This window comes from Pandoraea soli, from assembly GCF_902459595.1.
Classification (GTDB): domain Bacteria; phylum Pseudomonadota; class Gammaproteobacteria; order Burkholderiales; family Burkholderiaceae; genus Pandoraea; species Pandoraea cepalis.
In genome coordinates this window covers 1-112,937 of the sequence record NZ_CABPSG010000007.1, presented here as the reverse complement: position 1 = coordinate 112,937, position 112,937 = coordinate 1, and the positions used below count along the sequence as shown (strand labels likewise).

The following is a 112,937-nucleotide window of genomic DNA, read 5'->3' as shown; positions in this document are numbered from 1 at the left end:
GGGTCGAGCCGCAGGACATCACCTCGGATATCGCCGAGTCGTTTGGCCTGCAGCAGGATTCGGGCGTCATCATCGCCGGCGTCGTGCAGGGTGGCCCCGCCGACAAGGCCGGCGTCCAGCCGGGCGACATCCTGACAAAGGTGAACGACGCATCGATTCGCGACACCACCGAACTGCTCAACGTTATCGCCCAGATCAAGCCGGGCACGCAGGCGAAGCTGAACGTCACGCGCAAGAAGAAAGCGATGGATCTTACCGTGACGATCGGCAAGCGCCCGCCGCCGCCCAAGCGGCCGGCGCAGGACGGTGGGGACGGCACCGACGGCGGCGATGGCACGGACGGGAACAGCGCCGACTGAGGGAGGGTGCCGGACCGCGTCGGACGGCCCGGAAGGACACAACGGCTGCGCTTGGGCGCGGCCGTTTTCATTTGCATCGCCGCGACGAGCCTCGCCCATTGTCACGCCTGCCCTCGTGCATCTTCGGCCCTCGCCTGCCGCAATCGCCCACAAAAAAGCACGGGCCATGAGACCCGTGCTTTCCTGTATCTGCATTATCGATGTCGCGAGCCGATGGTGCCGCGGCAAGTCATGCCAAGGTTACGGCGTCGCCTCGCCGTTCCCCTCGCTGCCTTCGTCTTGCCGCTGGCCCTGTTTGACGAACAGCCGCGCCGCGATCAGGCCCAACTCGTAAAGGATACAGAGCGGGATCGCCAACATCAGTTGCGAGAGCATGTCGGGTGGCGTCACGACGGCGGCCAGCACAAAGGCACCCACCACCACGTACGGCCGAATCTGCTTGAGCTTCTCGATGCTCACCACGCCCATGCGCGCGAGCACCACGACGACCACAGGCACTTCGAAGGTCACTCCGAAGCATAGGAACATCGTGAGAACAAAACTCAGGTAGTTGTCGATATCGGTGTTCATCTCCGCACCCAATGGCGCGTTGTAATGCGCCATGAAGTGGAACACGGTCGGGAACACCAGGAAATAGGCGAACGACATGCCAAGCAGGAACAGCGTATAGCTGCTCACGACCAACGGCATCACCAGCTTCTTCTCGTGCTGATACAACCCTGGTGCCACGAACGCCCAGGCCTGGTAAAGCACCACGGGTAGCGCGATGACGAACGCCACCATCATCGTGACCTTCATCGGCACGAAGAACGAGCCGGTAATATCCGTGACGATCATCTTGCCGCCTGCGGGCAGCGCTTGCATCAGTGGGCGAGAGAGCAGGCGGAAGATGTCCGGTGCCCAGTAGACCAGCGAGAGGAATGCCACGATCACCGCCGCGCCCGCGCGAATGATGCGATTGCGCAGCTCGATCAGATGCGAGATGAAGGTCTCTTCGGAGCCCCCGTCGGGGATTTGCTTGTCGTCGCTCACGTCGACTTATCCAGGAATGAAGCCGGCACAGTGCCAGATGGCGGGAAGTTCGGTGCGCAAGCGCCTCAGAAGAACTTGACGGGCCGGCGCAGCTTGGCCGGTGTATGACGCGCCACACGCGCCGCCCCCGACTGCACCTGCGTGCGCGTGGCGCTGGCCTGCTTGAACCAGATCGGCGTAGCAGTCCGGCGTACGCGCCAGTTGCGGCGCTTGGTCGACGCGCGGATACCGGACGTCACGACGGGTTCGGAGAGGTAGCTGTCGGAATACCCGGTCGCCGCATCCGTACCGCCGCCGGCGATCTCGCCGGACGACGTGCCCGTGGCACTCGCCCAAGCGTCGTTGAGCGACGCCTCCTGCTCGTGCAGTTGCTTCTGAATGGTGTTCTGGGCGCTGCGGGCCGCGTCCTCGAACTGCGTGCGCATATTGCGCAACTCGTCGAGCTCCATCTCGCGGCTCACCTCAGCCTTCACATCGTTGATATAGCGCTGTGCGCGGCCAAAGAGCGCGCCCGCCGTGCGCGCCACTTTAGGCAAGCGCTCGGGCCCGATCACGACCAGCGCAACAACGCCGATCAACATCAGTTTGGAAAGACCGAGATCGATCATGTCGACGCCGGCTTAGCCTTGCTTGCGATCGCTCGTGTCCTTGGCCTGCACGTCGATCGTGGTCGAGTCGCGCAGTTCCTTGGCAGTCGCCGGGTCATCCTTGGCGGCCGGGGCACCTTCGCCCTCCTTCATGCCGTCCTTGAACCCCTTGACGGCCCCTCCCAGATCGGTGCCGATGTTGCGCAGCTTCTTAGTACCGAAAACCATCATCACGATCACCAGCACGATCAGCCAGTGCCAAATACTCAACGAACCCATGACCACTCTCCTTGCGTTTCCCCACCCCTGTCGCGTCGCGACGGGATCTTGTCGTGCACGATTGCCCTGGCGTGACAGCCACGAACAAGCGCTCCATGTTTGCCGCTGTGCCCGCAGCAATGTGCCCCATTGTGGCACATCGCGCGGCACCTCCTGCATCGTAACCGGGTCGGACGCCGGGTAGAAATAAATGTTTCGTGAAACCGTCGTCGATGCGGCACACTTGCACGAACCGGCAACACTACGCGGCAAAGTGTCGTGTCATGCCGCCGATGGCATTCACATGCGCTTCCACGGCCGCGGCCCGGCCAGTATGTGCATGTGAAGATGATAAACCTCTTGGCCGCCGCCCGGCCCGGTGTTCATCACAACGCGGAACCCGTTGCCGTCGATGTTCGACGCATCGCCATCGAAACGATAGCCTTGCTCGGCGGCCAGCTTCGGCGCGAGCAGCATCATCTTGCCCAGCAGCGCTTGATCTTCCGGCTCGCAGTCCTGCAATGTGGCGATGTGCTTGCGCGGCACCATGAGCAGGTGCAGGTCGGCCGCCGGATTGATGTCTTTGAACACCACGACGTCGTCGTCGGCATGAACCTGCGCGCTCGGGATCTGCCCGGCAATAATCTTGCAGAAGATACAGTTGTCGTGCGTCATGCGTGTGTCTTCCTCTCGAATGCTCGTAGGGAGCTAAGTGCCGCTCGAAATCGATCAGGCGCGCGCGGCGTACATGGGCTTGTTGTCGTTCAGGTAGAGCCAGCCCTTGACGATCCGATACAGCGCCCAAATGCCCAGCACCCAGAGAATCGCGAAGCCGACCATCACGATGGCAAGCGCCACGCCGAGTACCCCCCAGACCACCGACCACCAGAACGTGCGGATCTGCCACGTGAAATGCGAGGCGTAGAGCGTGCCGGCGGCGTCATCGCGCTTGATGTAGTTGATGATGATCGCCACGATGGCGGTCACGCCGCCCGTGAGCCAGAACAACGCATAGAGCGCATAAAGCACGTGTGTGAGCTTGCGCAACGCACGCTCCTGCTCATCGCTCGGCGCATTCGGGGGCGTGGTGAGGTAAGGATTGCCCGGGCTGCCGGGCGATCCGGTCGCGCCCGGGGGCTGCGGATCGTTCATGAGGCGTCTCCTCGCGTGAGCCAGCGCGGCATATCGACGATCATGGCCATCGAGGCCAAAGGAGATCAGTCCGCGTGTTCGCCACGGATGCCGCGCTGCGCCTTTTCGACGAGCCCCGACAACCCTTCGCGGCGCGCCAGTTCGGCGAGCACCTCGTTCGGACTCAGGTCGTGATGCGCGAGCAGCACCATGCAGTGAAACCACAGGTCGGCCGTCTCGTTGACGAGCTTCTGGCGCAGGTTGTCGGCCCCGCCAATGCGAATATCCTTCGCCGCGAGCACCACTTCGGTGGCTTCTTCGCCGATCTTCTTGCAGATGGCGTCGTCACCCTTGTGGAACAGACGGGCAACGTACGACTTGTCGGGGTCGGCTCCCTTGCGCGAGGCGATGACCTCGGCCACACGCTCCAGCGTATCGTTCATGGCGCTCACTTGTAGATCTTGTGCGGGTCCTTGAGCACGGGCTCGACGGATGCCCAATGGCCATCCTCGGCGCTGCCCTCGAACTTCTGGAAGAAACAGGAATGGCGACCGGTGTGGCAGGCAATGCCATCGATCTGCTCGACCTTGATCAGCACCACGTCTTCGTCGCAATCGAGACGAATCTCATGCACCTTCTGCACGTGGCCCGACTCCTCGCCCTTGTGCCACAGCCGCTTGCGCGAGCGCGAATAATAGACGGCCTCGCCGGTCTCGACGGTGCGCGTGAGCGCCTCGCGATTCATCCAGGCGAACATCAGCACATCGTTGCTGCCGAGTTCCTGCGCGATCACGGGCACGAGGCCCTGCGCGTCCCAAGCTACCTTGTCCAGCCAATCTTGCGTCATGATCCGTCGAATTCCGTTCAGAGCCGCACCGAAATGCCCTTGTCGGCCATGAAGCGCTTTGCTTCACCGACCGTGTGCTCGCCGTAGTGGAAGATACTCGCGGCGAGCACGGCATCCGCATGGCCTTCGGTCACGCCATTGGCCAGATCGGCCAGCGATCCCACGCCGCCCGAGGCGATCACGGGGATGCTCACGGCATCGGACACAGCGCGCGTGAGCGCGAGGTCGAAGCCGCTCTTGGTGCCGTCGCGGTCCATGCTGGTGAGCAGGATTTCGCCCGCGCCCAGGGCCTCGATCCGCTTGGCCCAGGCCACGGCGTCGAGGCCCGTGGCCTTGCGGCCACCGTGCGTGAAGACTTCCCAGCGCGGCGTTTCGCCGTCGGCGGAGACACGCTTGGCATCGATCGCCACGACGATGCACTGCGCGCCGTACTTGGCAGCCGCGTCGGCCACCAGTTGCGGATTGGCCACGGCCGACGAGTTCATGCTGACCTTGTCGGCACCGGCGTTGAGCAGGCGGCGCACGTCGGCCACTTCGCGCACGCCACCGCCCACGGTCAGCGGAATGAAGACTTGCGCGGCCACCGCCTCGATGATCGGCAGAATGAGGTCGCGCCCGTCGGAGGTCGCCGTGATGTCGAGGAACGTCAATTCGTCGGCGCCCTGCTCGTCATAGCGCCGGGCAATCTCGACGGGGTCGCCCGCGTCGCGAAGTTCAACGAAATTGACACCCTTGACCACGCGGCCGGCCGTCACGTCCAGACACGGGATGATGCGTTTAGCGAGAGCCATGATGTTGGCAGGCGAGGCGGCCGAAGCCGTGATCTCGCTTACGCCGCTCCTCCGGAAAGCTCGTCCGCACGCGTTTGCGCCGCCGAGAAATTCAAGTCGCCCGAGTAGATTGCGCGGCCGCAGATGACGCCTTCGACGCCTTCCCGCTCAACCTGGCACAGCGCATCGATATCGCCCAGGTTGGACAGGCCGCCGCTGGCAATCACCGGCACCGTCACGGCCTGCGCGAGGCGCACGGTCGCGTCGATATTGATGCCCTGGAGCATGCCGTCGCGGCCGATATCGGTGTAGATGATCGATTCGACGCCGTAGTCCTCGAACTTGCGCGCCAGATCCACGACTTCGTGGCCGGTGAGCTTGCTCCAGCCGTCGGTGGCGACCTTACCGTCCTTGGCGTCGAGACCGACGATGATGTGCCCGCCGAATGCGGTGCATGCATCCCGGAGGAAACCGGGATTCTTCACCGCCGCCGTCCCGATGATGACGTACGACAAACCGTCGTCGAGATAGCGCTCGATGGTGGCCAGGTCGCGAATGCCGCCGCCCAGTTGCACGGGGATGTCGGCCCCGACTTCCTGAATGATGGCGCGAATGGCCGCTTCGTTGCGCGGCTTGCCGACGAATGCGCCGTTCAAGTCCACCAGATGGAGGCGGCGCGCGCCTTGCTCGACCCAATGTCGAGCCATGGCCGCGGGGTCCTCCGAGAATACGGTGGCTTGATCCATGTCGCCTTGTTTGAGGCGAACACACTGACCGTCTTTAAGGTCGATGGCCGGAATGAGCAGCATAGGCAATCGTGAAACGTCGCTAGAGGGAGGTAAAGGGAATTCGCAAATTACGCGGACAATATAAAACCGACCCCTGCCTTGCCGGGCATCGGCACGTCGGGATCGGATTCATCAACATGACACACAGTATAAGCCGTGACGCAGGGCATGCTCCGAGAGACATCCGGGCGCGAACGCGCGAAACGGGTCACGTTCAGGGCTTCCACTGCGCAAAATTGCGATAAAGGGTAAGGCCGGCCTGAGCGCTCTTTTCCGGGTGGAACTGGGTGGCAAAGATATTATCTTGGGCCACCGCACACGTAAAGGGCACCCCGTAGACCGTCTCGCCGACGGTCAACTCGGGCCTTGCGGGCACAACGTAATAGCTGTGCACGAAGTAAAAATAGCTGTCGTCGGGCACGCCGGCCCAGATTGGGTGGGGCTGCGTCTCGCGCACGCGATTCCAGCCCATCTGCGGCACCTTGAAGCGCGAGCCGTCGTCCTGCAACTGGCCCTCGAGGTCGAAGCGCACCACACGGCCCGGCAGCAGGCCGAGCGCCGGCGTGTTGCCCTCGTCCGACATGTCGAACAGCATCTGCTCGCCCACGCACACGCCGAACATCGGCTTGGTGGCGGCGGCCTCGACGACCGCATCGCGCAGGCCCGACTCGTTCAGGCAGCCCATGCAGTCGCGCATCGCGCCCTGCCCCGGCAGCACCACGCGGTCGGCGGCGCGAATCTCGGCGGCGTCGCTGCTGATGCTCACATCGGCCTCCGGCGCGGCGGCACGCAGCGCCTGATAGACCGAGCGCAGGTTGCCCATTCCGTAGTCGACAATCGCAATCTTATTCATCTCAAACCCGGCAGCAGTATTTTCAAACCATCGATAATGAATTCCACGGCCAGCGCCGAGAGGATCAACCCCATCAGACGCGTGCCGATATTGATGCCCGTGCGCCCGAGCCAGCCTTCAAGGCGCCCGGCGCCGCGCAGCGCCACCCAGCACACCGCGCCCAGGCCCACGCCGATCGCCACGAGCATCAGGATCTGCGCCCAGCCGTGTGCACGCCCGGAGTAGATGATCACGGTACTGATCGTGCCCGGGCCAGTGAGCAGCGGGATCGCGAGCGGCACCACGGCGATGTTCGGCCGCTCCTCCGCTTCGTCGCGCTCTTCGGCCGTCGAGCGCGTGTTCCCGGTCTGCGCGTTGATCATGTTCACTGCCATGAGCAACATGATGATGCCGCCGCCAACTTCAAGCGACGCGATCGAAATACCGAAGAAGCGGATGATGGCTTCACCGAACAGCCCCGAGCCCGCGACCACCAGCGCGACCGCAATCGCCGCGACATTGATCGTACGGCGCTTCTCATCGCGCGTCTGGGTGGACGTCAAGCTGATGAAAAGCGGGATCGCCCCGAGCGGATTGATCAGGGCCAGCAGCGAGATGAAGAACTTGAAGGCGTCGAGCGTCATAGGGGGCACGCGGCGCCGGCGGCCGGCCGGTCGATGAATCGTCGCAGGGGCGCCGGCCTTGCAGGCCGGCGGGCTATCGGGCTACCGGGCCGGCTGCGCCGACCCGTCTCGCGTTACAGGCTTCCCTTCGTGGACGGCACGACACCCGCTGCGCGCGGATCGATCTCGACCGCCATGCGCAGCGCGCGACCGAACGCCTTGAACACCGTTTCGCACTGGTGGTGGGCGTTGATGCCGCGCAGATTGTCGATATGCAGCGTGACGCCCGCATGATTGACGAAGCCACGGAAAAACTCGATGGTCAGGTCGACGTCGAAATTGCCGACACGCGCCCGCGTGAACGGCACATGGAATTCGAGACCGGGACGACCCGAGAAATCGATCACGACGCGCGACAGCGCTTCGTCGAGCGGCACATAGCTGTGGCCGTAGCGCACGATACCCTTACGGTCGCCGATCGCCTTGGCCACCGCCATGCCCAGCGTGATGCCGACGTCTTCCACCGTGTGGTGATCGTCGATGAAGGTATCGCCGCGGGCTTCGACATCCATGTCGATAAGGCCGTGGCGCGCGATCTGGTCGAGCATGTGGTCCAGGAACGGCACGCCGGTATCGAGAGCCTTGCGGCCGGTGCCGTCCAGGTCGATCTTGACGCGTATTTGCGTTTCGCTGGTATCGCGAACGACTTCCGCAATGCGCATGGTGGTGAGTTCTCGTCGTATGGCTTGTTAGAGTGATGCGGCCAGGGCTTTCACCATTGCCGCATTCTCCGTGGGGGTGCCGACCGTCAATCTCAGGCAATTGGCCAGCAATACATGCATTTTACCCACGTTTTTGATCAACACCTTGTGTGCGAGCAGACCCGCGTGGGTTTTGTCGGCATCCGGCACGCGAACGAGCAGGAAATTCGCGTCGCTCGGGAACACGCTCACCCCGGGCAGCGCCGCCACGGCTGCAGCCAGCCGCGTACGTTCGGCGCGCAATTCGGCCGCCTGCGCGTCGAGCACGCCGAGGTGATCGAGCATGAATTCGGCGCAGGCTTGCGTGAGTACGTTGATGTTATAGGGCGGGCGCACCTTGTCGATCTGCTCAAGCCATTGCGGGCTACCCGCCACATAGCCCAGCCGGATGCCCGCCAGCCCGAGCTTCGAAACGGTGCGCATGACCAGCAGTTGAGGGAACTCCGACAGACGCGGCATCCACGTCTTCCCGGCAAACGGCTGGTACGCCTCGTCGATCACCACGAGGCCGCGGCTGGCGGCACGCACCAGCGTCTCGATGTCGTCGTCGGCGAACAGATTACCCGTCGGATTGTTCGGATAGGCCAGGTACACCACCGCGCCCGGATGCGACGCAATAGCGCCCAGCATGGCTGGCATGTCGAGCGAGAAATCGGCGCGCAGCGGCACACCGACGAACTCGATGCCCGCCAAGCGCGCCGACATCTCGTACATGACGAAGCCCGGCATGGGCGCAATCACCGTGGCATCCGGCCGAGCGGTGGCCATTGCGATCATGCTGATGATCTCGTCCGAGCCGTTGCCCAGCAACAACTTGGCCCCGGTCGGCACACCCATCGTGCGGGCGAGCGTCTCGAGCAACGCCTGCGGGCGCGGCGCCGGGTAACGATTGAGCGCCACGTCGGCCAGTCGCTGCCCCAGCGCAGTGCGCAACGCCGGCGGCAGGCCGTACGGGTTCTCCATCGCGTCGAGCTTGAGAAAACCGCTGGCGTCAGGGACGGCGTAGGAACTCATGGCGAGCACATCGGAGCGGATCACTGAGTCGACGGACATGGCAGTAGAGGAGGATCGCGCGACGTCGCGCGGAATCATTGATAGAGGATCAGTTGAAGGCGAATGTCAGCCGTCCGACGTCGGCGCCGTCGATCTTGACGACGCAGCGCCGGCCGGTTTCCACGCTGCCGAGGGCATCGGTAATGCGCTGCAACCGCACACCGGTCTGCCAGGACAGCGCCTGCGCCACCGCCGGACTCACGCGCGCGTGAGCGGCGTCCGCCTCGCAACGCATGGCGACCAGGCGGTTGCCAACGCGACCGAATACGCCGTGGGCCACTTCGTCGTCCGTGCCGCGCAGCGCAGTCTTGCCGCCGAGCCGCAACACGTAGATATCGTTGTCGAACGCCTGACGGCTCACGCACACGGTCATACGCTCGACCGACGTGCCTTCGAAGGTGGCGTGCTGGCAATACTGACCGGCGGCGTAGGCCGAGGGAGTGCTCGCGGCCGCGAGGGCGCACACGACAGCCACTTCGCGCACAGCGCGCGCGAGGCGGGCGGACAGCGGCCACGACAATGACCACGGGGACAGCGCGATGGCGCGGAGCCGACGCCGAGCGGTGGCCGACGTCGTTGGACAATACGCGGGCCGCAGGGCGTCGTCGCGCATGTCAGGACTCGTGATGCAGGCGGTATTCGGCGCTGCGCGCGTGCGCCTGCAGGCCTTCGCCGTAAGCCAATTCAGCGGCGATCTCGCCAAGCATGCGGGCACCGCCCTCGCTCACTTCGATCAGGCTCGAACGCTTGATGAAGTCGTACACGCCCAACGGCGACGAGAACCGCGCCGTGCGCGACGTCGGCAGCACGTGGTTGGGACCGGCGCAGTAATCGCCCAGGCTCTCGCTCGTGAACTTGCCGAGGAAGATCGCCCCAGCGTGGCGGATCTTGTCGCACCACTGCTGTGGGATTTCGGTGGAGATTTCGAGGTGCTCCGGCGCGATCACGTTGACGATCTCGCACGCTTCGGCCATGTCGCGCACCTTGATCAGCGCACCACGGCCTCGCAACGAAGCGGCAATCACCTCGCGGCGCGGCATCTCGTCGATCTGGCGCTCCAGCGAGGCATGCACGCGCGCGAGATAGGCGGCGTCCGGGCACAGCAAGATCGATTGCGCGAGTTCATCGTGTTCCGCCTGCGAGAATAGATCCATGGCGACCCAGTCGGGATCGGTCGTGCCGTCGCAAATGACAAGAATCTCTGACGGCCCTGCGATCATGTCGATCCCGACCGTACCGAACACGCGGCGCTTGGCGGCAGCCACGAACGCGTTGCCCGGGCCGACGATCTTGTCGACGGCCGGCACCGTTGCGGTGCCATAGGCCAGCGCGGCGACCGCCTGTGCGCCACCGATGGTGAACACGCGGTCCACCCCGGCGATTTGCGCGGCGGCGAGCACCAGCGGGTTCTGCACGCCGTCCGGCGTGGGCACCACCATGACGATCTCTTTTACCCCCGCCACACGCGCCGGAATGGCGTTCATCAGCACCGACGACGGATAAGCCGCCTTGCCGCCCGGCACATAGATGCCCACGCGATCGAGCGGCGTGACCTTCTGGCCCAGCATCGTGCCGTCCGGCTCGGTGTATTGCCAGCTATGACTGCCGCACTCGATGCGCTGCTTCTCGTGATAGGCGCGCACGCGGGCCGCCGCCGCCTCGAGCGCCGCACGACGCTTCGGCTCAAGGCTCTCGAGCGCAGCCGCCAGCGCTTCGGCGGGCAGCTCCAGCGCCGTCATGTCCGTTGCGCTCAAGCGGTCGAACTTGTTGGTGTATTCAATGACGGCCGCATCGCCTCGCGCCTTCACATCGGCGAGAATGTCGGCCGCCGCACGATCGATGGCGGCGTCTTCGCTCGCCTCGAATGCCAGAACATCGCGAAGCTGCGCCGCGAAGCCTTCGGCGGAGGAATCGAGTTTGCGAATATCGAGTTTCATGCTGTTTGCCGGGACGCCCGCTCGAAGGCATCCAGAATAGGCTGCAACGACTCGCGCTTCAACTTGAGTGCAGCCTGATTGATCACGAGGCGGGACGAGATCTCCATGATCTCTTCCACTTCCACCAGATTGTTGGCCCGCAGCGTGCCGCCGGTGCTCACCAGATCGACAATCGCGTCGGCCAGGCCCACGAGCGGGCCCAGTTCCATCGAGCCGTACAGCTTGATCAAGTCGACGTGCACGCCCTTGGCCGCGAAGTGCTCGCGCGCCGTCTGCACGTACTTGGTCGCCACGCGCAAGCGTGCTCCCTGACGTACGGCATTTGCGTAATCGAAGCCCTTCGGTACAGCAACAGACATGCGGCAACGCGCAATGTTCAAATCGATTGGCTGATACAGACCGCCGCCGCCGTGTTCGATGAGCACGTCCTTGCCGGCCACGCCGAAGTCGGCGGCACCATATTGCACGTAGGTCGGCACGTCGGTCGCGCGCACGATGATGACCTGCAGGTTCGGATCCGTCGTCGGCAGAATCAGCTTGCGGGAGGTCTCGGGGTCTTCCGTGACTTCGATACCGGCGGCCGCCAGCAACGGCAGCGTCTCCGTAAAGATACGCCCTTTCGAGAGCGCCAGCGTCAGCGGTTGAGCGAGCGGCTGGGCGGGCTTGGCGGAACTCATGCAATGTCTCCCTGGCGCGCTTCGACGCGCCGGATTTGCGCGCCCACGGCGCACAACTTGGCCTCGATGCGATGATAGCCGCGATCGAGGTGATGAATACGGTCGACGAGCGTGCGGCCCTCGGCCGTCAGGCCCGCGACGATCAGGCTGGCGGAAGCGCGCAAGTCGGTCGCCATCACATGCGCACCCGACAGTCGATTCACGCCGGAAATCCGCGCCGTGTTGCCGTCGATGCCGATGTTCGCGCCCAGACGCGTCAACTCCTGCACATGCATGAAGCGGTTCTCGAAGATCGTTTCGACGACCTGCGACGCCCCTTCCGCAACGCAATTCAACGCCATGAACTGGGCCTGCATGTCGGTCGGGAACGCCGGATATTCCGACGTTCGAAAACTGACCGCCCGCGCGCGCCGATCCATCGTCACGCGCAGCCAATCCGCGCCGGCCGTCACGTTCGCGCCGGTTTCGCGCAACTTCTCGATCACCGCGTCGAGGGTGCCCGGCACAACGCGATGCAGCGTGATATCGCCACGCGTCGCCACCGCCGCGCACAGGAACGTGCCGGCTTCGATCCGGTCGGGCACGACATCGTGCGTTGCGCCCGACAGGCGCGGCACGCCAGTCACGACCAGACGATCGGTGCCGATGCCGTCGATCTTCGCGCCCATCTTCACGAGCAGCTCGGCCAGATCCGTCACTTCGGGTTCGCGTGCGGCGTTGGCCAGCACCGTGACGCCGTCGGCCAGCGTGGCCGCCATGAGCAGGTTTTCGGTGCCGGTGACAGTGATCATGTCGGTCACGAGCGTCTCGCCGCGCAGGCGCACCGCCTTGGCGACGATGTCGCCGTGCGTCAACATGATTTCGGCGCCCATCTTCTGCAGGCCCTTGATGTGCTGATCGACAGGTCGCGCCCCGATCGCACACCCGCCCGGCAGCGACACGCGCGCCTCGCCGCAACGGGCCAGCAGGGGACCGAGCACGAGAATCGACGCGCGCATGGTCTTTACGAGCTCATAGGGGGCCGCCGGCTCGGTGATCTGCGATGCATCGAGCGTCACCGATTCGCCGTGACGCTCGACTTTCACGCCCATGCGCGCGAGCAGCGTCAGCATGGTGCGCACGTCGTGCAGATCGGGGACGTTGCCGAGCACCAGCGGCTCGGCCGTCAGCAGGCACGCACACAGGATCGGCAGGGCCGCGTTCTTGGCGCCCGAGACGGTAATCTCTCCCGCCAGCCGCTCGCCGCCCTCGATCACCAGGTGGTCTGCGGCCATGCGCTCGCCGGCGGCGGTCTCGCCGTTGCCGGCGACGCCGGCGCTTTCTTGCGTAATCCTCATTGCGCCTGATACTCCGCAGGCGTGAGGGTCTTCATGGACAGCGCGTGAATTTCAGCCTTCATGCGATCACCCAGCGCGGCGTACACGAGTTGATGGCGGGCGATGAGACGCTTGCCGTCGAACTGCTCGCTCACGATGGTCGCGTAGAAGTGCTGGCCATCGCCTTCGACGGCCACGTGCTCGCAAGCCAGACCGGCTTCGATGTACTGTTTGATTTGTTCGGGGGTAGGCAGCATGGCCGATCCTAGAGAAGTTCAGTGACGCAATTTATAACCACGGCGCAGCAAAGTCAGCGCTACGGTTGCGAGTATCAGAAAAGTCGCACCCACAACGGCAAGGCTGGTCTGCGGGGCAACGTCGGACACACCGAAGAAGCCGTAACGGAACCCGTCGATCATGTAGAAGAACGGGTTGAAGTGCGAGACAGCCTGCCACAGCGGCGGCAGCGAGTGAATCGAGTAAAACACGCCCGCCAGGAACGTTGCCGGCATGATCAGGAAGTTCTGGAACGCCGCGAGTTGGTCGAACTTCTCCGCCCAAATGCCCGCGATCAGGCCCAACGTGCCAAGAATCGCCGCCCCGAGGAACGCGAAGCCGATGATCCACAGCGGCGCGGCAAACGTCAGATGTGTGAACGTGACCGTCACCGCGAAGACCCCTGCGCCCACGCACAGCCCGCGCACGACGGCGGCGAGCACGTACGCGCCGTACATCTCCCAATGCGACAGTGGCGGCAACAGCACAAACACGAGGTTGCCCGTGATCTTGGACTGAATCAGCGACGACGAGCTGTTTGCAAACGCATTCTGCAACACGCTCATCATCACCAGGCCCGGCACGAGGAAAGATGTGTACGTGATCTGGTCATAGACCTTCACGCGGTCTTCGAGCACGTGACCGAAGATCATCAGGTACAGCAGCGCGGTGAGCACCGGCGCGGCCACGGTCTGGAAGCTGACCTTCCAGAAACGCAGCACTTCCTTGTAGAACAGCGTGCGGAATCCGACCCATGCACCGATCATGCTGCCACCTCCTGCGCGCGCGAACCGGACATGATCTGCACGAACACGTCCTCGAGATCGGCCTTCTGAATGTCGATGTCCTCGACGATGCAGCCCGCCGCCCGGCAGGTGGCGAGAATCGATTCGACTTCGTCACAGCCCGCCAGACGCAGCGCGAACTGGGGTCCGCTCGTGTCCTGTGGGTCGACCAGCAACGGACGCAGTGCGTCAGGCAGCGTGCCCTGCTTGAAGCGCAGCACGAGACGCGTACCCGCGAAACGCTGCAGCAGCGAGGCGGTGCGCTCCAGCGCCACGACTTCGCCGCGCTTGAGCATGGCGATGCGGTGGCACAGCGCTTCCGCTTCTTCGAGATAGTGCGTCGTCAGCACGATGGTGTGGCCTTCGCGGTTCAGGCGCGAGATGAATTTCCAGAGCGTCTGGCGCAGTTCAACGTCGACCCCGGCGGTCGGCTCGTCGAGCACAATCACCGGCGGGCGATGCACGAGCGCCTGGGCAACGAGCACGCGCCGCTTCATACCGCCCGAGAGCTGGCGCATGTTCGCGTCGGCCTTGTCGGTCAGGTCGAGGTTCGCCATCACTTCGTCGATCCAGTCGTCGTTGCGCGTCAGACCGAAGTAGCCGGACTGGATACGCAGCGTTTCGCGAACGGAGAAGAACGGATCGAAGACGAGTTCCTGCGGCACCACGCCGAGCTTGCGGCGGGCATTGCGGTAGTCGCGCACCACGTCGTGGCCAAGCACGCTGATGCTGCCCGCATCCGCGCGCGCGAGGCCCGCGAGAATACTGATCAACGTGGTTTTGCCGGCGCCGTTGGGACCGAGCAGACCGAAGAATTCCCCTTCTTCGATCGAAAAGCTGACGCCTTTGAGCGCTTGCAATGCCTGATAGCGTTTTTTGACGTTACGGATTTCGATGGCGGCCATGGACTGCGCGCACCCGCCTTGGCGGGCACGCCATATAGATTCTCCGGCCACGCCCGCACGTGGGCGCAACCGCTGGGATCGCGGCAGCAGCCATATCGGCGGTGTGAGTGCCCGGATGAGGGTAACTGCCCAAAAGTCGGCAGAAAACCTCTGATTATAAAGGAAGCCGGTGGCGGCCGTGCTCACGCCCGGTCCAGCGCCCCCAAGGGAACGTCGATAACGCCCGCGAGGCCCGCAAGTCCCGTCGAGCCGGGAATGCGTCGCGCTCCGCCGGCGTCACTGCATCGCGCATAAAAAAAGCGCCGTTGCGAGACGGCGCTTTCCTGCGGTACGGCGGTACGGCCAGACGAATCAGATCGAGAGCAGATGATCGACGCCGTACACCAGCGCAAGGCTGGCCAGCCCCGCCGGCAGGTTAGTGAACGCCAACGTCGCACCACGCCGGACCGCGTGGCGGCGCAGGGCCAGCAACACGGCGAGCGCCGACGAGTCGAACTGCTTCAGCCCGGCGCAATCGATCTGGGTCTCGCCCGCGTCGATGCGATCGATGGCCTGGGCAAGGACGTCGCCGGCGGTGTCGTGCGTGAGGTCGGTCTGCAACGCGAGCATGCGCTTACTTGCCGCCGGCCAGTTGCTGGTTGCGCTGCGTCAGGAACTGAATCAGACCGTCGACGCCCGACTTGTTCACCTGCTCGGCGAACTGATTGCGGTACGTCTGGATGAGCCAGGCGCCCAGCACGTTCAGGTCATACAGTTTCCATTCGCCGCTGGCCGACTTGTACAGACGATAGTCGAGTTCGATCTGCTGACCGTTGTTGAGAACATCGGTATAAACCACGGCGTCCGTGTCGCCCGGCTGACCACGGAACGGCTTGTAGTTGACCTGCTGGTCACGAATCTGCGCGATGGCGCCCGCGTACGTACGCAGCAGCAGCGTCTTGAACTGCTCGGTCAACTGCTGCCGTTGCTGCGGCGTGGCGGTGCGCCATGCGGCGCCGGTCGCCAGTTGCGTCGTCTTCGCGAAGTCGGCGTGCGGCAAGATCTTCTGCTCGACCAGCTTGGTGATGCTGTTCAGATCACCCTTCTGGATGTTCGGATCGGACTTGGCCGCGGCCATCACTTCGTTCACGGTCTGCTTGACCAGAACGTCAGGCGCTTGCGCCTGGGCCACGGCGGCGCCGGCGGCGGTGTACGTCATCAAAGCCATGACGGGAATGAGCCAGAACTTCTTCATTGTGGACTTCCTCTTTCGAGTGACGGGTGTTGCGGGATTGGATACCCGTGTTACGTCTGGAGTTCGCGGAATACCGGCAGTGTCGTGTAACAAACTGTTGCCCGACAGGCCTGCCAACGGCGCCCCGTACGGCGGGGCGCCCTGTCATAAGGAGGCGTCGATGCCTTGCGGCAGGCGACTCGCGCCGATCACCGGCGGAAAGGCAATCCGCCCGGCACGATCTTGCCCGGTACGGGCGAACCTTGCGGCGCGTCCGGTTCGGCTTTTACGCCCGAGGCAGGTTCGGCTTGAACGCCTGAGGCAGGCATCGGCTGCGCGTTCGTGCCGCCAGCGCCGTCGTCCTCTTCGTAATTCGGCAACGCGGCGTTGCCCGCGGCCCCGCCGTTGATCAGGTACTTGCGGCGTGCCAAGTAAGCATCGCGCGTGAACGAGTACGGATCGAGGGCGGCGGCTTCGAGAAGGTTCGATGCGTCGAGCAGGTTCGCTCGCGTATTCACGATGCGAACGCCGAAGATCGAGTAGCTGACCCAATTCGGATTGATATACGACGTCGGGTCGATAAACATGTTGCCGGCCATGCCGACGCTGTCGCGCACCGTGCTCGGGCCGAGCACCGGCAGCACGAGGTACGGGCCGTCAGGCAGGCCCCACTTGCCGAGCGTCACGCCGAAGTCCTGGCTATGCTTGGGCAAGCCGGCCGGCGTGGCGAAGTCGACCAGACCGCCCACACCGAGGAAGGTGTTGATCGTCAGGCGCATCAGATCCTGCACGGCGGCCGTGACTTCCAGTTGCAGCAGGTTGTTGGCGAAGTTGTACACATCGCCCACGTTCGAGAAGAAGTTCGTGACCATGTCGCGCGCCGGTTGCGGCACGGCGAAGCGGTAGCCCTTGGCCACCGGCGTCATGACCGTCTTGTCGAGCGTGTCATTGAACGTGTACATCGAACGGTTGAACCCTTCGATGGGGTCGGCGGGACTCGGATTCGTGACAGTGGCGCACCCTGCCAGCGCCATCGCGCCGGCGGCCAACACTGCCGAAGTACGGAAGCGGGTCATCTTTTTATTTTCCTTGGGTTGCCGTGGCCGCCCCTGGCGCCGGCACGGCGGCGGGTGCGGTCGATGCCGGTGCAGCCGATGCCCCGCCCGGTTGGGCGCCCCCGGCATCTGCCGCCTTGTTGTACAGGAACTGGCCGATCAGATTTTCCAGCACGATTGCGGATTGCGTGAGCGTGATCGTATCACCGGCCTTGAGCATTTGATCGTCGCCGCCGGCGTCGAGCCCGACGTATTGCTCGCCGAGCAGACCCGACGTCAGGATCTTCGCCGACGAGTCCTTCGGGAAGTGATATTGCGAATCGATGTTGAGCGTCACGTCGGCCACGTACCGCTTGTCGTCGAAGTTGATCGACGCCACGCGTCCGACCACGACGCCCGCGCTCTTGACAGGCGCCCGCGGCTTGAGGCCGCCGATGTTGTCGAAGCGCACCGTCACCGGATACGAACTCGAGAACGACAGCGAACTCATGTTGCCCACCTTGAGCGCGAGGAACAGCAGCGCTGCGAAGCCGAGAACGACGAACAGGCCAACCCAGAAGTCGAGGGGGTGTTTTTTCATTGTGTCAGTGTGCGCAATCTATCTATGTCTTGGCGGGCACGCAGGCCCGTTAGCTGAACATGAGGGCCGTGAGCAGGAAGTCGAGACCGAGTACCGCGAGGGACGCCTGCACCACCGTACGGGTCGTCGCACGCGATACGCCCTCTGGCGTCGGCTGCGCCTCGAATCCCTGGTACAGGGCGATAAAGGTGACGGCAATCCCGAACACTACGCTTTTGATGACGCCATTGGCGACGTCCGACCACACGTCCACGCCGCCTTGCATCTGCGACCAGAACGCGCCGGGGTCCACGCCGATCAGCTTCACGCCGACCAGGTAACCGCCAAACACACCCACCGCCGAGAAGATGGCCGCGAGAATCGGCATGGCGATCACGCCTGCCCAGAAACGGGGGGCTACCACGCGCGCGATCGGATCGATCGCCATCATCTCCATGGCGGTCAATTGCTCACCGGCTTTCATCAGGCCGATTTCGGCGGTGAGCGAGGTTCCGGCGCGTCCCGCGAACAGCAGTGCGGTGACCACCGGCCCCAACTCACGCACCAGCGACAGCGCCACGAGCAGACCCAGCGCCTGTTCCGAGCCGTACCGGTTAAGCGTGTAATAGCCTTGCAGGCCCAGCACGAAGCCGACGAACAGGCCCGAGACCGCAATAATGACGAACGAATAGTTGCCGACGAAATGAATCTGGTCGGTCACCAGACGCGGCCGGCGCAGCATCGCCCCGCTCGACGCGAGCACGCGCCAAAACATTCGCGCACCGTACCCTAGGCGCTCGACGTGACCGCGAACAAAACTGCCGAGGGTCGTGATCATACACGCGCTCCCATCCCAAAATCGTCCGCAAGCGGCGGCGCGGGATACTGAAATTTTACGGGCCCGTCCGGTTGCGCATCGATGAACTGGCGCACCGTCGGGTCATTCGAGGCTCGCAGCGCCTCCGGCGTCCCCTCGGCACCGATGCGTCCTTCACTAATGAAATAGATGTAGTCGGCGATGGCAAAGGTCTCCGTCACATCATGCGAAACAATAATGGACGTGGCGCCCAGCGCATCGTTGAGCTTGCGGATCAGATTCGCGGTGATGCCCAACGAGATCGGGTCGAGCCCAGTGAACGGCTCGTCGTACATGATGAGGTCCGGGTCCAGCGCCATCGTGCGCGCCAGTGCCACACGTCGCGCCATGCCGCCCGAAATCTCGGCCGGCTTCATGTCGCGTGCGCCGCGCAGGCCCACGGCGTTGAGCTTCATCAGCACGAGGTCGCGAATGAGCGCATCGTCGAGCCGGGTGTGTTCGCGCAGCGGAAACGCCACGTTGTCGAATACCGTCATATCGGTAAAGAGCGCACCGAACTGGAACAACATGCCCATGCGACGACGCAGGCGGTACCAGCCAGCGTGATCGAGCGATGCGACATCCGTCCCGTCGAATTCGACGGTGCCGCGGCTGGCATGGACGAGCCCGCCGATCAGGCGCAGCACGGTCGTCTTGCCGCAGCCGGACCCCCCCATCACCCCAACGACTTTGCCGCGGGGGAACCGCATATTCAAACCGGAAAGCACCAATCGTTCGCCATAACCAAAGCTGACGTCGCGCAACTCGAGCAAATTTTCCGGATTCGGGATAGGCACGTTTCGGGTCTTATAGTGCGGCGCAAAACGCCAATTATAGGGGGGAATGCCGATTGATGCCGCCCAACGGCGATGGACGAAATCGAGGATTGGCGCTGCCCCGCGGCATTCTACAGGGCCGGCGTCCATTCGCCTTGTCGCGTTGCGACCGGCACAACGAACAAAAAACGTAGCGCCAGCAATGACTTATCGAGACCTTGGGGGTGTCGGGTGTTGCGCCGTTGCTACAATACGCCGTTTCACGCAATAAATCGTTGCCCCCGATGCCCCGCGCCAGCCAAACGCCTTTCCGCCCCCTTCAGCCGCAAGGTACGGACAAGATCGAATTTCGGATTCGTCCGATGCAATCCTGCGATATTCCCCAAGTCCTGACGGTACAAGCAGCAGCGTATGTCGGTTCGATGCGTGAGTCGGAAGCGACATTGGCCTCACGTCATGCGCTGTCGCCGTCAACGTGTTGGGTCGCGCAGGGGACAGGGCCGACGGATAGATCCGTGCTCGGTTATCTACTGACGCACCCGTGGCGCATGGCCGCCCCGCCGCCACTGGATACTGTGCTCAAGGCCCTGCCTGACGCGGCCGACTGCTGGTACGTGCACGACATGGCGCTGCTCCCTCGCACGCGCGGCGCGGGCGTGGCTTGCCAACTCTACGCGGCGGCCCTGGCGGTGGCGCGGTCGTCAGGATTGCGCGCGTCGGCCCTGGTGGCGGTGCAGCAATCGCAGGGGTTCTGGGCGCGCTTCGGTTATGCCGCAACGAGCGATGCCTCGCCGCAGATGGCCGCGAAGTTGGCGGGATACGGCGACGGCGCCATGTTCATGACGCGCACGCTATAACAGGCCGCGCGCGGCAGACATCACGCGCGTAGCGCGAACGCCTGCTGCATTCCCTTCACCGCCACCGCCACATCGACGGCCTGCGTGACGGCCCGCACCACGGCCGCGCTGGTTACCCCGGTGTCCAGCACTTGCGCGAGGTTGTCAGCATCGATGCCGCCAATGGCGACAAGCGGGTAATGCGGCGCGATGAGCTTCACGTACCGCGCCAACTTCGCGAGTCCCTGCGGGGCGGTCGCGATCACTTTGGTGGTTGTCGGAAACACGGCGCCCACGGCCAGATAGCTGGGCCGGAAGTGATGCGCCGCCAGCATCTCGTAATAGCCGTGCGTGCTGATGCCCAGGCGCATGCCGGTCGCAAACAGCGCCGCGACCTCGTCGGCGGAAAGTGCCGCCATATCTTCCTGTCCGAGGTGCACGCCATAGGCACCCGCTTGCGCGGCTTCGCGCCAATGGTCGTTGATGAACCAGGCACTGTCGTGCATCACGCGCCGCCCCGCCGCCACCGTGCGTTCGATCGCCGAGCGCAGCGTCGGATCCGCGGGATCCTTGATCCGTAACTGCACGGTGCCGACCTGAAGATCGGCCATGCGCTCGCACGCATCGGCATCTGGCAGCACCGGATACAGACCGAGGCGTGACGGGCAGGCCGGGAACCGGCCGGGTGACGGCACTTGGCCGAGCACGACCGGGAAGGTTTCGAGCACCGTCGGCCAAGCCCCCAGCGTGTCGGCATCGGCCGCGCGCGCGTGGCTGCCGTCAGTGCGCCATGCGCGCGCGAGCACGAGCGCGTCGTGCGGGGCGAATCCGCAGTCGAGGAACGCAGCGAACGCGGGGAAGAAGGCCGGATCGTCCGCGCCCGCGATACGATAAACGGCATCGTGTATGTACAAGGTGTCTTCCACCCGTCCCGCTGCCAACGCCCGCGAGCAAAGGACAACGGCGTGCGCCGCCCGCCATGCGTCGATCTGCACGGCGGCTTCGGTTCCGGGAGCGCCCTGCGGCGAGAGCGGCCACCAGATCACGTCCCCTGCCCCCGCGAGGTCGGGCGTCTGCGCGTGCACACGCCAACTTGGCGTAGCGGGGTCGTCCGGCCACGGCGCGAGGCGCGCGCGGATGCCGACGGCCGCCTGTTGCCATGCCGTGGCGAGGGGTGCGTTAGCCGGCAGGCATTGCACGTGAGACAGGGTGGCGCCGCCGCTATGCGTCGTCATGAAGATTCCCGGTGGGTCAGGCAGTGCGAGGTTGCGGTGGAATTCAAGCGCGTCTCTTCGGGGGTCACGCGTCCGTCTGATGCCAGAACGGCACCCCGACGACCGGGGTGCTGGCTTCGGCGCTCTCGCGCTCGGCCATCGGCCCGGCGAGCCACGCCGCGCGGCCCGCCTTGATCGCGGCGGCGAACGCAGCGGCCATCTCCACCGGCTGCGCGGCGAGCGCCACGGCTGTGTTGAGCAGCACGCCGTCGAAGCCCCACTCCATCACCTGACACGCGTGCGACGGCAGACCGAGGCCGGCATCGACGATGAGTGGCGTATCAGGCAGACGGTCGCGCAGCAGTCGCAGGCCGTACGGATTGATCACGCCCTTGCCGGTGCCGATCGGCGCGCCCCAGGGCATCAGCGCCTGACAGCCGACGTCGAGCAGGCGACGGCACAGCACCAGGTCTTCCGTGCAATACGGCAGCACCTTGAAGCCGTCGCGAATCAGTTGTTCGGCGGCCGTCACCAGACCGAACGGGTCCGGCTGGAGCGTGTAGTCGTCGCCAATCAGTTCGAGCTTGATCCAGTCGGTCTCGAAGACTTCGCGTGCCATTTGCGCCGTCGTCACCGCTTCCTGCACCGAGTGGCAACCCGCCGTATTGGGCAACACCGGCACCGCGAGACGGCGCAGCGTTTCCCAGAAATGGCCTTCCGACGCCTGCGCCCCGGTGCCCGAGAGTTGACGGCGCAACGCCACCGTCACCATGCCCGGGCGGGCGGCGTCGATGGAATCATTGAGCGCCTGCAGCGACGGGTAGCGCGCCGTGCCGAGCAGGAAGCGACTGCCGAAGCGCGTGTCATACAGCGTAAGCGCGTCGCGCACGCTGCCTGCGGCCACGTTGGCCGATTCGGTGAATGCGTTCATGTCAGCCTCCGGCCACCGGTTGCACTACGTCGATCTTGTCGCCATGCGCGAGCGCGCGGGCGGCATATTGCGTCTTGGGCACGAACTGCCCGTTGATCGCCGCGGCGAACGGTGGCTTGGCGCCGTAGGCGGCAAGCGCCTCGGCCAGCGTCGCCGCCTCGGCCACGCTCAGTGTCTGTTGATTGATATGAATATCCATCGTGTCCCTCCCCTCTCATGCCTGACGGAACAGGTCCGGCCACGGCCGGCTGGCTCGCCACATCTCCCAGTCGAACGCGTGCCCAACGCCCACTCGCGCGCTCGTCGCTTGCATCAATGCCTGCGCCAGCGCGCAGGCCTCCCCCGTGACCGCCGGTGCGAGCAAATAACCGTGCCGGTACAAACCGTTCACGCGCAGCACCCGCGCACCGTCCCACTGCACGCGCGGCAGATGATCGGGCAATGCCGGACGGCAGTTGACATTCAACTCGACAATGCGCGCCTCGCCGAACGCCGGGTTCAGCGAATGCGCCGCCGAGAGCAGTTCGAGCGCTGAGCGCACGGTCATCGGCGACATATCTTCCGACTCGAGTTCGGTCGCACCGATCACATACAGATCGTTTTCCTTGGGCGCGATATAGATCGGATAGCGCGGATGCAGCAACCGCACCGGCCGGCGCAGCCCAATGCCCGGCGCGTGAATTCGCACCACCTCACCGCGCACACCGCGCAATTGCGTGAGCGCAGCGCGCGCGCCCAGCCCGCGGCAATCGATGACCAGACCCGCGTCCGGATACGCGCCCTCGGCGATCTCGGTATGCCAATGCAGCGCCGCCCCCGCCTTCGCAAGACCCGCCGCCAGCGCGCGCAACAGTTGCCGGTTATCGAGCTGGCCCTCGTTCGGCAGCCACCAGCCTTCCTGAAAGCGTCCGGCCAGCGCCGGCTCGACATCGGCCAATTGCGCGCCCGACACGCGGCGCACACCCTCGCGCAGCAAGGCCGGCGGGGCGTTGGCCCGCATGCGTCGGTCGAACATCACCGCCTCGGCGCGATCGGGCTGGTGCCACACGACCAGCGTGCCGTTGCGTTGGAAGAAGACGTGTTCGGGCAGGCCGTCGATCAATGCCGGCCAGCGCTCCAGGCCGACGGCGCCCATCTCGACGATGCTCGGCTCGGCCACGGCGGCTTCGGCCAAGGGCGCGAGCATGGCCGCTGCCACCCAGCCGGCAGCCGACGACCCGTCGGCATCGCCACGCTCGTAGAGCGCCACGCGCGCACCGGCACGAATCAGCTGCCACGCCAGAAGACGCCCGGACAGGCCGCCGCCAAGCACGGCGACGTCGGGACGCGAAGCGCAAGCGCTCATACGCGTTCTGCCGCGCAAGCCGGGACGGCGCGCAGGCACTCGAAAGCAGGCAAAGGATGACTCGCGAGCGGAATCTCGGAAGTCGTTGCGGCGAAAACCGCAGGGATAAGCGCAGGAATCTGCGGAAGGCAGCGCATGGGGTCCTTTCCTCATGAAAGCAAAAGGACGAAACGGTGTTGAACACCTTACCCCACTGGAGTAGTCGGAAACTTCCCACGCCGGTATTACCCGGGTCGGGTGCAAAGGGTCTCTCTCAGCCCCGCGTCGTATGGTTACGCATGGTCAACGCCTGCGTTCGACACGGAGCACCCCTGTTTCGCCCGCAGCCATTACAACATAGATGCCGATGCCCGTGCAAGCAGGGGCATCGGGCGATTGCACGCGCGATGCGTCTCGTTTTTTGACGAATCCCCCGGGCCGTGTAACCCCACGTAAACTGAAAATCGACGTGACAAGTGCCCCCGACCCGGAAATCGTGCAACGCACCCGCCGGAACTGCGGTCAAATGGGCCGTCAATCCCAATAACGATTTGCATTTCCGCGGCAACCCCGCCAGACGATCATGGCCCAGACGCCGATGTCTTCCCCGCCTCCCGAGGTGCCGCCTCCCGGCAACCCGGCCGCTCCGGCCCCCAAGCCGCCGAAGCACCCCACCGCGTGGCAGTTGATCCGACCCTACTGGGCGTCGGAGAAGCGCTGGGAGGGGCGTCGGATGCTCGCGCTCGTCGTGGCGCTCAATCTTGCCGTCGTGTTCATCAACGTACGACTGAATGCGTGGAACGCCGGCTTCTATGACGCGCTCGACAAGCGCAATTGGCCTGTCTTCAAGTCGTCGCTGATCGAATTCGCGGTACTCGCGTTCAGTTTCATCGTCATCGCGACGTTTCGCACCTACTTCCGCCAGATGCTCGAAATCCGCTGGCGGCAGTGGGTCACCGATGCCAACCTGTCGAAGTGGTTCTCGCATCAAGCCTATTACCGCATCGAGCGCGACCATCTAGCGGACAACCCCGACCAACGTATTTCGGAAGACATCCGCACGCTGGTCAGCTCATCGCTTGCGCTGTCGCTCGATTTGCTGACGACGCTGGTCTCGCTGTTTTCGTTCATCACCATTCTCTGGACGATCTCGGGCGCGGTGTCATTTGTGATGGGCGGCATGAACGTCACGATTCCCGGCTACATGGTCTGGGTCGCGGCGCTCTATGCCCTGGTGGGGTCGTTCTTCATCTTCAAGGTCGGCCGTCCGCTCGTGGGGCTGAGCTATCGGCAGCAGCAGGTGGAAGCGGATTTCCGCTTTCTGCTGGTGCGTCTGCGTGAGTCGGCGGAGCAGGTCGCGCTCTATCGCGGCGAAGGGGCCGAGTTGTCGCGGCTGACGTCGGCCTTCGGGGCCGTGCGCGACAACTGGTGGCAGATCATGGTCGTGACGAAGCGGCTGATCTTCGCGAATTCGATCTACGGGCAGATCGCCATCGTGTTCCCGATCATGGCGGCCGCGCCGCGCTATTTCGCCGGGGCGTTCACGCTCGGCGTGCTCATGCAGATCATCGGTGCGTTCGGGCAAGTGAGCGACGGATTTTCGTGGTTCGTGAACAGCTTCTCGACGTTGGCCGACTGGAAAGCGACGATCAACCGGCTGCGCGAATTCACGCGAGTGATCGACGCACCGCCGCAAGCACCGAGCACCGGTGGCATTGCGCTCGTGACGACCGCCAATTCGCCCTCGGCAGCCTTCACGGCCACCGATCTACGCCTCGCGCTGCCCGACGGTGCACCGCTCGCGGCGGCCGGATCGTTTGCCTTCGCGCCTGGCTCACGATGGCTCATCCGTGGTCGCTCGGGTTGCGGCAAGAGCACCATGCTGCGCGCGTTTGCCGGCCTGTGGCCGTTCGGCAGCGGACGCATCGAAGTTCCCGTCGACGCCCGCGTGCTGTTCCTCTCACAACAAAGCTATCTCCCGATCGACACACTGAAGGCTGCATTGGCCTTTCCTTCGCATGCCGACACATTTACCGACGACGAATGCCGCGACGTGCTGAGCGCCGTCAGCCTCGACCAATATCGTGACGAGTTACTGACCGTCGCTCACTGGGCTCGCCGACTGTCCGGCGGCGAGCAACAACGGCTGGCCACCGCGCGCGCCTTGCTGCAAAAGCCCGATTATCTTTTCCTCGATGAAGCGACCAGCGCGCTCGACGTGGAAACCGAGGAGGCGGTGTATGAAGCGCTGCATGCGCGCTTACCGGCCACCACGATGGTCAGCGTGGCCCATCGGGAAACGCTCGGCCGCTTCCATCAACACACCATGACGCTGCATGCCGCGGGCGACGTCGCGCCGCCACGCGTGGTCGACGCGGCCTAGCCGGCATAAGGCACCTCCGGCAATCCCTGCACGCCGCAACGCACGACCAACACATGGCCGTCGTGTTCGGTCGCGCCGGTTGCCGGACGAATCGACGTAACAAACAACGTGTCGAAGTCGTGCCCGCCGAACGCGCACATCGACGGCTTCGACACCGGCAGCACGATCTCGCGGTCCAGCACGCCTGCGGGCGTGAAGCGCAGCAAGCGGCTGCCGTCGTTGGCGCACGTCCAGTAAGCGCCGTCGGCATCGACGGCCGCGCCGTCCGGGCGGCCCGGATAATCGCGCATGTCGACGAACAATCGCTGTGCGCTGATCGCGCCGCGCTCGGCATCGAAGTCGAACGCCCACACGCGGCGGCGCGTCGGATGCGAATCGCTCAGATACATCGTGCGGCTGTCCGGCGAGAAGCCCAAACCGTTCTGCGTCACCAGGCCCTCGACGAGCGGCGCCGACAGACGGCCCTGCGCATCGAAACAGAAGAGCGCGCCTGCGTCGCTCGCGAGCGACATGTCCTGCACCATGGTGCCGGCCCAGAAGCGGCCCTGCCGATCGCAGCGTCCGTCGTTGAAGCGCATGCCCGGCAACGGGAACACCGGCGCGGCCAGTCGCTGCCAATCAGACGCCGCAAGCGTGCGCGGTTCCCCCAGTCGCGCCGCGAACAGCCCGGTTTCGCACCCCGCCAGCAACATGCCCGAGGCGTCGAAAGTGAAGCACGCGATCTGCTCGGGGAATGTCCATTGGCGATGATCGCCGTCGGCGGGCGTTACGCGATGCAGTTGCTTCGCGGGGATGTCCACCCAGTAGAGCGCCTGCTCGTCGGCCCGCCACAACGGGCTCTCGCCAACGGCGTGAGGCGTCTGTCGCGACGGTTCAAGCCGCTCGATCGACACCGTCATGAGCTGGGTTCCATCGGACCCAGCAGCACGAACGGTCCGCCTTGGTAGCGCTGCGTCACATCGTCCATGCGCGGGTCGGGCGCCTGCGCCGGAAACAGGCCGGCGAATTCCGCAGAGCTGTCTTGCGCACGGAAGCCAAGGAACGCGGCCCTTGTATTGTCGACCCACAGCGTCGGATTGTTCGACACGCCGTAGACGATGGCATGGCCCACGCGATTCGTGAACAACGAGCAGCGCACGAGTTCGACGAAATCGCGATAGCTCAGGTATGTCACCATCATGCGCGGATTCTTCGGCTGCTCGAACGACGAGCCGATGCGCAGGCACACGGTCTCCAGACCGAAGCGATCGAAGTAGTAGCGGGACAGGTCTTCACCGAAACATTTCGAGATGCCGTACATGCTGTCCGGACGGTGTGGCGCGTCGACATCGAGCACTTCCGTCACGGGATGGAAACCCACCGCATGATTCGAGCTGGCGTAGACGATGCGCTTCACCCCCTGCTTCTGCGCCGCGCTATAGACGTTGTACATGCCGAGAATATTGGCTTGCATGATGTCGTCAAACGGCGCCTCGACGGAGATGCCGCCCAGATGCACCAGCGCGTCGACGCCATCGAGCAGCGCGTGCACGGCGGCGCGGTCTGCGAGGTCGACCTGCATGGCTTCCTCGTGCGGCGCGTCGGCCGTGAGCGGCACGATGTCGCTCACGCGCACGATATCCGCCCACTCGGCGAGCTTGCCGCGCAGTTGTTTGCCAAGATTGCCCGCTGCGCCGGTCAGCAGCAGACGGCGGAAGGGTTTGCCGGATGTCTGGCTCATATCAGTCCTTGTTCATCGGTAGATCGCAATGCCCGCTACGCATCCGGCATCGCCCGTGCGGCGCGCTTGACGTTTATCGCGAGCGCATGGCTCACATGGAGAGGCATCCTACGTCAGACGATGTACGATGACAATGGTCAATTTCCCGGTTTACGGAGAATCCCTAGTATTTGGTGAGCCAGGTGAAATTGGGGCGGCAAGCCTTGCTTTCATTGACGATTACCAATGCCAGGGGTGCCTCGCCCGAAGGCCGACAACGCGAGATCACTCTTGTTATACGACATCTTATATTTATCGATCTTCCCCGTTTTTGTCACCCGCTCGGATGCCCGCACGATGGGGACACACAAAGCGAACAGGCAAGAAAAAACCGTCCGGACGTTGTCGCCCGGACGGCTTCTTCACGGTAACGCAGAGACCTACCTCCGCGCCCCTCCTCTCAACCCCGTATTTGTGGTTTTGGCAGGCATTACCCTTTCACGCGCTCAGCGCGGCAGTTCCGAGTGGCCCATCAGGAACTCGTCCACCGCACGGGCGCACTGACGACCTTCGCGAATCGCCCACACCACCAGCGACTGACCGCGACGCACGTCACCGGCCGCGAACACCTTCGGCAGGTTCGTTGTGTAGGCGCGCTCGCCTTCGGTCGAGGCACGCACGTTGCCGCGCGCATCCTTGTCCACGCCGAACGCGTCGAGCACGGTCTGCAACGGTGACACGAAGCCCATCGCGAGCAGCACCAGGTCGGCCTTGAGCTCGAATTCCGAGCCCGGCACTTCCTGCATCTTGCCGTCCTTCCATTCGAGACGCACGGCGATCAGCTTCTCGACCTTGCCATTCTTGCCTTCGAAGCGCTTCGTGGCCACCGACCAGTCGCGCTCGCAACCCTCTTCGTGGCTCGACGATGTGCGCAGCTTGGTCGGCCAGTACGGCCACACCATCGGCTTGTTTTCCTGCTCGGGCGGCTGCGGCAGCAGTTCGAACTGCGTCACGCGCTTCGCTCCATGACGGTTCGATGTGCCCACGCAATCGGAGCCGGTGTCGCCACCGCCGATCACGATCACCTGCTTGCCCGTGGCCAGCAGCTGGTTGGCCAGCTTGTCGCCCGCATTGACCTTGTTCTGCTGCGGCAGGAATTCCATCGCGTAATGGATGCCTTCCAGCTCGCGCCCCGGCACCGGCAGATCGCGCGGCTGCTCCGCGCCACCCGCGATCACCACGGCGTCGAACTGCGCCTGCAACTGCTCCGGCGAGATCGTCTCTTTGGAGAAGTTGTTGACGTGGGTTTCCGGCGCGTCCTTGCCGATGTAGACACCCGTGCGGAACGTCACGCCCTCGGCTTCCATCTGGCGCATGCGGCGATCGATCAACCACTTTTCCAGCTTGAAGTCGGGAATGCCGTAGCGCAGCAGGCCGCCCACACGGTCGTTCTTTTCGAACACGGTGACGTCGTGACCGGCGCGCGCAAGTTGCTGCGCCACGGCCATGCCCGCCGGGCCCGAGCCGACGACGGCGACCGTCTTGCCGGTCTTGTGCTTCGCGGGCTGCGGCTCGACCCAGCCTTCGCTCCACGCCTTGTCGATGATCGCGTGTTCGATCGACTTGATGCCCACCGCGTCGCTGTTGATGTTCAGCGTGCAGGCGGCTTCACACGGCGCCGGGCAGATACGGCCCGTGAACTCGGGGAAGTTGTTCGTCGAGTGCAGCACCGAGATGGCCGACTTCCAGTCCTGGCGATACACCAGGTCGTTGAAGTCGGGAATGATGTTGTTGACCGGGCAACCGTTGGTGCAGAACGGAATGCCGCAGTCCATGCAGCGCGCGCCCTGCATCTTTGCCTGCTCGTCGGAGAGCGCGAGCACGAACTCCTTGTAGTGCTTTACACGTGCCAGCGGTGCTTCGTAAGACTCGCCCTGGCGCTCGAATTCGAGAAAACCTGTGACCTTGCCCATGTTTCTTCAGTCGGAAAGTTTTGTGGTTACCGTGCCTCACCCGTGCGCGGCACGCCATCGGGGCCCTCACCCCGTGGCGCCGCCGCGCTAGCGGTTTCAGGCCGCCAGTGCTTGTTTTTCGTTGGCCTTGGCCATGTCGCCGAGGGCTCGCTTGTATTCGCTCGGGAACACCTTCACGAACTTGCGGCGCGCACCGTCCCAGTCTTCGAGCAGCGCCTTGGCGCGCGTCGAGCCCGTGTACTGGAAGTGACGCTCGATCAGCTCGCGCAGTTGCGCCTCGTCGGTCTGGCCGCGATGCCACAACCCCTGGCTCACCGTGCGCTCCTGCTCGCCGTGCGGCAGCACCGGATCGAGCGCGACCATCGCCGTGTTGCACTTGGCGGCGAACGTGCCGTCAGCGTCGTACACGTAGGCCACGCCGCCCGACATCCCCGCCGCGAAGTTACGGCCGGTCTCGCCCAACACGACCACCGTACCGCCGGTCATGTATTCGCAACCGTGATCGCCCGAGCCTTCCACCACGGCGGTGGCGCCCGAGTTACGCACGCAGAAGCGTTCGCCGGCCACGCCATTGAAGAAGGCTTCGCCTTCGATGGCGCCGATCAACACGGTGTTGCCCACGATGATGTTGTCTTCGGCGTTACCGCGGAAGTCGTTGGTCGGACGCACGATGATGCGCCCGCCCGACAGGCCCTTGCCCACGTAGTCGTTGCCGTCACCCACCAGATCGAGCGTGATGCCGCGTGCGAGGAACGCGCCGAAGCTCTGACCGGCCGTGCCCTTGAGCTGCACGTGGATCGTGTCGTCCGGCAGGCCGTCGTGGCCGTAACGCTTGGCCACTTCGCCCGAAAGCATCGCGCCGACCGTCCGGTTACGGTTGCGCACCGGCTGGATGAACGAGACATGCTCGCCCTTCTCGAGCGCCGGCAGCGCCTTTTCGATGAGCGTGTGATCCAGTGCGGCCGCCAGGCCGTGATCTTGTGTTTCGACATGCAGACGCGGCACGTCGGCTTCGATTTCCGGCAGATGGAAGATGCGCGCGAAGTCCAGGCCCTTCGCCTTCCAGTGCTCCACGCCCGCGCGGGTGTTGAGCAGGTCGGCGCGGCCGATCAGGTCGTCGAACTTCGAGATGCCCAGTTGCGCCATGATTTCGCGCACTTCTTCGGCCACGAAGAAGAAGTAGTTGACTACGTGTTCCGGCTTGCCCTGGAATTTCTTGCGCAGCACCGGGTCTTGCGTCGCCACGCCCACCGGGCAGGTGTTCAGATGGCACTTGCGCATCATGATGCAGCCCTCGACGACGAGCGGCGCCGTCGCGAAGCCGAATTCGTCGGCACCCAGCAGCGCGCCGATGACCACATCGCGACCGGTCTTCATCTGACCGTCGGCCTGCACACGGATACGACCGCGCAAGCGGTTGAGCACCAGCGTCTGTTGCGTCTCGGCCAGGCCCAGCTCCCACGGCGTGCCGGCGTACTTCACCGACGACAGCGGCGAAGCGCCCGTGCCACCGTCGTGACCGGCGATCACCACGTGATCGGCCTTGGCCTTCGCGACACCGGCGGCGACCGTACCCACGCCCACCTCGGACACGAGCTTCACCGAGATCGACGACGCGGCGTTCACATTCTTCAGATCGTGGATGAGCTGCGCCAGATCTTCGATCGAGTAGATGTCGTGGTGCGGCGGCGGCGAAATCAGGCCGACGCCCGGTACCGAGTAACGCAGCTTGCCGATGTACTCGGTCACCTTGTGACCCGGCAACTGACCACCTTCGCCCGGCTTCGCGCCCTGCGCCATCTTGATCTGGATCTGATCGGCCGAGACCAGATAGTCGGCCGTCACACCGAAGCGGCCCGAGGCCACCTGCTTGATCTTCGAGCGCAGCGAATCGCCGTCCTGGAGTTCGATATCGGCCTCGATGACGTCGTGACCGACGATCGATGCGAGCGATTCGCCCTTCTTGATCGGAATGCCCTTCAACTCGTTGCGATAACGGCGCGCATCTTCGCCGCCCTCACCCGTGTTCGACTTGCCGCCGATACGGTTCATGGCAACGGCCAGCGTGGCGTGCGCTTCGGTCGAGATCGAGCCGAGCGACATGGCACCGGTGGCGAAGCGCTTCACGATGTCCTTGGCCGATTCGACCTGATCGAGCGGGATCGCGCGCTGCGGATCGACGCGGAACTCGAACAGACCGCGCAGCGTCATGTGACGCTTGCTCTGGTCGTTGATGAGGTTCGCGTACTCCTTGTACGTCTGGTACGAGTTCGAACGGGTCGAGTGCTGGAGCTTGGCGATGGCGTCCGGCGTCCACATGTGATCTTCGCCACGAATGCGGAACGCGTACTCGCCGCCCGCGTCGAGCATGTTCGCGAGCACCGGGTTGTCGCTGAAGGCGTCGCGATGCAGGCGCACCGCTTCCTCGGCCACTTCGAAAATGCCGATACCGCCGACGTTCGACGCCGTGCCCTGGAAGTACTTCTTGACCAATTCCTGCGACAAGCCGATGGCTTCGAAGATCTGCGCGCCCGTGTACGACATGTAGGTCGAGATGCCCATCTTCGACATGACCTTGTGCAGGCCCTTGCCGACTGCCTTGACGAAGTGCTTGACCGCCTTCTCGGGCGTGAGGTCGCCGCCTTGCTTGCGGGCGATCTGTGCGAGCGTCTCCATCGCGAGGTACGGGTGAACGGCTTCCGCGCCGTAGCCCGCGAGCAATGCGAAGTGATGCACTTCGCGCGCCGAACCGGTTTCGACCACCAGGCCAGTGCTCGTGCGCAGACCTTGCGCGACCAGATGCTGATGCACGGCCGAGGTCGCGAGCAGCGCCGGGATGGCGACTTGTTCGCGATTCGTCAGGCGGTCCGACACGATGAGGATGTTGTAGCCCGACTTCACCGCGTCGATGGCTTCGGCGCACAGCGACGCGAGGCGCGCTTCAATGCCCTCCTTGCCCCACGCGACCGGATAGCAGATGTTCAGCTCGTACGAGCGGAATTTGCCGCCGGTGTACTTGTCGATGTGGCGGATCTTCGCGATTTCCTTGAAGTCCAGCACCGGCTGCGACACTTCGAGACGCATCGGCGGGTTGATGTTGTTCGTGTCGAGCAGGTTCGGCTTCGGGCCGATGAACGACACCAGCGACATCACCATGTTCTCGCGGATCGGATCGATCGGCGGGTTCGTCACTTGGGCGAACAACTGGCGGAAGTAGTGATAGAGCGTCTTGTTCTTGTTGCTCATGACCGCGAGCGGGCTGTCGTTGCCCATCGAGCCCACGGCTTCTTCGCCGTTGATCGCCATCGGCGTCATCAGCAGCTTTACTTCTTCCTGCGTGTAGCCGAAGGCCTGCTGCAAGTCGAGCAGCGGCGTAGCCGAATCGTGATGCACACCGGCCTCTTCGACCTTCGGCTCGATCTCGTCGAGCTTGATACGCACGGCGTCGATCCAGCTCTTGTACGGCTTCGCGTTGGCGAGGTTGTCCTTGAGCTCCTTGTCGTCGATGATGCGGCCCTGCTCCATGTCGATCAGGAACATCTTGCCCGGCTGCAGGCGCCACTTCTTGACGATCTTCGACTCGGGAATCGGCAGCACGCCCGACTCCGAGGCCAGGATGACCATGTCGTCGTCGGTAATCACGAAGCGCGCCGGACGCAGACCGTTACGGTCGAGCGTCGCGCCGATCTGACGGCCGTCGGTGAAGGCGATGGCGGCAGGGCCGTCCCACGGCTCCATCATCGCGGCGTGATATTCGTAGAACGCGCGGCGGTTGTCGTCCATCAACGTGTGCTGTTCCCAGGCTTCCGGGATCATCATCATCACGGCGTGGGCGAGCGGATAGCCTGCCATCGTGAGCATTTCGAGGCAGTTGTCGAACGATGCGGTGTCCGACTGGCCCGGGTAGATCAGCGGCCACAGCTTCTGCAGATCGTCGCCGAGCACGGCCGACGAAATCGCGCCCGTGCGGGCGTTGATCCAGTTGACATTGCCCTTGACGGTGTTGATTTCACCGTTGTGCGCGACCATGCGGTACGGGTGCGCCAGCTCCCATGCCGGAAACGTGTTGGTCGAGAAACGCTGGTGCACGAGGGCGAGTGCCGAGACGGTACGCGGATCGGCCAGATCACGGTAGTAGCGGCCAACCTGGTCGCACAGCAGCAGCCCCTTGTAGACGATCGTGCGCGCCGACATCGACGGCACGAAGTATTCCTTGCCGTGCTTGAGCTTGAGCGCCTGAATGCGGTGGCTTGCCGTCTTGCGGATGACGTACAGCTTACGCTCGAGGGCGTCCGTCACCATGATGTCCTGCCCACGGCCGATGAAGATCTGACGGATCACCGGCTCGGTCGCCTTCACGTTGGGTGACATCGGCATGTCGCGATCGATCGCGACATCGCGCCAGCCCAGTACGACTTGCCCCTCGGCCTTCACGGTACGCTCGAGTTCCTGTTCGCAGGCCAGACGCGACGCGTGTTCCTTCGGCAGAAAGATCATGCCGACACCGTATTCGCCGGCCGGCGGCAGGGTCACGCCTTGCCGGGCCATCTCTTCGCGGTAGAACTGATCGGGAATCTGGAGCAGGATGCCGGCCCCATCACCCATCAACGGGTCGGCGCCCACGGCGCCCCGGTGATCGAGGTTTTCGAGAATCTTCAGGCCCTGCTCGACGATGGCATGACTCTTCACGCCCTTGATGTGGGCCACGAAGCCGACGCCACAGGCATCGTGTTCGTTGGCCGGGTCGTACATGCCCTGAGCGTCCGGCGCCAAGTACGCCTCACCCGGCACCGCTACGGCCGTTGCAATCGGTTGCTGTTTCTTTTCCACGAGTTACACCGTCTCTTGGCGAGGTCGCCGCGCGCATACTCGTCGCGGTCGACCGGGTTAAGTGGGGGTGGCCGGGTGGGCCAGGGCTGCGGATTCGCGCGCGTCGAAGTTCGTTCTCGGGCGTCGCCACAGGGGCCGACTCAGCGCGCACGCTTTTGCGCATCGCACCAATCGGCCGAAGTTGGAATATACGCCAAGGAATTCACAAAGACAAAATATTTTAATGGGGTCAGACCCGCATTAAAAACCGCACTCGCTGACGAGCGCTTTTTATTGGGGTCAGATTAATTTCGACTGGCGCACGGTCGTCAAAAAATTCCGTGATTTCAATTAGCTAGAGAAATCGCGGCAGACCGGCACCGGCCTGTCGTCATCCAGCGTCAGAGGGCGTCCGAAATCGCTTTGCGCGGACGCCCACGCGTGAGAGGACTCACGCGCCGGTTGGCGGCGAGTGACATGCGAGCCTGATAATCGGGCCCGCCGAGCAGCCATCCTTTCTGCGTTGCTGTACGCAATGCGTCGACCTCAGGTGCCGGCAGCGGGATCGAAAACCCCTCCGCGTAAGCGCGTTGACGCTCGAACGGCGTATTGCCGAGCGCCCAGTACAGCGCGTGGTCCGTGACCAGACTATCGACCGTGAGGCCGACGTGATGGAGGTAACTCGACCACAGGTAATTCCCGGGCGCATCCGCCAGCCCCGCGCGCACCGGGTTGAGTTCGACGTACCGGCTGGCAAGCAGCAGATAGTGGTCGGCTTCGATGACCGTGGCACGATACCGCCCTTCCCAAAGCGTGCCGGTGCGCTGGTGACGGCGGTTGAAGTACAGCACGTAGTAGCGACCGACGGCCTGAAGCGTGGCCGGAAGGCTGCGCTCGTCTGCGGGCGTGGCAACCAGATGCAGATGGTTCGGCATCATGCACCAGGCGTGAATCGCCAGCCCGTTGGCGCGCGCAGCGTCGCGCAACCGGTCGTGAAATACACGCCGGTCCTCGTCGTCGACGAAGATCGCCTGTCGGTTATTGCCGCGCAGAATCACGTGCTGCGGTTGGCGTGGAATGAAAAGTCGCGGTAATCGGGCCATGCGGATTCAAATGTAATTCTTTAAAGCTCGATATCACGATCGTCGAGAGGGTTTCATCATAAAAAACCTCTTTAAATACTGATATCTAGCCAAACCCCGTTGATTCGTACAAAAACTCTAGATACGGCGATTGCGCCGTGAAATCCCAAGTGCATAATGCATCGAAAAATAAATAAATAATCTTGGGAGGATAGACAAATGACAACTCGGGCCTATCGGTCCGCGGCGTGCCTGTGCGCGCTCGGACTCTTCGTTTCCCTGGTGCCCACCCGCGCCAGCGCACAACAAGCCGGCGACAATGTCGTCAATCTCGGATGGTTTCACATCGCGCCGCAGGACTCCAGCAAGCCGATGACCACAAGTGTCACCCAGGAAGGGCTCACCCCAAGCCTGGTGCCGTCGAACTTCACGTCCCCCGGAAGCGGCGCGAAGGTCAGTAACGCCGACACGCTCGGCCTCGTCATCACCCACTTTGTCACCGACAACATTGCCGTGCAGACCGTCGCCGGCATTCCCGCCAAGTTCAAGCTTACCGGACAAGGCGTGATCGCCCCCCCAGGACTGGCCGGCGCGCTCACGAGTATCGACCTTGGCGCGCCACAAAACAATCCGATCGTGCAGAGCGTGCGTCAATGGAGTCCGGCGCTTGTGTTCCAGTATTACTTCGGCCAGGCCAATTCCACCTGGCGCCCGTTTCTGGGGGTCGGCGTGAGTTATACGTTCTTCACGAACGTCAATCTCAATCCGAATTTCGAAGCGGCGTTGAATCAGAACTTCGGCAGCGTGCTCGCCTTCACTTCCGGGCATAACGGGCCGACCACCGTCGAAGCGAAATCGTCAGCGTCGTGGCAACCGGTTTTCAATGCCGGCATTTCCTACGCCTTCGACAAACACTGGGTCGCCAGCGCCTCCGTTTCTTACGTCCCCCTCAAGACCACCGCGAACATCAAGATCAAGGCACAGGACGGCACGGTCCTCTCTTCCTCCGACGCCGAGATCAAACTGAACCCGATTGTCACCTTCGTCTCGCTCGGCTACAAGTTCTAGACTCAGCGTGCGGGACGCATGATGCGTTCGACATATCGGACTCCGCAGTGAAATCCTAAAGGCGTGCCCAGGGCGTCAGGGCACGCTTTTCGCCCGTCCAGCGCATTTTTCTAGGGGCATTCCATGAGTCGATGCATGGAAACAACACCTTTAGAGCGCGCACTCCAGACTCTTGCTATCCGCTGTTATGCCCCGTCGGCATAATGGCCTTGAATTTCATTTACCGAAATTCTCGACAATAAAGAATCTTGAGCAGGAGACGAATCGATGAAGTTGAAGCATTTGACGATGGCTGCCGTGGCCACGCTTACGGTGTCCGGGACCGCGTTTGCACAGCAAGCCGGCGATAACGTTGTCAACCTTGGCTGGTTCCACCTCTCGCCCCAGGTTTCCAGCGATCCGCTGCATGTGACCGGATCGAACGTTCCGGGTCTGGCCGCAGCAGTGAATAGCCGACTGGGCAATACGGGTGCCCAAGTCGACGACGCCGACACCGCGGGCCTCACGTTTGCCCACTTCTTTACCGACAACATCGCCGTGGAAGCCGTCACCGGCTTCGCGCCGAAGTTCCGCCTCTACGGACAAGGCAACCTCGCGTTGCCGGGTGGCGGCTCGCTGGCGTCGGCCAAGCAGTGGAGCCCGGCCTTGTTGCTGAAGTATTACTTCGGACAGGCAAACGACACATGGCGTCCCTTCGTCGGCGTTGGGGTCAGCTACTTCTGGTATACGAACATCGAACTGACGCCGGGCTTCCAATCGCTGGCCAGCAATGCACTGACGGGCGGCCCAGGCGGCAACACGACGGCCAAGCTGACCAACTCGTGGGCGCCGGTGTTCAACGCCGGTATCAACTACAACATGGACAAGCACTGGACGCTCGCATTCTCCGTGTCGTACATCCCGGTCAGCACCACGGCCAAGATGACGACCACCCGCGGCCCGATCACTACGACCAGCGAAGCCAAGGTCAAGCTGAATCCCGTGGTGACGTTCCTGTCGCTGGGTTACCGCTTCTAAGCTGGCATCTGGCCCCGCATCCCGATTCGTTTGCGGGTCCACCGCCCAGCTCGCTGGTCAGCCGCCTAGAGGCAGCAAAAGTCGCACCAAGCCGTTAAGAAAACGCCGCCTTGCGCGGCGTTTTCGCATTTTCGCCCGCAATGTCGGCAGATTCTTACGCGATCTTCAGCCAACGCGACGCAACTTTCTTGGTTTTCCAACACTCTTTGAAGGTGTACGCACGCGAACGGCCGCGCCATAATGGCCGCTCGCCTCAGGGTTCCACCGGCGTTGTTCTCCCCCAGGTCTGACGGACGCCGTATTTCAATACCACCTCTTGGGAGTCTGAAAATGGGAATTGCCTCGAAAGCGGAAACGGTACTCAACAGCAGCCTGGACGACGCGCGCTTCGCCGGCCGACGTACCGCACGCGCAGCGCGTCTGGCGAGTCATGACGTCTCGTCACGCGTGCGAGATCTGCTCGACGATCTGGACCACGCGCTGTCCAACGCAAAGTCGGCGTCGGACGTCGATGCCCTGCGCGCCGAGATTGGCGACAAGCTTCGCGAAGCCCGCAGCGAATTTGGCGACGCCCGCGCGAACCTGCGCCGTCGCGCCAACGAGGTCTGGGAGGAAGCCGACGGTTATGTCCACGAGCGCCCATGGCAAACCGTTGGCACCGTGGCGGCTGTTGCGCTGGTGCTCGGATTCATTGCGGGACGCAGCTAACTCACTCGCCGGCGGTGCCGTTGTGCACCGGCAGACATCGAACGTGACGCCTGGGGGCACCCTGCGCTCATCGTCACGCGCGAGGTGGCAATAGCGAAACAGCCGGCGAAAGCCGGCTGTTTCGCATCGTATTCCAAGGCACGCGTCAGAGCGTCGGCTCGATGGTAAAGAGACGGCTGTATTCCTTGATTGCGTACCGATCCGTCATCCCCGCAATGTAGTGCGCGATCCAGCGTGGCTGATCCGCTGCGTGTTCGGTGCGGTAGTTGGGTGGCAGCAAGCGAGGGTCGGCAAGAAACGCGTTGAACAACTCCTGAACGATGCGCTGCGCTTTCGCTGCCATACGCATCACCAGATAGTGCCGGTATAGATTCTCGAACAGAAACCGCTTGAGTCGCCCGGCCTGCTCACGCATCTCGCCGCTAAAGGCCACCAACGGTCCCGCGCCACGCACATCGTCAATGGAGAACGGCGAAGCATCGGCCACGCGTTGGCGCGTGGTCGTGATCAGGTCGACGATCAGCGCATTGATAATCCGTCGCGTCGTTTCGTGCACCAGCCGCCGTCCGGAAATCTCCGGCCATGCAAGCCGCGCCTCGGCGCAATAGCGTTTCCAGAGCGGCACTTCGTCGAGTTGATCGAGCGATAACAAGCCGGAGCGCACACCATCGTCGATATCGTGATTGTTGTAAGCGATCTCGTCCGCAAGATTGGCAATCTGCGCTTCCATGCCGGGCTGCCGCCCCTTCAGAAATCGCTCACCGAGCGCTCCCAGCCCTCTCGCATTCGCGCGAGAACAGTGCTTGAGAATGCCTTCGCGCGTCTCGAAGCAGAGGTTCAACCCGTTGAAGCCGCCGTAATGCTCTTCGAGTTCGTCGACAACGATAAGGCTCTGCAGATTGTGCTCGAACCCGCCGTAGTCTTGCATGCAGGCATTGAGTGCGTCCTGCCCGGCGTGGCCGAAGGGCGTGTGACCGAGGTCGTGCGCCAGCGCGATCGCCTCGACGAGATCCTCGCTGACGCGCAGATTTCGCGCGATCGACCGGCCGATCTGCGCCACTTCCAGACTATGCGTCAGGCGCGTGCGGAACAGGTCGCCCTCGTGATTCACGAACACTTGCGTCTTGTATTCGAGCCGGCGGAACGCCGTCGAATGAATGATGCGGTCGCGGTCGCGCTGAAATTCGGTCCGCGTCGTAGGCGCGGGTTCCGCAAACCGCCGTCCGAGTGACGCGCTCGAGCGCGCCGCGTAGGAGGCGAGCGACGCTTCGTAATCGATCATCGCCAGCCCTCCTTTCCTAGATGTTGGCGCGCAGCGTCGCGCGAAGTTCGGTTTCGGGAACGCTCGTCATGAATGCCTGCCCCAATCGGTTGAGCAGTACGAAGCGGATGTCCCCGCCCTCCGCCTTCTTGTCGACCCGCATCAGATCGATGTAGCGATCCTCCCCCAGATCCGGCCCCGCGACCGGCAGCTTGGCCGCCACGATCAGGGCCTTGATACGCGGTACAAACGCCGCGTCGATAAAGCCCAGACGCGCCGACAGGTCGGCTGCCATGACCATGCCGCACCCTACCGCCTCGCCATGCAGCCATTCGCCATAACCGAGTCCCGCTTCGATGGCATGGCCGAACGTATGACCGAAGTTCAGCGTGGCACGCAGGCCTTGTTCGCGTTCGTCGCTGGCGACGACCTGCGCCTTGATCTCGCACGAGCGCTGCACGGCGTAGGTCAGCGCCGCCGTATCGCGGGCATTCAATGCTTCGATATTGGCCTCGATCCAGTCGAAGTACGGTTCATCGGCGATCGCGCCATGTTTGATCACTTCCGCCAGCCCAGCGGCCAGCTCACGATCCGGCAAGGTGGACAACGTGCCAATGTCGGCCAGCACGGCGCTCGGCTGCCAGAACGCTCCGATCATATTCTTGCCGAGCGGGTGGTTGATCCCCGTCTTGCCACCGACCGACGAATCCACTTGCGCAAGCAGTGTCGTCGGCACCTGCACGAACGGGACACCGCGCATGTAGCACGCCGCGGCAAACCCCGTCATGTCGCCGACGACGCCGCCGCCCAGCGCGATCAATGTCGCCTTGCGGTCCGCCTGAGCGCCAAGCAGTTCGTCGAAAATCAGGTTGAGCGTGTGCCAGTTCTTGTGCGCCTCGCCGTCGGGCAGCACGGCGGTGACCACACGCTTGCCGAGCCGTTGGAGCGTTGCCGCGACGCGCTCGGCGTAAAGCGGGGCGACGGTAGTGTTCGTCACGATCACGGCGTGCGTGCCGCGCACGTGCGGCGCAAACAAGGCCTCCTGCGTGAGCAGATCGGTGCCGATGTGGATCGGATAGGCGCGCTCGCCCAGATCGAGTTTGAGGGTCTTCATGCCGCTTATTGTCATGTTCAGCGATATCGGCGATATCAGCGAGGAAAGGTGTCAGGCGCTGGCGCTACGGGCGGTGTGTGCGATGCGTCATCGCGGTCGGCCTGCTGCGCCAGCTTAGCGTCGCCCCCGGCCGCCCGAGCGGCTTCACCGTCACCGTGCGCACCGTCCGGCTCATCCCCATGCACACCGACTTGCCCGTCGTCAGGTACATCGGATGGCAGACCGGTGCTGCTGGGAACGATCCCTGCGATCTCCAGTTGCATCAGCACCATGTTGACGAGCGCATTTACGCTCGGCCGCCCCGTTTCAATGACGAAGGTAGCGCACTCGCGATACAGCGCGTCGCGCTCTTTGAACAACTGCTCGAGACGCGCGCGTGGATCGGCCGTTTGCAGCAGCGGACGGTTCTTGTCACGACGTGTGCGTAGCCAGAGGTCATGCGGATTGGCTCGCAAATAGACCACCGTGCCGCGCGACTTCATGTGTTCGCGGTTTTCCGCGCGCAGCACCGCGCCCCCACCGGTGGCGAGTACGATTCCGCTACATTGGGTGAGTTCGTCGATGGTCTGGGCTTCGCGCTGACGGAAGCCATCCTCGCCTTCGTGCTCGAAGATGATCGGAATGCGCACGCCCGTGCGCGCTTCAATCTCATGGTCGGAGTCATAGAACTGCCGCCCAAGACGTCGTGCCACTGCGCGCCCAACCGTGGTCTTGCCCGCCCCCATCAGTCCGACAAGTATTACGTTTTCCAGCATAAATCGCTGATATTTGGGTTCCAGCCCCCGATGATACCGGGATATGCGTCGGGCGTGCGGAACGCGTCAACTCGGAGAGCACCCCGGTGAGCCGGTGATGACCTAACGGCAGGTCATTTTTCGGAGGCTCGAGCGAGACGCCTGAGGAAGCCGCCTTATCCTCGGCCTCGCCGTCCGTCCGGCCGTCGGGCACCACACTGGGCGTCAGAAACACCAGCAGTTCCGTGCGGCGGTCGTCGTTGGCTCGATTACGAAACAGCGCGCCCAGCAATGGCACATCGCTCAACCACGGCACGCCGGCTCGACTGTCGCGTCGTTCTTCCTGGTAGATCCCGCCAATGGCCACCGTCCCTCCGTCCTCGACCTGCACCTGCGTTTTGACATGCCGAGTATCCACGGCAAACCCCTGCGCCACCGCCTGCCCGACACTGTCCTTGCGCACATCGACATCCAGAATCACCTGACCGTCCGGGGTAATCAGCGGCGTCACTTCGAGCCTCAACGTGGCCTTGCGGAATTGGATCGACGTCGCATTGCGGCGGCCACTTTGCGTCTGGTAGGGCAGCTCCGTGCCCTGTTCAATGAGCGCCTGAATCTTGTCCGCCGTGACCACGCGAGGCCGGGAGACGACACGACCACGCCCACTTGTCTCCAATGCTGAGAGTTCCAGTTGCAAGAAGCGTGTGGCGGAGCGGCCAAAAAGCGTGATCGCCAAGCTTGGCGGCGCCACGCCGGCCAGCGCCGCCGCAGGCAACCCGATGTCCAGCGCACTGCCCAATGGCGTTCCACCTCCGCTATTCGCGCCCGCACCACCCCGTGAATCCTCCACGGCTGGCCGCTCGCCGGGTTTCTGCTTGCCTTCGCCGCGACCGAGCTGTCCCGTGAGCCTGACACCGAGCGACTCGCTGAAGCGGTCGTCGGCCTCGACAATGCGGGCCTCGATCAACACTTGACGGACCGGAACGTCGATTCGCGCGATGAATACAGCCAGCGCATCGAGCTTTTCCGGTAAATCGGTCACGAACAATTGGTTCGTGCGCGGATCGGCAATCAAGCTGCCTCGCGCGGACAACAATCGTTGCCCCTTGCGGTCTTTCTCGCCCATGATGATCTCGCGCAGCGCCAACGCACGTGGATAGTTCAGCGTGAAACGACGGCTGGCCAGCGGCAGCAACGCCTCGCGCTTCGCGGCCGCTTCGAGTTGCGTCTGCTCGTCAGCCAGCAGGTCGGCACGCGGAGCGATCCAGTCGACGCCGTTCAACGATTGAACGCCGAGACCGGCACTCCGGACCATGACGTCAAACGCCACGACCGCCGAGACGCGCTGCACTTCCATGTCGAGACGCCCGGTGACGCGCTCGCCGATCACCACACTGCGTCCGGTGAGACGGGCGAACGCCCGTAGCGCATCGGCCGCCTCCACGCCATGGAGTGTCACGTCGACGGTCAACGTGTCGGAATCTTCCGGCGCAGGCCCCTGTCGCAGCGGGCCTTCGCTCCAGGTCGCCGCCAATCCCGCAGCCGACGTCCGGTGAAGCACGACCCGACGCGATCCCGCGCGCATCGATCCGACAGGCGTCCCGTCGTCGACCGGCGACTGCGGGCTGGACGCTGCCATCGTCACGGCGTCCTGTGCTGAGCGGCGCGTGAGCGGCGTGCGAAACACGTCGATCGTGTCCGCCGGCATCTGCCAAGGAGGGGCCGGGGGCGGTAACGTCGGCAAGGGTCGCCCGGAAGGCACACCGGGAAGGTCTGCGGGACGTCGCCAGGCGTAGGCGGCCACCGTGGCGGTGACTCCAGCCTCGGCCTCTCCCACCGCCGTCGCACCGGAGGTCCCCAAGGCCGGCCCCTGAAGCAACAGGTGCTCGATCGTTAGATGCCGTGGCATCCGGTCGACCTCGGCGAGCCAGTCGAGTAGATTCGCGACTCGCCCCCCGACGCGCATTTCGGCACGCTCGATTTCGAGGTCCCCCACCGACGCGGCGGGCCCCGGCCGTGCTGCCTCCAGCGTCAGGCCCGATCGCGCGGCAAGGCGCTCAATATCGGCGCGCCACGCCGAGCGCGTGTCGTCAGCGAGGTCCGGTAGCGAGGATGCTGCCGGGTGCTGTGCCGGCGCGTCCGCTCCTTGGCTCGCCTCGGTTGCCGCTTCCCCCACGATCTGCGCGGCGAGCGGAAGCTGGCGATGCCAAGCCCTCGTCTCGGCCTCTGCGTCACGCAGTGTTGCCATCAAACCGGGTAAGCGACGCGCGGCGTCGTTGGCCCGATCCCACCTCTGCTGCTCGGCGGCAAGATCCTTCTGCAAGGTTGCCCTTACGGGCAGGCCGACCAGCCACCAGACCGACCACACCAACAGAAACCCCACCAGCCAGGCAAGGATGGCCACCCCCCACCGCACGGGCGGCGTCCACTCGGCCGGCGAGACCGACGTCCACGCCGTCCATCGCGCACGCCAGCGGTCCGCTACATCACGAAAAATGTCACGGACATCGTCCGGCGGAGGGCGCTCAGCGTACATCGGGCACCTCCTCACTCGGCAGCCCATCGACTTCTGCATTGACCGATAGCGCAACGGGCCTCGATGCGCGCTTCAGTTCGATACGCAACGTGAAGCGGCGAAGGGTCGGCACGGAGGCCTGTGTCGCCCCGCCGGCCCACTGACGCCTGACGGTCTCCGGGACGACGCTCGATTCGACTTCCGCGACTTTTCGCACCCATGGCAGCGTCCTCAATCGCTTCTGCGTTTCGCGTACTCGCGATTGCGTCGTTGCATAGCCTTCGACACGCGCTTGATCCTTGCCTATCTTCACGGACGTCAATCGCACGCCGTCGGCGCACGCGCGCATGATGTCGAGCAACCGGTTCGCGACGGGCTGCCGACGCTCGATCAACGCCGCAGCCGCCCGACGATGGGCATCCATCGCCGCCAACTCACGCCCGGCAGCCTCGAACGCAGTGATCTGCCCGCCGAGTTTCTCGCTTGTCGCACGTAACGTCGTCATTTGCGCCTGCGTTTGCTGGCGCAGGGAGATATCGCGAGCAATCGGCGCGAGCGATGCGAGCCCACCACACGCGGCCACGCACACCCATATGCGCCATTGCCGCCCAAACTCGCGCTGCCGGCGCTGGGCCAGCGTGGGGAGGAAATCAAGTGGAGGAAATTGCACCTTCATTCGCATGTCACGCCCCTCATCGACATGGCACGCAACGCCAGTCCGCACGGCACGGCAAGCGCAGTCCGCTGCGCGAAAGTCTGGCGTCGTGGCCCGGACGGACTCGACGATTCGAATCGTCGCAGGGGATCGAATGGCCGCACAGGGATGCCGCAGGCCGCTCCGACCGCGTCGCAGATCGCCACGAGCTCCCCAGGACTCGCGCCTTGCGTCGCGATATGCATGACGCCTACGGCGACCGGCAGCTTGCCCGACAACTCGCGCACCACGCTTGCCAACGCGTCCGGATGGCCGCCGACACCGTCGAAACGTTCTCTGACGTCGGCCACGCAGGTGTGCCCATCGAAGACCGACAGATCGAGGTGATGCGCGTCGATTTGCAGCAACCCCATCGGTGCGCGCGGCGACTCCGATGCGATCGCATCGCCACCGACCGGCCATGCCCATCGGAAGGCTCGTCGCCCGGCCTCGTGCGCCGCATCGGTCGCATGCACACGAAGTCCCGACATCTCGAGCACCGCGACGCGGCCATCGACCAATTCTGCTTCACAGGCGTACAAACGCAGCCGATAGTTGCCCGGGTCGGCCCACGTCACGCCCACGCGATGGCGCAAGGCGGGATTGCCGTCACCGGGCAGCAGCAAGGCCGCACGGCGCTCGCACCACGCTCGCAACGCACGCGGCGGCAAATCCTCCGGACACTCGACAACCTGCGTTTTCAGCCCGTGCGCGGGCAACGCCAGTACGATAGTGTCGTCCCGCAGATCCTGCGCGTGGGTGCCGAGCCGCTCCAACAGCTCCTCCAGGCGACGCGCAGCGGCCTCCGGCTTGACGATCGACGCGCCGCGCAAAATGTCGTCCTCGAGCACGGCAGTCCCACAGGCGTCCAGACGCAACTGCGCGGGTCCGGCCACCCGGGTCAGGCGAACGAAATGCATGCCGCCGGCGTCGAAATGAATACCGCAACCGCCGCCCCCGGCACGCGGCAACGCCGCCGCCAGTTGGCTGCCCATGTGGCGCACACCGCGCAGAACCGCTTCGATCATGACATCCTCCCGTTTCTCACCCAGTCGATGTCATCGATGCTATCCAGCGCGACGCAGCAGCCCAATCGGACCAGTCCGAATCCTCACGGTCGCCGGGCAAACGCGATGCAGTTTAGGAATCCGCGCCGGCATTTGCTCGTCCGACTCCTATACCCCATAGGCCAGAACTCCGATTTCGGGGGACTGCGGCGGGAGGCGTCGGGTCGTTCGTTATAATCGGTTCATTGATTTTTCCGGTTCCCCCATGGCAAGCACACCCCAATCCGAGACACCCCGCGACAAGCGCCCACCCAAACCGCGCCGCGCCCTCTGGCTGCGTATTACGCTTTGGTTCGCCGGCCTGTTCGCCGCGATGGTCGTCTGTGGCGCGCTGCTCGCGGGGTACATCCTGGTGGTGATGACGCCGCAATTGCCGTCGCTCGACACGATCGTCGACTACCGGCCGAAGATTCCGCTGCGCATCTATACCGCCGACGACATCCAGATCGGCGAGTTCGGTGAGGAGCGCCGTAATCTGGTGCGCTTCTCCGATATTCCCGACGTGATGAAGAAGGCCGTCCTCGCCATCGAAGACGACCGCTTCTATCAGCACGGCGGGGTCGACTTCATCGGCATCTTCCGCGCGGGCGTCGCCAACTTCGCGCGTGGTGGATCTGCGCAAGGCGCCAGCACGATCACGATGCAAGTCGCGCGCAACTTCTTCCTCTCAAGCGAAAAGACCTACACGCGCAAGATCTACGAAGCGCTTCTCGCCTACAAGATCGAGTCGCGCCTCACGAAGGATCAGATTCTCGAGCTGTACATGAATCAGATCTATCTCGGCGAACGCGCCTATGGGTTCGCCAGCGCTGCACGGGTTTATTTCGGCAAGGATCTGAAGGACATCACGCTCGCCGAGGCCGCCATGCTCGCCGGCCTGCCCAAGGCCCCTTCGGCCTATAACCCGATCGTCAATTACAAGCGCGCCCGCATCCGCCAGGAGTACATCCTCAAGCGAATGTACGACCTTGGGTACGTCTCGAAGTCCGAGTACGACCAGGCCATCGCGCAGGAACTGGTGGTACGCGGGCTGGGCAGCGAGTTCAGCGTTCATGCCGGGTACGTGGCCGAAATGGTTCGCCAACTGCTCTACGCGCAGTTCAAGGACGAGATCTACACGCGCGGCCTGAACGTCTACACAACGATCAATTCGGCCGATCAGGAAGCCGCCTACGAAGCGCTGCGCGCGGGCGTCATGGCCTACGAGTTGCGTCATGGCTATCGCGGGCCAGAAGCCAATATCGACCTTCCAAACGATCAGGACGAGCGAGAGCAACTGATCGACGACACGCTGGTCGAGCATCCGGACAGCGGCGATATGGTCGCCGCCGTCGTGCTCTCGTCATCGCCGCAGCAGGTCAAAGCCGTGCTCCTGAACGGCGACGACGTGACCGTGACCGGCGACGGCCTGCGCTTCGCGGCGGCGGGATTGAGCGCGAAGGCCCAGCCGAAGCAGAAGATTCGCCCGGGCTCGGTGATCCGTGTGACCCAGGATGCGAAGCACAACTGGCGGATCGTGCAGATGCCGGACATCGAAGCGGCATTCGTGTCGCTCGACCCGCAGAATGGCGCGATTCGCTCGCTCGTCGGCGGATTCGACTTCAGCCGGAACAAGTTCAATCACGTCACGCAAGCCTGGCGTCAGCCGGGTTCCAGCTTCAAGCCGTTCATTTACTCGGCGGCGCTCGAAAAGGGCTTCGCACCGGCAACCATCATCAACGACGCACCGTTGTACTTCTCGGCGGCGCAGACAGGCGGGCAGCCGTGGGAGCCGAAGAACTACGGAGGCGGCTTCGATGGGCCGATGCCGATGCGCGTCGCGCTGATGCGCTCGCGCAACCTCGTGTCGATTCGTATCCTGCAGAGCATCACCCCGGGCTACGCGCAAAAATTCATTGGACGTTTCGGCTTCGAGGCGGACAAGCATCCGGCCTATCTGCCGATGGCGCTGGGCGCGGGGATGGTCACGCCCCTGCAAATGGCGAGCGCCTACGCCGTGTTTGCCAATGGAGGCTTCCGCGTGAATCCCTTCATCGTGGCGCGCATCACCGATTCGAAGGGCAACGTGGTCATGGAGGAAAAGCCGTCCACTGCGGGCGACGAATCGATCCGGGCCATTTCGGCGCGCAACGCGTTCATTATGGATTCGATGTTGCACGACGTTGCTACGCGCGGCACGGCCGCCAAGACCAATGTGCTCAAACGCACTGATCTGGCGGGCAAGACGGGTACGACAAACGACTCGCACGACGCCTGGTTCGCCGGCTTTCAGTCGCAGTTGGTTGGCGTTGCATGGATCGGCTTCGACCAGCCACGCAACCTGGGGGATCGTGAAACCGGGGGCGGCCTGGCGCTGCCGATCTGGATCGACTACATGGCCAAGGCCTTGCGCGGCGTGCCGGAATCGACACGTGCGATACCGCCGGGGATCATTCAGGCAAACGGCGATTACTACTTCGACGACTATCCGCCGGGGCGCGCGGTGAGTACCGTCGGCCTGAGCGCCGATACCGCGCCGGACGGCTCGGCGGGTTTGGGGCCGTCGACGGGCCCCCTGCCCGGCCATATGCCCGCCCAACCGAGTCCTGCGCCGGTGGACCGTCAGGAGCGTCAGCGCATCCTGGATATGTTCAACAACAAGCCTTGACGGGTCAATGGGCGGGGCAGGGAGAATTCCCGACCGCCCAAGGCCGCACGGCGGCGTCGATTAGGGGGCGGGCGGGCGCTGCGGTTTCGTTGTCAGTCGGCCTGCAGCGTTACCGTTTCGCCCGCCTGTTGTGACGCGAAGCGCGACAGAGCCTCAAACAGTTCGGTGCCATCGCGCGTGTCGCGCCATTCGTCGCCCTTGAGACGGTAGTGGTACCCGCCCGAGCGCGCGGCCACCCATATTTCGCTCATCGGCGTTTGCAGGTTGACGATGATCTTGCTGCCATCGTCGAATTCGAGCGTCAGGACGTTGCCGGTTCGCTCGCAATCGATGTCCACGTCGCTGTCCTCGACAGTCGCCTCGACCTGCGCCAACACAGCTTCGGCCAGCGCCAGGAATTCACTTTCCGTCATGCTAAACTCCACGGTTTGCGTCATCGATTGCATGCCGCACCACGCGGCGATACCCCCATGACTGCACCTATTCGAACCTGCGCGATTGTAGCGTCGATTGCCCTGATGAGCGTATTGGCCGGTTGCGGCCAGGCCGGGCCGCTGTACATTCCCGCCCGTCCGGTGAAACCGACACCGCCGCCGGGGGCCCCGCTGCCCCCGCCACCGCTCGTGCCCGAACCACAGCGAGGCCCGTCGGTGGACGTGCCGCCGGCCGCGTCGCTTCCGGCGGCGAAGCCGGAATAAGCCACAACCCTTCGGAACAAGCCGAATTCAGCCGGCCGGAAGCCATCCGCCTCCGCGGCGTGCCCTAGTTGATTACCGAGTTTTCGCGATGTCCGACGCCATCTTTTCCTACCGCAACGACGTACTCCATGCCGAGGGCGTTGCACTGCCCGCTCTCGCCGAGCGTTTCGGCACGCCGTTGTACGTCTATTCGAAGGCGGCCCTGACAAGCGCCTATCAGGCTTATGCCAAGGCCTGCGAAGGCCGCAACGCCGCCGTGCACTACGCGGCCAAAGCGAACTCGAATCTCGCCGTGCTCGGCGTGTTCGCCAAGCTCGGGGCGGGTTTCGACATCGTATCCGCCGGTGAACTCGCTCGCGTGATCGCAGCCGGCGGCGACCCGAAGCGCGCCGTGTTCTCGGGTGTCGGCAAGCACGCAGACGAAATGCGCTACGCGTTGGAAAAGAACGTTTTCTGCTTCAACGTCGAATCGCGTCCTGAACTGGACAGACTCAATGACGTAGCCGGCCAAGCGGGCAAGCGCGCTCGCGTATCGCTGCGCGTGAACCCGAACGTCGACGCCAAGACGCATCCGTACATTTCCACCGGCCTGCGCGGCAACAAGTTCGGCGTAGCCTACGAAGAAGCCTTCGACGCCTATCGCGCTGCCGCCGCCATGCCGAACCTCGAAGTCGTCGGCATCGACTGCCATATCGGCTCGCAGATCACGGAAATTTCGCCGTACCTCGACGCCACCGACAAGGTGCTCGATCTGGTCGAAAAGCTCGAAGCGGCAGGCATCTCGCTGCACCATATCGACGTGGGCGGCGGCCTGGGCATCACTTATACGGACGAAACGCCACCCGACATCACCGCTTTCGCCACCACGCTGCTCGATCACATCGCCCAGCGCGGCCACGGGCACCGTCAAGTGCTGTTCGAGCCGGGCCGCTCGCTCGTCGGCAACGCCGGTGTCCTGCTCACGCGCGTGGAGTTCCTCAAGCATGGTGAGACGAAGAACTTCGCCATCGTCGATGCGGCGATGAACGATCTGGCGCGTCCTGCGATGTATGAGGCCTATCACGGCATCGATCCGGTCGAGCGACGTGCCGTCGACGGGGTGATTTACGACGTTGTGGGCCCCGTGTGCGAAAGCGGCGACTGGCTCGGTCGCGACCGCGCCTTGGCGATTACGCCCGGCGATCTACTCGCCATTCGCTCGGCAGGCGCCTACGGCTTCACGATGAGTTCCAACTACAACACGCGCCCGCGCGCCGCCGAAGTCATGGTCGACGGCAACGAAGCCTACCTCGTTCGCGAACGTGAGACGGTCGAATCGCTCTTCGCGGGCGAACGACTGCTGCCCGACCACGCCTGAGTCCGCCGCCTGCGAAGCGCCCACAGCAAACGGGCGCCGAGCAGGCTCGCCACCACGATCGCGTAGATTGCCGGCTGGGCCAGATCGTTCTTGCCCGCTTTCATCCACCAGTAGTGCAGGATCGCCAGCACGGCAATCGCATAGATCAAGCGATGCAACCGCTGCCAGCGCCGCCCGCCCATACGCCGGACCACCGCGTGCGGCGACGTGAGCGCCAACGTCACCATCAGCACGAACGCCGCAAATCCCACGGTAATGAAGGGTCGCTTGCCCGACACGTCACGCACGATGCTCGCCCAATCGAACCACTGATCCAGCCACACATACGTCGCGAAATGCAGTGTGCCGTAGAAGCACGCAAACAACCCAAGCATGCGGCGCAGTCGCAATAGCCACGGCAGCCCCGACAGGCGGCGCATCGGCGTGATCGCGAGCGTGATGCACAACATGACCAGCGTCCACGTGCCTGTTGAACGGGTGATGAACTCAACCGGATTGGGCCCCAGGCGGTCCGTCATGCCATACGCGACAAGTCGCAGCCATGGCGACAGCGCGAACAGGAACACGGCGACTTTCACCCACGACAACCAACGTTGCTGCCGAGGCGCGGGACGGACGGCCTCCCGCGCCCTGGCAGCAACGCCGGAATCCTCGCCCGGATTACGTGACGTTATCGACATATCGGCATATCGGCGCGACGCGTCCACTCAAAAGAATTTTCGCAGATCCATGCCCTGGTACAGGCTGGCCACCTGATCGCCGTAACCATTGAACATCAACGTCTTGCGCTTGGGCGTGAAAATACCGCCGTCGCCAATGCGACGCTCGGTCGCCTGACTCCAGCGCGGATGATCGACGTTGGGATTCACGTTCGAGTAGAAGCCATACTCGTCCGGCGCCGCGCGATTCCAACTCGTGAGCGGCATTTTCTCGACGAAACGAATCGCGACGATCGATTTGGCGCTCTTGAACCCATACTTCCATGGCACCACCATGCGCACCGGCGCGCCATTCTGGTTTGGCAGCACCTCACCGTACAACCCGAAGGTCAGCAGCGCCAGCGGATGCATCGCTTCGTCCATCCGCAGTCCCTCCACATACGGCCAACTCAGCACTGGATACGACAGCCCTGGCATCTGCTTCGGATCGGCAAGCGTCACAAATTCCACATACCTCGCGTTGCCCGTCGGCTGCACTCGCCGGATGAGTTCGGACAGCGAGTAGCCGACCCAGGGGATCACCATCGACCACCCCTCCACGCAGCGGTGGCGATAGACACGCTCCTCGAGCGGCGCGAGCTTGAGGAGCGCATCGATGTCGAAGACCTTCGGCTGCCGGACCTCGCCCTCGATCGCGACCTGCCACGGGTGCGGCTTGAGCGTGCTGGCGCGGCGCGATGGATCGGACTTGTCGGTGCCGAACTCGTAGAAATTGTTGTAGGTGGTGACGTCGTTGATATCGGCCGTCTTGTCGGTGATGACGTAACGCGCGTTGCGCGCAGCCGCCAGTTTCGCCAGTCCGACGCCAGGACTGTCGGCCGCGAAGGCCGACTGATGCGGCAGCACGCCGAGGGCAGCGCCGCCCAACCCCGTCAACCCGGCGCCCGACGCGCGCAGAAAGCGCCGGCGCGCGGTCACAACCTCGCGAGGCGTGATGTCGCTCGCCGGAATATCCGCCCCGCGCAGCCGCGACTGATCTTGACTCATGATGCCCCTCCTGCCTGGCCTTTCCGGCACTGTTGCCGATCCCGCAAATTTGCGGACTCACCTGCCCATGTCAACTTTGAGACTGGCACCGGGATGGCGTCGTTCCCGTCGTCCCGATGCGAAAAATCATACGACATGACGAAAAAAGCCGCCGGCACTGGCGTGCGGCGGCTTTCGCGTCGCGACCAAGGCGACGATGCACGTCAGAGTTGACCGTAGCTGTGCAGCCCCGAGAGGAACATGTTCACGCCGAGGAATGCGAAGGTCGTGATCAGCAAGCCGGTCAGCGACCACCAGGCCGCCACCACACCCCGCAATCCCTTCATCAGCCGCATGTGCAGCCACGCCGCGTAGTTCAGCCACACGATCAGCGCCCAGGTCTCCTTCGGATCCCAACTCCAGTAACCGCCCCATGCGTCGGCCGCCCACAGCGCACCAAGAATCGTGGCGATCGTGAAGAACGCGAAACCGACGGCGATCGCCTTGTACATCAGGTCGTCGAGCAGTTCGAGCGACGGCAGGCGCGACGAGAAGAATCCGCTGTCGAGCGGCTTGCCGGCCAGGGCCAGACGCTTGTTTTCGCCCGACTTGAGCAGATACGCCACCGAGACCATCGCCGCAAGCGAGAACGTGCCGTAACCGATGAAATTCGCGGGCACGTGGATCTTCATCCACCAGCTCTGCAACGCCGGCACCAGCGGCTGGATCTCATAGGCACTGCGCGCCACGCTGTACCAGAGATTGAAACCGACCGCCGCGCTGATCACGAGCAGCACGAACGGCCCGAGCGCGCGCGTCTCGTAGTGATGTTCGTAGTACAGGTAGAACAGGGCCGTGATCATGCAGAAGAGCACAAACACTTCGTACAGGTTCGAAATCGGGATATGGCCGACGTCGGCGCCCACGAGATACGATTCGTACCAACGCACCATCATGCCGGTGAAGCCGAGCAGCACGGCGGCCCAGCACAGCGTCGAACCGACGCTCGCGCCGAACGGTGAGCGGGCGATCAAGCCTCCCCAGTAGAAGCCGGTCGCCAGGAAGAACAACGCACTCATCCACAGGATGGCCGACTGACTCGAAAGGAAATACTTGAGCAGGAAGGCCTGATCGGCGCGCGCCAGATCATGGTGATACAACCCAATGCCCGAGAGGGCGAGAATCGCGATGCCGGCCATCAGCCACCGCACGGACCGCCAGTGCCAGCCCAACAGCGCGAAGGCCGGCACGCAGAGCACCAGAATCGTGTGCTCGTAGTAATCCATGTAATGGCCGTAGCGATTGAGGGCAAAGCCCGCCCCGATCGCCAGCGCCAGCGCAAACAGCCAATCGCCAACGCTGCGGCGGCGCAGCCACGAGACTTCCGAATAGTTTTGCGATAACTCCATCTGTCTCACCCTTATCGTTTTGTGACGATCTCGTCGATCTCCGCCTTCGTACGGGCGAATTCCTTTTCGAAATCCAGTGTACGACGCGTGGTCGACACGGCCATCAATACCGAACTGCCGCCGTCGGGCGTGTCTTTCAGCCACAGCCACAGACGCCGCTCGCGCACGTAAAACATTGAGAAGATGCCGAGCACCAACAGCAAGCTGCCAAGATACACGATCTTCTTACCCGGTGAGCGCGTGAGCTGGAAGACGCTCGCCTGGATCTGATCAAACGAATCGAGCTGCAGGAAAACCGGCGCGTCGTACAGGAAATTGTCGGACAGCGCATTGGTCGCCGTATGCACGAAACGCTCGTTCTCGGGCGTAGGCGTCATGGCCGGCTGCCCGGCCTGTTCTCGCGCGACCTGCCACAGTTGCCAGACCGTACCGTCGAGAATACGACGGAACATGTCGGCCGCGCTCGACTGCTGATCCTGCGGGACCTTCTCGTTGACGAACTCCGCAATCGCCTGAAGGCCGCCCTTCGTCTGGCTGGTTTTGCTTGCTGGAATGGCGCCTGCAAACAGATCCAGCTCGCGTTTAGCGCTTTCCTGCAATTGTGCTCGCAACGCCGCCGACGTTTGCGACGGCAACGATTGAGCAGCAAACCGCCGGGCGGCTTCGGCCCGCGCCCCATCGTCCTGAAGCGCCGCGCGCAGCAGCATCCACTGCTTGACGGAGCCGTCAGCGTCCGCCGGGATGCGCAGATACTGGAACGGGCCGTCTGGCGTGTCGCGCACGCCGGTCATGAAGACCCGCTCGCCATCGTCCACCAGAATCGGCAGCATGTAGTTACGGTACTCCTTCGCCTGCCCGCTGCGGTCGCGCACCTTGTACTGTATCGATGGCCCGACATTGCGCAGATCCTTGCCCACGCCGGGGCGAGCCCCCGAGCCCAGTCGCGCATTCAGATCGTCGCGCAACGTCTTGCGCGCCACGCCGCGCACGTCGCGCTCGCCGGCGCCATTGCTGATGTTCTCCACGTTGATCGCGCGGAAATCGCTGAACTCGACGGTGTATTCGTCCTGGCCCGCGACGCCGCTGCGCAGTTGCGTCGACCCGCCCACGTTCCCCGAAAATGCAAACGCCCGGTCGGACACACCGTGCATGGGATACCCGGTCAATTTCAGCTTGCTGCCACCGTCCTCGAAGCTCGACTGGTAGATCGCCACGCCCTTGTAGATGAATGGCTCGTTGACCTTCACCGTCGCGTTCATCGACTTGCCGGTCTCGGGATCGGTGACCACGATATCGCTCGCGAACAACTTGGGCATGCCGGTCGAGTAGTAATCGACGTGAAATTTCTTCAACTCGACTGAGAATGGCAGGTCCTGCACGACCGAGCCGTCCTGGAAATTCAAAATCGCCGTGTTTGATTTGCCGCCCTCCGGAACGAACGCGTAGCCGCGAAACGCCGGGTTGTTCGGCGAGAGACGATGCGTCTCGGGAATCTGGGCAATCACCGCGTTGCCCTGCAGCGGCGACTTGCCGAACAGCGCCATCTGAAGACGAATGAGCAGATCGCTGTCGACCAGCCCGCCCAGGCAAATGATCACGATCGCACTGTGCGCGAAGATGTAGCCGACCTTGTTGATCGCACCGGTCTTGGCCGCGACGAGCGTCGCGCCGTCGCGCTCGCGCACGACGAAACGATAACTGCGACGTCCGAGATAGCCCGTGAGACGCGACACGAGCTCGGCGCGCGACGCCGGGCCGGTGTATTCGGCCTTATGGCCGAAGGCACGCAAACTGCCCTCGCGCACGTGATCTCGCCAGCTTCGGATGTCCGCGATCATCTTCGGCGCATTGCGCACGATGCACAGCGTCGTCGACGCCATGAGGAAGAAAAGGATCAGCAGGAACCACCACGCGCTGTACACGGTGTACAGACCGAGCGAGCGGAAGATGCCGGCCCAGAATGGACCGAACTGATTGACGTAGTTGGGGTAAGGGTCGCCCTGCTTGAGCACGGTGCCAACGATGCTGGCAATCGCAAGCACGCTCAGCAGGCTGATGGCGAAACGCATCGAGCTGACCAGCTCGACGCCGTCGCGCACCCATCGCTGCGCGCCCTTGATCTGCATTCCGGAGGTACTGAGGCTCATCCTGTTTCCGACAACAAAAAAGGGCGGGGACGCGTTTCTTACGCGCCCGCCACCCTGTATATGCTAAACCAGTTCGACCCGGTCGCCCTGCGGCGCCGCGGCTGGTTTCGCTATAAGTCAGCGAATATACCCCGACGTTCACATGATGTCAGGGCAGGGCCTGCCGATCAGCGCAAACCGGCGATGTAATCCGCGACTGCCTTGATTTCCTTGTCCGACAACCGAGAGGCAACCGTATGCATCGGCGCGTTGTTTTTGCGGACCTCGTCGCGGAACGCCACCAACTGGGCGGCGGTGTATTCCGCCCACTGGCCGGACAGACGAGGATACTGCGACGGCATGCCGGCACCGGTCGGGCCGTGGCATGAGGCGCAGGCGGGAACGCCCTTTTCGGCCAGCCCGCCACGGTAGATCTTCTGGCCCAGCGGCACGGTGTCCTTGTCGCGCGCGGCCCCCGGTTTCATGGTCTGCGAGGCGAAGTAGGCTGAGACGTTGCGCATGTCCTGATCGGACAGTGCGGCGACCATGCCGGCCATGATGGCGTTATTACGCACCGGCGCTTTGCCGGGCTGGGCCTTGAATTCGGTGAGTTGCTTGTAGAGATATTCGGCGTGCTGACCGGCGAGCTTCGGATACGCGCCGCCGGCGCTGTTGCCGTCTGCCGCATGGCAGGCGGCACAAACCTGACTGGCAATGGCCTGTCCCCGGTTCAGGTCGGGTTTGGCGGGCGCCTGCGCCTCGGCGGCTTGTCCAGCACCGCTCAGAAGAAAGCACGCCAGTGCCAACGGTGTTGCAGCGAGAGACTTCCACACTCCTCGGTTCATTCGCACACCTTATATCTGTTTTGTCGGGAAATCGGTCGTTCGAACTCACCGTCCGGCGCCGCGTTTCTCCTCCAACCTCACGGCGCGCGAGACGTTCGGACAAGCCTTGGCCAGGCCAAAGTTAACTTTCATATTGTACAATAAAGTCTTTCCCCGACTTTAGGGGATTTCCATGTAGAAGGCCGCAGAACGGGGCTTCCCGAGCCATCGCTGGGGGGCATCAGACCCACCGTCTTGCGTGCCCTGCGCCCGCGTTGCAGCCCGACTCCCGTGGCTGCGGCGCTCCTCGGTCTCCGTCATGTCCCTACTTCATCAAGCCCGCTTCTTCACGACCGTCAATCATCTGCGCGACCTGCCGCCCACGGCCGTGCCCGAGGTCGCCTTCGCGGGCCGCTCGAACGCGGGCAAGTCCAGCGCGCTCAACATCCTGTGCAACCAGAAGCGGCTGGCCTTCTCGAGCAAGACGCCAGGCCGTACGCAACACATCAACTACTTCGAGATCGCGCACCTCGAGCATCTGTACGGCTATCTCGTCGATTTGCCCGGCTATGGCTACGCCGAGGTCGGCGGTGGCGTGAAGGTGCACTGGCAACAACTCCTCGGGGATTACCTGGTGCAGCGTCCGCAATTGCGCGGCCTCGTCCTTGTGATGGACTCGCGCCGGCCGTTCACGGAACTCGATTGCGAGCTGATCGACTGGTTCATGCCGACCGGGCGCGCCATCCATGTCCTGCTGACCAAGGCCGACAAGCTGACGCGTCAGGAAGCGACGGTCGTGCTGCGCGACACGCAAAAGCGACTGGCCGCGCTGCCGCGCACGGATGGACTGCCGTCCGACGATCCGGCAACGCCGCCGCAGTTTACTGCGCAACTGTTCTCGTCGCTCAAGCGCACCGGCGTCGAAGCTGCGCAGCGCGTGCTCGAAGACTGGCTCGCCATTCCGCCGCGCGACGCCGCCAAGAAGTAAGTTGGCATCCAGCGGCGGGGGAAGCGGGAATTCAGCGCGACAGATTGTCGCGGCGAGCCGCGTGGCTGCGGATGGATTGGGTGTGATAGGGATACGCGCAACGGACAGCGCAGCGTGCCTTAGGCCAAACGGATGAGTTCCCTCGAATCCGTTGGAAAGCAGGGCTGTCGGGGGATTCGACGAGACGATTCGCGCGCCCATAAAAAAACCGCCGTGTAGGCACGGCGGGTTTAAATGAGCCTTATCGTAGAACGACAGGCGCCCGCTCAGGGAGGAGAAGCGGGGGACGTCACACGCAGTGCGAACATCCGGTTGGTATGATATACCATGCGTCCGAAAGTTTCCCGGCGAGCGCCCTTTTTTGCGCACCTTCCCGCGAATGGGATCGTTGCAGCAACGGCAACGACTGGCCGTTATAGGGCGGTCCGCGCGACCGATTTCACCGGAATCTTCGACACGCCAATCTCCGTCCAAAGGACCGATCGCATGAGTTCCTACCCCCTGCTTCGCCCGCGCCGCATGCGACGCGATGACTTCTCGCGTCGTCTGATGCGCGAAAACCACCTGACGTGCGACGACCTCATTTATCCCGTGTTCATCCTTGAAGGCGAGAACCGCCGCGAGGCCGTCGCTTCGATGCCCGGCGTTGAACGCGTCTCGGTCGACGAACTGCTGCGGGTGGCCGACACGTGTGTCACGCTCGGCGTCCCGGTGATCTCGCTGTTCCCGAATATCGAGGCAACGCTCAAAACACCCGACGGCATCGAAGCCGCCAACCCGGACGGTCTGGTCCCGCGCGCTGTGCGCGAGCTCAAGCGCCACTTCCCGGATCTGGGTGTGTTGACGGACGTCGCCCTCGACCCGTACACGAGCCATGGTCAGGATGGCGTGCTCGACGAAAACGGCTACGTCATCAACGATGTGACGACCGGCATTCTCGTAAAGCAAGCCCTCACTCAGGCGGAAGCGGGCGTGGACATCGTCGCGCCATCCGACATGATGGACGGACGCATCGGCGCTATTCGTGAAGCACTCGAAGCTGGCGGCCACATCCACACGCGGATCATGGCGTATGCGGCCAAATACGCATCGGCCTTTTACGGACCGTTCCGCGACGCCGTCGGGTCGGCATCGAATCTGGGCAAGGGCAACAAGATGACGTACCAGATGGATCCCGCCAACTCCGACGAAGCGCTGCGCGAAGTCGCGCTCGACATCGAGGAAGGTGCGGACATGGTGATGGTCAAGCCCGGCATGCCGTACCTGGACATCGTGCGCCGCGTGAAGGACGAGTTCCGCTTCCCCACGTACGCTTACCAGGTCAGCGGCGAGTACGCGATGCTCAAGGCCGCTGCGCAAAATGGTTGGCTCGATCACGACAAGGTCATGATGGAGTCGCTGCTCGCCTTCAAACGTGCTGGTGCCGATGGCATCCTGACGTACTTCGCGCTCGACGCAGCAAGGCTGATTCGCGCGCAAGCCTAAGCCGTGTCTGGGCGCGCCACCGAATCCGTTCGCGACGATCCGCGCCCGGGTTCGGGCCGCGGTGCTCGGATTCCGGCCGCAGCGCTCAGGTGGCCGGGCCGAGGGCCCGGTCCAGGCTGCGCAGGAACTGATCCGCCGACTGTGCGCCGATCACGCGCATCCCCGTCCTCTCGTTACCGCTGCCATCGAAGAAGATAATGCCTGGCGGGCCGAACAGTCCGAAGCGCTTGAGCAATGCCTGATCATCGGCGTTGTTGGCCGTGACGTCAGCCTGCACGAGCACCACCTGATCGAGACGGGCTTTGACACGCGGATCCGTGAAAACGGAGCGCTCCATTTCCTTGCAGCTAATACACCAGTCCGCATAGAAGTCGAACATCACCGGACGCCCTGCCGTCGCGATAACCTGATCGAGCTCTGCAACGCTGCGCACGCGCCGGAACTTGGCCCCCTCGTCCACGGGTGCGCTGGCGCTGGCGCTCCCCGAGGTGGCCACGGTCAACCCCGCGAGTGGCGCAAGCGCATCACGCGCCCCCGTTGCCGCCCCCACCAAAGCCACGACGCCAAGAAGGGCGACGACAACGCCGAACCCCTTGAGCACGCGCCGTGCAGCGCCGACACCATCGGGCAGTCTGTCGAAAACGTGCATGAACGCGGCGGCCACCAACAGCAAGGCGCCCCATCCCAGCAACAGAACGGGCGTGGTCAGCAATGGCCGTACAATCCACAGCGCAACACCGAGAAGCAGGAAGCCGAAGAAGCGTTTCACGCCGCCCATCCATGCCCCCGCACGCGGCAGCAATGCGCCACCGCCGCCTGCGAGGATCACAAGCGGCAATCCCATCCCAAGCGACAATACGAAGAGCGTTGCGCCACCGAAGACCGAATCTCCCGTCTTCGCGATAAAGGCGAGCGCGGCCGCCAGAGGGGCGGTCACGCACGGGCTCAAGATCAGCCCCGACAGCACGCCCATCATCGCCGCGCCGATCCATTGACCCGACGCCTGCTTGCGAGCGGCGTCATCGATTCGGGCGCGCAACGCCAACGGCACCTGGATTTCGTACATGCCGAACATCGACAGCGACAGGACGATCATGAGCAGCGCGAACGAGACCAGCACCCACGGCGCCTGCAGGAACGCGATCAGGCCTTGCCCGAGCAATCCGGCGGCCACACCAATGACGGTATTTACCACGGACATGCCGAGCACATAGGCGATGGCCAGACGCACGGCCTTACCCCGACTGGCGCCCTGTCCTGCGACAATCGACAGGAGAATCGGAACCATCGGCAGCACACACGGCGTGAACGCCAACCCGACACCCAGCGCGAAGAAGATCGCCAATGCCAGCACGAAGCTGCCGCCGGAGAGTATCCGCTCTGCCTCGCTGTAGTCCTCCCGCGCGGACAACCAGTTGCGGGCCGCGTCAGCGTTGGGGACTGCCGACACGGATCCCGCCGACGTGATGCTCCCCCTGTCGCCCGACGATTGAGCGATACCGCCGAGCAAGGCCGGCGTTGCCGGATCAGGCGTTGATGCGGCGGCTGAACTCCCGCCATTCGCGCCGCCGATCGCGGCGGCGGAAATCTTCAGCGGCTTGTCCATCGGGGGATAGCACAGCCCCTTCTCGGCGCAGCCCTGCATGGTGACGTTCAGCGTGAACGCCCCCCCCGCTTGACTCACCGGAACGCGAACGTCGATGGGCTCGTGATACACCTCCATGTCCTTGCCAAAGGTCTCGTCGCGTTTGACTTCCCCCTTCGGAAACACCGGTGCGCCGAGCGTGACGGCAGGATTGTCGGCTGCGAAAGCAAACCGTTCGCGATAGAGGTAGTAGCCCTTGGCAACGTCGAAATGCAGCAGCACCGCACCGGGCTGCTCCGTCTTCGATACTTTGAAGGCGACATCCGGATCGAGAAAATCGTCAGCAGCATGGGCCCGCCCGGCCGCGAACGACAGGACCGCCACCACCAGCAGTAATGCGGCCGACCATAACCACGAGATCCGATGTCGCATCGTGCCTCGACTATTTCGACTACCTCGCAAAATCGCGGATCCTGCCATCGTGTTCACGTCAAACATGCAACGCCCCCCGCGTCTCATCCTCGACCCACCTCGCATAGGCAGGCAGCGCTGCCGTGGCGGGCCACGCCACGATCTCCGGCACGTCGTATGGATGATGTTCTTTAATGTATTGCTCCAGCGCGCTGTAACGCGCAGCCGTCGTCTTGATCAAGAGCGGCACTTCCACGCTCGTCTCGCGCTTGCCCTGCCAGCGATAACTCGAACGCACGGGTGCCATTTGCTGCACGCACGCCGCGAGCCGCTCGGCAAGCATGCCGTCGATGGCGGCGTTAGCGCTGGCCTCGTCGGGGAACGTCGTCGTGACGATAAGAAGGGCATCCATGATGTGGCGTAGACCATTCGAGCGTGGGGATCGTTCACTGTACACCGACGCCGCAAAATGTGCCCAATCGACCAGCGATTTCCAGACTGACGAGCAGGCCGCGTCAGACGACGCCTCAAAATGAAAAAAGCCAGGTCGTTGACCTGGCTTCTTTTTACGTCTCACGGCCCTGAAAAGACCGTTGCGCGTATCGCTTACTCGCCAACTTCCGGTGCTTCCGTGTCGACTTCCGGACGGTCCAGCAGTTCGACGAAAGCCATCGGTGCGTTATCGCCCACGCGGAAACCCATCTTCAGGATGCGCAGGTAGCCGCCCGGACGGTTGGCAAAGCGCGGGCCCAGTTCGTTGAACAGCTTGGTGACCATGTCACGATCGCGCAGGCGGTTGAACGCCAGACGACGGTTGGCCAGCGAATCCTTCTTGCCCAGCGTGATGAGGGGCTCGACGACCTTACGCAGTTCCTTCGCCTTCGGCAGCGTGGTCTTGATCGCTTCGTGTTGGATCAACGAATTCGACATATTGCGCAGCATTGCCAGACGGTGGCTGCTGGTACGGTTCAGCTTACGAAGACCATGACGGTGACGCATTTCGACTTTCCTTTAAACAGAGTTTTCGACCTAGCTCTTCTATCGGTGACAACCACCGCGGGCCGGTACCTTCGCTATCGGCCGTATCGGAACATTAAGGACATCCCGACGCGCCGCACTTACGTAACGACACGGCCGCCCCAAGGCGGCCATGTCGTTACACCTTACTTCTCGAGACCGGCCGGCGGCCAGTTTTCGAGCTTCATGCCCAGCGTGAGGCCACGCGAGGCAAGCACTTCCTTGATCTCGTTGAGCGATTTGCGACCCAAATTCGGGGTCTTGAGCAATTCGTTCTCGGTACGCTGGATCAGGTCGCCGATGTAGTAGATGTTTTCGGCCTTCAAGCAGTTGGCCGAACGCACCGTCAACTCGAGATCGTCCACCGGACGCAGCAGGATCGGATCGATCTGCGGCGCACGCGACGGCGCTTCGCTGGCGGCTTCCGTGCCTTCCAGTGCAGCGAACACCGACAGTTGGTCGACGAGAATGCGCGCCGACAGACGGATCGCTTCTTCCGGCGACACCACACCGTTGGTTTCGATGTTCATCACGAGCTTGTCCAGGTCGGTACGCTGCTCCACACGGGCCGATTCGACCGCGTAGCTCACACGCTTAACCGGCGAGAACGAGGCATCCAGGACGATGCGGCCGATCACCTTGGCCGATTCGTCGCCGTAACGGCGCACGTTACCCGGGACATAACCACGACCCTTTTCGATCTTGATCTGTACGTCGAGCTTGCCGCCCTTGGCCAGATGCGCAATCACGTGGTCGGGATTGATCAGTTCTACATCATGCGGCACTTCGATATCCGAAGCGCGCACTACACCTTCACCATCCTTGCGCAGCGTAACGGTGACTTCGTCACGGTTATGCAGCTTGAACACCACACCCTTCAGGTTCAACAGGAAGTTAACGACATCTTCCTGGACACCGTCGATGGTGGAATATTCGTGCACAACGCCGGCGATCGTCACTTCGGTCGGGGCATAACCCACCATCGACGACAACAGCACGCGGCGAAGCGCGTTACCCAAGGTGTGGCCGTAGCCACGTTCGAACGGCTCCATCACGACTTTGGCGTGATGCTCACCGACCGGCTCAACCGCAATGATCTTGGGCTTCAACAAACTGGTTTGCATAGGTTTCCTTTTCAATACCCTCGGCTCGTTACACCGATAAGGCTGATGCGTGACAACCTGCACGGAACGCAAAAACGCGCCATGAGGCGCGTCAGCATACGGATATTAACGCGAATACAATTCAACGATCAGGCTTTCGTTGATGTCGCCTGCGATATCGCTACGTTCCGGCAGTGCCTTGAAAGTGCCTTCCATCTTCTTGGCGTCAACCGAAACCCAGATCGGGAAACCGACTTGCTCGGCCAGCGACAGCGCCTCTTGAATACGCACTTGCTTCTTGGCCGCGTCGCGCACCGTGATCACGTCGCCAGCCTTGACCTTGATCGACGGGATGTTGGAAACGACACCATTCAGCGAGATCGCCTTGTGACCGACCAGCTGGCGCGCTTCAGCACGCGTCGAGCCGAAGCCCATGCGGTACACGACGTTGTCGAGACGCGATTCGAGCAGTTGCAGCAGGTTTTCACCCGTGTTGCCCTTGACGCGATCGGCTTCCGCGAAATAGCGACGGAACTGGCGCTCAAGCACGCCGTAGATACGCTTGACCTTCTGCTTTTCGCGCAGTTGGTTGCCGTAATCCGACGTACGAGCACCCGAGGTGCGACCATGCTGACCCGGCTTGCTATCCAGCTTGCACTTGTCGGCGAGCGAGCGGCGTGCGCTCTTCAGGAAGAGGTCAGTACCTTCACGGCGGGAGAGTTTGGCCTTCGGGCCAATATAACGTGCCACGGTTGTTCCTTTATCTCAAAATCTGACGCAGCGAACTTTGTCCACTACGCAAGTCCGGTACCTGTGTACCGGACGGTGGTCTTAGAAATTGCTACGCGCACGGCCGAGACCGTGCGCGAACCCGCGATTATAGCAGGATTTGCTTCTGCGTCTTAGATGCGACGACGCTTCGGCGGGCGGCAGCCGTTGTGCGGGACCGGCGTCACGTCCGAGATGGCCGTGATCTTGATACCCAGCGCGTTCAGCGCACGAACCGCGGATTCGCGACCCGGGCCCGGGCCCTTGATGCGCACTTCCAGGTTCTTCACACCGTATTCCAGTGCGACGCGGCCAGCCGACTCGGCAGCAACCTGGGCAGCGAACGGGGTCGACTTGCGCGAACCCTTGAAGCCCTGGCCACCCGAGGTCGCCCATGCCAGTGCGTTGCCCTGACGATCGGTGATCGTGATGATGGTGTTGTTGAACGAAGCGTGGACGTGCACGACGCCCTCGGCAACGCTCTTCTTGACCTTCTTGCGAACGCGCTGCGAAGCGGCGTTGTTCTGTTGCTTAGCCATGAGTTCCTATCCTCTGGTTACTTCTTCAGCGAGACGCCGGCCTTACGCGGGCCCTTGCGGGTACGCGCATTGGTACGGGTGCGCTGACCGCGAAGCGGCAAGCCCTTGCGGTGACGCATACCACGATAGCAGCCCAGATCCATCAGGCGCTTGATGTTCATGGTCACTTCACGGCGCAGGTCGCCCTCAACCGTCAGTTGACCGACTTGATCACGCAGCTTTTCGAGATCAGCGTCGTCGAGGTCTTTGACCTTCTTCGAGAACGGCACACCGGCGGCGTCGCAAATCTGGCGAGCGCGCGTGCGGCCGACACCGTAAATGGCCGTCAAGCCGATTGCGGTGTGCTGGTGGTTCGGGATGTTAACCCCTGCGATACGAGCCATTCGTAATTCCCCAACTAAATAGCGTTAAAGGCCGATTAGCCCTGACGTTGCTTGTGGCGCGGATCCGAACTGCAGATCACGCGCAGCACGCCTTTGCGCTTCACAAACTTGCAATTGCGGCAGATGCACTTAACAGATGCCAAAACTTTCATGACAATTCCCTCTCTCTAATCACTTCGCCCGGAAGACGATCCGCGCACGCGACAGATCGTAGGGCGTCAACTCTACCGTCACCTTATCTCCAGGCAAGATTCGGATGTAGTGCATCCGCATCTTGCCGGAAATATGTCCGAGTACTACATGGCCATTTTCCAGCTTTACCCGGAAGGTGGCATTGGGGAGGTTTTCAACGACCTCGCCCTGCATTTGAATAACATCGTCTTTCGACATGACCCAAGGTCAGCGAAGCGTCATGTTATTGCCGCCCTTGAAATTCGCCTTTTTGAGGAGCGACTCATACTGTTGCGACATCACATACGACTGCACTTGAGCCATGAAATCCATCGTCACCACCACGATAATCAGCAGTGAGGTTCCACCGAAGTAGAACGGGACGTTCCAGCGCAACACCAGAAACTCAGGCAGCAAACACACCAGCGTGACATAAGCTGCACCGGCCAGTGTCAAGCGCGTCAGGATCTTGTCGATGTACCGCGCCGTCTGATCGCCCGGACGGATGCCAGGTACAAACGCGCCGCTCTTCTTCAGGTTATCCGCGGTCTCTTTGCTGTTGAACACCAGTGCGGTGTAGAAGAAGCAAAAGAACACGATCGCCAAGGCGTAGAGCATCACGTAGATCGGCTGACCCGGCGACAACTTCGCGGCGAAATCCTTGAGCCAGCGCGTGCTTTCGCCTGCGCCGAACCAGTTCGCGATCGTAGCCGGGAACAGGATGATCGACGATGCGAAGATCGGCGGAATCACGCCTGCCATGTTCAGCTTGAGCGGCAGGTGCGAAGCCTGACCACCGTACACCTTGTTGCCGACCTGACGTTTGGCGTAGTTCACGAGGATCTTGCGCTGACCTCGCTCGACAAACACGACGAAGAACGTCACCAGTACCACGAGGGCGCAGATCACGATGGCCGAGAACGGACCAATCGAACCCGTGCTGACAAGCTCGAACAAACCGCCCACAGCGTTCGGCAAACCGGCCGCGATACCACCAAAGATGATGATCGAGATACCGTTACCGAGACCGCGTTCGGTGATCTGTTCACCGAGCCACATCAGGAACATCGTGCCGGTCACGAGCGTGATCACCGTCGTCAGGCGGAACAGCATGCCCGGATCGACGACGAGCCCAGGCTCGCTCTCCAACGTCACTGCGATCGCTGCCGCCTGGAAGAGCGCGAGTAGCACCGTGAAATACCGGGTGTACTGCGTGATCTTGCGCTGTCCGGACTGACCTTCCTTGCGCAAGGCTTCCAACTGTGGCGAAACCATCGCCAACAGCTGCATGATGATCGACGCCGAAATATACGGCATGATCCCCAGTGCGAAGATCGTGAAACGCGACAACGCACCACCCGAGAACATGTTGAACATGCCCAGGATCCCGCCCGACTGGCGCTGGAACAACTGCGCCAGCTGATCGGGGTCGATGCCCGGCACCGGGATATGCGCACCAATTCGGTAGACGATCAACGCCAGCAGCAGGAAAACCAGCCGCCGGCGCAGATCCGCATACTTCGGGCCCTGCGTACCAGGCTTAGCGAGATTAGGAGACTTGGCCAATGCTGGCTCCGGGGTGACCTAACTTACTCTGCGACCGAACCGCCAGCCGCCTGAATAGCCGTGAGCGCACCTTTGGTGACGCCCAGACCCTTCACAACGACCTTGCGGGTGATCTCGCCCGAGGCGATGATCTTGGCCGCCAGCGACAGCTCGCTCACCAGACCGGCCTGCTTCAGAACCAACAGATCGATCTCGTCGACCGGCAGGTTGTTCAGGTCCGACAGGCGAACTTCGCCCACGAAACGACGCGTCAGCGACTTGAAACCACGCTTCGGCAGGCGACGTTGCAGCGGCATTTGACCGCCTTCGAAGCCAACCTTGTGGAAGCCGCCCGAACGCGACTTTTGACCCTTGTGACCACGACCGGCGGTTTTACCCAGACCCGAACCGATGCCACGGCCAACGCGGCGCTTGGCGTGCTTGGCGCCTTCTGCCGGCTTAATCGAATTCAATTCCATTTTGCCCTCGCTCAGTCGACGATCGCCACAAGGTACGAGACCTTGTTGATCATGCCCCGCACAGCGGGCGTATCCTGCAACTCGCTGACCGAATTGATTCGACGCAGGCCCAGGCCCCTCACGGTCGCGCGATGTTCTTCACGCGTACCGATCAGGCTCTTGACCAGCTTAACTTTCACAGTTTGCTGCGACATATTGATCACCCTTAGCCGAGGATCTCTTCCACCGACTTGCCACGCTTGGCGGCGATGTCAGCAGGAGTCGATTGTTTCTTCAGGCCGTCGAGCGTGGCGCGGACCAGGTTGTACGGGTTCGTCGAGCCAAGGCTCTTCGTCACCACGTTGGTCACGCCCATCACCTCGAACACCGCGCGCATCGGGCCACCGGCGATAACACCGGTACCGTCCTTCGCCGGCGACATCAGGACGCGCGAGGCGCCATGCTGGCCGAGAACGTTGTGTTGCAGGGTGCCGTTCTTCAGGGGCACCTTGAACATATTGCGGCGGGCTTGTTCCATTGCCTTTTGAACGGCAACCGGCACTTCCTTCGCCTTGCCCTTGCCCATGCCGATGCGGCCATCGCCGTCACCAACCACGGTCAACGCGGCAAAACCGAGAATACGGCCACCCTTCACAACCTTCGTGACACGGTTGACCGCGATCATCTTCTCGCGAAGGCCGTCGTCGCGTTCGTCAGCCTGAACTTTCGCTTGCATCTTTGCCATGACGGATCCTTACTTAGAACTTGAGGCCGGCTTCACGGGCAGCGTCGGCCAGAGCCTTGACGCGACCGTGATAGCGGAAGCCCGAGCGGTCGAAAGCCACGCTTTCGATGCCGGCAGCCTTCGCCTTCTCGGCGATACGACGGCCGATCAGTGCAGCGGCCGCAGCGTTGCCACCCTTGCCTTCCTTGTCGCCCAGTTCCTTGCGCACTTCGGCTTCCAGCGTCGAAGCGCTGGCCAGCACTTGCGTGCCGTCTTCCGAAAAAACTTGCGCGTAGATGTGCACGTTGGTGCGATGCACGGAAAGGCGATGCACCTTTTGAGCTGCCAGCTTGATACGAGTCTGGCGAGCACGGCGCACACGAGATTGTTTCTTGTCCATGTTTCGCACCCTTACTTCTTCTTGGTTTCCTTGAGGATCACCACCTCGTCCGCATAGCGGACGCCCTTGCCCTTGTAGGGTTCGGGCGGACGGTAACCGCGAACTTCCGCAGCCACTTGTCCGATGCGTTGCTTATCAACGCCTTTGATGATGATCTCCGTCTGCGTCGGGGTCTCGGCCTTCACGCCTTCCGGCATGGCATGCACGACATCGTGCGAGAAACCCAGCTCGAGCTTCAGGTTTGCACCTTCAGCCTTGGCGCGGTAACCCACGCCAACGAGTTGCAGTTTCCTTTCGAAACCCTTGCTCACACCGGTCACCATATTGTTGACCAGCGCACGTTCCGTACCGTACAGCGCATTCGCTTCGCGGCTTTCATCGGCCGGGGCGAAGGTGACGGTGCCGTCTTCGATCTTGACGATCACAAGGGGATTGATGCCGCGGGTCAGCGAACCCAGGGCGCCCTTGATCGTCAGTACATTGCCTGCCAGCGTTGCTTCTACGCCCTTCGGCAATGCAATGGGACTCTTACCTACTCGAGACATTTCAACGCTCCTCGGTTAGGCGACGTAGCAGATGACTTCGCCGCCCACGCCGGTGGCGCGTGCCTTGCGATCAGTCATCACGCCCTTCGGGGTCGAGACGATTGCAACGCCGAGGCCATTCATGACCTGCGGGATGTCGTTGCGGCTCTTGTACACACGAAGACCGGGGCGGGACACGCGCTCGAGGCGCTCGATCACCGGACGGCCAGCGTAGTACTTCAGTGCGATGTTCAACACTGCCTTCGTTTCTTCTGCTTCAACCGCGAAGTCTTCGATGTAGCCTTCGTCCTTCAGGACTTTGGCGATCGAGACCTTCAGCTTGGAAGAGGGCATCTTCACCGATGCTTTCTCAACCATCTGAGCGTTGCGGATGCGAGTCAGCATATCGGCGATAGGATCGCTCATGCTCATGGTGCTTCTCCTATTACCAGCTTGCTTTGGTCACGCCCGGGATTTCGCCACGGAAGGCGATTTCACGGATCTTGTTACGGGCCAGGCCGAATTTGCGGAAGGTACCGCGCGGACGGCCAGTCAGGTCGCAACGATTGCGTTGACGCGTCGGATTGGCGTTACGCGGCAGCTGTTGCAGCGCCAGACGTGCTTCATAACGCTCGTCTTCCGACTTGCTGGTGTCTTCGATGGTCGCTTTGAGGGCGGCGCGCTTGGCAGAAAACTTCTGCGCCAGACGGGCGCGTTTCTTTTCGCGTTCGATAAGTGCCAGTTTAGCCACGATTACCTCAGTTACGGAACGGGAATTTGAACGCCGACAGAAGGGCTTTCGCTTCTTCGTCAGTCTTCGCGGTCGTGGTGATGCTGATGTTCAGACCACGCAGCGCGTCGATTTTGTCGTACTCGATTTCGGGGAAGATGATCTGTTCCTTCACACCGATGTTGTAGTTGCCACGACCATCGAACGCACGACCCGAAATACCACGGAAGTCACGCACGCGCGGCAGAGCCACGGTGATGAAACGATCCAGGAATTCGAACATACGTTCGCCGCGCAGCGTCACCATCGTACCGATCGGGTAACCTTCGCGGATCTTGAAACCGGCAATTGCCTTGCGAGCCTTCGTCACCACCGGCTTTTGGCCAGCAATTTTCGTCAGATCGCCAACGGCGTGCTCAATGATCTTCTTGTCAGCGACGGCTTGACCAAGGCCCATGTTCAGGGTGATCTTGGTGATGCGCGGCACTTCCATGACAGACTTGTAACCGAACTGCTTTGTCAGCTCGGCGACAACCTTGTCTTTATAGAATTCTTGCAAACGGGCCATTATCTATACTCCCTGCGACTTAGGCACCGACGACCGTACCGGTCGTCTTGAGGAAGCGGACCTTCTTGCCGTCTTCGACCTTGATGCCCACGCGCGACGGCTTGCCATTGGCATCCACCAGCGCCACGTTCGACACGTGGATCGGCATCGTCTTGTCGACCACGCCACCTTGCGTACCCTTCATCGGGTTCGGCTTGACGTGCTTTTTGGCAACGTTCACGCCTTCGACGACCAACTTGTCGCCATCAATGGCCAGGACCGTGCCACGCTTGGCCTTGTCCTTACCCGTCAGCACGATGACCTGGTCACCCTTGCGAATCTTGTTCATGTGTCGGCTCCTTACAGCACTTCCGGGGCCAGCGACACGATCTTCATGAAGCGTTCGGTACGCAATTCACGCGTAACCGGCCCGAAGATACGGGTGCCGATCGGCTCAAGCTTGGTGTTAAGCAGCACGGCGGCGTTGCCGTCGAATTTGACCAGCGAGCCGTCCTGGCGACGCACGCCCTTGGCGGTGCGCACGACCACTGCGTTATAGATTTCGCCCTTCTTGACACGACCACGCGGGGCAGCATCCTTCACGCTGACCTTGATGATGTCGCCAATGCCGGCGTAACGACGCTTGGAGCCGCCCAGCACCTTGATGCACATCACTTCACGCGCACCGGTGTTGTCGGCTACTTCGAGCCGGGTTTCAGTTTGAATCATGGTGTTATCTTCCCAACTTAATCCGACACATACGCATCGGTCAGTCTTGGTCCCCGTCAGCACCAAAGGGTGCCGTTTGGGTTGAGTCGTTCAAAAGTGGACAACTTTGCTACCTCGACCAAATTCGTAGAGGATACGAATCGGCTTCGGAAGCCATCCACTCCCTTGCGAAACCAAAGACCGGTTTTAGCGAAAGAAGCGGAAAGTCCGGAATTATACATCGATAATTCCGGACTTGCAAGTCAAGCCTTCGCTTCAGCGCGCTTTAGATGACGCGAGCGGCTTCCACGAGACGGGAGACCGTCCAGGCCTTGGTCTTCGACAGCGGTCGGGATTCTTGAATCTCGACCATATCGCCTTCCTTGTACTGGTTGGTCTCATCGTGCGCGTGGTACTTCTTCGAGCGCACGATGTACTTGCCGTAGAGCGGGTGCTTCATTTGACGCTCGACCAGCACGGTAACCGTCTTGTCCATCTTGTCGCTGACAACCTTACCCACGAGGGTACGCTTCAGCGCGGTCTTAGCGGTATCGTTCATTTCTGGCTCGCCTTCTCAGTCAACACGGTACGCACACGCGCGATGTCCTTGCGCACCTTCTTCAGCTGGCTGGTGTTGCTCAGCTGTTGGGTGCCCGCTTGCATGCGAAGACCGAATTGGGCCTTCAGCAGATCCGACAGTTCCTTGTTCAGGCCGTCGAGATCCTTGGCACGAAGTTCGGATGCTTTCATTTCTAATTCTCCCCTCAGGCGCCAAGGCGACGTACGAAGAACGTCGTCTGAATCGGCAGCTTGGCAGCAGCCAGGCGGAACGCCTCGCGCGCCAACGCTTCATCCACACCGTCCATTTCGTACAGCATCTTGCCCGGTTGAATCTCGGCGACGTAGTACTCCGGGTTACCCTTACCGTTACCCATACGCACTTCTGCCGGCTTTTGCGAGATCGGCTTGTCCGGGAAAATACGGATCCAGATACGACCACCGCGCTTGATGTGGCGAGTCATGGCACGACGCGCGGCTTCGATTTGACGAGCCGTCAGACGCCCACGACCGACCGCCTTCAGACCGAATTCGCCGAACGACACTTCGTTACCACGCGTGGCAACGCCAGTGTTACGGCCCTTCTGCTCTTTGCGATACTTTCTGCGTTTCGGTTGCAGCATGATTATTCTCCAGTCTTGGCGTCGCCTTCAGGCTTGCCAGCCGGGCGTCGTGCACCACCGCGCTTCGCGCCGGCCTTATCGCCAGCATCGTCACGACGGGGGCGACGGTCGCCCGGACGCGCGTTGCGGCGCGGACGCTTATCTTCGGCCGGCTCTTCAGCCACCGGAGCGTCGTTGCGGCCCAGCGTGTCACCCTTGTACACCCACACCTTGATACCGATGATGCCGTACGTCGTCTTCGCTTCCGAAGTTGCGTAGTCGATGTCAGCACGCAGCGTATGCAGGGGCACACGGCCTTCGCGGTACCACTCGGTACGGGCGATTTCGATACCGTTCAAACGGCCTGCGCTCATGATCTTGATGCCTTGGGCACCCAGACGCATCGCGTTCTGCATCGCACGCTTCATGGCGCGACGGAACATGATACGGCGCTCAAGCTGCTGAGCGATCGAATCGGCGATGAGCTGCGCATCGGTTTCCGGCTTGCGGATTTCCTCGATGTTCACGTGCACGGGCACGCCCATGCGCTTTTGCAGCTCGGCCTTGAGGATTTCGATGTCCTCGCCCTTCTTGCCGATCACAACACCCGGACGCGAGCTGAAAATCGTAATGCGAGCATTACGTGCCGGACGCTCAATGATGACGCGGCCGACCGAAGCGTTCTTCAGCTTCTTCTTCAGATATTCGCGAACGCCGATGTCTTCCTTCAACATCTGCGCGAAGTTCTGGTTGTTGGCGTACCAACGCGAAGCCCAGTTACGACTGACCGCCAGACGGAAGCCAGTCGGATGAATTTTCTGTCCCATCGTGACCCCTTAGTTGCCCAGCGTCACAGTGATGTGACAGGTTTGCTTCTCGATGCGGTTACCACGGCCCTTAGCACGCGCGGTGAAACGCTTGAGCGAGGTCGCCTTGTCAACGAAAATGCCCTTGACGCGCAGTTCGTCGATGTCAGCACCTTCATTGTGCTCGGCGTTGGCGATAGCCGACTCGAGCACCTTCTTGATGATGACCGCGGCCTTCTTCGGCGAGAAGGTCAGGACATTGAGTGCGCGCTCCAGCGGCAGTCCACGAATCTGGTCAGCGACCAGACGCGTTTTTTGCGCTGAGATACGAGCATCGCGATGAATTGCTTTTACTTCCATGGTCGGCCCCTTATTTCTTCGCCTTCTTGTCGGCCGCATGGCCCTTGAAGGTACGGGTGAGAGCAAACTCACCCAGCTTGTGGCCGACCATGTTTTCCGTCACGTACACCGGCACGTGTTGACGGCCGTTATGCACAGCGATCGTCAGGCCGATGAAATCGGGCAGGACGGTCGAACGACGCGACCAGGTCTTGATCGGCTTTTTGTCACGCGATGCAGCCGCCGCTTCCACTTTTTTCAGCAGGTGAGCGTCGCAAAACGGACCTTTTTTAACAGAACGAGTCATTTGCTAGCTCCAATTAACGCTTCTTGCGACGCTGAACGATCATGCTGTCGGTGCGCTTGGTCGAGCGGGTACGCTTACCCTTGGTATGCTGACCCCACGGGCTGACCGGATGACGACCAGCAGCCGTACGACCTTCACCACCACCATGCGGGTGATCCACCGGGTTCATCGCCACACCGCGAACGGTCGGGCGAATACCGCGCCAACGCTTTGCACCGGCCTTGCCCAATTGGCGCAGGCTGTGCTCTTCGTTACCGACTTCACCGATGGTCGCGCGGCACTCGATGTGCACGCGACGCACTTCACCCGAACGCAGACGCACTTGAGCGTACGTACCTTCGCGAGCCAGCAGCATGGCCGACGTACCGGCAGCACGCGCGATTTGCGCACCCTTGCCCGGCAGAAGTTCGATGCCGTGAATCGTCGTACCGACCGGGATGTTACGGATCGGCAGGGCGTTACCCGATTTGATCGGGGCTTCCGAGCCGCTCACCACTTGCTGACCGACGGTCATGCCCTTCGGTGCCAGGATGTAACGACGCTCGCCGTCGGCGTAGCACAGCAGAGCAATGTTCGCGCTGCGGTTCGGATCGTATTCCAGACGCTCGACCTTCGCCGTGATGCCGTCCTTGTTGCGACGGAAATCGACGATACGGTAGTGTTGCTTGTGACCGCCACCCATATGACGGGTGGTGATGTGACCGTTGTTGTTACGGCCAGCGGTCTTGCTCTTGGTATCGAGCAGCGGGGCGAACGGCTTGCCCTTGTGCAGATCCTTGTTGACGACCTTGACCAGCGAACGGCGGCCCGGCGACGTCGGTTTCGTTTTGACGAGTGCCATGATTACTTGGCCTCCGCTTCAAAATTGATTTCCTGACCCGGCTTCAGGCTCACGTAGGCCTTCTTTTCATGGTCGCGACGACCCATGAAACGGCCAAAGCGCTTTTGCTTGCCCTTGCGGTTCAGAATCTGCACCGACTCGACTTCCACCTTGAAGAGAAGCTCAACTGCAGCCTTCACTTCTTGCTTGTTCGCGTCGCGTGCAACTTGGAACACCACTTGTTCGTTCTTGTCAGCTACCAGCGTCGCCTTTTCGGAGATCACCGGCGAGAGCAGGACCTGATACAGACGATGGTCATTTTTACGCACGTCGCTCATGACAGCATCTCCTCAATCTTGGCGATCGCGCCCTTCGTCACCAGCACCGTCTTGAAGTAGATGAGCGACAGCGGGTCGGCGAAACGCGGCTCGGTGACGGCAACGTGAGCCAGATTGCGCGAGGCCAGGAACAGGTTCTCGTCCACGCTATCCGTGATCAGCAGCACCGACTCAAGACCCATGGCCTTGATCTTTTCAGCGAGCAGTTTGGTCTTCGGCGCATCCAGCTTGATGTCCTCGACCACCGACAGACGACCTTCACGGGCGAGCTGCGACAGAATCGAGCACACACCAGCGCGGTACATCTTCTTGTTGACCTTGTGGGTGAAGTTCTCTTCCGGCGAATTCGGGAAGATACGGCCACCGCCGCGCCACAACGGGCTCGACGACATACCGGCACGAGCACGGCCCGTACCCTTCTGACGCCACGGCTTCTTGGTCGTGTGCTTGACCTGTTCACGGTCTTTCTGCGCACGATTGCCGCTGCGGGCGTTGGCTTGATAAGCCACCACAACCTGATGGATCAGCGCTTCGTTGTAGTCACGGCCGAACACGACGTCCGACGCGTTGACCGCAGCGCCTTCCTGACCTTGCTCATTCAGGAGCTTCAGTTCCATTGTTACGCTCCCTTCGCGAGTTTGGCCTTGACTGCCGTGGTCACGAAAACCTTGCCTTCGTTGGCGCCCGGAACGGCACCCTTCACGAAGATCAGGCCACGTTCAGCGTCAATGCGCGCGATTTCGAGATTCTGCACCGTCGTGGTGACGTCGCCCAGATGACCCGTCATGCGCTTACCCGGGAACACACGACCCGGATCCTGCGCCATACCGATCGAACCCGGCACGTTGTGCGAACGCGAGTTACCGTGCGAGGCGCGGCCCGAAGCGAAGTTGTAGCGCTTGATGGTACCGGCGTAGCCCTTACCGATCGACACGCCTTGCACGTCGACCTTCTGGCCCACTTGGAAGAGATCGACGCCAACGGCTGCGCCCGGCTGCAGTTCAGCAGCTTTGGCAGCGTCGACGCGGAATTCCTTGAGGATTTCACCGGCTTCGACTCCCGCTTTCGCGTAGTGGCCGGCGGCGGCTTTGGTCACGCGCGTGGCGCGACGGTTACCGAAAGTGACTTGAACGGCAGTGTAGCCGTCCGTTTCATCCGTCTTGATTTGCGTCACACGGTTGTTAGACACGTCGAGCACGGTGACGGGAATCGAATCACCGTCGTCCGTGAAAATACGCGTCATGCCAACCTTGCGACCGACAAGGCCAAGGCTCATGATTTTCTCCATTCCCGACTGCGATTGGCCGGGGCTAAATGATAAAAGGATGGTCCACGGATGTGGGCCATCTTTTAAAAACTACACTTGAGCCCGCCATTATAGACGAGCTTTTATCGCTTGACAAGTGTTGGTAAATCGCATAACAAAAGCCCCGCCGAGTCAGCATTGGCGGGGCTCTCCAGCGCAAAGGCGCTTGCAAACCTTACTGCAGCTTGATCTCGACGTCGACGCCAGCCGGCAGGTCCAGCTTCATCAGTGCGTCAACGGTCTTGTCCGTCGGATCGACGATGTCCATCAGGCGCTGGTGCGTGCGGATTTCGAGCTGGTCGCGCGAGGTCTTGTTGACGTGCGGCGAACGCAGGATGTCGAAACGCTCGATGCGCGTCGGCAGGGGCACCGGGCCCTTGACGATCGCGCCGGTGCGCTTGGCGGTTTCAACGATTTCGGCGGCCGACTGGTCGATCAGGCGGTAATCGAAAGCCTTCAGGCGGATGCGGATTTTTTGGTTCGGCATGTCAATTCTCCAAAGAGCATGGCAGCCCTCGTTCGGGTGCCGGGTAAATCACAAAGAGCAAGCACAGCTTCGGTGACGGGAGCGTCAACGCCCCCGTCATCCGTCAATCCGTCATTAGTCTTCGATCTTCGCAACCACGCCGGCGCCGACAGTACGGCCACCTTCGCGGATTGCAAAACGCAGACCTTCTTCCATGGCGATCGGCTGAATCAGGTCAACCTTGATCGACACGTTGTCGCCCGGCATGACCATTTCCTTGCCTTCCGGCAGGGAGATCGAGCCCGTCACGTCCGTCGTACGGAAGTAGAACTGCGGACGATAGTTGTTGAAGAACGGGGTGTGACGACCACCTTCGTCCTTCGACAGGATGTAGACCTCGCCCGAGAACTTGCGGTGCGGCTTGATCGAACCCGGCTTGGCCAGAACCTGACCACGCTGGACGTCTTCACGCTTCGTGCCGCGCAGCAGGATACCGACGTTGTCGCCTGCCTGACCTTGGTCGAGCAGCTTGCGGAACATTTCAACGCCCGTGCAGGTCGTCTTGTCGATCTTCGGCTTGTCGCCGTCCATGGCGATACCGACGATTTCGATTTCTTCGCCGACCTTGATGATGCCGCGCTCGATACGACCGGTCACCACGGTACCGCGACCCGAGATCGAGAACACGTCTTCCACCGGCATCAGGAACGTGCCGTCCACGGCGCGCTCCGGCGTCGGGATGTACGTGTCGAGGGCTTCAGCCAGCTTCATGATGGCTTCTTCGCCCAGGGGACCCTTGTCGCCTTCCAGCGCAAGCTTGGCCGAACCGTGAATGATCGGCACGTCGTCGCCCGGGAAGTCGTACTTCGACAGGAGCTCGCGCACTTCCATTTCGACCAGCTCGAGCAGTTCGGCGTCGTCGACCATGTCGCACTTGTTCAGGAACACGATGATGTACGGCACGCCAACCTGACGGGCCAGCAGGATGTGCTCGCGCGTTTGCGGCATCGGGCCGTCGGCAGCCGAGCAAACCAGAATGGCGCCGTCCATCTGGGCAGCACCGGTAATCATGTTCTTGACGTAGTCGGCGTGGCCCGGGCAGTCAACGTGTGCGTAGTGGCGGTTAGCCGTTTCGTACTCGATGTGTGCGGTGTTGATGGTAATACCGCGTGCCTTTTCTTCCGGTGCCGCGTCGATGTCAGCGTAGTTCTTGGCTTCACCGCCGAACTTCGACGAAAGAACCGTTGCAATAGCGGCCGTCAGGGTCGTCTTGCCGTGGTCGACGTGACCGATGGTGCCAACGTTGACGTGCGGCTTGGTCCGCTGAAACTTTTCCTTTGCCATTTCCGAATCCTCAGATACTGAATAGACGATTAAACAGTGCGCCGGGCGCTGCACCTCGTGGTGCAGACACCCGACAATTCAATTACTTGTTCTTGTTGCTGATGATGGCTTCGCTCACGTTCTTCGGAGCTTCAGCGTAGTGCTTGAACTCCATCGTGTACGTGGCGCGGCCTTGCGTGGCAGAACGCAGCGACGTCGAATAGCCAAACATTTCCGACAGCGGAACTTCGGCGCGCACGATCTTGCCGCCGCCGACCATGTCGTCCATGCCCTGGATAATGCCGCGACGCGACGACAAGTCGCCCATCACGTTACCCATATAGTCTTCCGGCGTTTCCACTTCCACGGCCATCATCGGCTCGAGAATGACCGGGCTGGCGCGGCGCATGGCTTCCTTGAAAGCCATCGAACCGGCCATGCGGAACGCGTTTTCGTTCGAGTCCACATCGTGGTACGAACCGAACGTCAGGCGAACCTTGACGTCCACCACCGGGAAGCCGGCCAGAACGCCGCTCTTGAGCGTGTCCTGAATCCCCTTGTCGACCGCCGGGATGTATTCGCGAGGAATGACACCACCCTTGATCTCGTCGAAGAATTCGTAGCCCTTGCCTTGCTCGTTCGGCTCCAGCGTAATGACGGCGTGACCGAACTGGCCGCGACCGCCCGACTGCTTGACGAACTTGCCTTCGACATCCGCTGCCGACTTGCGAATGGTTTCGCGGTAGGCAACCTGCGGCGCGCCGATGTTCGCTTCCACGCCGAATTCGCGCTTCATCCGGTCAACCAGAATTTCGAGGTGGAGCTCGCCCATCCCCGAAATGATGGTCTGACCCGATTCTTCATCGGTCTGCACGCGGAACGACGGGTCTTCCTGCGCCAGGCGGTTCAGGGCGAGGCCCATCTTTTCCTGGTCGACCTTGGTCTTCGGCTCGACAGCCTGCGAAATCACCGGCTCCGGGAACACCATGCGCTCAAGCACGATCGGGGCGGTCGGGTCACACAGCGTGTCACCCGTGGTCGCGTCCTTCAAACCAACGGCTGCGGCGATGTCGCCTGCGCGCACTTCGTCAATTTCTTCGCGCTGGTTCGCGTGCATCTGCACGATACGGCCCAGACGTTCCTTCTTGCCCTTGACCGAGTTCAGCAACGTGTCGCCCTTGCTCACGACGCCCGAATAGACGCGGAAGAAGATCAACTGGCCGACGAACGGGTCCGTCATGATCTTGAACGCCAGCGACGAGAACTTCTCGTCGTCTGCAGCGCGACGCTCGATCTGCTGTTCCTTCTCGTCCGTACCCTTGACCGGCGGAATGTCGACCGGCGACGGCAGGAAGTCGATCACGGCGTCCAGCATACGCTGCACACCCTTGTTCTTGAACGCGGTGCCGCACAGCATCGGCTGAATTTCGCAAGCAATGGTACGCAGACGAATACCTTCGATGATGTCAGCCTCGGAGAGGTCGCCCTCTTCCAGGTACTTGTTCATCATCTCTTCGCTCGACTCGGCAGCGGCCTCGACCATGCCTTCGCGCCACTTCTGGGCTTCCGCCAGCAGCTCGGCCGGAATCTCGACGTAGTCGAACTTCATGCCTTGCGACGCTTCGTCCCAAATGATCGCCTTCATCTTGATGAGGTCGACCACGCCCGTGAAGCTTTCTTCCGCGCCGATCGGCACCACCACCGGCACCGGGTTGGCCTTCAGGCGAGTCTTCAACTGGTCGTAGACCTTGAAGAAGTTCGCGCCGGTACGGTCCATCTTGTTGACGAACGCCAGACGCGGCACGCCGTACTTGTTGGCCTGACGCCAGACGGTTTCCGACTGGGGCTGCACGCCACCCACGGCACAGTAGACCATGCACGCGCCATCGAGAACACGCATCGAGCGCTCGACTTCAATCGTGAAGTCGACGTGACCCGGGGTGTCGATGATGTTGATACGGTGCTTCTGGTAATTGTTCGCCATGCCGGACCAGAAGCAGGTCGTGGCAGCCGACGTAATCGTGATGCCCCGCTCTTGTTCCTGCTCCATCCAGTCCATCGTCGCGGCGCCATCGTGCACTTCACCGATTTTGTGGTTCACACCGGTGTAGAACAAAATGCGCTCGGTCGTCGTGGTCTTGCCTGCGTCGATGTGAGCGCTAATACCGATGTTGCGGTAGCGCTCGATAGGGGTTGTACGAGCCACTTTAAGCCTCTTTCAATGTAGCCGCCATTTTTGAGGGGGCTACTAACACAAACGGGCGAGGCGCAATTTCTCATGCGCACCCGCCCCGGTTTCTGCTCTAGGTACTGCTTGCCAGCGTCAGAAGCGGAAGTGCGAGAATGCCTTGTTGGCTTCGGCCATGCGGTGAACTTCGTCACGCTTCTTCATGGCGCCGCCACGGCCTTCCGAGGCTTCGATCAGCTCACCTGCCAGGCGCAGGGCCATCGACTTCTCGCTACGCTTTTTCGCGGCCTCACGCAACCAACGCATCGCCAATGCCATACGACGCGACGGACGCACTTCGACCGGAACCTGATAGTTTGCACCGCCAACGCGGCGGCTCTTGACTTCAACCACCGGCTTCACGTTACCGAGAGCCGTGTTGAAGATTTCCAGCGGATCCTTGCCCGCCTTGGTTTGGATCTGCTCGAAAGCACCATAAACGATGCGCTCTGCAACCGACTTCTTGCCGGCAAGCATGAGCACGTTCATGAATTTAGCGACATCAACGTTGCCGAACTTCGGATCGGGCAACACTTCGCGCTTGGGGACTTCGCGACGACGCGGCATGATTTCTTCCTTAATAAATTCAGTTGGAGCTTCGCTCCAGGTCACCTACTAGCCACTTCCTGGCCGAGTGACCACTTACTCAGTGACGATGTACCACCATCACCAAACGTATGTCCGCTGAGCCGCTTAGGCCTTCGGACGCTTCGCGCCGTACTTCGAACGGGACTGCTTACGGTCCTTGACGCCTTGCGTGTCGAGGCTACCGCGCACCATGTGGTAACGCACACCCGGCAAGTCCTTCACACGACCGCCGCGAATCAGCACGACCGAGTGTTCCTGCAGGTTGTGGCCTTCACCGCCGATGTACGAAATGACTTCGAAACCGTTGGTCAGGCGCACCTTGGCAACCTTACGCAGTGCGGAGTTCGGCTTCTTCGGCGTCGTCGTGTACACACGGGTGCACACACCGCGACGCTGCGGGCAGTCCTGCAGGGCCGGGCTCTTGCTCTTGATCTGAGCAGAGGTGCGCGGCTTGCGGACCAATTGGTTAATCGTTGGCATTGTGATTTCCTAAATGTGTCAAAAGCATGAAAACCAAGGCGGGCCGTCATGCAGATTTACTGCGCATTCACCCGGCAATTCTTGCGGATTGCCCGCATCTAAACGCTTGATGCATAAGCATTTTGCATTGGACACGCGCATACCGCCGGAAAAACCGGAGCCTGCGACTATACCTCTGCTCAGCGCAAGTGTCAATGCACTTGCACGCAAATTCACCCCGTAAGTCGTTGATTGTTAACGCGTTGCCGAGCGCCGCCATGAGTCGCGACACGGCGGCATGGGTTGAGGGAATGTCCTCGCGGGTGCCAAACCGCAAACGTCGGCGTTCCGACGCGACAACCGAAATCGTTGCAACAGGAATACTCCGGGCCACCACGGGAAGCGTCCTGTGACATCAATTGGAGTGACCGCGATGTATTTTGCGATTGGAGAATGGCTCACGACCGCGCTGGCAGTGTCGAACCCAATGCCGGACCCGCACCATGCCGCGCACACACACAGCATCACGACCGACCTCAGGCAGATCACGTCGGCGCCGGTCTCAGCCAGCGCTCAACGCGCCACGCCTCGCCATGCGGACGCTGTCGCCAACGGCACGTCGTTCGACTGGTCGCGGCCCCCGGCGACCCGCGCACAGGTCTTCGCCGAGCGGCTGACGGACGTGCGGCCAGTTTGCTTGGTCGGCAGCCGCAACGACAGCGAGAATTGTCTGCTCGACCTCACCCCGGGCGCGAACGTCGACGTCAGCGCAAGCCGTCTGATGTTGGCGGGCTGCGAAGCGTCGCTCCCGGCGCCGGTCCGCACGGCGCTCTCGCGCGATGGACGCGATGCGCGCGGTCTTGAGCATGCCTTTTCCGAGACCTTCGCTGCGGAGTCGCAGGGGAAATTCTCCGTCTCGGCGATCGAGCGGCGGATCACCCAGCGCCTTCGCGAGATATCGCCGGGCACGCCGCACCTGTTGCGCCGCGCCGGTGTCTACCTCGAGATGCCGCGGGTCACGTTCTCGCGCGTGCTGACCAGCGCGCAGGAAGCCCGGCGCCATCATGTCACAGCCCCCTTCACCGGCACGCCCATCCGCCACGTCACCGGCGCGCCGGACGTGCGCGACGCCATGCTTGGGGCCTACATACGGCTCCCGATCGGGGACGGTATCTGCACCTTCCTCGTCTCGCTCGCCACGCCGAATACCGTTGAGCGGATTCGCCAGAATCCGCGCACCCACGCCGATCGGCACCTGTCAGCCCTCTTCGGCGACGTTCCGGAATACCTTCGGGCCACCCGTTTGCAGATGCGCACGGTAGGGCCGGGCGACGACATTGTGCGAACACTCGCGACGTGGCTCCATGACGGACATCAACGCTATCGCGACTTCGCCCGCAGCGAAACGCGCGAGTGTCTCGCACCGGAATCGCATCGCCACGTCGTACAGCGAGCATGCCCTCCGGCGGCCCCGCCACTAACACCCACCGCCGCACAGACGCCGCCCCAGGCCCAAGCATTGATACAGCCCGAGACGCTACCGCAGCCTGGCGCCGCCCCGACCCTCGCCCGTTCGCCACGCGCTCAACAGCCTTCGGTCGCCGAAATCGCGGAAGCCATCGCAGCGCTTGAACGTCTAGACAAACAATACCGTTCGCTGGGGCGCCCTCGCTTCGGCTGAGCCAGGCAACACATCGTCCGGCGCACGCCAGGAACGACGGCCGGGAGGCACGCCCCGGGCCGCCGTCCTGGGATGATATGCACGCCCTATCAAATCTCGCAGCCTCGCCTGTCGTGTCCGGCGTAACGGGTGTCATCCCGCGCGTTTTTCACGGAGGCGCGAATTCGTACACTCGGAGGTTTAGGCGGCGAATCCTCCTGCCCTGACGCGAGCCCACTATCAGCCATGCAGGCGAGTTTCGAAAAAGACAGCATTCTGGTGCTCGATGTCGACGGCACTCTGACCGATTCGGAGCGAATTCATCAGCGCGCGCTGCTCGGCGCCATGACGTCGCTGGAATTCGAAGACCTGAACACCGACTGGGGCAGCTACCCGCATCACACCGACACCGGCATTCTGATTCATGCCCACGCGGAGCACGGACGCGCGCTGCCGCAGCCGCACGATCTGGCGCGCTTCGAGCACGAGATCGACGAGCGCTTCACCGCGCTGCTCAACGCGCACGGTCTGGCCGAAATCCCCGGTGCTCGCGCCTTCGTCGACGCGGCACACCGCTCGCGCTGGGGGGTCGTGTTCGCCACAGGGGGCATCCGGCAGGTCAGCCATCGGAAGCTGCGTTCCGTCGCCATTGAATACACCGACGCGATGCTCATCACCTCCTCCGAGTACAGTTCACGCGAACAACTCGTCGCGGAGGCGATCAAGCGGGCACAAGCCGGCTACGGCATTACGCATCCGCGTGCGGTCGTCTCGATCGGCGACGGGATGTGGGACCTGAAAGTGGCGCGCCGTCTCGGCATCGATTTCGTTGGGATCGGCTCACGCCGCTCGCGCTCGCCGCTATGCGCCGAAGGGGTGCCCGTCTACGACGATATGTGGGATGCGATGCACTGGCTCACGCCGGGCCGCGGACGCGCATCAGGTATTCGCTTGGCGTCACGCCCATGAAGCGGCGGAACATGGTGGAAAACGCGCTCGGAGTGTCATAACCGACTTCGAGCGCCACCTGCGTGATGGGCCGCCCAGCGCCCAACATTGGCAGCGCACCCAGCAGGCGCATGTGCTGACGCCATTCCCGGAACGGCAAGCCGAACTCTGTCGTAAAGCGCCGCTCCAACGTGCGGCTCGATGCGCCGACGTCCAGCGCCCAATCCTGCAGGCTGCGGGGATCCGAAGGCGTGTTCAGGTAGATATCGAAGATTTTGCGCAGACGAGCGTCGCGCGGCACCTGCAAGTGCAGCGGCGACTCGCTCTTCCATTCCACTTCCTCGAGCAACAGTGCCATGACGAGGGCGTCCTTGCCGTCGGGCGACCAATCGGCAGGAAGCGCCATCGCGCGCAGGATCAACTCGCGCAACAACGCGGACACGCCGATGACCACCGGCGCGCTGGGCGCCGACATCCCGCATCGCGCCACGTCGACGTAGATCGTGCGCATTTCGACTCGGCCCCGCATGCGCACTTCATGCGTGACTTCCCCCGGCATCCACAGCGCGCGTTGCGGCGGTATGACCCAGAGCGACGTCTCGGTGCGCACTTCGAGAATGCCGGCACTCGCGTACATCAGTTGCGCGCGCCCGTGGCTGTGCGGGTGCACGACGAAGCCATCCGGGTAATCTTTCGCCAGCGCGCCCACGGGGCGGTCTTGTCCCTGAAATCCCAGGGGTACCCCAGTTGTGATCGGCATCGGCACCAGGCCTTTCAAAGGCGTAATTTTTGGGTCGTTTTTGGCGATCCCGCCAGCGTAACACCGGGTAGCGCCGCCCACCAAACCGAATCCCTTGCTGCGTCGGCGCAAAGCCAACACGGCTCAAAACGGCTTGACGATCACGAGCGAGACGATCGCGGCCATCGAGACCAGCGTAATGGGGAGCGCTCGCCGAAAGAGCGCCGGGGACGTCGTCACGCCATCGCGCTCCAGCCGCCTGAGCGTGGCGGACAGGCGTCCGTGCAATCCCGAGACGATCACCACCAAAACGAGCTTGGCCATCAGCCATGGCGCACTCCACCAGTTCGCCATGATGGCCATCGCGGGGCCGGTTATCCACACCACGATCAACGCGGGCGACGCCAGTCCGTAATCCGCCCGCCGCGCGATGCGCCGCCACTCGGGCTGGGTCTGACGCCCACCCAACGCCATCGCCACCAGGCCGGCGATAAACGTGATCACCGCAATCAGATGGATGGCCTTGATCCATAGATAGAGCATTGGGGATCTCCTTGCGACTCTCGCTTATTATTTCTTATATTGAAATAATTGATTGTCTTTACTCGTATTTATCACCAAACAATGAAGCAATACACTTCAACTGTCGACGATGAATAACACATCGCCTCTTTCAAAAGACAGGAGAAAACATCATGCAACGCACTCTCATTACCTCTGCCCTGGTTTCCGCAATGCTGGCCCTCTCGGCCGGTTCGGCTTTCGCCAGCGACGCGTTCGACGGCCCCTCGGAATTCTCGTGGGTGCCGCAAACCAGCGTCCTGAGCCGCGCCCAAGTGCGCCAGGAGCTGGTCCAGGCGCAACAAGCCGGTCTGGTGGTTCAACACGATGCCGTGTACCCGAAGGCCGCGCCCAGCGCCCAACCGATGGCGGCCAGCGCCCCGATCACGATGGGTTCGGTGGGTGGCCAGCAAAGCGCCGGCTCGACATATTTCGGCTCCTAATGTAACTCGCCGCGCTGCGGGCCTCCCCAAAGGGGCCGCGGCGCGGCGCGCGTTCTGCGCATAACGACGCGTCGGCGGTTGCTGGCGCTCACTGTGATCTCCGGTCGGCCTCCGACCTAAGACTCCTGTCGCTGTGCGTAGTGGTTCAACGCACAGGACTTTGCCCGTCGCTCCGGCGACGGGCTTTTTTAGCGGCCGTACCCGCATTCCGGACGCCCGCGATCCCCTGACAGGAAACGACGAAGCCCGCCAGCGCGGGCTTCTTGTCGTAGACAGGACGACGGACAACGCTTAGTTCGACAGCGACTTCGCGAGAAACTCGAGCGCGCGACCGTGGGCGAGCGCCGCCGACGGCTGATGGTAAGACGCGCGCGCCCAGCAGTTGAAACCGTGGTCGGCGTTGGGATACACGAACACTTCCGTGTTCGGACGCGACTTCACCGCTTCGCTCACCGACGTCACGATATCCGGCGTGATATGGCTATCGAGCGCCCCGTAGTGGAACTGCACCGGCACATTCAGCCGGGCGGCTTCGCCCAGATAGTTGTGAATGCCACCACCGTAGTACGGCACGGCGGCGTCGACCAGCCCGCGTGTGGCGCTCAGGTACGACAGCAGTCCGCCGAAGCAATAGCCGACGGCGGCAATCTTCGCATTGGCATCGAGCTTGCCACGCAGTGCCTTGGTCGTCGCTTCGATATCCGACACGGCCTTCTCGATGTCGACCGATTGACGCAGTTCCATCGCGCGCGCCAAATCGTCGCCCGAGTAGCCGAGTTCGACGCGCGGGGCGACGCGCCAGAAGATGTCCGGCGCGAGCACCACATAGCCGTCCATCGCGTATTGATCGGCCACGCCGCGAATGTGTTCGTTCACGCCGAAGATTTCCTGCACCAGCACGATACCCGGTGCCTTTGCGATCGGACCCGACGGCGGCAATGCCAGATAGGCATCGAAGGCGCCGTCCACGGTTTCGACACGGATCCATTGACTGTTCGACACGGAAGTTGCTCCATCAAAAAAGGGGAAATGCCCGCGCGCGACAACCACCGAGCCCCCGCAGGGATCGGACGCGACACACTTGCGCGATCGCGCGCAGTCAGGCCGAATCAGTATAGGCACTTTCGCGCTCGCGCACAGCGCTCGGCCAAGCCCGCCGCACAAGGCCCAGCAGGGGGCACGACGCGTGCCCCCTTTCGCATCTCTCGGCTCACTCTCCTTGTATCGCAGATGAGGTGAGATGCGCCGTTTCGACGACCGAACCCAAACCTTCGGATCACGCTGAGCGGGCACCGTCACTTCGTCGCTTCTTCCCTTGGCCCTCTCGCCATCCCCCGCAATGCTCCTTACATGTCGTTACCGCCCCCGGGCCGGTCAACGGATGCGCGTTACGCTTGCCACAGGCGTTCGATATCGCCGCGAGTACATTTAATACGGAGTCCATATCATGAAGATAACAACGCGCCATGCCATCAGCACCATTGCAATGTCGCTGGCATTGACAGCCACTGGCATTGCCACGGCCGACACGTTGTCGAGCACCGTGCGAGCGCAGAGCGCGCCGCCGGCGGCCGACGCCGGCAACAAGCGCGACAGGCAAGACATGCGCGACGCCATCGACCTGCCGCCCCCACCGCCGGGCATGGGTCGGCCGTTCGGCGGACCGGGTCCGCAGGGTGTGGCCGCGCCTGCCTTCGCAGCCATTCGCACCATCGACGAAATTGCGCACTGGTACCGCATTGGCGGTCATCCCGAAGATGTCTTGCCGTTCTATCGCGAAACGCTCACGCAAACGCGCGACCCGATGCTGCGCCGTCATCTGCGCGACGCCATCGCGCGCGAGGCGTTGAAACCGGCCGACACCACGGTAGCCATCGCGACATTGCGCGCGCAATTGCGCGAGGATCTCGCCGCATTGCCGCCGCCGTCGTCATCGTCACTTGACGCCAGGCGCCGCTGATGGGGTCACGCGATAACGTACGCGTCAATCCCGTGACGCCGTCATGATTTGCTCGTTCCATTGCGGCAGCCACGCCAGCAAGAACTGCGCGAAACCCTCAGCCGCCGGCGAGGCTGCACGCGAGAGCGGTCGATACACACAGACCTGACGAATCGTCTCGGGCGAGATGACGCGTCGCATCACCAGACCGAACGGCGGCGCGAGCGCCGCCACGTAGCCCGGGGTCAGCGTGGCGGCCAGCCCTTGCGACGCGACGCCGAGCGCGGTCGTCACGTTATCGACCACGTCGATAGGCGTAATGCGCGCATCGGGCGGCGCGGACAAGCGCATCTGCGCGACGCTGCGTTCGTGATCGCGGCCCGCAGCGACGAGCGGTGTATCGCGCAGATCCGCCCAGCGCACGCGACGCCGTCGCGCGAGCGCGTGGCCCGGCGCACACCACAACACCCACGGGCTGTCGAACGCTGGCGCCCCGGCGACATGCGCGCCCGTCGCGCGATTGGGGCCGATCGCCAGATCGAGGTCGCCGTTGGCCACGTGATCGACGAGCGCATCGACGGGCGTATCGACCACGCGCACCACGACCTTGGGCCGCAGGTCGGCATAAGCGCGAATCGCGGCCGGCAGCGCCATGCTCGCGAGCACCAGCGGCGCGCCCACGCGCACGATGCCGGCAGCACGATTGCGCACGTCGTCAGCCGTTTTCTCGGCCGCCTGCACATGCCGAATCACCGACTCCGCCGACGCAAGAAAATCGCGCCCGGCGCTGGAGAGCGCCACACGCCGGGTCGTGCGGTCGAAGAGCCGAAAGCCGAGGACCGATTCGAGTTCGGCAACAAGTTGACTCACGGCCGACGAGGTGAGCCCCAGGCGATTGCCCGCCTCGGCGAAGCTGTGCAATTCGGCAATGGCCACCAGCGCCTCGAACTGGCGAAGTGTGACGCGGGTCAGGGGCATGTCGTGTCGATGATCAAGTGTTGCCTACGAATGGGCCGGAATCGATGGATTGTCCCGTAGACGCGTGGCGCTCACCATCGATGTCCATACGCCCCCATGAAAGCACGGACAGTCCCGCCGAACACCGATGTCCGCGCTAAGGAACCTGTCACTGGGGATACAGGCCATGTACCCGCCCGAACAGGCGCGTCAGGCCGAGCAGTGCGTCGATGTTCGGCGTAGGAACCGACACGCGCTGACCGATCTCGCGCACCACGCTCACCAGCGCGTCGAGTTCGATGGGACGGTGAGCCTCCACGTCCTGCAGCATCGACGTCTTGAATGCCCCGAGCTTCGCCGTCACGGCATGCCGGTCGTCGGGCGACTGATCGATCGCGCAGCCGATCCTGGCCCCGATCGCCGCCGCCTCCCCCATCGCCGCCGAGCAGAACGCGCGCACGAGCGGGTCGTCCAGTAACCGGTCGATCGTCGCGCCCGTGATCGCCGACACGGGGTTCATCGTCAGGTTGCCCCACAGCTTGTACCAGATGTCGAGACGCACGTGCTCCGACGCCTTGACTTCGAAACCCGCCCGCGTCAGCAACCCCGCGAGCCGCTCCACGCGCTCGCTCGCCCCGCCGCCCGGTTCGCCGACGATGAGCCCCCGGCCCATCTTGTGATCGACCACCCCCGGCGCCGATGTCGCCGCACTCGCATGCACCACGCACCCGATCACGTTGCCCAGCGGAATCGCCGCGCCAATCGCCCCGTCCGGATCGACGCTCGCCAGCGGATCGTCGCCAAAAGGCACCACCCCCTTGCAGAACCACCACGGCACGCCGTTCATGGCGGGCAACACCAGCGTTTGCGGGCCGAGCAGGGGAGCGACGGCGCTCGCGACCTGCGTGAGCGCCGGCCCCTTCACCGCAATAACGACCAGGTCCTGCACGCCGAGCTTGCCGGCGTCTTCCAGCGGATGCGCGGCGGCCACGGGCGCCGTCGTCAGCGTCTCGCCCTGCTTCACTCGCCAGCCGTGCTCACGCAACGCCGCCAGCGTCGCACCGCGTGCCAATGCGCTCACTCGCGCCTCCCCCGCCGCCGCCAGTCGCGCTCCGAGCAAGCCGCCGATGGCGCCCGCGCCAATGATCGTCACCTTCATCCCTTCACTCCTGTCGTTGCCCCGCGAGCCGATAGTTTTCCTTGAATCGCTCCGGCACACGTTCGTCAAACCCCAGCGCCACACGGCGCACTTCGGGACTGTCGCCCGGCGGGTGCCCCACACCGAGCGCCGCCGCGCGCGGCGCGTCGATCCCCACGACCTGCCCCACAAGGCAACCGAGTCCGGTGATCTCGCACGCCACCCGATCCCCCGCGTCCACGGAGCGGGAATGACAGGGCGTACCCATCAAGATCACGTCGCCCGGCAGCAGCGTGATATGTCGCGCAATGTCTGCGATCACGTAGTGCGGGCCCCAGATCGTCTCGTCACCGATATGCGCTTCCTGCACGACGCGGCCGTTGCGATAAGTACGTAACGTCTGCTCGAACAGGTTCACGCCGCGCACGATGCCCGGACCAATCGGCAACAGCGTGTCGGCCCCCTTCACGCGCAGCATCGACCCCTGATCGGTATCGCGAAAGTCCTGCAAACCCATGTCCAGCGCCGGGCAGAACCCCTCGATGTAATCCCACGCCTCATCGGGCAGCACATTGCGGCACGTACGCCCGATCACCACCGCATACTCGCCCTCGTAGTTCAGATACCGACAATCCGCCGGCTTGAGGATCTGAGCGTCGTGTCCATTCAACGAGGTCGGCGGCTTCGTGAAATACGTCGGCGTGTCGGTCGGCTTGGGCCGGTTGCGCGTCTCCATGCTACGCGAGCGATAAGAGATATGCACGGCGATGATCTTTGACGGATCCACTGGCGGCAGGTGCGCCACCGCCTGCGGATCCACCGTACGCCCGTCGTCGAGCCGCAGCAGCCCGCGCTCGCGCCCATCCTCGACAATCGTGCCCCAGAACGCACTGCCGCCCAGCATTACGCGACGACGCTCGACGCGCGGGCCGCGCATCACGGCAGGCAATTCTCGCAGCGGAAATTCGAAGTCCATGGTTGGGCCTTGTCAGATCGTATCGAACCAGATGTGCACATTGCCGGTGCCGCGCGCGTTCTCGTATGCCGACAGCACCGTGCCCGGGTGACGGCTCGCCGCACCGCCCAGCGCCCCGATCATCTGCAGGTAATGCGCGCCGTGCGCCTCCCACGGGCGCTTGCGGTAGTCCTCGTTCCAGTTCGCCAGAATCCGGTCGTGACGCCCTTCCCGAAACGCCTCGATGGCACGCTTGTCGCTCTCGATGTTTTCAGGGCGCGACACATTGCTCTCGTGAAAGATGCGCGGATGATTGGGCTGCCAGTCGATGCCGTTGAACCGGTGACTCAACGAACCCGACGCCAGCATCACCACGCGCAGAGGACTGCGACGAATCGCCTCGCCGATCGCGTCGCCCGATTGCAGGAAGTGCTGCGTCTCACAGTTCTGACACGAACTCACGGTCACGACCGGCCAGACGTCGAGCCGCATCTGCTTGATGACGTTGATCGTCGGGTAATGGCGCGGCAAGTCGGGATGCAACACCGCGCGGGCGCGCACGCCGCGCTCGCGCGCCACGGCTTCGACGCTCAGCGCCAACTCGGGATGTCCGCGATAATCGTAAGGCACGCCATGCAGATACCAAGGCATCTCGTCGGAGATGTACATGCCCGAATAGTGCGCGCCGCCGTCGATCAGGTGATAACCGGTGGTGAACCAGTGCGAGTCGAAAATCACGATAACGTCCGGGCGCGCCGCCACGATGCGCTCACGCACCCGCGCATAACCGGCGATCAAGTCCGAATCGGAGCCCGCACCCTGCAGCACGCGGAACTCCTCACACTGCATCAGTCCAGGGTGATGCGACACCAGCGCCGCGCCGACGATCTGTCCCATGGGGCTCTCCTCTTTTCTCGTTGTGATGCCGCGGGCGCATCAGCGATGGCTGAAGCTGGCCTTGAACGGCTGTTTCGGCACGACGACATCCTTCACGTCGCAAAAGAAATCGAAGCTCCAATCGCCGCCCTCGCGTCCGATGCCGGAGCGCTTGATGCCGCCAAACGGCGCCGCCAGGTCGCGAATGCCGAAGCTGTTGATCCAGAGAAAGCCCGTGCGAACCCGCTGGGCGATGGCAATGGCGTGCGCCTCGTCGCCATAACAAACGCCGCCCAGCCCATAGTCCGTGCCGTTGGCCATGTCGACGACCTCGTCATCGCGCGCGAACGTTTGCAGCGTGAGCACCGGGCCGAAGACCTCCTGCTGCACGATCTCGTCGTGCTGACGCAGGTCGGCGAGCAGCGTCGGCGCGAAGTACTGCGCCCCGAACGGATGCCGCGTGCCGCCCCACAGCACGCGCGCGCCCCCTGCCACGGCCCGGTCGACGAAGCCTTGCACGCGTTCGAGTTGACGCAGATGGATGATCGGACCGATCTCGGTCTCCCCGTCGCGCGGATCTCCGACGACGAGACCCTCGACCAGCGCGCGCAGCTTGTCGGTGAACGCGGACGCCACGCCCGCATGCACCAGCAAACGCGTGCCCGCCAGGCACACCTGCCCGGCGTTGCGATACATCAGCGCGGCGGTGGCGGCCGCGGCGTCGAGATCGGCGTCCGCCAGCACGATGAAGGCCGACTTGCCACCCAGCTCCAGACTGCACGGCACGAGGTTGGCCGCCGCCGCCGTGGCGATCCCCTTGGCGGTCGCGACCGAGCCGGTGAACGAGATGCGCGCAAGCCGCGCGTCGCTCACGAGCGCCGCCCCGGTCACGGCCCCCGGGCCTTGCAACAGTTGCAACACGCCCGGCGGCAGCCCCGCCTCGTGCGCGCAGTCCGCCAGCAGCGAGGACGTGAGCGGCGCCCACTCCGGCGCCTTGAGCACCACCGTATTCCCGCACGCCAATGCCGGGCCGATCTTCCATGTCGCCAGCATCAGCGGCGAATTCCACGGCGTGATGACCGCCACGACGCCCGCAGGATCGTAACGCACGAGATGACGCGCCTGCGGCGTCTCGATCACACGGTCCTGCAGCGTCATCGCATGCTCGGCGAACCACGCGATGTTCTGCATCGCGCGCGGCACCACGCCATGCGCCATGCGTGAGCGCAGCACGCCGGCATCGACGCTCTCCAACGTGGCGAACGCATCGGCCCGACGCCCGATCGCTTCGGCAAAGCGCTGGAGATAGTGCAGGCGCCCTGTCGCACCGAGCGCCGCCCACGCGGGAAATGCCACGACGCCGGACGCCACCGCGAGATCGACGTGCGTCGCGTTACCGATGGCGATCTCGCCCAGACGGGTCTGGTCGATGGGTGAGACGCACGCGAACGTGTCGTCCGACGCCACGCGTCGGCCGTCGATATAGTGATCCGGCGAAACGGATACGCCGGCGACGTCAAATCGAATAGCAGTCATGCCATGTCTCGTGGGAAATGCTGGGGAAATGTTTGGGCGACGCGTCCAGCGGCTTGCGATCCGATCAGCGCTTGTCGTCGTCATCGATGGCAAATCGCGCCGCAAGCGAACGGCTCGCGTTTGCGAGCAACGTGGTGTCGATGCCCACCGCCATGAAGGTCACGCCGATGTCGAGATAATGACGAGTAAGCGTCTCGTCGGCGCATAGCATTCCCGCCGCCTTGCCCGCGCGACGAATGCGTGCGATGCCCTCGCCGATGGCCTGACGTACGTCGTGATGCGTCGCGTGTCCAAGGTGCCCCATCGACGCCGCGAGATCCGCCGGGCCGATGAACACACCGTCGACGCCATCGACGGCGGCAATCTCATCGACTTGCGCGAGCGCGTCGGCCGTCTCCACTTGCACGAGCAGACAAGACGTCGCGTTCGCCGCGTGCAGATAGTCGTCGTAGCGGTTCCACCGCGACGACCGCGCCAACCCACTGCCGACGCCGCGCGTGCCGTGCGGCGGATAGCGCGTTGCGCTGACGAGCGCGCGCGCCATGTCGGCGGACTCGACCATCGGCACAAGCAACGTCGTCGCCCCGATCTCCAGTACCTGTTTGATGAGCGTGGCGTCGCCGTGCGGCAAGCGCACAACAGGATGCGTCGGGTACGGCGCCACCGCCTGCAACGTCGCCAGCATCGTGCGCAAATCGTTGGGCGCGTGCTCGCCATCGATCACCAGCCAGTCGAAGCCGCTGCCTGCGCATAACTCGGCGGCATACGGCGAGGCGAGTCCCAGCCATAGGCCGATCTGACGCTCGCCGCGGGCCAATGCCTGCTTGAAGGCATTCGGGGGTGTTTTCATGACATCGTCTCCAGTGAGATGCGGACCATCGGGGCCATTCGGCCCGGTCAGACGAAGCGCACGCCGATTGCACCGAGCGGGCCGTAGTCGGCATGAAACACGTCGCCCGCCGCGCAAGCCACCGGTCGCGTGAACGACCCGGCCAGCACGATCTCCCCCGCTTGCAGTCCTTCGCCGAAAGCGCCCAACGTGTTCGCCAGCCACGCAATGCCGTTGCCGGGATGATTGAGCACCGCCGCACCCAGGCCCGACTCTTCGATCACGCCGTTCCGATAGAGCAGCGCGCCTGTCCAGCGCAGATCGACCGCGTCCGGCTTCACGGGACGTCCACCGAGAATCACGGCCGCGTTCGCCGCGTTGTCGGCAATCGTGTCGAAGACCTTGCGCGGCGCTTTCGTGTCGCGGTCGAACAGCTCGATGCGGCCATCGATCAATTCGAGCGCCGGCGTCACCCAGGCGGTGGCGTCGAGCACGTCGAACAAGGTGACGCCGGGGCCCTTGAGCGGCTTGGCCAGAATGAATGCCAGCTCCACTTCGAGACGCGGCACGATGAACCGCGAGGCATCGAGCGTCGCGCCATCGGTCACAAGCATGTCGTCGAGCAACGTGCCGTGATCGGGTTCCGTGATCTGGGCGGCGACTTGCATGGCGCGCGACGTCAGCCCGATCTTGTGACCGATCACGCGACGCCCTTCGGCGAGCTTCAGCGCCAGCCACGCCTGTGCGATCGCGTAGCTGTCGTCCGTCGTCATCTCGGGATACCGGCGGGAGAACTGCATGACCGGCGTGCAGCGGCGTTCGGCGTCGTGCAGCTCGCGGGCAAGGGCCTGGCAGGTCGCGGCGTCGAGCGTCGGCATCGGGGGAGTCTCCATGGCGCCACCCGCTACAGGCAACGCGTTCTTGTCGGTCGATAACGCCTATTCTTGCGGCCCCCGGCGCCAGGAACAATCAATCGATTCAGGGTCATTAATAAGCAAAACTGGATAATCGAACGCCGCCGGATGCCTTCCGTCAGTCAGGCATCGTCAACACAATTTAGTAATGAGAGTGATTTGCATTTATAATCCGGAACACTTTATTACAAGGCATTACGCAAATCGAACCGAATGCTGTCGGCTGCCGTTCCGGTCAACGCTCGGGTTCGCCACACTCTCGCCGTCAAGAAGGTCAGCCAAGATGAAGATGTCTCTGCGTCGCCGCGCACATGTGGCCGCCGCTCCTCCCTGCGCCCCCCACCTCCCCCCCCGTCCTCGTCTGCCGCACGCCATCGCCAGCGCCGCCGCGCTGCTCGCGACAACGCTCGGCACCGCGTATGCGCAGCAGGCCACAGGTGCGACGGCAGCAGAATCCAGGGCCGAGGTCGAACTCGACGCGGTCAATGTTTCCGGCGACTGGCTCGGGACCGGTCTCGACAGCAGCGCGAAGACCTTCCCCGGTGCACGTACGGTCGTGAAGAAGGATCAGATCGAAGCGTCGGGCGCGACGAACATTGGCGATGTCATGCGTCGCATCCCCGGTGTGCAGGCGAGCGACAACTCGGGCACCGCGGGCAGCGCCATCTCGCTGAACATCGGCGTGCGCGGCCTCACCGGCCGTTACTCGCCGCGCTCGACCGTGTTGCTCGACGGCATTCCGATGGCCGTCGCGCCTTACGGTCAGCCACAGTTGTCCTTTGCGCCGGTCAGCCTCTTCAACATCGAGAGCATCGACGTGGTGCGCAGCGGCGGTGCCGTGCGCTACGGGCCACAGAACGTCGGCGGCGTGATCAACTTCAAGACGCGCGCGATCCCGAGCACGCCGGGCCTTACCACCGACGCCACCGTGCGCGAGAACCTCTACACGACCGGTGGCGGCGCCAACACCCAATACGGCGCGTTCCTCGGTACACAAATGGACAACGGCTTGGGGCTCGCGCTGCTGTATTCGGGCATGGTCGGCCGCGACTGGCGCAAGGGCAGCGACGAACGCGTGAACGACCTCGCGTTGAAATGGCGTTACGATATCTCGTCGAGCCAGCAGGTATACGGCAAGGTCTCGTATTACGACGTGAAGTCGAAAACCCCCGGCGGCCTGAGCGTCGCGCAATTCAATGCCGATCCTTTCCAGAACACACGGCCGAACGACTATTGGAGCGGTAACCGCACCGGCCTCGATGTCGGCTATCTGAACACGATCTCCGAGACGCAGGAATTCGAGATCCGCACGTTCTACAACGAGAGCTATCGCCAGAGCACGCTGATCAACGCGGCACGCACGCAGACCACACACCAGCCTCGTAACTACGAGACGTTCGGCATCGAGCCACGCTTCACGCAGCGCCTGTTCTTCGGCCCGACCGCGCACGACGTGACGGTTGGCTATCGCTACGTGCACGAGCGCGGCGACGACAACAGCTGGACCACGACCCTGGCCACCGGGCGCGACTCGGCCACCCGGACGTTCTACAACTACACCAGCGCGAACGCCTTCTACCTCGACGACCGCATGGCCTGGGGCAACTGGCGACTCACGCCGGGCGTGCGTTACGAGGTCATCAACTCACAGCGCGTCGACAAGTCGACGGGCAACACCTTCCGCTCGGACAACAGCAAGCCGCTGCCATCGGTGAACCTGTCATACCTGGTAAACAGCGCGTGGACGGTCTATGCGGACTACAGCACGTCGTTCGGACCGGTGCAGAACACGCAGTTGAATTCGATGTCGGCCACGAACCCGCTGACGCCGGAGCTCGCACGCACCTATGAAATCGGCACGCGCTGGTCAGACTCGCGTTGGAAGGCCGAGCTCACGGCGTTCAAGATGAAGTTCGACAACCAGATTCTGCAAGTGCCGGGCTCGACCCCGCCCGTCTTCCAAAACATTGGCGCGACGAACCACGACGGCATTGAAACCGCCGTCGATTACACTTTCGATCGCGACAGCGTGCTGCGCGGCTTGAACGTGTACGCGAACTTCACCTACACGCGCGCGATTCAGAAATCGGGCGCGACCGCCGGCCTCGACGTGCCGTTCTACTCGCGCTTCACCGACACGCTCGGCGCACGTTACGACATCGGCGCGTGGACATTCAACGTCTCCACCACGCACCAGAGCGCGCAGTATTCGGATCTAGCCAACACTGAGGCGGAATCGGCCGACGGCAGCAATGGCAAGGTGCCGGGCTTCCGTCTGTGGAACCTGCAGGCGATGTACAAGATCCCCGGCTACAAGAACGCCGACGTCACGGTGGGTCTGAACAACGTCTTCGACAAACGCTTCTACACGCGCAACGTCGACGGCAACGCCGGCCGCATGGTCGGCGCGCCGCGCATGGTCTACGTGCAGGGCCACTTCGGGTTCTGATCGCCGCAGGATCGGTAAACGAAAAAAAACGGCACCCGCGAGGGTGCCGTTTTCGTTACGACGTGGGTATCAGGTTGGCAGCGCCCGCTCTCGCCAGCGCCGCCCGCCCGATTACTCCGCCGTAGGCTCTTCCACCGAGCTTGGCATCGGTGCAAACGCCTCTTCCAGAGCGATCTGGTCGTGACGCTCGCGATCCGACGTCTCGCGGGCCTTGCGGGCCTTGTGATACGCCAGACCCGTACCTGCCGGGATGAGACGGCCGACGATGACGTTTTCCTTCAGGCCACGCAGGTCGTCCTTCTTGCCCATGATCGCGGCTTCGGTCAACACGCGCGTCGTTTCCTGGAACGAGGCCGCCGAGATGAACGAATCCGTCGACAGCGACGCCTTCGTAATCCCCAGCAGCACGTTCTCGTACTGCGCCGGACGCTTGTCCGCGGCGTTCATGGCGTCGTTCTCGTACAGCATGTCCGAGCGCTCGACCTGTTCGCCGATGATGAAGCGCGTATCGCCGTTGTCGGTGATCTGCACACGACGCAGCATCTGGCGAACGATCACCTCGATGTGCTTGTCGTTGATCTTCACACCCTGCAAGCGGTACACGTCCTGCACTTCGTCGACGATGTAACGCGCCAGTGCTTCGATACCCTGCAGACGCAGGATGTCGTGCGGGTCGGCCGGACCGTCCACGATCATTTCGCCCTTGTTCACCACCTGGCCGTCGTGCACCAGCACCTGCTTTTCCTTCGGAATCAGGAACTCGTGCTGGTTGCCGTCGAGATCGGTAATGACCAGACGCTGCTTGCCCTTCGTGTCCTTGCCGAACGACGTGGTACCGGTGACTTCGGCCAGAATGCCGGCGTCCTTCGGTGCGCGCGCTTCGAACAGTTCGGCCACACGCGGCAGACCCCCGGTAATATCGCGAGTCTTTTGCGCTTCGGTCGGGATACGTGCGAGCACTTCGCCCACCGGCACTTGCTGACCGTCCTTGATGGTGATCAGTGCGCCCACCTGGAAGCCGATCGTCACTGCGTGATCGGTCCCCGGGATCTTCACTTCCACACCATGTTCGTCGAGCAGCTTGACCTGCGGACGCACATTCTTCGACGCCGGACCACGACGCTTCGGATCGATCACGACCAACGTGGACAGACCCGTCACATCGTCGATCTGCTTGGCCACCGTGACGCCTTCCTCGACGTTCTCGAACCTGGCGTAACCGCCGTGTTCGGTAATGATCGGGCGCGTCAGCGGGTCCCACGTACCCAGTTGGGCACCGGCCTTGACCTGTGCGCCGTCCAGATGCAGCAGCGTGGCGCCATACGGCACCTTGTGGCGCTCGCGCTCACGGCCATGATCGTCCGTGATCAGGATTTCGCCCGAACGCGAGATGGCGATCTGTTCGCCGCGACCGTTCGTCACGTAACGCATGGTCGCCGAGAAGCGAACCGTACCGTTCGACTTGGCTTCGATCGACGAGGCCACGGCCGCACGCGATGCCGCACCACCGATGTGGAACGTACGCATCGTGAGCTGCGTGCCCGGTTCACCGATCGACTGCGCAGCGATCACACCGACCGCTTCGCCCACGTTCACACGCGAGCCGCGGCCAAGGTCACGGCCATAACAGGAGGCGCACAGACCGAAGCGCGTATCGCAGGTCAGCGGCGTGCGCACGCGCACTTCGTCGACACCCAGCGCTTCGATCATCTCGACGGCGTCTTCGTCGAGCAGCGTGCCCGATTCGTACACCGTCTCTTGCGTTTCCGGATTCACGACGTCAGCCACGGCCACGCGACCCAGGATACGGTCACGCAGGGCTTCGACCACTTCACCGCCCTCGACCAGCGCCTTCATCGCCACACCATTGCTGGTGCCGCAATCCTCTTCGACCACGACCAGATCCTGCGTCACGTCGACCAGACGGCGCGTCAGGTAACCCGAGTTTGCCGTCTTCAGTGCCGTATCGGCCAGACCCTTACGTGCACCGTGGGTCGAGATGAAGTACTGCAACACGTTCAGGCCTTCGCGGAAGTTCGCGGTAATCGGCGTCTCGATAATCGAGCCATCCGGCTTGGCCATCAGGCCACGCATACCGGCGAGCTGGCGAATCTGGGCGCTCGAACCGCGAGCACCGGAGTCGGCCATCATGTAAATCGAGTTGAACGACTCCTGATCCACGATATTGCCGTCGCGATCGGTGGTCTTCTCTTTCGAGAGCTGCTCCATCATCGCCTTGCCCACGGCGTCGCCGGTCGCACCCCAGATGTCCACGACGTTGTTGTAACGCTCTTGCGCCGTGACCAGACCCGACATGTACTGACGGTCGTATTCCTTGACCTTCTTCGACGCTTCGCCGATCAGCTCTTCCTTCTTCGTCGGCACGAGCATGTCGTCGACGCAGATCGAGATACCGGCACGCGTTGCCAGGCGGAAGCCCGACTGCATCAGCTTGTCGACGAAGATCACCGTCTCGCGCAGACCGCAGCGGCGGAACGCCGTGTTGATCAGCTTCGAGATTTCCTTCTTCTTGAGCGACTTGTTCAGCACCGAGAACGGCAGGCCCGGCGGCAGAATTTCCGACAGGATCGCGCGGCCGACCGTGGTCGGGTACAGCGTGATCTTCGGCGTCTTCTCGCCCGTTTCCGGATCGACCGTGTACTCCGTGATACGCACGTTCACACGCGAAGCCAGTTCGACTTCCTTGTTGTCGTAAGCACGCAGCACTTCCGAGACGTCGATGAACGACAGGCCTTCGCCGCGACCGTTGATCTTGTCGCGGGTCGCGTAGTACAGACCCAGCACGATATCCTGCGACGGCACGATCGACGGATCGCCGTTGGCCGGGAACAACACGTTGTTCGAGGCCAACATCAGGGTGCGCGCTTCCATCTGCGCTTCGAGCGACAGCGGCACGTGAACGGCCATCTGGTCACCGTCGAAGTCGGCGTTGAACGCCGCGCAAACCAGCGGGTGAAGCTGGATCGCCTTGCCTTCGATCAGCACCGGCTCGAACGCCTGAATGCCCAGGCGGTGCAGCGTCGGTGCGCGGTTCAGCATGATCGGATGTTCGCGGATCACATCTTCGAGGATGTCCCACACCACCGCCGTCTGGTTCTCGACTTCCTTCTTCGCGGCCTTGATCGTCGTGGCCACGCCCAACACTTCCAGCTTGTGGAAGATGAACGGCTTGAAGAGTTCGAGCGCCATCAGCTTCGGCAGACCGCACTGATGCAGCTTGAGCGTCGGGCCCACGGTAATCACCGAACGGCCCGAGTAGTCCACCCGCTTACCCAGCAAGTTCTGACGGAAACGACCGCTCTTGCCCTTGATCATGTCGGCCAGCGACTTGAGCGGGCGCTTGTTCGCACCGGTCATTGCCTTGCCGCGACGGCCGTTGTCGAGCAGCGAGTCCACGGATTCCTGCAGCATGCGCTTTTCGTTGCGCACGATGATGTCCGGGGCCTTCAGCTCGAGCAGACGCTTCAGACGGTTGTTACGGTTGATGACGCGGCGATACAGATCGTTCAGGTCCGAGGTCGCGAAGCGGCCACCGTCGAGCGGCACCAGCGGGCGCAGTTCGGGCGGGAGCACCGGCAGCACTTCGAGCACCATCCACTCGGGCTTGATGCCCGAACGCTGGAAAGCCTCGAGCACCTTCAGGCGCTTGGCGTACTTCTTGATCTTTGCTTCCGAGCCCGTGGCTTGCAGCTCGGCGCGCAGATGCTCGACCTGTTGGTCGATGTCGATCGAGCGCAGCAGCTCGCGCACGCCTTCCGCGCCCATCTCGGCACGGAACTCGTCGCCGTATTCCTCGACCTTGTTGTAGTAATCCTCCTCGGTCATGATCTGGCACCGCTTGAGCGGCGTCATGCCCGGTTCGAGAACCACATACGCTTCGAAGTACAGCACGCGTTCGATGTCGCGCAGCGTCATGTCGAGCACCATGCCCAGACGCGACGGCAGCGACTTCAGGAACCAGATGTGCGCGACCGGCGAGGCCAGCTCGATGTGGCCCATGCGCTCGCGGCGCACCTTCGCCAGCGTGACTTCCACGCCGCACTTCTCGCAGATCACGCCGCGATGCTTCAGGCGCTTGTACTTGCCGCAAAGGCACTCGTAATCCTTGATAGGACCGAAGATCTTTGCGCAGAATAGGCCGTCACGCTCGGGCTTGAACGTCCGATAGTTGATCGTTTCCGGCTTCTTCACTTCGCCGAACGACCACGAGCGGATCTTGTCCGGCGAAGCCAGACCGATCTTGATCGCGTCGAACTGTTCGACCTGCTGAACTTGCTTGAATAGATCGAGCAAAGCTTTCATTGCTTTCTCCTGTTGCCTGAACGCAATTAACTGCGCTCCAGGTCGATATCGATACCGAGCGAACGGATTTCCTTGACCAGCACGTTGAACGACTCCGGCATGCCGGCATCGATCACGTGATCGCCCTTGACGAGGTTCTCGTACACCTTCGTACGCCCCGTCACGTCATCCGACTTCACGGTCAGCATTTCCTGCAGCACATACGATGCGCCGTACGCTTCCAGTGCCCACACTTCCATTTCACCGAAGCGCTGACCACCGAACTGGGCCTTACCGCCCAACGGCTGTTGCGTCACCAGCGAGTACGGACCGGTCGAACGCGCGTGCATCTTGTCGTCGACCAAGTGGTGCAGCTTGAGCATGTGCATGAAGCCGCACGTGACCGGACGCTCGAAGGCTTCACCGGTACGGCCGTCGAACAGCGTGACCTGGTTCTTCGACGGCGTCATGCCGAGTTCCTTCGCGACGTGATCCGGGAACGCCAGATCCAGCATGCGACGGATTTCGTCTTCATGGGCACCATCGAACACCGGCGTTGCGAACGGCACGCCGTTCTGCAGGTTGCGCGCCAGCGACATGATTTCGTCGTCCGACAGGCTGTCGATATCTTCTTGTTGACCGCTCTCGTTGTAGATCTTCGTCAGGAACTTGCGAACTTCCTGGACCTTGGTGTGCGCCTGCAGCATTTCGCCGATACGCCAGCCCAGACCCTTCGCTGCCCAGCCGAGGTGCGACTCGAGAATCTGACCCACGTTCATCCGCGACGGCACGCCGAGCGGGTTGAGCACGATGTCTGCCGGACGGCCATCGGCCATGTACGGCATATCCTCGATCGGCACGATCTTCGAGACCACGCCCTTGTTACCGTGACGGCCGGCCATCTTGTCGCCAGGCTGCAGACGACGCTTGACCGCCAGGTAGACCTTGACCATCTTCAGCACGCCCGGCGGCAGTTCGTCGCCCTGCGTGAGCTTCTTGCGCTTCTCTTCGAAGGCGAGGTCGAACTGGTGACGCTTCTGCTCGATCGATTCCTTGATCTGCTCGAGCTGTTGCGCACCTTCGTCTTCCGCCAGACGGATGTCGAACCAGTGGTAACGGTCCAGATCCGCCAGGTATTCCTTCGTGAGCTTGGTGCCCTTGGCGAGCTTCTTCGGACCGCCATTGGCCGTCTTGCCCACCAGGAAGCGCTCCAGACGCTGGAATGCATCGCCTTCCACGATACGCAGCTGGTCGTTCAGGTCGAGGCGGTAGCCCTTGAGTTCATCGTCGATGATCTGCTGGGCGCGCTTGTCGCGTTGAATGCCTTCACGCGTGAACACCTGCACGTCGATGACGGTGCCGCTCATGCCCGACGGCACGCGCAGCGAGGTGTCCTTCACGTCCGATGCCTTCTCGCCGAAGATCGCGCGCAGCAGCTTTTCTTCCGGCGTGAGCTGGGTTTCGCCCTTCGGCGTGACCTTGCCCACCATGACGTCGCCGGCTTCGACTTCCGCGCCGATGTACACGATGCCCGACTCGTCCAGACGGCCGAGTTGCACTTCCGCCAGGTTCGAGATGTCGCGCGTGATTTCCTCAGGCCCGAGCTTGGTGTCGCGAGCGACCACGTTCAGCTCTTCGATGTGGATCGACGTGTAACGGTCTTCCGCAACGACACGCTCCGAGATCAGGATCGAATCCTCGAAGTTGTAGCCGTTCCACGGCATGAACGCGATCAACATGTTCTGACCCAGCGCCAGCTCACCCAGGTCGGTCGACGCGCCGTCGGCGATCACATCGCCGCGCGCCACCTTGTCGCCCTCTTCGACGATCGGGCGCTGGTTGATGTTGGTGTTCTGGTTCGAACGCGTGTACTTGATCAGGTTGTAGATGTCCACGCCGACTTCACCGGCGACGGCTTCTTCGTCGTTCACGCGAATCACCACACGGCCTGCGTCGACATAGTCGACCACGCCGCCACGGAACGCCTGCACGGTCGTACCCGAGTCAACAGCCACCGTACGTTCGATACCCGTACCGACCACCGCCTTTTCCGGACGCAGGCAAGGCACGGCCTGGCGCTGCATGTTCGAACCCATCAACGCGCGGTTCGCGTCATCGTGCTCGAGGAACGGAATCAGCGACGCGGCGACGGAAACGATCTGCGACGGTGCCACGTCCATGTACTGGATGCGGTCCGGCGTGACCATCAGCGTTTCGCCGGCTTCACGCGACGACACCAGTTCGTCGGTCAGTTCGCCGTTTTCGCCGATCGACGCGTTCGCCTGGGCGATCACGTAGCGACCTTCTTCAATGGCCGACAGGTAGTCGATCTGGTTGGTGACCTTGCCGTCTTCCACCTTGCGGTAAGGCGTCTCGAGGAAGCCATACTCGTTCAGGCGGGCGTACAGTGCCAGCGAGTTGATCAGACCAATGTTCGGGCCTTCCGGCGTTTCAATCGGGCACACGCGGCCATAGTGGGTCGGGTGCACGTCGCGCACTTCGAAGCCGGCACGCTCGCGCGTCAGACCGCCCGGGCCCAGTGCGGACACGCGACGCTTGTGCGTGATTTCCGACAGCGGGTTGGTCTGGTCCATGAACTGCGAGAGCTGCGACGAACCGAAGAACTCGCGAATGGCCGACGAGATCGGCTTGCTGTTGATCAGGTCGTGCGGCATCAGGTTTTCCGACTCGGCCTGACCCAGACGTTCCTTCACAGCACGCTCGACACGCACCAGACCGGCACGGAACTGGTTCTCGGCCAGCTCGCCCACGCAACGCACACGACGGTTGCCCAAGTGGTCGATGTCGTCGACTTCGCCGCGACCATTACGCAGATCCACGAGGATCTTGATGGTCGAGAGAATGTCGTCGTCGCCCAGCGTCATCGGTCCGAGCACTTCGTCACGGCCGACACGACGGTTGAACTTCATACGACCCACCTTCGACAGGTCGTACGCTTCTTCGCTGTAGAACAGACGGTTGAACAGGGCCTCGACCGCGTCTTCGGTCGGCGGCTCGCCCGGGCGCATCATGCGGTAGATCGCAATGCGCGCGGCCGTGCGGTCGGCAGTTTCGTCGATGCGCAGCGTGGCCGAGATGTACGAACCCTGGTCCAGATCGTTCGTGAACAGCGTCTGGATGTCCGACACGTCCGACTCGCGCAGCTTGACCAGCACGCTTTCGGTGATTTCTTCGTTGGCGTTGGCGATCACTTCGCCGGTATCGCCATCGATCACGTTCTTCGCGAGGACACGGCCGAGCAGGTAGTCTTCCGGCACCGAGATGAACTTGGTGTTGGCGTTCTCCAGGTCGCGGATGTGCTTGGCGTTGACGCGCTTGTCCTTCTGGACGATGACCTTGCCTTCGCGATCCGTGATGTCGAAGCGAGCCACTTCACCGCGCAGACGCTCCGGCACGAACTCCATCTGTGCGCCTTCCGGCATCAGCTTGAAGTTATCGAACACGAAGAAGTTCGCGAGGATCTGTTCCGGCGTCAGGCCGATTGCCTTGAGCAGGATCGTGACTGGCATCTTGCGACGGCGGTCGACGCGGAAGTACAGGATGTCCTTCGGATCGAACTCGAAGTCCAGCCACGAGCCGCGGTAGGGGATGATACGCGCGGAGAACAGCAATTTGCCCGAGCTGTGCGTCTTGCCCTTGTCGTGTTCGAAGAACACGCCCGGCGAGCGGTGCAGCTGCGAGACGATGACACGTTCCGTGCCATTGATGACGAAGGAACCCGTCGATGTCATGAGCGGAATTTCGCCCATGTACACTTCCTGTTCCTTGACTTCCTTGACGACGGGCTTGTTCGGCGATTCACGGTCGAGAATCACCAGACGAACCTTGGCGCGCAGGGCCGAGCAAAAAGTCAGGCCGCGCTGTTGACATTCCTTGACATCGAACGCGGGCGTGCCGAGCAGATAGCTGACAAACTCCAGGCGTGCGAACCCGTTGTGAGAAACGATCGGGAAAATGGAGGAAAAGGCTGCTTGCAGACCCTCCGGCTTCCGCTCCGATGCAAGCGCTTCGGCTTGCAAGAACGATGTGTACGAGGCGAGCTGGGTGGCCAGCAAAAACGGCACCTTGTGCACGGTCGGACGCTTCGCAAAACTCTTGCGAATGCGTTTCTTCTCGGTGAAGGAATAGTGCATTACGATCTCCGAATCACTACGCTGGCGACGACGGCAGGCATCGTCAACGGGTGTTCATCGACTGAGACCAGACGTCCTCCGCGGCGGGCTTGCCGTGGAGCAACGAGCTTGGTGGTTGGCCGCTACCAACCGCTGGCTGACGGCGACGGATGCCTGTGTTGCCCGTCGCCCGACCAAACTTGCCTTCTGCAGTCGCTTCAGAAGACAAAGAGAAAACCGTCACGGGTTGGATCCCGGCGCGATTTTTTCTTTGGCCTCTTCGGTACTTCCTCTGTCCTTCTTTGTTGCTGCGTTTCGCTCGTCCCCTCGATGATGTGTGCGCTTGACATGGCGCAAATCACGGGTGCTTCGGCGAAATCATTTTTCTTTCAACCACTTGGCGCCGTTTCGCGCCGGCTTTCGAGTTCCGCGCCCCGCTTTCGGGATTTGGCTCTCCTGAAAGCACAAAAAGGCTGACGACGTTTCGTCGCCAGCCTTCCCTACGCGCAGAGCCGAATTACTTGATTTCGACCTTGGCGCCGGCTTCTTCCAGCTTCTTCTTGGCTTCGTCAGCAGCAGCCTTGTCGACGCCTTCCTTGACAGCCTTCGGAGCGCCATCAACCACGTCCTTGGCTTCCTTCAAGCCCAGGCCCGTGATTTCGCGGACGGCCTTGATCACGCCGACCTTGTTCGCACCGACTTCCGCCAGGATGACGTTGAATTCGGTTTGCTCTTCCACTGCAGCAGCAGCGCCAGCACCCGCGGGGCCAGCCACCGACAGGGCAGCAGCCGACACGCCGAACTTCTCTTCGAACGCCTTGACCAGGTCGTTCAGTTCCATAACCGACATTGCGCCAACGGCGTCGATGATGTCTTCTTTCGTGATTGCCATTTGTAAAACTCCTAGATTGTGTTCGGACCGAAGTCAGCGATCGTGTAACCGGGACGAGAATTAAGCAGCTTCTGCTTGCTTCTTCTCGGCCACGGCAGCCAGGACGCGAGCAAAGCCGGAAACCGGCGCTTGCATGACACCCAGCAACTTCGCGAGCAGTTCGTCGCGGCTCGGGATCGAGGCCAGCGCTTGCACGCCTGCCTTGTCCATCACCTTGCCGTCGTACGAGCCGGCCTTCAAGATCAACTTGTCGTTGCCCTTCGAAAAGTCGTTCAAGACTTTCGCAGCGGCTACGGGATCCGTCGAGATACCGTAGATCAGAGGACCGGTCATCTGCTCAGCCAGGTCAGCAAACGGGGTGTTTTCCACCGCGCGGCGAGCCAGCGTGTTCTTCAGAACGCGCAGGTAGACGCCCTGCTGACGCGCATTGGCGCGAAGCTTCGTCAGATCGCCAACCGTGATTCCGCGATATTCAGCCACAACGATGGTCGAAGCGCCGGCGACTTGCGCCGAAACTTCTGCCACGACGGCTTTCTTATCATCAAGATTAAGTGCCACGGTTAACCTCCAAAATTGACATCACCTCATGGTGATGCCGTTCCACTAACGGCTTACCGACATGTCTGGAGTTTCAATCGCCACGCCCGGTTGCCCAGGTGAGACGATGTGACTGCATAACTTGTTCGGGTTCGCCATCTGCGTTGGCTGGCGTATTAAGGGAGCGTCAATCCATGCCCATTCCCGCCAACGGTCTTTGATAACCGGAAGCGACTTCCGAAGAATCCGCTTCCGCCCAAAGTCTTTTGCTACTGACTGCCCATCCTGAGGATGGCAGCCGTCACAGGGGACGCCATCACCCTGCGATTGCGATACGGTCTTGCTTAGGCAGCCAGGCTGGCCTGGTCCACGCGCACGCCAACGCCCATCGTGCTCGACAGGGCGATCTTGCGCAGGTAGACACCCTTGCTCGAAGCCGGCTTCGACTTCGTCAGGGCTTCCAGCAGGGCCGACAGGTTCTGACGCAGCGCTGCCGGGTCGAACGACGCACGACCGATAGTCGCGTGAATAATGCCGCCCTTGTCAACGCGGAACTGCACCTGACCGGCCTTGGCGTTCTTCACTGCCGTAGCGACGTCCGGGGTCACCGTGCCAACCTTCGGGTTCGGCATCAGGCCGCGCGGGCCGAGAATCTGACCCAGCGTACCGACGACACGCATCGTGTCCGGCGAAGCGATCACGATATCGAAGTCCATCTTGCCGGCCTTGATTTGCTCGGCCAGGTCTTCCATACCCACGATTTCAGCACCGGCAGCCTTGGCTTGCTCGGCCTTTTCGCCTTGGGCGAACACAGCCACGCGAACCGACTTACCGGTACCGGCCGGCAGAACGACCGAGCCGCGAACCACTTGGTCCGACTTCTTCGCATCCACGCCCAGTTGCACGGCGACGTCGATCGACTCGTCGAACTTGGCGCTTGCGCATTCCTTGACCAGGGCCAGAGCATCGCCGACCGGGTACAGCTTGTTGCGGTCGACCTTGGCGGCCAGTGCTTGTTGACGCTTAGAGATCTTAGCCATTACAGACCCTCCACCGTGATGCCCATCGAACGTGCGCTGCCAGCGATGGTGCGAACCGCGGCGTCCAGATCGGCGGCGGTAAGGTCAGGCATCTTGGTCTTCGCGATTTCTTCCGCTTGTGCGCGGGTGATCTTGCCCACCTTGTCGGTGTGCGGCTTGCTCGAACCCTTTTGCAGGTTGGCAGCCTTCTTGATCAGCACCGTTGCCGGCGGAGTCTTCAGGATGAACGTGAAGCTCTTATCCGCAAATGCGGTGATCACCACCGGGGTCGGAAGACCCGGCTCGAGGCTCTGCGTTTGCGCGTTGAACGCCTTGCAGAACTCCATGATGTTCAGGCCACGTTGACCCAGGGCCGGGCCCACGGGGGGCGACGGATTGGCTTTACCTGCAGGAATCTGCAGCTTGATAAAGCCGATGATTTTCTTTGCCATGGTTTACTCCGGAACGAATATGTGGCGCATATTCGGGGTTGAGTCATAGCGCGCGTTCACCAAAAACGGGCTACTGACGCTCCTCGGCGACGGCTGTCACCAACGCAAAAACGCGCCGGACGTCGCGCCGGCGCATTTTATTCTTAGATCTTTTCGACTTGCCCGAACTCCAGTTCTACCGGAGTTGCCCGTCCGAAAATGGTGACGGAAACACGGAGGCGAGATTTTTCGTAGTTCACTTCTTCCACCGAGCCGTTGAAGTCCGTGAAAGGACCATCCTTGACTCGAACCAGCTCGCCCACCTCGAACAACGTCTTGGGACGCGGTTTTTCCACCCCGTCCTTGATTTGCGACATGATCTTGTCGACCTCGGCCTGTCGAATCGGAATCGGGCGATTGCCCGTGCCGCCGACAAAACCGGTGACCTTGGCGGTGTTCTTCACCAAGTGCCACGTGTCATCCGTCATTTCCATCTCGCACAGCACATAGCCGGGAAAGAAACGACGCTCGGTGACCGACTTGTGGCCACCCTTGATTTCAACGACTTCTTCGGTCGGGACAAGAATCTCGCCGAACAAGTCTTCCATGCCGGCACGCGTAATACGCTCACGCAGCGCCTTGGCTACGCTCTTTTCCATGCCGGAATACGCATGAACGACGTACCAGCGCTTCTTACTCGGTGCAGCCCCGGTATCAGACATATCACTTCCAGCCAAGAATCAAAGAGAACACTGCCCATTCAATCGTCTTGTCGCTGATCCAGAGATACAGCGCCATCACGATGACGAACGCGAAGACAATCGCAGTCGTTTGGGCGGCCTCTTTACGGGTCGGCCAAACGACCTTACCCACTTCCCGATACGCATCCTTGGCAAAAGCCAGGAAGCTTTTGCCGGTTTGCGATGCCAATGCAACACCTGCCGCGATGGCTAGAACGACGACGATGGCAGCAACACGCACATACAGTGCCTGTTGCCCCAGCGCGTAGAAGGCCACGACACCAGCAATCACGAGCAGCCCGGCCAGTGCCAGCAGCAGCTTGTCGCCAGTCGTACGTACAGTTTCTACGGGAGAATTCGCCATTTCCAGCTTGCAGACAGTTGTTTGGCAGGGGCAGAGGGAATCGAACCCCCAACCTTCGGTTTTGGAGACCGACGCTCTGCCAGTTGAGCTATACCCCTAAAACAGCAGTGGGGCCAGCCGCCAAAAGCTGACCCCGTAAGCGCGGACCGTTAAGGTACCGGCTTACGCTACGATCTTTGCAACCACGCCGGCGCCGACAGTACGGCCACCTTCGCGAATTGCGAAACGCAGACCTTCGGTCATGGCGATCGGCGCGATCAACTTGACAGTGATCGACACGTTATCGCCCGGCATGATCATTTCCTTGCCTTCCGGCAGGGTGATCGAGCCCGTCACGTCCGTCGTACGGAAGTAGAACTGCGGACGATAGTTGTTGAAGAACGGAGTGTGACGACCACCTTCATCCTTCGACAGCACGTACACTTCGCCGGTAAATTCCGTGTGCGGCGTGATCGAACCCGGCTTGGCCAGAACCTGACCACGCTGGACGTCTTCACGCTTCGTGCCGCGCAGCAGGATACCGACGTTGTCGCCTGCCTGACCTTGGTCGAGCAGCTTGCGGAACATTTCAACGCCCGTGCAAATCGTCTTGACCGTCGGGGTGATACCGACGATTTCGATTTCTTCGCCGACCTTGACGACGCCCGACTCAACGCGCCCCGTCACCACGGTACCGCGACCCGAGATCGAGAACACGTCTTCCACCGGCATCAGGAATGCCTTGTCGATGGCACGTTCCGGCGTCGGAATGTACGTATCGAGGGCTTCGGCCAGTTGCATGATGGCTTCTTCACCCAGGGGACCCTTGTCGCCTTCCAGCGCCAGCTTGGCCGAACCCTTGATGATCGGCACGTCGTCGCCCGGGAAGTCGTACTTCGACAGGAGCTCGCGCACTTCCATTTCGACCAGCTCGAGCAGCTCGGCGTCGTCGACCATGTCGCACTTGTTCAGGAACACGATGATGTACGGCACGCCAACCTGACGGGCCAGCAGGATGTGCTCGCGCGTTTGCGGCATCGGGCCGTCGGCAGCCGAGCAAACCAGAATGGCACCGTCCATCTGGGCAGCACCGGTAATCATGTTCTTGACGTAGTCGGCGTGGCCCGGGCAGTCAACGTGTGCGTAGTGGCGGTTAGCCGTTTCGTACTCGATGTGTGCGGTGTTGATGGTAATACCGCGTGCCTTTTCTTCCGGTGCCGCGTCGATGTCAGCGTAGTTCTTGGCTTCACCGCCGAACTTCGACGAAAGAACCGTTGCAATAGCGGCCGTCAGGGTCGTCTTGCCGTGGTCGACGTGACCGATGGTGCCGACGTTGACGTGCGGCTTGGTCCGCTGAAACTTTTCCTTTGCCATTTTCGACTCCTAACGGGGTTATCTTTTGCCGAGGTTGCTCGGCATGATGACTGCCGCGCTTCATACTATCTTTGGTGCCCATGGGCAGGATCGAACTGCCGACCTCTCCCTTACCAAGGGAGTGCTCTACCACTGAGCCACATGGGCGAATCCTTTACTGCTACTGCATCTGCGCGTCACCTGGAGCGGGTGAAGGGAATCGAACCCTCGTCGTAAGCTTGGAAGGCTTCTGCTCTACCATTGAGCTACACCCGCTTGGATTCCGACTCTCGCCTCAGGCAACAAGCGCCGGAGATTTTAGTTTCCGGCGCTCATTACTTCCGCATTCTGGTGGAGGAGGTTGGATTCGAACCAACGTAGGCGTAAGCCAACAGATTTACAGTCTGCCCCCTTTAGCCACTCGGGCACCCCTCCGCAGAGAATTTGCAATTATGGAGATGTCGCCCCGCCTTGTCAACACTTGCCATGCGTTAAATACGCAGTTTTTGTGCCTGACGCTCTGCGGATTTTCACTATCTGCGGCAAGCCTTTGATTTGCTTGACGATATGAATTCAGTCAAGCGTTGACTCAATGCCAATGCCGCACCGGCGTAAGCCAACGCCGGCGCCAGGCGGCGGCATAACGACTCAGGCTATCCCGCCCCCTGTGAAATTCCCGTTTGAGTTTCTGCCAGGGATTGCGCCTGACCTTATGCCGGCCCACGATCGTGGTACCAAAGTCATCACCTCGATCCAGCACGATATCCGGCGACATCGAGATCATGCGGATGCCATGCTCCCAGTTCCGGTTGAGCATATCGTCGACGGGGTGAATGGGTCGTCTGGCGTAGGCCAGGAGCACAAGCGCTGCCGCGCGCCGGATGAGATAGGCATGGGCACCGCCAGGTTGCTTTCTGTGGTCGCGCAAAATCCCACCGCCAGGCAGTTGGCCAACTCGCCATGCCCCTGCAGCGCCCCCTTCCTTCAATCGCAAGATGCCCCAAGGGACCGTCACGTTCAGTGTCGATGCGAGGCACCGCGGGAAATCGGGAGTCAATTCGACGTCGTCTTCCAGGACGCACCAGATATCGTCGTTGGAACTGGCCAGTGCTTCCCAGACCCGGTAATGGCTCTCATAGCAGCCAACCTCTCCGAGCGTCAAATGATTGCCGTATATCCGCAGGCGTTCGGAAGCGTCATACGTCGACGGATAGTCACTAATCCGTTCGGCGTCGAAGAATCGGAAGGGAACGTCGGCTGCCGCCAACTGCTCGATCATATGTGCGCGACGAACGTCGCTGTCCACGAGTGAAATGACGACAACCGGGGGAAGCTTGGGGCGTGAAATAGGATCCTTGAACATCGCTATGCGCTCGCGCCCAGGAGGCGCGGCGTTTGTGCCGAAAATTTGAATAGCGGCACGATAGCGAACGAAACACAAGATTGCGATGCTTTTGGCGATATTTCGAGCGCTTTCCCACAATCCCCGTCTCCGCCCCATCGTTCGCAACGGTGCGGCACGACAGACTCAGAACGACGCAAAGACCCTGACCCCGGTTCACCCGATTGCGAGTATCGCATCGGCGAACCGCTTGCCCACGCCCGCGCCCCTCGATCAGTTGGCGTACTCGAGAGGTGTCACGGCATAGTCGAACACCATCTCGTGAATGTGGATCTCGCACCATTCCTTGAACATTTTGAGCGTGCGATGACGCGGCCAAAGCGTGGCGTCGACGTACCAATCATTGAGCATCTGCTCGAAAACTGCCTCCCAGTTCCGCTGTACCCAGCGCTTGCCCGGTTCGTCGACTTTGTCATTGACCGGGATCAGGAATGCTGACGGTCCGTCCCGCGCTTCCGTTAATGTGACAGCAACGCTTTCCGGATAAGGGTCTGCGGCATTGATCCAATCAACGAATGGTTGCCGGGGCAGCACGACGATAACCGCGCGGTTGATAACGCAGGACGGTTCGACTGGCATGGGCTTTATCTTCACGAAGGCTATCCGAGAGGCATCTAAAAAGAAGGGCTAACCAGAGGACACCGCTGGTCGAATCGAGCAACGCAAATCAACATCGGCGCCCGGCACAAACGCGTAGTGCGTTGGGTCAGCTAGCCCTACCCCATTCCGGTAACGGCATCCCCTGAGAACCGGCCAGCGAGCTGGTTCCGAAATGGTGGATTCGTCAGGGGAACGTCCGTCAGATCAACCTCACCCGTCACGACCTCGGCCTTGAGCCGCGCAGCCGCTGGGCGTTATCGCCGTGGATACGACCTTGGCATCGAGCCGTGTGGCCGCGCCGGCGCTGGGCGATATCGCCGCGGAAAAGCAAAAACCCCTTGCTACACGAATTAGCAAGGGGTTTTTAAGGGGAGCCTGACGATTACCTACTTTCACACGGGTATCCGCACTATCATCGGCGTGGAGTTGTTTCACGGTCCTGTTC

The 112,937-nt window shown here is 62.5% G+C and carries 118 protein-coding genes, 4 tRNA genes, 1 pseudogene and 1 riboswitch (1 of these 124 running past the window's edge); of the genes and pseudogenes, 16 read left to right on the top strand and 107 right to left on the bottom strand.

All coding sequences use genetic code 11. From position 1 onward, the window contains the following. Positions 1-359, top strand: the 3' end of a protein-coding gene (locus tag PSO31014_RS14120) for a Do family serine endopeptidase (RefSeq protein WP_130027386.1). The gene continues 877 nt to the left of window position 1, outside the view; only the last 359 of its 1,236 coding nucleotides appear in the window; the start codon falls outside the window, past its left edge; its stop codon occupies positions 357-359. 240 nt (positions 360-599) lie between these two features. On the opposite strand, the gene tatC is transcribed toward PSO31014_RS14120, so the two are convergent. The 26 genes from tatC to PSO31014_RS13990 form a co-directional block, all read right to left on the bottom strand. Beyond that, a complete protein-coding gene (gene tatC / locus PSO31014_RS14115; RefSeq protein WP_150552177.1) occupies positions 600-1,391 on the bottom strand; it encodes a twin-arginine translocase subunit TatC in 792 nt (263 codons plus the stop codon). A gap of 65 nt (positions 1,392-1,456) precedes the next feature. After that, positions 1,457-1,999, bottom strand: coding sequence for a Sec-independent protein translocase protein TatB (gene tatB, locus PSO31014_RS14110; protein WP_017234581.1), 543 nt, complete (start codon positions 1,997-1,999; stop codon positions 1,457-1,459). A gap of 12 nt (positions 2,000-2,011) precedes the next feature. Then, positions 2,012-2,257 carry a Sec-independent protein translocase subunit TatA gene (gene tatA / locus PSO31014_RS14105; RefSeq protein WP_017234580.1) on the bottom strand — a complete coding sequence of 82 codons (246 nt, stop codon included), beginning with the start codon at positions 2,255-2,257 and terminating at the stop codon, positions 2,012-2,014. Positions 2,258-2,536: 279 nt separating this feature from the next. Further along, entirely contained in the window at positions 2,537-2,911 is a 375-nt protein-coding gene (locus tag PSO31014_RS14100; RefSeq protein ID WP_150552176.1) for a histidine triad nucleotide-binding protein, read from the bottom strand. Positions 2,912-2,965: 54 nt separating this feature from the next. Further along, the gene (locus PSO31014_RS14095) at positions 2,966-3,388 is read right to left on the bottom strand and encodes a DUF4870 family protein (RefSeq protein WP_246176638.1); all 423 of its coding nucleotides are present in this window, start codon (positions 3,386-3,388) and stop codon (positions 2,966-2,968) included. A 65-nt stretch (positions 3,389-3,453) separates the two neighbouring features. After that, the gene (locus PSO31014_RS14090; protein ID WP_130027390.1) at positions 3,454-3,810 is read right to left on the bottom strand and encodes a phosphoribosyl-ATP diphosphatase; all 357 of its coding nucleotides are present in this window, start codon (positions 3,808-3,810) and stop codon (positions 3,454-3,456) included. Positions 3,811-3,815: 5 nt separating this feature from the next. Continuing rightward, positions 3,816-4,214, bottom strand: coding sequence for a phosphoribosyl-AMP cyclohydrolase (hisI, locus tag PSO31014_RS14085; RefSeq protein WP_150552175.1), 399 nt, complete (start codon positions 4,212-4,214; stop codon positions 3,816-3,818). A gap of 17 nt (positions 4,215-4,231) precedes the next feature. Next, positions 4,232-5,005 carry an imidazole glycerol phosphate synthase subunit HisF gene (gene hisF / locus PSO31014_RS14080; protein ID WP_017234575.1) on the bottom strand — a complete coding sequence of 258 codons (774 nt, stop codon included), beginning with the start codon at positions 5,003-5,005 and terminating at the stop codon, positions 4,232-4,234. A gap of 38 nt (positions 5,006-5,043) precedes the next feature. Then, positions 5,044-5,793, bottom strand: coding sequence for a 1-(5-phosphoribosyl)-5-[(5-phosphoribosylamino)methylideneamino]imidazole-4-carboxamide isomerase (hisA, locus tag PSO31014_RS14075; RefSeq protein WP_017234574.1), 750 nt, complete (start codon positions 5,791-5,793; stop codon positions 5,044-5,046). Between the two features lie 193 nt (positions 5,794-5,986). Next, positions 5,987-6,625: an imidazole glycerol phosphate synthase subunit HisH gene (gene hisH, locus PSO31014_RS14070; RefSeq protein ID WP_150552174.1), complete on the bottom strand. Its 639-nt coding sequence runs from the start codon at positions 6,623-6,625 to the stop codon at positions 5,987-5,989. Beyond that, a complete protein-coding gene (locus PSO31014_RS14065; protein ID WP_150552173.1) occupies positions 6,622-7,248 on the bottom strand; it encodes a MarC family protein in 627 nt (208 codons plus the stop codon). The genes hisH and PSO31014_RS14065 overlap by 4 nt, the downstream gene beginning before the upstream one ends. A gap of 113 nt (positions 7,249-7,361) precedes the next feature. Then, positions 7,362-7,949: an imidazoleglycerol-phosphate dehydratase HisB gene (gene hisB, locus PSO31014_RS14060; protein WP_017234571.1), complete on the bottom strand. Its 588-nt coding sequence runs from the start codon at positions 7,947-7,949 to the stop codon at positions 7,362-7,364. Between the two features lie 27 nt (positions 7,950-7,976). Beyond that, positions 7,977-9,041 (bottom strand): histidinol-phosphate transaminase, encoded by a 1,065-nt coding sequence (hisC, locus tag PSO31014_RS14055; protein ID WP_150552172.1) that lies wholly within the window; start codon positions 9,039-9,041, stop codon positions 7,977-7,979. Positions 9,042-9,090: 49 nt separating this feature from the next. Beyond that, positions 9,091-9,654: a hypothetical protein gene (locus PSO31014_RS14050; RefSeq protein WP_150552171.1), complete on the bottom strand. Its 564-nt coding sequence runs from the start codon at positions 9,652-9,654 to the stop codon at positions 9,091-9,093. Between the two features lies 1 nt (position 9,655). Further along, positions 9,656-10,978 (bottom strand): histidinol dehydrogenase, encoded by a 1,323-nt coding sequence (hisD, locus tag PSO31014_RS14045; protein WP_150552170.1) that lies wholly within the window; start codon positions 10,976-10,978, stop codon positions 9,656-9,658. Further along, positions 10,975-11,655: an ATP phosphoribosyltransferase gene (gene hisG, locus PSO31014_RS14040; protein WP_130027398.1), complete on the bottom strand. Its 681-nt coding sequence runs from the start codon at positions 11,653-11,655 to the stop codon at positions 10,975-10,977. The genes hisD and hisG overlap by 4 nt, the downstream gene beginning before the upstream one ends. Further along, positions 11,652-12,929 carry a UDP-N-acetylglucosamine 1-carboxyvinyltransferase gene (gene murA, locus PSO31014_RS14035; RefSeq protein ID WP_246176649.1) on the bottom strand — a complete coding sequence of 426 codons (1,278 nt, stop codon included), beginning with the start codon at positions 12,927-12,929 and terminating at the stop codon, positions 11,652-11,654. The genes hisG and murA overlap by 4 nt, the downstream gene beginning before the upstream one ends. 59 nt (positions 12,930-12,988) lie before the next feature. Next, a complete protein-coding gene (locus PSO31014_RS14030) occupies positions 12,989-13,228 on the bottom strand; it encodes a BolA family protein (protein WP_150552168.1) in 240 nt (79 codons plus the stop codon). Between the two features lie 18 nt (positions 13,229-13,246). Further along, positions 13,247-14,014 (bottom strand): ABC transporter permease, encoded by a 768-nt coding sequence (locus PSO31014_RS14025; RefSeq protein ID WP_017231785.1) that lies wholly within the window; start codon positions 14,012-14,014, stop codon positions 13,247-13,249. Then, on the bottom strand, positions 14,011-14,937 hold the full coding sequence (locus tag PSO31014_RS14020; RefSeq protein WP_150552167.1) for an ABC transporter ATP-binding protein: 927 nt from the start codon (positions 14,935-14,937) through the stop codon (positions 14,011-14,013). Before PSO31014_RS14020 ends, PSO31014_RS14025 begins: the two co-directional genes overlap by 4 nt. Before the next feature lie 351 nt (positions 14,938-15,288). Beyond that, the gene (locus PSO31014_RS14015) at positions 15,289-15,546 is read right to left on the bottom strand and encodes an STAS domain-containing protein (RefSeq protein WP_150552166.1); all 258 of its coding nucleotides are present in this window, start codon (positions 15,544-15,546) and stop codon (positions 15,289-15,291) included. Between the two features lie 4 nt (positions 15,547-15,550). Next, positions 15,551-16,171 (bottom strand): MlaC/ttg2D family ABC transporter substrate-binding protein, encoded by a 621-nt coding sequence (locus PSO31014_RS14010; RefSeq protein ID WP_017231782.1) that lies wholly within the window; start codon positions 16,169-16,171, stop codon positions 15,551-15,553. A 188-nt stretch (positions 16,172-16,359) separates the two neighbouring features. Further along, positions 16,360-17,226, bottom strand: a complete 867-nt coding sequence (locus tag PSO31014_RS14005) for an MlaA family lipoprotein (protein ID WP_150552165.1) — start codon at positions 17,224-17,226, stop codon at positions 16,360-16,362. Between the two features lie 4 nt (positions 17,227-17,230). Continuing rightward, positions 17,231-17,785: an outer membrane lipid asymmetry maintenance protein MlaD gene (gene mlaD, locus PSO31014_RS14000; protein ID WP_150552164.1), complete on the bottom strand. Its 555-nt coding sequence runs from the start codon at positions 17,783-17,785 to the stop codon at positions 17,231-17,233. A 49-nt stretch (positions 17,786-17,834) separates the two neighbouring features. After that, positions 17,835-18,602, bottom strand: coding sequence for a lipid asymmetry maintenance ABC transporter permease subunit MlaE (gene mlaE, locus PSO31014_RS13995; RefSeq protein ID WP_017231779.1), 768 nt, complete (start codon positions 18,600-18,602; stop codon positions 17,835-17,837). Then, a complete protein-coding gene (locus PSO31014_RS13990) occupies positions 18,599-19,411 on the bottom strand; it encodes an ABC transporter ATP-binding protein (protein ID WP_150552294.1) in 813 nt (270 codons plus the stop codon). Before PSO31014_RS13990 ends, mlaE begins: the two co-directional genes overlap by 4 nt. Positions 19,412-19,758: 347 nt before the next feature. Here PSO31014_RS13990 and PSO31014_RS13985 point away from each other — a divergent pair, with 347 nt between their 5' ends. Then, positions 19,759-20,253: a GNAT family N-acetyltransferase gene (locus PSO31014_RS13985; RefSeq protein ID WP_246176637.1), complete on the top strand. Its 495-nt coding sequence runs from the start codon at positions 19,759-19,761 to the stop codon at positions 20,251-20,253. 20 nt (positions 20,254-20,273) lie between these two features. On the opposite strand, the gene PSO31014_RS13980 is transcribed toward PSO31014_RS13985, so the two are convergent. The 4 genes from PSO31014_RS13980 to PSO31014_RS13965 all read right to left on the bottom strand — a co-directional run bounded on the left by PSO31014_RS13980 (position 20,274) and on the right by PSO31014_RS13965 (position 23,722). Continuing rightward, complete coding sequence (locus tag PSO31014_RS13980; RefSeq protein WP_150552162.1) at positions 20,274-21,467, bottom strand: thiamine phosphate synthase; 1,194 nt, start codon at positions 21,465-21,467, stop codon at positions 20,274-20,276. 64 nt (positions 21,468-21,531) lie between these two features. Then, positions 21,532-22,377 carry a thiazole synthase gene (locus PSO31014_RS13975; protein ID WP_150552161.1) on the bottom strand — a complete coding sequence of 282 codons (846 nt, stop codon included), beginning with the start codon at positions 22,375-22,377 and terminating at the stop codon, positions 21,532-21,534. Between the two features lies 1 nt (position 22,378). Continuing rightward, complete coding sequence (gene thiS, locus PSO31014_RS13970) at positions 22,379-22,576, bottom strand: sulfur carrier protein ThiS (RefSeq protein WP_017235755.1); 198 nt, start codon at positions 22,574-22,576, stop codon at positions 22,379-22,381. A gap of 15 nt (positions 22,577-22,591) precedes the next feature. After that, on the bottom strand, positions 22,592-23,722 hold the full coding sequence (locus PSO31014_RS13965) for an FAD-dependent oxidoreductase (RefSeq protein WP_150552160.1): 1,131 nt from the start codon (positions 23,720-23,722) through the stop codon (positions 22,592-22,594). A gap of 193 nt (positions 23,723-23,915) precedes the next feature. Then, positions 23,916-24,045: riboswitch (TPP riboswitch) on the bottom strand. Positions 24,046-24,299: 254 nt separating this feature from the next. Here PSO31014_RS13965 and PSO31014_RS13960 point away from each other — a divergent pair. Further along, positions 24,300-26,084: an ABC transporter ATP-binding protein/permease gene (locus PSO31014_RS13960; RefSeq protein ID WP_174976515.1), complete on the top strand. Its 1,785-nt coding sequence runs from the start codon at positions 24,300-24,302 to the stop codon at positions 26,082-26,084. Here the strand turns inward: PSO31014_RS13960 and PSO31014_RS13955 are convergent. The 5 genes from PSO31014_RS13955 to PSO31014_RS13935 all read right to left on the bottom strand — a co-directional run bounded on the left by PSO31014_RS13955 (position 26,081) and on the right by PSO31014_RS13935 (position 35,668). Next, the gene (locus tag PSO31014_RS13955) at positions 26,081-26,983 is read right to left on the bottom strand and encodes an SMP-30/gluconolactonase/LRE family protein (protein WP_150552159.1); all 903 of its coding nucleotides are present in this window, start codon (positions 26,981-26,983) and stop codon (positions 26,081-26,083) included. The two genes, PSO31014_RS13960 and PSO31014_RS13955, sit on opposite strands and share 4 nt — an antisense overlap. Next, positions 26,980-27,804, bottom strand: coding sequence for an NAD-dependent epimerase/dehydratase family protein (locus tag PSO31014_RS13950; protein ID WP_150552158.1), 825 nt, complete (start codon positions 27,802-27,804; stop codon positions 26,980-26,982). Before PSO31014_RS13950 ends, PSO31014_RS13955 begins: the two co-directional genes overlap by 4 nt. 485 nt (positions 27,805-28,289) lie before the next feature. Beyond that, the gene (locus tag PSO31014_RS13945) at positions 28,290-29,756 is read right to left on the bottom strand and encodes a glutamate synthase subunit beta (protein WP_150552157.1); all 1,467 of its coding nucleotides are present in this window, start codon (positions 29,754-29,756) and stop codon (positions 28,290-28,292) included. Positions 29,757-29,852: 96 nt separating this feature from the next. Further along, complete coding sequence (locus PSO31014_RS13940; protein ID WP_484555846.1) at positions 29,853-34,586, bottom strand: glutamate synthase-related protein; 4,734 nt, start codon at positions 34,584-34,586, stop codon at positions 29,853-29,855. Positions 34,587-34,966: 380 nt separating this feature from the next. Further along, positions 34,967-35,668 (bottom strand): transposase, encoded by a 702-nt coding sequence (locus PSO31014_RS13935; protein ID WP_150552156.1) that lies wholly within the window; start codon positions 35,666-35,668, stop codon positions 34,967-34,969. A gap of 198 nt (positions 35,669-35,866) precedes the next feature. On the opposite strand from PSO31014_RS13935, the gene PSO31014_RS13930 reads away from it, so the two are divergent. The 3 genes from PSO31014_RS13930 (at position 35,867) to PSO31014_RS13920 (ending at position 38,440) form a co-directional block, all read left to right on the top strand. Beyond that, a complete protein-coding gene (locus tag PSO31014_RS13930; protein WP_150552155.1) occupies positions 35,867-36,715 on the top strand; it encodes an OmpW/AlkL family protein in 849 nt (282 codons plus the stop codon). Between the two features lie 267 nt (positions 36,716-36,982). Further along, the gene (locus PSO31014_RS13925; protein ID WP_150552154.1) at positions 36,983-37,732 is read left to right on the top strand and encodes an OmpW/AlkL family protein; all 750 of its coding nucleotides are present in this window, start codon (positions 36,983-36,985) and stop codon (positions 37,730-37,732) included. Between the two features lie 330 nt (positions 37,733-38,062). Then, on the top strand, positions 38,063-38,440 hold the full coding sequence (locus PSO31014_RS13920) for an ElaB/YgaM/YqjD family protein (RefSeq protein WP_174976514.1): 378 nt from the start codon (positions 38,063-38,065) through the stop codon (positions 38,438-38,440). 145 nt (positions 38,441-38,585) lie between these two features. Here the strand turns inward: PSO31014_RS13920 and PSO31014_RS13915 are convergent, their stop codons facing one another. The 6 genes and pseudogenes from PSO31014_RS13915 to pilM all read right to left on the bottom strand — a co-directional run bounded on the left by PSO31014_RS13915 (position 38,586) and on the right by pilM (position 45,786). After that, a complete protein-coding gene (locus tag PSO31014_RS13915) occupies positions 38,586-39,722 on the bottom strand; it encodes a deoxyguanosinetriphosphate triphosphohydrolase (RefSeq protein WP_150552152.1) in 1,137 nt (378 codons plus the stop codon). Between the two features lie 16 nt (positions 39,723-39,738). Continuing rightward, positions 39,739-40,815, bottom strand: a complete 1,077-nt coding sequence (aroB, locus tag PSO31014_RS13910; protein ID WP_150552151.1) for a 3-dehydroquinate synthase — start codon at positions 40,813-40,815, stop codon at positions 39,739-39,741. A 236-nt stretch (positions 40,816-41,051) separates the two neighbouring features. Next, positions 41,052-41,570: pseudogene (locus PSO31014_RS13905) on the bottom strand (shikimate kinase); the annotation flags it as partial. Further along, a complete protein-coding gene (gene pilQ, locus PSO31014_RS13900; RefSeq protein ID WP_174976513.1) occupies positions 41,476-44,085 on the bottom strand; it encodes a type IV pilus secretin PilQ in 2,610 nt (869 codons plus the stop codon). The pseudogene PSO31014_RS13905 and the gene pilQ, both read right to left, overlap by 95 nt. Continuing rightward, complete coding sequence (locus PSO31014_RS13895) at positions 44,075-44,734, bottom strand: PilN domain-containing protein (RefSeq protein WP_150552148.1); 660 nt, start codon at positions 44,732-44,734, stop codon at positions 44,075-44,077. The genes pilQ and PSO31014_RS13895 overlap by 11 nt, the downstream gene beginning before the upstream one ends. Before the next feature lie 2 nt (positions 44,735-44,736). Next, positions 44,737-45,786: a pilus assembly protein PilM gene (pilM, locus tag PSO31014_RS13890; protein ID WP_150552147.1), complete on the bottom strand. Its 1,050-nt coding sequence runs from the start codon at positions 45,784-45,786 to the stop codon at positions 44,737-44,739. 244 nt (positions 45,787-46,030) lie between these two features. Here pilM and PSO31014_RS13885 point away from each other — a divergent pair, with 244 nt between their 5' ends. Beyond that, positions 46,031-48,472 carry a penicillin-binding protein 1A gene (locus tag PSO31014_RS13885; protein WP_150552146.1) on the top strand — a complete coding sequence of 814 codons (2,442 nt, stop codon included), beginning with the start codon at positions 46,031-46,033 and terminating at the stop codon, positions 48,470-48,472. A 92-nt stretch (positions 48,473-48,564) separates the two neighbouring features. Here the strand turns inward: PSO31014_RS13885 and cyaY are convergent, their stop codons facing one another. Beyond that, positions 48,565-48,885: an iron donor protein CyaY gene (gene cyaY, locus PSO31014_RS13880; RefSeq protein ID WP_150552145.1), complete on the bottom strand. Its 321-nt coding sequence runs from the start codon at positions 48,883-48,885 to the stop codon at positions 48,565-48,567. 57 nt (positions 48,886-48,942) lie between these two features. Here cyaY and lptM point away from each other — a divergent pair, with 57 nt between their 5' ends. Both lptM and lysA read left to right on the top strand, forming a co-directional pair. Continuing rightward, positions 48,943-49,170: an LPS translocon maturation chaperone LptM gene (gene lptM, locus PSO31014_RS13875; protein ID WP_150552144.1), complete on the top strand. Its 228-nt coding sequence runs from the start codon at positions 48,943-48,945 to the stop codon at positions 49,168-49,170. An 88-nt stretch (positions 49,171-49,258) separates the two neighbouring features. Next, complete coding sequence (gene lysA, locus PSO31014_RS13870) at positions 49,259-50,527, top strand: diaminopimelate decarboxylase (protein ID WP_150552143.1); 1,269 nt, start codon at positions 49,259-49,261, stop codon at positions 50,525-50,527. On the opposite strand, the gene msrQ is transcribed toward lysA, so the two are convergent. The 5 genes from msrQ to PSO31014_RS13845 form a co-directional block, all read right to left on the bottom strand. Continuing rightward, entirely contained in the window at positions 50,455-51,207 is a 753-nt protein-coding gene (gene msrQ, locus PSO31014_RS13865; RefSeq protein ID WP_150552142.1) for a protein-methionine-sulfoxide reductase heme-binding subunit MsrQ, read from the bottom strand. The genes lysA and msrQ overlap by 73 nt on opposite strands. A 27-nt stretch (positions 51,208-51,234) precedes the next feature. Continuing rightward, positions 51,235-52,233, bottom strand: coding sequence for a protein-methionine-sulfoxide reductase catalytic subunit MsrP (gene msrP, locus PSO31014_RS13860; protein WP_150552141.1), 999 nt, complete (start codon positions 52,231-52,233; stop codon positions 51,235-51,237). 203 nt (positions 52,234-52,436) lie between these two features. Beyond that, complete coding sequence (ccsB, locus tag PSO31014_RS13855; RefSeq protein ID WP_150552140.1) at positions 52,437-53,621, bottom strand: c-type cytochrome biogenesis protein CcsB; 1,185 nt, start codon at positions 53,619-53,621, stop codon at positions 52,437-52,439. A gap of 11 nt (positions 53,622-53,632) precedes the next feature. Further along, complete coding sequence (locus PSO31014_RS13850) at positions 53,633-55,768, bottom strand: cytochrome c biogenesis protein ResB (protein ID WP_246176636.1); 2,136 nt, start codon at positions 55,766-55,768, stop codon at positions 53,633-53,635. A 167-nt stretch (positions 55,769-55,935) separates the two neighbouring features. Further along, the gene (locus PSO31014_RS13845) at positions 55,936-56,592 is read right to left on the bottom strand and encodes a c-type cytochrome (protein WP_150552139.1); all 657 of its coding nucleotides are present in this window, start codon (positions 56,590-56,592) and stop codon (positions 55,936-55,938) included. A 298-nt stretch (positions 56,593-56,890) separates the two neighbouring features. On the opposite strand from PSO31014_RS13845, the gene yihA reads away from it, so the two are divergent. Continuing rightward, positions 56,891-57,559: a ribosome biogenesis GTP-binding protein YihA/YsxC gene (yihA, locus tag PSO31014_RS13840; RefSeq protein WP_150552138.1), complete on the top strand. Its 669-nt coding sequence runs from the start codon at positions 56,891-56,893 to the stop codon at positions 57,557-57,559. A gap of 486 nt (positions 57,560-58,045) precedes the next feature. Beyond that, positions 58,046-59,044 (top strand): porphobilinogen synthase, encoded by a 999-nt coding sequence (hemB, locus tag PSO31014_RS13835; RefSeq protein ID WP_026132330.1) that lies wholly within the window; start codon positions 58,046-58,048, stop codon positions 59,042-59,044. An 85-nt stretch (positions 59,045-59,129) separates the two neighbouring features. Here hemB and dsbD read toward each other — a convergent pair whose 3' ends face one another. From dsbD to rpsL, 35 genes are all read right to left on the bottom strand, one after another. Beyond that, complete coding sequence (gene dsbD, locus PSO31014_RS13830) at positions 59,130-61,061, bottom strand: protein-disulfide reductase DsbD (RefSeq protein ID WP_150552137.1); 1,932 nt, start codon at positions 61,059-61,061, stop codon at positions 59,130-59,132. Positions 61,062-61,119: 58 nt separating this feature from the next. Then, positions 61,120-61,452: a divalent-cation tolerance protein CutA gene (gene cutA, locus PSO31014_RS13825; protein WP_150552136.1), complete on the bottom strand. Its 333-nt coding sequence runs from the start codon at positions 61,450-61,452 to the stop codon at positions 61,120-61,122. 194 nt (positions 61,453-61,646) lie between these two features. Next, positions 61,647-62,039 (bottom strand): 50S ribosomal protein L17, encoded by a 393-nt coding sequence (gene rplQ / locus PSO31014_RS13820; RefSeq protein WP_150552135.1) that lies wholly within the window; start codon positions 62,037-62,039, stop codon positions 61,647-61,649. 164 nt (positions 62,040-62,203) lie between these two features. Beyond that, positions 62,204-63,181 carry a DNA-directed RNA polymerase subunit alpha gene (locus tag PSO31014_RS13815; protein ID WP_017235784.1) on the bottom strand — a complete coding sequence of 326 codons (978 nt, stop codon included), beginning with the start codon at positions 63,179-63,181 and terminating at the stop codon, positions 62,204-62,206. A gap of 105 nt (positions 63,182-63,286) precedes the next feature. Beyond that, the gene (gene rpsD / locus PSO31014_RS13810; RefSeq protein WP_017235785.1) at positions 63,287-63,910 is read right to left on the bottom strand and encodes a 30S ribosomal protein S4; all 624 of its coding nucleotides are present in this window, start codon (positions 63,908-63,910) and stop codon (positions 63,287-63,289) included. 152 nt (positions 63,911-64,062) lie between these two features. Further along, entirely contained in the window at positions 64,063-64,467 is a 405-nt protein-coding gene (gene rpsK / locus PSO31014_RS13805; RefSeq protein ID WP_010804113.1) for a 30S ribosomal protein S11, read from the bottom strand. 17 nt (positions 64,468-64,484) lie between these two features. Then, positions 64,485-64,850 (bottom strand): 30S ribosomal protein S13, encoded by a 366-nt coding sequence (gene rpsM / locus PSO31014_RS13800; protein WP_017235786.1) that lies wholly within the window; start codon positions 64,848-64,850, stop codon positions 64,485-64,487. A 35-nt stretch (positions 64,851-64,885) separates the two neighbouring features. Beyond that, positions 64,886-65,002 carry a 50S ribosomal protein L36 gene (gene rpmJ / locus PSO31014_RS13795; RefSeq protein WP_010804115.1) on the bottom strand — a complete coding sequence of 39 codons (117 nt, stop codon included), beginning with the start codon at positions 65,000-65,002 and terminating at the stop codon, positions 64,886-64,888. Positions 65,003-65,021: 19 nt separating this feature from the next. Further along, positions 65,022-65,240 carry a translation initiation factor IF-1 gene (infA, locus tag PSO31014_RS13790; RefSeq protein ID WP_007869286.1) on the bottom strand — a complete coding sequence of 73 codons (219 nt, stop codon included), beginning with the start codon at positions 65,238-65,240 and terminating at the stop codon, positions 65,022-65,024. 9 nt (positions 65,241-65,249) lie between these two features. Continuing rightward, positions 65,250-66,587 (bottom strand): preprotein translocase subunit SecY, encoded by a 1,338-nt coding sequence (gene secY / locus PSO31014_RS13785; RefSeq protein ID WP_017235787.1) that lies wholly within the window; start codon positions 66,585-66,587, stop codon positions 65,250-65,252. Between the two features lie 23 nt (positions 66,588-66,610). After that, complete coding sequence (rplO, locus tag PSO31014_RS13780) at positions 66,611-67,045, bottom strand: 50S ribosomal protein L15 (RefSeq protein ID WP_150552134.1); 435 nt, start codon at positions 67,043-67,045, stop codon at positions 66,611-66,613. A gap of 11 nt (positions 67,046-67,056) precedes the next feature. Beyond that, positions 67,057-67,239 (bottom strand): 50S ribosomal protein L30, encoded by a 183-nt coding sequence (gene rpmD / locus PSO31014_RS13775; RefSeq protein WP_017235789.1) that lies wholly within the window; start codon positions 67,237-67,239, stop codon positions 67,057-67,059. An 11-nt stretch (positions 67,240-67,250) separates the two neighbouring features. After that, positions 67,251-67,769 carry a 30S ribosomal protein S5 gene (rpsE, locus tag PSO31014_RS13770; protein WP_010804120.1) on the bottom strand — a complete coding sequence of 173 codons (519 nt, stop codon included), beginning with the start codon at positions 67,767-67,769 and terminating at the stop codon, positions 67,251-67,253. Between the two features lie 13 nt (positions 67,770-67,782). Beyond that, positions 67,783-68,148 (bottom strand): 50S ribosomal protein L18, encoded by a 366-nt coding sequence (rplR, locus tag PSO31014_RS13765; protein WP_010804121.1) that lies wholly within the window; start codon positions 68,146-68,148, stop codon positions 67,783-67,785. An 11-nt stretch (positions 68,149-68,159) separates the two neighbouring features. After that, on the bottom strand, positions 68,160-68,693 hold the full coding sequence (gene rplF, locus PSO31014_RS13760; protein WP_150552133.1) for a 50S ribosomal protein L6: 534 nt from the start codon (positions 68,691-68,693) through the stop codon (positions 68,160-68,162). 15 nt (positions 68,694-68,708) lie between these two features. Further along, complete coding sequence (rpsH, locus tag PSO31014_RS13755) at positions 68,709-69,104, bottom strand: 30S ribosomal protein S8 (protein WP_017235791.1); 396 nt, start codon at positions 69,102-69,104, stop codon at positions 68,709-68,711. Positions 69,105-69,117: 13 nt separating this feature from the next. Further along, positions 69,118-69,423 carry a 30S ribosomal protein S14 gene (gene rpsN / locus PSO31014_RS13750; protein ID WP_017235792.1) on the bottom strand — a complete coding sequence of 102 codons (306 nt, stop codon included), beginning with the start codon at positions 69,421-69,423 and terminating at the stop codon, positions 69,118-69,120. Between the two features lie 7 nt (positions 69,424-69,430). Then, positions 69,431-69,970: a 50S ribosomal protein L5 gene (gene rplE, locus PSO31014_RS13745; RefSeq protein ID WP_010804125.1), complete on the bottom strand. Its 540-nt coding sequence runs from the start codon at positions 69,968-69,970 to the stop codon at positions 69,431-69,433. Between the two features lie 19 nt (positions 69,971-69,989). Further along, complete coding sequence (rplX, locus tag PSO31014_RS13740) at positions 69,990-70,298, bottom strand: 50S ribosomal protein L24 (RefSeq protein ID WP_017235793.1); 309 nt, start codon at positions 70,296-70,298, stop codon at positions 69,990-69,992. Between the two features lie 11 nt (positions 70,299-70,309). Continuing rightward, on the bottom strand, positions 70,310-70,678 hold the full coding sequence (gene rplN / locus PSO31014_RS13735; RefSeq protein ID WP_010804127.1) for a 50S ribosomal protein L14: 369 nt from the start codon (positions 70,676-70,678) through the stop codon (positions 70,310-70,312). Between the two features lie 265 nt (positions 70,679-70,943). Next, positions 70,944-71,216 (bottom strand): 30S ribosomal protein S17, encoded by a 273-nt coding sequence (gene rpsQ, locus PSO31014_RS13730; RefSeq protein ID WP_150552132.1) that lies wholly within the window; start codon positions 71,214-71,216, stop codon positions 70,944-70,946. Further along, positions 71,213-71,407 (bottom strand): 50S ribosomal protein L29, encoded by a 195-nt coding sequence (gene rpmC, locus PSO31014_RS13725; RefSeq protein WP_017235795.1) that lies wholly within the window; start codon positions 71,405-71,407, stop codon positions 71,213-71,215. The genes rpsQ and rpmC overlap by 4 nt, the downstream gene beginning before the upstream one ends. A 14-nt stretch (positions 71,408-71,421) precedes the next feature. Beyond that, positions 71,422-71,838 (bottom strand): 50S ribosomal protein L16, encoded by a 417-nt coding sequence (gene rplP, locus PSO31014_RS13720; RefSeq protein ID WP_010804130.1) that lies wholly within the window; start codon positions 71,836-71,838, stop codon positions 71,422-71,424. A 2-nt stretch (positions 71,839-71,840) separates the two neighbouring features. Further along, positions 71,841-72,644, bottom strand: a complete 804-nt coding sequence (rpsC, locus tag PSO31014_RS13715) for a 30S ribosomal protein S3 (protein WP_150552131.1) — start codon at positions 72,642-72,644, stop codon at positions 71,841-71,843. Between the two features lie 9 nt (positions 72,645-72,653). Continuing rightward, entirely contained in the window at positions 72,654-72,983 is a 330-nt protein-coding gene (rplV, locus tag PSO31014_RS13710) for a 50S ribosomal protein L22 (protein WP_017235797.1), read from the bottom strand. Positions 72,984-72,993: 10 nt separating this feature from the next. After that, positions 72,994-73,269, bottom strand: coding sequence for a 30S ribosomal protein S19 (gene rpsS, locus PSO31014_RS13705; RefSeq protein WP_010804133.1), 276 nt, complete (start codon positions 73,267-73,269; stop codon positions 72,994-72,996). A gap of 13 nt (positions 73,270-73,282) precedes the next feature. Then, a complete protein-coding gene (gene rplB / locus PSO31014_RS13700; RefSeq protein WP_150552130.1) occupies positions 73,283-74,110 on the bottom strand; it encodes a 50S ribosomal protein L2 in 828 nt (275 codons plus the stop codon). Positions 74,111-74,112: 2 nt separating this feature from the next. Then, positions 74,113-74,427, bottom strand: a complete 315-nt coding sequence (gene rplW, locus PSO31014_RS13695; RefSeq protein WP_017235800.1) for a 50S ribosomal protein L23 — start codon at positions 74,425-74,427, stop codon at positions 74,113-74,115. Next, on the bottom strand, positions 74,424-75,044 hold the full coding sequence (rplD, locus tag PSO31014_RS13690; RefSeq protein ID WP_017235801.1) for a 50S ribosomal protein L4: 621 nt from the start codon (positions 75,042-75,044) through the stop codon (positions 74,424-74,426). Before rplD ends, rplW begins: the two co-directional genes overlap by 4 nt. A gap of 2 nt (positions 75,045-75,046) precedes the next feature. Continuing rightward, a complete protein-coding gene (gene rplC / locus PSO31014_RS13685; protein ID WP_150552129.1) occupies positions 75,047-75,703 on the bottom strand; it encodes a 50S ribosomal protein L3 in 657 nt (218 codons plus the stop codon). 205 nt (positions 75,704-75,908) lie between these two features. Then, positions 75,909-76,220 (bottom strand): 30S ribosomal protein S10, encoded by a 312-nt coding sequence (rpsJ, locus tag PSO31014_RS13680; protein ID WP_017235803.1) that lies wholly within the window; start codon positions 76,218-76,220, stop codon positions 75,909-75,911. A 114-nt stretch (positions 76,221-76,334) separates the two neighbouring features. Continuing rightward, entirely contained in the window at positions 76,335-77,543 is a 1,209-nt protein-coding gene (tuf, locus tag PSO31014_RS13675; RefSeq protein ID WP_130027428.1) for an elongation factor Tu, read from the bottom strand. 82 nt (positions 77,544-77,625) lie between these two features. Then, a complete protein-coding gene (gene fusA / locus PSO31014_RS13670; RefSeq protein WP_150552128.1) occupies positions 77,626-79,728 on the bottom strand; it encodes an elongation factor G in 2,103 nt (700 codons plus the stop codon). Between the two features lie 117 nt (positions 79,729-79,845). Beyond that, entirely contained in the window at positions 79,846-80,316 is a 471-nt protein-coding gene (gene rpsG / locus PSO31014_RS13665; RefSeq protein WP_017232357.1) for a 30S ribosomal protein S7, read from the bottom strand. 126 nt (positions 80,317-80,442) lie between these two features. Beyond that, a complete protein-coding gene (gene rpsL, locus PSO31014_RS13660) occupies positions 80,443-80,817 on the bottom strand; it encodes a 30S ribosomal protein S12 (protein ID WP_017232358.1) in 375 nt (124 codons plus the stop codon). Positions 80,818-81,229: 412 nt separating this feature from the next. Here rpsL and PSO31014_RS13655 point away from each other — a divergent pair, with 412 nt between their 5' ends. Beyond that, positions 81,230-82,477, top strand: a complete 1,248-nt coding sequence (locus tag PSO31014_RS13655) for a hypothetical protein (protein ID WP_150552127.1) — start codon at positions 81,230-81,232, stop codon at positions 82,475-82,477. Positions 82,478-82,702: 225 nt separating this feature from the next. Next, on the top strand, positions 82,703-83,425 hold the full coding sequence (locus PSO31014_RS13650; RefSeq protein WP_150552126.1) for an HAD family hydrolase: 723 nt from the start codon (positions 82,703-82,705) through the stop codon (positions 83,423-83,425). On the opposite strand, the gene PSO31014_RS13645 is transcribed toward PSO31014_RS13650, so the two are convergent. Together PSO31014_RS13645 and PSO31014_RS13640 are read right to left on the bottom strand one after the other, a co-directional pair. Next, the gene (locus PSO31014_RS13645) at positions 83,373-84,164 is read right to left on the bottom strand and encodes an AraC family transcriptional regulator (RefSeq protein ID WP_246176635.1); all 792 of its coding nucleotides are present in this window, start codon (positions 84,162-84,164) and stop codon (positions 83,373-83,375) included. The genes PSO31014_RS13650 and PSO31014_RS13645 overlap by 53 nt on opposite strands. Before the next feature lie 123 nt (positions 84,165-84,287). Further along, complete coding sequence (locus PSO31014_RS13640) at positions 84,288-84,686, bottom strand: CopD family protein (protein WP_150552125.1); 399 nt, start codon at positions 84,684-84,686, stop codon at positions 84,288-84,290. Between the two features lie 152 nt (positions 84,687-84,838). On the opposite strand from PSO31014_RS13640, the gene PSO31014_RS13635 reads away from it, so the two are divergent. Continuing rightward, entirely contained in the window at positions 84,839-85,147 is a 309-nt protein-coding gene (locus PSO31014_RS13635) for a DUF4148 domain-containing protein (RefSeq protein WP_150552124.1), read from the top strand. Positions 85,148-85,438: 291 nt separating this feature from the next. Here PSO31014_RS13635 and PSO31014_RS13630 read toward each other — a convergent pair whose 3' ends face one another. Then, complete coding sequence (locus tag PSO31014_RS13630; RefSeq protein WP_150552123.1) at positions 85,439-86,149, bottom strand: dienelactone hydrolase family protein; 711 nt, start codon at positions 86,147-86,149, stop codon at positions 85,439-85,441. A 445-nt stretch (positions 86,150-86,594) separates the two neighbouring features. Between PSO31014_RS13630 and PSO31014_RS13625 the strand changes: the two genes are divergently transcribed. Beyond that, positions 86,595-87,107 carry a hypothetical protein gene (locus PSO31014_RS13625; protein ID WP_150552122.1) on the top strand — a complete coding sequence of 171 codons (513 nt, stop codon included), beginning with the start codon at positions 86,595-86,597 and terminating at the stop codon, positions 87,105-87,107. 24 nt (positions 87,108-87,131) lie between these two features. On the opposite strand, the gene PSO31014_RS13620 is transcribed toward PSO31014_RS13625, so the two are convergent. From PSO31014_RS13620 to hpaH, 7 genes are all read right to left on the bottom strand, one after another. Beyond that, the gene (locus tag PSO31014_RS13620) at positions 87,132-88,064 is read right to left on the bottom strand and encodes a LysR family transcriptional regulator (protein WP_150552121.1); all 933 of its coding nucleotides are present in this window, start codon (positions 88,062-88,064) and stop codon (positions 87,132-87,134) included. Positions 88,065-88,212: 148 nt separating this feature from the next. After that, positions 88,213-89,202 (bottom strand): 2-dehydropantoate 2-reductase, encoded by a 990-nt coding sequence (locus tag PSO31014_RS13615; protein ID WP_150552120.1) that lies wholly within the window; start codon positions 89,200-89,202, stop codon positions 88,213-88,215. A gap of 4 nt (positions 89,203-89,206) precedes the next feature. After that, entirely contained in the window at positions 89,207-90,157 is a 951-nt protein-coding gene (locus tag PSO31014_RS13610) for a fumarylacetoacetate hydrolase family protein (protein WP_150552119.1), read from the bottom strand. A gap of 12 nt (positions 90,158-90,169) precedes the next feature. Next, the gene (locus tag PSO31014_RS13605; RefSeq protein WP_150552118.1) at positions 90,170-91,033 is read right to left on the bottom strand and encodes a DODA-type extradiol aromatic ring-opening family dioxygenase; all 864 of its coding nucleotides are present in this window, start codon (positions 91,031-91,033) and stop codon (positions 90,170-90,172) included. A 39-nt stretch (positions 91,034-91,072) separates the two neighbouring features. Further along, positions 91,073-92,548 (bottom strand): aldehyde dehydrogenase family protein, encoded by a 1,476-nt coding sequence (locus PSO31014_RS13600; RefSeq protein ID WP_150552117.1) that lies wholly within the window; start codon positions 92,546-92,548, stop codon positions 91,073-91,075. Positions 92,549-92,612: 64 nt separating this feature from the next. After that, positions 92,613-93,398, bottom strand: coding sequence for a 4-hydroxy-2-oxoheptanedioate aldolase (hpaI, locus tag PSO31014_RS13595; protein ID WP_150552116.1), 786 nt, complete (start codon positions 93,396-93,398; stop codon positions 92,613-92,615). A 47-nt stretch (positions 93,399-93,445) separates the two neighbouring features. Next, positions 93,446-94,270 (bottom strand): 2-oxo-hept-4-ene-1,7-dioate hydratase, encoded by an 825-nt coding sequence (gene hpaH, locus PSO31014_RS13590; protein ID WP_246176634.1) that lies wholly within the window; start codon positions 94,268-94,270, stop codon positions 93,446-93,448. 304 nt (positions 94,271-94,574) lie between these two features. Here hpaH and PSO31014_RS13585 point away from each other — a divergent pair, with 304 nt between their 5' ends. Continuing rightward, the gene (locus PSO31014_RS13585) at positions 94,575-96,740 is read left to right on the top strand and encodes a TonB-dependent receptor family protein (RefSeq protein WP_150552115.1); all 2,166 of its coding nucleotides are present in this window, start codon (positions 94,575-94,577) and stop codon (positions 96,738-96,740) included. Between the two features lie 111 nt (positions 96,741-96,851). Here PSO31014_RS13585 and rpoC read toward each other — a convergent pair whose 3' ends face one another. The 15 genes from rpoC to PSO31014_RS13510 form a co-directional block, all read right to left on the bottom strand. Beyond that, positions 96,852-101,063 (bottom strand): DNA-directed RNA polymerase subunit beta', encoded by a 4,212-nt coding sequence (gene rpoC, locus PSO31014_RS13580; protein WP_150552114.1) that lies wholly within the window; start codon positions 101,061-101,063, stop codon positions 96,852-96,854. A 26-nt stretch (positions 101,064-101,089) separates the two neighbouring features. Then, positions 101,090-105,196, bottom strand: a complete 4,107-nt coding sequence (gene rpoB / locus PSO31014_RS13575; RefSeq protein ID WP_150552113.1) for a DNA-directed RNA polymerase subunit beta — start codon at positions 105,194-105,196, stop codon at positions 101,090-101,092. 496 nt (positions 105,197-105,692) lie between these two features. After that, a complete protein-coding gene (rplL, locus tag PSO31014_RS13570; RefSeq protein WP_150552112.1) occupies positions 105,693-106,067 on the bottom strand; it encodes a 50S ribosomal protein L7/L12 in 375 nt (124 codons plus the stop codon). A gap of 60 nt (positions 106,068-106,127) precedes the next feature. Next, on the bottom strand, positions 106,128-106,625 hold the full coding sequence (rplJ, locus tag PSO31014_RS13565) for a 50S ribosomal protein L10 (protein WP_010804162.1): 498 nt from the start codon (positions 106,623-106,625) through the stop codon (positions 106,128-106,130). Positions 106,626-106,948: 323 nt separating this feature from the next. Further along, entirely contained in the window at positions 106,949-107,644 is a 696-nt protein-coding gene (gene rplA / locus PSO31014_RS13560; RefSeq protein WP_017232377.1) for a 50S ribosomal protein L1, read from the bottom strand. Continuing rightward, positions 107,644-108,075 (bottom strand): 50S ribosomal protein L11, encoded by a 432-nt coding sequence (rplK, locus tag PSO31014_RS13555; RefSeq protein ID WP_150552111.1) that lies wholly within the window; start codon positions 108,073-108,075, stop codon positions 107,644-107,646. Before rplK ends, rplA begins: the two co-directional genes overlap by 1 nt. Before the next feature lie 143 nt (positions 108,076-108,218). Next, positions 108,219-108,776 carry a transcription termination/antitermination protein NusG gene (gene nusG, locus PSO31014_RS13550; protein ID WP_150552110.1) on the bottom strand — a complete coding sequence of 186 codons (558 nt, stop codon included), beginning with the start codon at positions 108,774-108,776 and terminating at the stop codon, positions 108,219-108,221. 1 nt (position 108,777) lies between these two features. Beyond that, positions 108,778-109,158 carry a preprotein translocase subunit SecE gene (gene secE, locus PSO31014_RS13545; RefSeq protein WP_017232380.1) on the bottom strand — a complete coding sequence of 127 codons (381 nt, stop codon included), beginning with the start codon at positions 109,156-109,158 and terminating at the stop codon, positions 108,778-108,780. Between the two features lie 22 nt (positions 109,159-109,180). Next, positions 109,181-109,256: transfer RNA gene (locus tag PSO31014_RS13540), tRNA-Trp, on the bottom strand. 64 nt (positions 109,257-109,320) lie between these two features. After that, the gene (tuf, locus tag PSO31014_RS13535) at positions 109,321-110,511 is read right to left on the bottom strand and encodes an elongation factor Tu (RefSeq protein WP_150552109.1); all 1,191 of its coding nucleotides are present in this window, start codon (positions 110,509-110,511) and stop codon (positions 109,321-109,323) included. Between the two features lie 72 nt (positions 110,512-110,583). Next, positions 110,584-110,658 (bottom strand) — tRNA-Thr (locus PSO31014_RS13530). Positions 110,659-110,692: 34 nt separating this feature from the next. Beyond that, positions 110,693-110,766: transfer RNA gene (locus PSO31014_RS13525), tRNA-Gly, on the bottom strand. A gap of 73 nt (positions 110,767-110,839) precedes the next feature. Beyond that, a tRNA-Tyr gene (locus PSO31014_RS13520) sits at positions 110,840-110,925 on the bottom strand. Positions 110,926-111,079: 154 nt separating this feature from the next. Then, positions 111,080-111,973, bottom strand: coding sequence for a glycosyltransferase family 25 protein (locus PSO31014_RS13515; RefSeq protein ID WP_174976511.1), 894 nt, complete (start codon positions 111,971-111,973; stop codon positions 111,080-111,082). 132 nt (positions 111,974-112,105) lie between these two features. Then, positions 112,106-112,471 (bottom strand): hypothetical protein, encoded by a 366-nt coding sequence (locus PSO31014_RS13510; RefSeq protein ID WP_150552107.1) that lies wholly within the window; start codon positions 112,469-112,471, stop codon positions 112,106-112,108. Positions 112,472-112,937 lie beyond the last annotated feature (466 nt).

Coding starts and splice junctions, on each gene's coding strand:
- rpmJ (WP_010804115.1), bottom strand. CDS start 65,002: ATGAAAGTTTTGGCATCTGTTAAGTGCATCTGCCGCAATTGCAAGTTT.
- rpsH (WP_017235791.1), bottom strand. CDS start 69,104: ATGAGCATGAGCGATCCTATCGCCGATATGCTGACTCGCATCCGCAAC.
- PSO31014_RS13510 (WP_150552107.1), bottom strand. CDS start 112,471: ATGCCAGTCGAACCGTCCTGCGTTATCAACCGCGCGGTTATCGTCGTG.
- PSO31014_RS13635 (WP_150552124.1), top strand. CDS start 84,839: ATGCAACGCACTCTCATTACCTCTGCCCTGGTTTCCGCAATGCTGGCC.
- hemB (WP_026132330.1), top strand. CDS start 58,046: ATGAGTTCCTACCCCCTGCTTCGCCCGCGCCGCATGCGACGCGATGAC.
- rpsQ (WP_150552132.1), bottom strand. CDS start 71,216: ATGAACGATACCGCTAAGACCGCGCTGAAGCGTACCCTCGTGGGTAAG.
- ccsB (WP_150552140.1), bottom strand. CDS start 53,621: ATGGAGTTATCGCAAAACTATTCGGAAGTCTCGTGGCTGCGCCGCCGC.
- rplR (WP_010804121.1), bottom strand. CDS start 68,148: ATGGACAAGAAACAATCTCGTGTGCGCCGTGCTCGCCAGACTCGTATC.
- hisA (WP_017234574.1), bottom strand. CDS start 5,793: ATGCTGCTCATTCCGGCCATCGACCTTAAAGACGGTCAGTGTGTTCGC.
- PSO31014_RS13655 (WP_150552127.1), top strand. CDS start 81,230: ATGTATTTTGCGATTGGAGAATGGCTCACGACCGCGCTGGCAGTGTCG.
- rpsM (WP_017235786.1), bottom strand. CDS start 64,850: ATGGCTCGTATCGCAGGGGTTAACATCCCGAACCACCAGCACACCGCA.
- rplQ (WP_150552135.1), bottom strand. CDS start 62,039: ATGCGTCACCGTCATGGTCTTCGTAAGCTGAACCGTACCAGCAGCCAC.
- PSO31014_RS13615 (WP_150552120.1), bottom strand. CDS start 89,202: ATGAAGGTGACGATCATTGGCGCGGGCGCCATCGGCGGCTTGCTCGGA.
- rplC (WP_150552129.1), bottom strand. CDS start 75,703: ATGAGCCTTGGCCTTGTCGGTCGCAAGGTTGGCATGACGCGTATTTTC.
- PSO31014_RS14020 (WP_150552167.1), bottom strand. CDS start 14,937: ATGGCCGCCATCGAAATCCGTAACGTCAAAAAACGCTATCAGGCATTG.
- rplD (WP_017235801.1), bottom strand. CDS start 75,044: ATGGAACTGAAGCTCCTGAATGAGCAAGGTCAGGAAGGCGCTGCGGTC.
- hisH (WP_150552174.1), bottom strand. CDS start 6,625: ATGAATAAGATTGCGATTGTCGACTACGGAATGGGCAACCTGCGCTCG.
- rplO (WP_150552134.1), bottom strand. CDS start 67,045: ATGGAATTGAATTCGATTAAGCCGGCAGAAGGCGCCAAGCACGCCAAG.
- PSO31014_RS14100 (WP_150552176.1), bottom strand. CDS start 2,911: ATGACGCACGACAACTGTATCTTCTGCAAGATTATTGCCGGGCAGATC.
- PSO31014_RS14015 (WP_150552166.1), bottom strand. CDS start 15,546: ATGCTCGCGTTGCAGACCGACCTCACGCACGACACCGCCGGCGACGTC.
- rplB (WP_150552130.1), bottom strand. CDS start 74,110: ATGGCACTCGTCAAAACGAAACCGACGTCGCCGGGCCGCCGTTCGCTG.
- PSO31014_RS13885 (WP_150552146.1), top strand. CDS start 46,031: ATGGCAAGCACACCCCAATCCGAGACACCCCGCGACAAGCGCCCACCC.
- msrP (WP_150552141.1), bottom strand. CDS start 52,233: ATGAGTCAAGATCAGTCGCGGCTGCGCGGGGCGGATATTCCGGCGAGC.
- PSO31014_RS13955 (WP_150552159.1), bottom strand. CDS start 26,983: ATGACGGTGTCGATCGAGCGGCTTGAACCGTCGCGACAGACGCCTCAC.
- tuf (WP_130027428.1), bottom strand. CDS start 77,543: ATGGCAAAGGAAAAGTTTCAGCGGACCAAGCCGCACGTCAACGTTGGC.
- pilM (WP_150552147.1), bottom strand. CDS start 45,786: ATGATCGAAGCGGTTCTGCGCGGTGTGCGCCACATGGGCAGCCAACTG.
- rpmD (WP_017235789.1), bottom strand. CDS start 67,239: ATGTCGCAGCAAACTGTGAAAGTTAAGCTGGTCAAGAGCCTGATCGGT.
- PSO31014_RS13920 (WP_174976514.1), top strand. CDS start 38,063: ATGGGAATTGCCTCGAAAGCGGAAACGGTACTCAACAGCAGCCTGGAC.
- hpaH (WP_246176634.1), bottom strand. CDS start 94,270: ATGGAGACTCCCCCGATGCCGACGCTCGACGCCGCGACCTGCCAGGCC.
- murA (WP_246176649.1), bottom strand. CDS start 12,929: ATGGCCGCAGACCACCTGGTGATCGAGGGCGGCGAGCGGCTGGCGGGA.
- lptM (WP_150552144.1), top strand. CDS start 48,943: ATGACTGCACCTATTCGAACCTGCGCGATTGTAGCGTCGATTGCCCTG.
- thiS (WP_017235755.1), bottom strand. CDS start 22,576: ATGGATATTCATATCAATCAACAGACACTGAGCGTGGCCGAGGCGGCG.
- rplF (WP_150552133.1), bottom strand. CDS start 68,693: ATGTCTCGAGTAGGTAAGAGTCCCATTGCATTGCCGAAGGGCGTAGAA.
- secE (WP_017232380.1), bottom strand. CDS start 109,158: ATGGCGAATTCTCCCGTAGAAACTGTACGTACGACTGGCGACAAGCTG.
- PSO31014_RS14050 (WP_150552171.1), bottom strand. CDS start 9,654: ATGCGCGACGACGCCCTGCGGCCCGCGTATTGTCCAACGACGTCGGCC.
- infA (WP_007869286.1), bottom strand. CDS start 65,240: ATGTCGAAAGACGATGTTATTCAAATGCAGGGCGAGGTCGTTGAAAAC.
- tatA (WP_017234580.1), bottom strand. CDS start 2,257: ATGGGTTCGTTGAGTATTTGGCACTGGCTGATCGTGCTGGTGATCGTG.
- rpsS (WP_010804133.1), bottom strand. CDS start 73,269: ATGACTCGTTCTGTTAAAAAAGGTCCGTTTTGCGACGCTCACCTGCTG.
- rplP (WP_010804130.1), bottom strand. CDS start 71,838: ATGCTGCAACCGAAACGCAGAAAGTATCGCAAAGAGCAGAAGGGCCGT.
- PSO31014_RS13645 (WP_246176635.1), bottom strand. CDS start 84,164: ATGCCGATCACAACTGGGGTACCCCTGGGATTTCAGGGACAAGACCGC.
- tatB (WP_017234581.1), bottom strand. CDS start 1,999: ATGATCGATCTCGGTCTTTCCAAACTGATGTTGATCGGCGTTGTTGCG.
- PSO31014_RS13845 (WP_150552139.1), bottom strand. CDS start 56,592: ATGAACCGAGGAGTGTGGAAGTCTCTCGCTGCAACACCGTTGGCACTG.
- yihA (WP_150552138.1), top strand. CDS start 56,891: ATGTCCCTACTTCATCAAGCCCGCTTCTTCACGACCGTCAATCATCTG.
- mlaD (WP_150552164.1), bottom strand. CDS start 17,785: ATGAAAAAACACCCCCTCGACTTCTGGGTTGGCCTGTTCGTCGTTCTC.
- PSO31014_RS13930 (WP_150552155.1), top strand. CDS start 35,867: ATGACAACTCGGGCCTATCGGTCCGCGGCGTGCCTGTGCGCGCTCGGA.
- pilQ (WP_174976513.1), bottom strand. CDS start 44,085: ATGTACGCTGAGCGCCCTCCGCCGGACGATGTCCGTGACATTTTTCGT.
- aroB (WP_150552151.1), bottom strand. CDS start 40,815: ATGAAGACCCTCAAACTCGATCTGGGCGAGCGCGCCTATCCGATCCAC.
- PSO31014_RS13915 (WP_150552152.1), bottom strand. CDS start 39,722: ATGATCGATTACGAAGCGTCGCTCGCCTCCTACGCGGCGCGCTCGAGC.
- rpoC (WP_150552114.1), bottom strand. CDS start 101,063: ATGAAAGCTTTGCTCGATCTATTCAAGCAAGTTCAGCAGGTCGAACAG.
- rplK (WP_150552111.1), bottom strand. CDS start 108,075: ATGGCAAAGAAAATCATCGGCTTTATCAAGCTGCAGATTCCTGCAGGT.
- rpsC (WP_150552131.1), bottom strand. CDS start 72,644: ATGGGACAGAAAATTCATCCGACTGGCTTCCGTCTGGCGGTCAGTCGT.
- PSO31014_RS13975 (WP_150552161.1), bottom strand. CDS start 22,377: ATGAACGCATTCACCGAATCGGCCAACGTGGCCGCAGGCAGCGTGCGC.
- rpsG (WP_017232357.1), bottom strand. CDS start 80,316: ATGCCGCGTCGTCGCGAAGTCCCCAAGCGCGAAGTGTTGCCCGATCCG.
- PSO31014_RS14030 (WP_150552168.1), bottom strand. CDS start 13,228: ATGCTGCCTACCCCCGAACAAATCAAACAGTACATCGAAGCCGGTCTG.
- rplV (WP_017235797.1), bottom strand. CDS start 72,983: ATGGAAGTAAAAGCAATTCATCGCGATGCTCGTATCTCAGCGCAAAAA.
- PSO31014_RS14095 (WP_246176638.1), bottom strand. CDS start 3,388: ATGAACGATCCGCAGCCCCCGGGCGCGACCGGATCGCCCGGCAGCCCG.
- PSO31014_RS13585 (WP_150552115.1), top strand. CDS start 94,575: ATGAAGATGTCTCTGCGTCGCCGCGCACATGTGGCCGCCGCTCCTCCC.
- PSO31014_RS13985 (WP_246176637.1), top strand. CDS start 19,759: ATGCAATCCTGCGATATTCCCCAAGTCCTGACGGTACAAGCAGCAGCG.
- lysA (WP_150552143.1), top strand. CDS start 49,259: ATGTCCGACGCCATCTTTTCCTACCGCAACGACGTACTCCATGCCGAG.
- cutA (WP_150552136.1), bottom strand. CDS start 61,452: ATGGATGCCCTTCTTATCGTCACGACGACGTTCCCCGACGAGGCCAGC.
- PSO31014_RS13620 (WP_150552121.1), bottom strand. CDS start 88,064: ATGCCCCTGACCCGCGTCACACTTCGCCAGTTCGAGGCGCTGGTGGCC.
- rplE (WP_010804125.1), bottom strand. CDS start 69,970: ATGGCCCGTTTGCAAGAATTCTATAAAGACAAGGTTGTCGCCGAGCTG.
- PSO31014_RS13610 (WP_150552119.1), bottom strand. CDS start 90,157: ATGGACTTCGAATTTCCGCTGCGAGAATTGCCTGCCGTGATGCGCGGC.
- rpsK (WP_010804113.1), bottom strand. CDS start 64,467: ATGGCTAAGCAACAGAACAACGCCGCTTCGCAGCGCGTTCGCAAGAAG.
- hisI (WP_150552175.1), bottom strand. CDS start 4,214: ATGACGCAAGATTGGCTGGACAAGGTAGCTTGGGACGCGCAGGGCCTC.
- hisD (WP_150552170.1), bottom strand. CDS start 10,978: ATGAAACTCGATATTCGCAAACTCGATTCCTCCGCCGAAGGCTTCGCG.
- nusG (WP_150552110.1), bottom strand. CDS start 108,776: ATGTCTGATACCGGGGCTGCACCGAGTAAGAAGCGCTGGTACGTCGTT.
- PSO31014_RS14025 (WP_017231785.1), bottom strand. CDS start 14,014: ATGATCGGTGCATGGGTCGGATTCCGCACGCTGTTCTACAAGGAAGTG.
- PSO31014_RS13925 (WP_150552154.1), top strand. CDS start 36,983: ATGAAGTTGAAGCATTTGACGATGGCTGCCGTGGCCACGCTTACGGTG.
- mlaE (WP_017231779.1), bottom strand. CDS start 18,602: ATGATCACGACCCTCGGCAGTTTTGTTCGCGGTCACGTCGAGCGCCTA.
- hisB (WP_017234571.1), bottom strand. CDS start 7,949: ATGCGCATTGCGGAAGTCGTTCGCGATACCAGCGAAACGCAAATACGC.
- PSO31014_RS13945 (WP_150552157.1), bottom strand. CDS start 29,756: ATGGGCAAGGTCACAGGTTTTCTCGAATTCGAGCGCCAGGGCGAGTCT.
- PSO31014_RS14010 (WP_017231782.1), bottom strand. CDS start 16,171: ATGAAGAAGTTCTGGCTCATTCCCGTCATGGCTTTGATGACGTACACC.
- dsbD (WP_150552137.1), bottom strand. CDS start 61,061: ATGCGACATCGGATCTCGTGGTTATGGTCGGCCGCATTACTGCTGGTG.
- msrQ (WP_150552142.1), bottom strand. CDS start 51,207: ATGTCGATAACGTCACGTAATCCGGGCGAGGATTCCGGCGTTGCTGCC.
- PSO31014_RS13935 (WP_150552156.1), bottom strand. CDS start 35,668: ATGGCCCGATTACCGCGACTTTTCATTCCACGCCAACCGCAGCACGTG.
- PSO31014_RS13850 (WP_246176636.1), bottom strand. CDS start 55,768: ATGAGCCTCAGTACCTCCGGAATGCAGATCAAGGGCGCGCAGCGATGG.
- rpsE (WP_010804120.1), bottom strand. CDS start 67,769: ATGGCAAAGATGCAAGCGAAAGTTCAGGCTGACGAACGCGACGACGGC.
- PSO31014_RS13625 (WP_150552122.1), top strand. CDS start 86,595: ATGAAGATAACAACGCGCCATGCCATCAGCACCATTGCAATGTCGCTG.
- rpmC (WP_017235795.1), bottom strand. CDS start 71,407: ATGAAAGCATCCGAACTTCGTGCCAAGGATCTCGACGGCCTGAACAAG.
- rpoB (WP_150552113.1), bottom strand. CDS start 105,196: ATGCACTATTCCTTCACCGAGAAGAAACGCATTCGCAAGAGTTTTGCG.
- PSO31014_RS13815 (WP_017235784.1), bottom strand. CDS start 63,181: ATGCAAACCAGTTTGTTGAAGCCCAAGATCATTGCGGTTGAGCCGGTC.
- rplN (WP_010804127.1), bottom strand. CDS start 70,678: ATGATTCAAACTGAAACCCGGCTCGAAGTAGCCGACAACACCGGTGCG.
- PSO31014_RS13960 (WP_174976515.1), top strand. CDS start 24,300: ATGTCTTCCCCGCCTCCCGAGGTGCCGCCTCCCGGCAACCCGGCCGCT.
- PSO31014_RS13600 (WP_150552117.1), bottom strand. CDS start 92,548: ATGACTGCTATTCGATTTGACGTCGCCGGCGTATCCGTTTCGCCGGAT.
- tuf (WP_150552109.1), bottom strand. CDS start 110,511: ATGGCAAAGGAAAAGTTTCAGCGGACCAAGCCGCACGTCAACGTCGGC.
- rplA (WP_017232377.1), bottom strand. CDS start 107,644: ATGGCTAAGATCTCTAAGCGTCAACAAGCACTGGCCGCCAAGGTCGAC.
- PSO31014_RS14005 (WP_150552165.1), bottom strand. CDS start 17,226: ATGACCCGCTTCCGTACTTCGGCAGTGTTGGCCGCCGGCGCGATGGCG.
- cyaY (WP_150552145.1), bottom strand. CDS start 48,885: ATGACGGAAAGTGAATTCCTGGCGCTGGCCGAAGCTGTGTTGGCGCAG.
- rpsL (WP_017232358.1), bottom strand. CDS start 80,817: ATGCCAACGATTAACCAATTGGTCCGCAAGCCGCGCACCTCTGCTCAG.
- hisF (WP_017234575.1), bottom strand. CDS start 5,005: ATGGCTCTCGCTAAACGCATCATCCCGTGTCTGGACGTGACGGCCGGC.
- rpsJ (WP_017235803.1), bottom strand. CDS start 76,220: ATGCCGAACCAAAAAATCCGCATCCGCCTGAAGGCTTTCGATTACCGC.
- hisG (WP_130027398.1), bottom strand. CDS start 11,655: ATGAGTTCCGCCAAGCCCGCCCAGCCGCTCGCTCAACCGCTGACGCTG.
- rplX (WP_017235793.1), bottom strand. CDS start 70,298: ATGAACAAGATTCGCAAGGGTGACCAGGTCATCGTGCTGACGGGTAAG.
- PSO31014_RS14090 (WP_130027390.1), bottom strand. CDS start 3,810: ATGAACGATACGCTGGAGCGTGTGGCCGAGGTCATCGCCTCGCGCAAG.
- PSO31014_RS13965 (WP_150552160.1), bottom strand. CDS start 23,722: ATGAGCGCTTGCGCTTCGCGTCCCGACGTCGCCGTGCTTGGCGGCGGC.
- hisC (WP_150552172.1), bottom strand. CDS start 9,041: ATGTCCGTCGACTCAGTGATCCGCTCCGATGTGCTCGCCATGAGTTCC.
- PSO31014_RS14065 (WP_150552173.1), bottom strand. CDS start 7,248: ATGACGCTCGACGCCTTCAAGTTCTTCATCTCGCTGCTGGCCCTGATC.
- PSO31014_RS13605 (WP_150552118.1), bottom strand. CDS start 91,033: ATGGGACAGATCGTCGGCGCGGCGCTGGTGTCGCATCACCCTGGACTG.
- rplW (WP_017235800.1), bottom strand. CDS start 74,427: ATGAGCGACGTGCGTAAAAATGACCATCGTCTGTATCAGGTCCTGCTC.
- PSO31014_RS13980 (WP_150552162.1), bottom strand. CDS start 21,467: ATGACGACGCATAGCGGCGGCGCCACCCTGTCTCACGTGCAATGCCTG.
- rplL (WP_150552112.1), bottom strand. CDS start 106,067: ATGGCAATCACGAAAGAAGACATCATCGACGCCGTTGGCGCAATGTCG.
- PSO31014_RS13650 (WP_150552126.1), top strand. CDS start 82,703: ATGCAGGCGAGTTTCGAAAAAGACAGCATTCTGGTGCTCGATGTCGAC.
- hpaI (WP_150552116.1), bottom strand. CDS start 93,398: ATGAAAACACCCCCGAATGCCTTCAAGCAGGCATTGGCCCGCGGCGAG.
- PSO31014_RS13950 (WP_150552158.1), bottom strand. CDS start 27,804: ATGAGCCAGACATCCGGCAAACCCTTCCGCCGTCTGCTGCTGACCGGC.
- PSO31014_RS13640 (WP_150552125.1), bottom strand. CDS start 84,686: ATGCTCTATCTATGGATCAAGGCCATCCATCTGATTGCGGTGATCACG.